The 112,034-nt window shown below is 71.8% G+C and carries 99 protein-coding genes and 1 pseudogene (2 of these 100 cut by a window edge); 45 read left to right on the top strand and 55 right to left on the bottom strand.

What is annotated here, in order from left to right; all coding sequences use genetic code 11:
• From ACFYXK_RS10480 to ACFYXK_RS10465, 4 genes are all read right to left on the bottom strand, one after another.
• Positions 1–557, bottom strand: partial view of an ABC transporter permease subunit gene (locus ACFYXK_RS10480; protein WP_389410745.1) — the 5' portion only. It extends 796 nt beyond the left edge of the window; 557 of the gene's 1,353 nt are visible here — the first part of the coding sequence; the start codon lies at positions 555–557; its stop codon lies beyond the left edge, outside the window.
• Positions 558–568: 11 nt separating this feature from the next.
• Positions 569–1,903: an ABC transporter substrate-binding protein gene (locus tag ACFYXK_RS10475; RefSeq protein WP_389410952.1), complete on the bottom strand. Its 1,335-nt coding sequence runs from the start codon at positions 1,901–1,903 to the stop codon at positions 569–571.
• A gap of 70 nt (positions 1,904–1,973) precedes the next feature.
• Positions 1,974–3,656, bottom strand: coding sequence for a glycoside hydrolase family 13 protein (locus ACFYXK_RS10470; RefSeq protein WP_389410744.1), 1,683 nt, complete (start codon positions 3,654–3,656; stop codon positions 1,974–1,976).
• A gap of 250 nt (positions 3,657–3,906) precedes the next feature.
• The gene (locus ACFYXK_RS10465) at positions 3,907–5,181 is read right to left on the bottom strand and encodes an ABC transporter substrate-binding protein (protein ID WP_389410743.1); all 1,275 of its coding nucleotides are present in this window, start codon (positions 5,179–5,181) and stop codon (positions 3,907–3,909) included.
• Between the two features lie 167 nt (positions 5,182–5,348).
• On the opposite strand from ACFYXK_RS10465, the gene ACFYXK_RS10460 reads away from it, so the two are divergent.
• From ACFYXK_RS10460 to ACFYXK_RS10440, 5 genes are read left to right on the top strand one after another with little or no spacing between them, the layout of a single operon-like run.
• Positions 5,349–5,855 carry a PadR family transcriptional regulator gene (locus ACFYXK_RS10460; protein ID WP_030869259.1) on the top strand — a complete coding sequence of 169 codons (507 nt, stop codon included), beginning with the start codon at positions 5,349–5,351 and terminating at the stop codon, positions 5,853–5,855.
• Positions 5,852–6,655 carry an ABC transporter ATP-binding protein gene (locus tag ACFYXK_RS10455; RefSeq protein WP_389410742.1) on the top strand — a complete coding sequence of 268 codons (804 nt, stop codon included), beginning with the start codon at positions 5,852–5,854 and terminating at the stop codon, positions 6,653–6,655. The genes ACFYXK_RS10460 and ACFYXK_RS10455 overlap by 4 nt, the downstream gene beginning before the upstream one ends.
• 2 nt (positions 6,656–6,657) lie before the next feature.
• Complete coding sequence (locus ACFYXK_RS10450) at positions 6,658–9,024, top strand: FtsX-like permease family protein (protein WP_389410741.1); 2,367 nt, start codon at positions 6,658–6,660, stop codon at positions 9,022–9,024.
• Positions 9,025–9,081: 57 nt separating this feature from the next.
• A complete protein-coding gene (locus ACFYXK_RS10445; protein ID WP_389410740.1) occupies positions 9,082–11,841 on the top strand; it encodes a WD40 repeat domain-containing protein in 2,760 nt (919 codons plus the stop codon).
• Positions 11,842–11,850: 9 nt separating this feature from the next.
• Positions 11,851–12,864: an RNA ligase family protein gene (locus ACFYXK_RS10440; protein WP_389410739.1), complete on the top strand. Its 1,014-nt coding sequence runs from the start codon at positions 11,851–11,853 to the stop codon at positions 12,862–12,864.
• Positions 12,865–12,903: 39 nt separating this feature from the next.
• Here the strand turns inward: ACFYXK_RS10440 and ACFYXK_RS10435 are convergent, their stop codons facing one another.
• The 4 genes from ACFYXK_RS10435 to ACFYXK_RS10420 form a co-directional block, all read right to left on the bottom strand.
• Positions 12,904–13,686, bottom strand: a complete 783-nt coding sequence (locus ACFYXK_RS10435; RefSeq protein WP_389410738.1) for a crotonase/enoyl-CoA hydratase family protein — start codon at positions 13,684–13,686, stop codon at positions 12,904–12,906.
• A 92-nt stretch (positions 13,687–13,778) separates the two neighbouring features.
• Positions 13,779–14,363 (bottom strand): RNA 2',3'-cyclic phosphodiesterase, encoded by a 585-nt coding sequence (gene thpR, locus ACFYXK_RS10430; protein WP_389410737.1) that lies wholly within the window; start codon positions 14,361–14,363, stop codon positions 13,779–13,781.
• A gap of 187 nt (positions 14,364–14,550) precedes the next feature.
• On the bottom strand, positions 14,551–15,315 hold the full coding sequence (locus tag ACFYXK_RS10425; protein WP_389410736.1) for a class F sortase: 765 nt from the start codon (positions 15,313–15,315) through the stop codon (positions 14,551–14,553).
• Positions 15,312–16,151 (bottom strand): hypothetical protein, encoded by an 840-nt coding sequence (locus tag ACFYXK_RS10420; protein ID WP_389410735.1) that lies wholly within the window; start codon positions 16,149–16,151, stop codon positions 15,312–15,314. Before ACFYXK_RS10420 ends, ACFYXK_RS10425 begins: the two co-directional genes overlap by 4 nt.
• A gap of 353 nt (positions 16,152–16,504) precedes the next feature.
• On the opposite strand from ACFYXK_RS10420, the gene ACFYXK_RS10415 reads away from it, so the two are divergent.
• From ACFYXK_RS10415 to ACFYXK_RS10405, 3 genes are all read left to right on the top strand, one after another.
• Positions 16,505–19,063 carry a discoidin domain-containing protein gene (locus ACFYXK_RS10415; RefSeq protein WP_389410734.1) on the top strand — a complete coding sequence of 853 codons (2,559 nt, stop codon included), beginning with the start codon at positions 16,505–16,507 and terminating at the stop codon, positions 19,061–19,063.
• 142 nt (positions 19,064–19,205) lie between these two features.
• Positions 19,206–20,789 (top strand): serine/threonine-protein kinase, encoded by a 1,584-nt coding sequence (locus ACFYXK_RS10410; protein ID WP_389410733.1) that lies wholly within the window; start codon positions 19,206–19,208, stop codon positions 20,787–20,789.
• A gap of 199 nt (positions 20,790–20,988) precedes the next feature.
• Positions 20,989–22,026, top strand: coding sequence for an alpha/beta hydrolase (locus tag ACFYXK_RS10405; RefSeq protein WP_389410732.1), 1,038 nt, complete (start codon positions 20,989–20,991; stop codon positions 22,024–22,026).
• A 51-nt stretch (positions 22,027–22,077) separates the two neighbouring features.
• Here the strand turns inward: ACFYXK_RS10405 and ACFYXK_RS10400 are convergent, their stop codons facing one another.
• The gene (locus ACFYXK_RS10400; protein ID WP_389410731.1) at positions 22,078–23,064 is read right to left on the bottom strand and encodes an aldo/keto reductase; all 987 of its coding nucleotides are present in this window, start codon (positions 23,062–23,064) and stop codon (positions 22,078–22,080) included.
• A 481-nt stretch (positions 23,065–23,545) separates the two neighbouring features.
• Between ACFYXK_RS10400 and cseB the strand changes: the two genes are divergently transcribed.
• The 4 genes from cseB to ACFYXK_RS10380 all read left to right on the top strand — a co-directional run bounded on the left by cseB (position 23,546) and on the right by ACFYXK_RS10380 (position 29,049).
• A complete protein-coding gene (gene cseB, locus ACFYXK_RS10395; RefSeq protein WP_389410951.1) occupies positions 23,546–24,214 on the top strand; it encodes a two-component system response regulator CseB in 669 nt (222 codons plus the stop codon).
• 5 nt (positions 24,215–24,219) lie between these two features.
• Complete coding sequence (locus ACFYXK_RS10390) at positions 24,220–25,482, top strand: sensor histidine kinase (RefSeq protein ID WP_389410730.1); 1,263 nt, start codon at positions 24,220–24,222, stop codon at positions 25,480–25,482.
• Between the two features lie 205 nt (positions 25,483–25,687).
• A complete protein-coding gene (locus ACFYXK_RS10385; protein WP_389410950.1) occupies positions 25,688–26,422 on the top strand; it encodes an ABC transporter ATP-binding protein in 735 nt (244 codons plus the stop codon).
• A gap of 62 nt (positions 26,423–26,484) precedes the next feature.
• A complete protein-coding gene (locus tag ACFYXK_RS10380) occupies positions 26,485–29,049 on the top strand; it encodes an ABC transporter permease (RefSeq protein WP_389410729.1) in 2,565 nt (854 codons plus the stop codon).
• 95 nt (positions 29,050–29,144) lie between these two features.
• On the opposite strand, the gene ACFYXK_RS10375 is transcribed toward ACFYXK_RS10380, so the two are convergent.
• The gene (locus ACFYXK_RS10375; protein ID WP_389410728.1) at positions 29,145–29,762 is read right to left on the bottom strand and encodes a GNAT family N-acetyltransferase; all 618 of its coding nucleotides are present in this window, start codon (positions 29,760–29,762) and stop codon (positions 29,145–29,147) included.
• A 108-nt stretch (positions 29,763–29,870) separates the two neighbouring features.
• Complete coding sequence (locus ACFYXK_RS10370; RefSeq protein ID WP_389410727.1) at positions 29,871–30,263, bottom strand: hypothetical protein; 393 nt, start codon at positions 30,261–30,263, stop codon at positions 29,871–29,873.
• 376 nt (positions 30,264–30,639) lie between these two features.
• Between ACFYXK_RS10370 and ACFYXK_RS10365 the strand changes: the two genes are divergently transcribed.
• The 4 genes from ACFYXK_RS10365 (at position 30,640) to ACFYXK_RS10350 (ending at position 35,539) form a co-directional block, all read left to right on the top strand.
• Positions 30,640–31,749 (top strand): sugar ABC transporter substrate-binding protein, encoded by a 1,110-nt coding sequence (locus ACFYXK_RS10365; protein WP_389410726.1) that lies wholly within the window; start codon positions 30,640–30,642, stop codon positions 31,747–31,749.
• 258 nt (positions 31,750–32,007) lie between these two features.
• The gene (locus tag ACFYXK_RS10360) at positions 32,008–32,433 is read left to right on the top strand and encodes a hypothetical protein (RefSeq protein ID WP_389410725.1); all 426 of its coding nucleotides are present in this window, start codon (positions 32,008–32,010) and stop codon (positions 32,431–32,433) included.
• Between the two features lie 678 nt (positions 32,434–33,111).
• Positions 33,112–34,860 (top strand): DUF6777 domain-containing protein, encoded by a 1,749-nt coding sequence (locus tag ACFYXK_RS10355; protein WP_389410724.1) that lies wholly within the window; start codon positions 33,112–33,114, stop codon positions 34,858–34,860.
• Between the two features lie 358 nt (positions 34,861–35,218).
• A complete protein-coding gene (locus tag ACFYXK_RS10350; RefSeq protein ID WP_389410723.1) occupies positions 35,219–35,539 on the top strand; it encodes a DUF6191 domain-containing protein in 321 nt (106 codons plus the stop codon).
• A gap of 179 nt (positions 35,540–35,718) precedes the next feature.
• Here ACFYXK_RS10350 and ACFYXK_RS10345 read toward each other — a convergent pair whose 3' ends face one another.
• The 4 genes from ACFYXK_RS10345 to ACFYXK_RS10330 form a co-directional block, all read right to left on the bottom strand.
• Positions 35,719–36,207, bottom strand: a complete 489-nt coding sequence (locus ACFYXK_RS10345; RefSeq protein WP_389410722.1) for a lamin tail domain-containing protein — start codon at positions 36,205–36,207, stop codon at positions 35,719–35,721.
• 430 nt (positions 36,208–36,637) lie between these two features.
• Positions 36,638–38,080, bottom strand: a complete 1,443-nt coding sequence (locus tag ACFYXK_RS10340; protein ID WP_389410721.1) for an MFS transporter — start codon at positions 38,078–38,080, stop codon at positions 36,638–36,640.
• A gap of 173 nt (positions 38,081–38,253) precedes the next feature.
• Positions 38,254–38,673 (bottom strand): hypothetical protein, encoded by a 420-nt coding sequence (locus tag ACFYXK_RS10335; RefSeq protein ID WP_389410720.1) that lies wholly within the window; start codon positions 38,671–38,673, stop codon positions 38,254–38,256.
• A 361-nt stretch (positions 38,674–39,034) separates the two neighbouring features.
• Positions 39,035–39,619 carry a TetR/AcrR family transcriptional regulator gene (locus tag ACFYXK_RS10330; protein ID WP_389410719.1) on the bottom strand — a complete coding sequence of 195 codons (585 nt, stop codon included), beginning with the start codon at positions 39,617–39,619 and terminating at the stop codon, positions 39,035–39,037.
• 131 nt (positions 39,620–39,750) lie between these two features.
• Between ACFYXK_RS10330 and ACFYXK_RS10325 the strand changes: the two genes are divergently transcribed.
• The gene (locus ACFYXK_RS10325; RefSeq protein ID WP_389410718.1) at positions 39,751–40,485 is read left to right on the top strand and encodes an SDR family oxidoreductase; all 735 of its coding nucleotides are present in this window, start codon (positions 39,751–39,753) and stop codon (positions 40,483–40,485) included.
• Between the two features lie 115 nt (positions 40,486–40,600).
• Positions 40,601–42,244 carry a D-alanyl-D-alanine carboxypeptidase/D-alanyl-D-alanine-endopeptidase gene (gene dacB / locus ACFYXK_RS10320; RefSeq protein ID WP_389410717.1) on the top strand — a complete coding sequence of 548 codons (1,644 nt, stop codon included), beginning with the start codon at positions 40,601–40,603 and terminating at the stop codon, positions 42,242–42,244.
• Positions 42,245–42,290: 46 nt separating this feature from the next.
• On the opposite strand, the gene ACFYXK_RS10315 is transcribed toward dacB, so the two are convergent.
• Positions 42,291–42,875 (bottom strand): dihydrofolate reductase family protein, encoded by a 585-nt coding sequence (locus ACFYXK_RS10315; RefSeq protein WP_389410716.1) that lies wholly within the window; start codon positions 42,873–42,875, stop codon positions 42,291–42,293.
• 157 nt (positions 42,876–43,032) lie between these two features.
• Here ACFYXK_RS10315 and ACFYXK_RS10310 point away from each other — a divergent pair, with 157 nt between their 5' ends.
• Positions 43,033–43,830: a hypothetical protein gene (locus tag ACFYXK_RS10310; RefSeq protein ID WP_389410715.1), complete on the top strand. Its 798-nt coding sequence runs from the start codon at positions 43,033–43,035 to the stop codon at positions 43,828–43,830.
• Positions 43,831–43,861: 31 nt separating this feature from the next.
• Here the strand turns inward: ACFYXK_RS10310 and ACFYXK_RS10305 are convergent, their stop codons facing one another.
• Both ACFYXK_RS10305 and ACFYXK_RS10300 read right to left on the bottom strand, forming a co-directional pair.
• Entirely contained in the window at positions 43,862–44,707 is an 846-nt protein-coding gene (locus ACFYXK_RS10305; RefSeq protein WP_389410714.1) for an NAD(P)H-binding protein, read from the bottom strand.
• Entirely contained in the window at positions 44,704–45,129 is a 426-nt protein-coding gene (locus ACFYXK_RS10300) for a nuclear transport factor 2 family protein (RefSeq protein ID WP_389410713.1), read from the bottom strand. Before ACFYXK_RS10300 ends, ACFYXK_RS10305 begins: the two co-directional genes overlap by 4 nt.
• 98 nt (positions 45,130–45,227) lie before the next feature.
• Between ACFYXK_RS10300 and ACFYXK_RS10295 the strand changes: the two genes are divergently transcribed.
• Positions 45,228–45,845, top strand: a complete 618-nt coding sequence (locus ACFYXK_RS10295; RefSeq protein WP_389410712.1) for a TetR/AcrR family transcriptional regulator — start codon at positions 45,228–45,230, stop codon at positions 45,843–45,845.
• Positions 45,846–45,932: 87 nt separating this feature from the next.
• Here the strand turns inward: ACFYXK_RS10295 and ACFYXK_RS10290 are convergent, their stop codons facing one another.
• Positions 45,933–46,355 (bottom strand): hypothetical protein, encoded by a 423-nt coding sequence (locus ACFYXK_RS10290; protein ID WP_389410711.1) that lies wholly within the window; start codon positions 46,353–46,355, stop codon positions 45,933–45,935.
• A 246-nt stretch (positions 46,356–46,601) separates the two neighbouring features.
• Here ACFYXK_RS10290 and ACFYXK_RS10285 point away from each other — a divergent pair, with 246 nt between their 5' ends.
• Entirely contained in the window at positions 46,602–47,036 is a 435-nt protein-coding gene (locus tag ACFYXK_RS10285) for a VOC family protein (RefSeq protein ID WP_389410710.1), read from the top strand.
• Positions 47,037–47,092: 56 nt separating this feature from the next.
• On the opposite strand, the gene ACFYXK_RS10280 is transcribed toward ACFYXK_RS10285, so the two are convergent.
• Positions 47,093–48,874: an ABC transporter ATP-binding protein gene (locus ACFYXK_RS10280; protein ID WP_389410709.1), complete on the bottom strand. Its 1,782-nt coding sequence runs from the start codon at positions 48,872–48,874 to the stop codon at positions 47,093–47,095.
• A 245-nt stretch (positions 48,875–49,119) separates the two neighbouring features.
• On the opposite strand from ACFYXK_RS10280, the gene ACFYXK_RS10275 reads away from it, so the two are divergent.
• The gene (locus ACFYXK_RS10275) at positions 49,120–49,728 is read left to right on the top strand and encodes an AraC family transcriptional regulator (protein ID WP_389410708.1); all 609 of its coding nucleotides are present in this window, start codon (positions 49,120–49,122) and stop codon (positions 49,726–49,728) included.
• Between the two features lie 74 nt (positions 49,729–49,802).
• On the top strand, positions 49,803–50,636 hold the full coding sequence (locus ACFYXK_RS10270; RefSeq protein ID WP_389410707.1) for a class I SAM-dependent methyltransferase: 834 nt from the start codon (positions 49,803–49,805) through the stop codon (positions 50,634–50,636).
• 169 nt (positions 50,637–50,805) lie between these two features.
• Here ACFYXK_RS10270 and ACFYXK_RS10265 read toward each other — a convergent pair whose 3' ends face one another.
• On the bottom strand, positions 50,806–51,225 hold the full coding sequence (locus tag ACFYXK_RS10265; RefSeq protein WP_389410706.1) for a hypothetical protein: 420 nt from the start codon (positions 51,223–51,225) through the stop codon (positions 50,806–50,808).
• A gap of 366 nt (positions 51,226–51,591) precedes the next feature.
• Between ACFYXK_RS10265 and ACFYXK_RS10260 the strand changes: the two genes are divergently transcribed.
• Both ACFYXK_RS10260 and ACFYXK_RS10255 read left to right on the top strand, forming a co-directional pair.
• The gene (locus tag ACFYXK_RS10260; RefSeq protein WP_389410705.1) at positions 51,592–52,527 is read left to right on the top strand and encodes an amidohydrolase family protein; all 936 of its coding nucleotides are present in this window, start codon (positions 51,592–51,594) and stop codon (positions 52,525–52,527) included.
• A gap of 245 nt (positions 52,528–52,772) precedes the next feature.
• Positions 52,773–53,042, top strand: a complete 270-nt coding sequence (locus ACFYXK_RS10255) for a hypothetical protein (RefSeq protein WP_389410704.1) — start codon at positions 52,773–52,775, stop codon at positions 53,040–53,042.
• A gap of 149 nt (positions 53,043–53,191) precedes the next feature.
• Here ACFYXK_RS10255 and ACFYXK_RS10250 read toward each other — a convergent pair whose 3' ends face one another.
• The 9 genes from ACFYXK_RS10250 to ACFYXK_RS10210 form a co-directional block, all read right to left on the bottom strand.
• Positions 53,192–54,337, bottom strand: a complete 1,146-nt coding sequence (locus tag ACFYXK_RS10250; protein WP_389410703.1) for a hypothetical protein — start codon at positions 54,335–54,337, stop codon at positions 53,192–53,194.
• Positions 54,338–54,390: 53 nt separating this feature from the next.
• A complete protein-coding gene (locus ACFYXK_RS10245; protein WP_389410702.1) occupies positions 54,391–55,476 on the bottom strand; it encodes a tryptophan 2,3-dioxygenase family protein in 1,086 nt (361 codons plus the stop codon).
• A gap of 574 nt (positions 55,477–56,050) precedes the next feature.
• Positions 56,051–56,392: a hypothetical protein gene (locus tag ACFYXK_RS10240; RefSeq protein ID WP_389410701.1), complete on the bottom strand. Its 342-nt coding sequence runs from the start codon at positions 56,390–56,392 to the stop codon at positions 56,051–56,053.
• 239 nt (positions 56,393–56,631) lie between these two features.
• Positions 56,632–58,122, bottom strand: a complete 1,491-nt coding sequence (locus tag ACFYXK_RS10235; protein ID WP_389410700.1) for a sensor histidine kinase — start codon at positions 58,120–58,122, stop codon at positions 56,632–56,634.
• A gap of 1 nt (position 58,123) precedes the next feature.
• Complete coding sequence (locus tag ACFYXK_RS10230; RefSeq protein WP_389410699.1) at positions 58,124–58,849, bottom strand: response regulator transcription factor; 726 nt, start codon at positions 58,847–58,849, stop codon at positions 58,124–58,126.
• A 19-nt stretch (positions 58,850–58,868) separates the two neighbouring features.
• Positions 58,869–59,528 (bottom strand): DUF5666 domain-containing protein, encoded by a 660-nt coding sequence (locus ACFYXK_RS10225; protein WP_389410698.1) that lies wholly within the window; start codon positions 59,526–59,528, stop codon positions 58,869–58,871.
• Positions 59,529–59,560: 32 nt separating this feature from the next.
• Positions 59,561–60,778: an ABC transporter permease gene (locus tag ACFYXK_RS10220; RefSeq protein ID WP_389410697.1), complete on the bottom strand. Its 1,218-nt coding sequence runs from the start codon at positions 60,776–60,778 to the stop codon at positions 59,561–59,563.
• The gene (locus tag ACFYXK_RS10215; RefSeq protein WP_389410696.1) at positions 60,775–61,650 is read right to left on the bottom strand and encodes an ABC transporter ATP-binding protein; all 876 of its coding nucleotides are present in this window, start codon (positions 61,648–61,650) and stop codon (positions 60,775–60,777) included. The genes ACFYXK_RS10220 and ACFYXK_RS10215 overlap by 4 nt, the downstream gene beginning before the upstream one ends.
• On the bottom strand, positions 61,647–63,026 hold the full coding sequence (locus ACFYXK_RS10210) for an efflux RND transporter periplasmic adaptor subunit (protein WP_389410695.1): 1,380 nt from the start codon (positions 63,024–63,026) through the stop codon (positions 61,647–61,649). The genes ACFYXK_RS10215 and ACFYXK_RS10210 overlap by 4 nt, the downstream gene beginning before the upstream one ends.
• 249 nt (positions 63,027–63,275) lie before the next feature.
• On the opposite strand from ACFYXK_RS10210, the gene ACFYXK_RS10205 reads away from it, so the two are divergent.
• Both ACFYXK_RS10205 and ACFYXK_RS10200 read left to right on the top strand, forming a co-directional pair.
• Positions 63,276–63,905, top strand: coding sequence for a hypothetical protein (locus tag ACFYXK_RS10205; RefSeq protein ID WP_389410694.1), 630 nt, complete (start codon positions 63,276–63,278; stop codon positions 63,903–63,905).
• An 82-nt stretch (positions 63,906–63,987) separates the two neighbouring features.
• Positions 63,988–64,509: a DUF3887 domain-containing protein gene (locus ACFYXK_RS10200; RefSeq protein ID WP_389410693.1), complete on the top strand. Its 522-nt coding sequence runs from the start codon at positions 63,988–63,990 to the stop codon at positions 64,507–64,509.
• 21 nt (positions 64,510–64,530) lie between these two features.
• Here the strand turns inward: ACFYXK_RS10200 and ACFYXK_RS10195 are convergent, their stop codons facing one another.
• Positions 64,531–64,962 carry an SSI family serine proteinase inhibitor gene (locus ACFYXK_RS10195; RefSeq protein ID WP_389410692.1) on the bottom strand — a complete coding sequence of 144 codons (432 nt, stop codon included), beginning with the start codon at positions 64,960–64,962 and terminating at the stop codon, positions 64,531–64,533.
• 554 nt (positions 64,963–65,516) lie between these two features.
• Here ACFYXK_RS10195 and ACFYXK_RS10190 point away from each other — a divergent pair.
• The gene (locus ACFYXK_RS10190) at positions 65,517–66,017 is read left to right on the top strand and encodes an RICIN domain-containing protein (RefSeq protein WP_389410691.1); all 501 of its coding nucleotides are present in this window, start codon (positions 65,517–65,519) and stop codon (positions 66,015–66,017) included.
• 98 nt (positions 66,018–66,115) lie between these two features.
• Here ACFYXK_RS10190 and ACFYXK_RS10185 read toward each other — a convergent pair whose 3' ends face one another.
• Positions 66,116–67,285, bottom strand: coding sequence for a serine hydrolase domain-containing protein (locus tag ACFYXK_RS10185; protein WP_389410690.1), 1,170 nt, complete (start codon positions 67,283–67,285; stop codon positions 66,116–66,118).
• A 171-nt stretch (positions 67,286–67,456) separates the two neighbouring features.
• Between ACFYXK_RS10185 and ACFYXK_RS10180 the strand changes: the two genes are divergently transcribed.
• The 3 genes from ACFYXK_RS10180 to ACFYXK_RS10170 all read left to right on the top strand — a co-directional run bounded on the left by ACFYXK_RS10180 (position 67,457) and on the right by ACFYXK_RS10170 (position 69,883).
• Positions 67,457–68,716 (top strand): sensor histidine kinase, encoded by a 1,260-nt coding sequence (locus tag ACFYXK_RS10180; RefSeq protein WP_389410689.1) that lies wholly within the window; start codon positions 67,457–67,459, stop codon positions 68,714–68,716.
• Positions 68,713–69,459: a response regulator gene (locus ACFYXK_RS10175; protein ID WP_389410688.1), complete on the top strand. Its 747-nt coding sequence runs from the start codon at positions 68,713–68,715 to the stop codon at positions 69,457–69,459. The genes ACFYXK_RS10180 and ACFYXK_RS10175 overlap by 4 nt, the downstream gene beginning before the upstream one ends.
• Positions 69,460–69,646: 187 nt before the next feature.
• On the top strand, positions 69,647–69,883 hold the full coding sequence (locus ACFYXK_RS10170; protein ID WP_389410687.1) for a hypothetical protein: 237 nt from the start codon (positions 69,647–69,649) through the stop codon (positions 69,881–69,883).
• Positions 69,884–69,965: 82 nt separating this feature from the next.
• On the opposite strand, the gene ACFYXK_RS10165 is transcribed toward ACFYXK_RS10170, so the two are convergent.
• The 3 genes from ACFYXK_RS10165 to ACFYXK_RS10155 all read right to left on the bottom strand — a co-directional run bounded on the left by ACFYXK_RS10165 (position 69,966) and on the right by ACFYXK_RS10155 (position 72,471).
• A complete protein-coding gene (locus tag ACFYXK_RS10165; RefSeq protein WP_030299777.1) occupies positions 69,966–70,502 on the bottom strand; it encodes an NUDIX hydrolase family protein in 537 nt (178 codons plus the stop codon).
• A 71-nt stretch (positions 70,503–70,573) separates the two neighbouring features.
• Positions 70,574–71,914, bottom strand: coding sequence for a phytase (locus tag ACFYXK_RS10160; RefSeq protein ID WP_389410686.1), 1,341 nt, complete (start codon positions 71,912–71,914; stop codon positions 70,574–70,576).
• A gap of 152 nt (positions 71,915–72,066) precedes the next feature.
• Complete coding sequence (locus ACFYXK_RS10155; protein ID WP_389410685.1) at positions 72,067–72,471, bottom strand: hypothetical protein; 405 nt, start codon at positions 72,469–72,471, stop codon at positions 72,067–72,069.
• Positions 72,472–72,651: 180 nt separating this feature from the next.
• Between ACFYXK_RS10155 and sigJ the strand changes: the two genes are divergently transcribed.
• Complete coding sequence (gene sigJ / locus ACFYXK_RS10150; RefSeq protein ID WP_389410684.1) at positions 72,652–73,617, top strand: RNA polymerase sigma factor SigJ; 966 nt, start codon at positions 72,652–72,654, stop codon at positions 73,615–73,617.
• A gap of 24 nt (positions 73,618–73,641) precedes the next feature.
• On the opposite strand, the gene ACFYXK_RS10145 is transcribed toward sigJ, so the two are convergent.
• Positions 73,642–74,892: a saccharopine dehydrogenase family protein gene (locus tag ACFYXK_RS10145; protein ID WP_389410683.1), complete on the bottom strand. Its 1,251-nt coding sequence runs from the start codon at positions 74,890–74,892 to the stop codon at positions 73,642–73,644.
• A gap of 158 nt (positions 74,893–75,050) precedes the next feature.
• Here ACFYXK_RS10145 and ACFYXK_RS10140 point away from each other — a divergent pair.
• From ACFYXK_RS10140 to ACFYXK_RS10130, 3 genes and pseudogenes are all read left to right on the top strand, one after another.
• Positions 75,051–75,740 (top strand): annotated as a pseudogene (locus ACFYXK_RS10140) (TetR/AcrR family transcriptional regulator); the annotation flags it as partial.
• A 75-nt stretch (positions 75,741–75,815) separates the two neighbouring features.
• The gene (locus ACFYXK_RS10135) at positions 75,816–76,016 is read left to right on the top strand and encodes a DUF5988 family protein (RefSeq protein WP_389410949.1); all 201 of its coding nucleotides are present in this window, start codon (positions 75,816–75,818) and stop codon (positions 76,014–76,016) included.
• A 23-nt stretch (positions 76,017–76,039) separates the two neighbouring features.
• Positions 76,040–77,263: a M20 family metallopeptidase gene (locus tag ACFYXK_RS10130; RefSeq protein ID WP_389410682.1), complete on the top strand. Its 1,224-nt coding sequence runs from the start codon at positions 76,040–76,042 to the stop codon at positions 77,261–77,263.
• 62 nt (positions 77,264–77,325) lie between these two features.
• Here ACFYXK_RS10130 and ACFYXK_RS10125 read toward each other — a convergent pair whose 3' ends face one another.
• Positions 77,326–77,880, bottom strand: a complete 555-nt coding sequence (locus tag ACFYXK_RS10125) for a superoxide dismutase family protein (protein ID WP_389410681.1) — start codon at positions 77,878–77,880, stop codon at positions 77,326–77,328.
• Positions 77,881–78,246: 366 nt separating this feature from the next.
• On the opposite strand from ACFYXK_RS10125, the gene ACFYXK_RS10120 reads away from it, so the two are divergent.
• On the top strand, positions 78,247–78,843 hold the full coding sequence (locus ACFYXK_RS10120) for a hypothetical protein (RefSeq protein ID WP_389410680.1): 597 nt from the start codon (positions 78,247–78,249) through the stop codon (positions 78,841–78,843).
• Between the two features lie 44 nt (positions 78,844–78,887).
• Here the strand turns inward: ACFYXK_RS10120 and ACFYXK_RS10115 are convergent, their stop codons facing one another.
• The 4 genes from ACFYXK_RS10115 to ACFYXK_RS10100 form a co-directional block, all read right to left on the bottom strand.
• Positions 78,888–79,829 carry an alpha/beta hydrolase family protein gene (locus tag ACFYXK_RS10115; protein ID WP_389410679.1) on the bottom strand — a complete coding sequence of 314 codons (942 nt, stop codon included), beginning with the start codon at positions 79,827–79,829 and terminating at the stop codon, positions 78,888–78,890.
• 136 nt (positions 79,830–79,965) lie between these two features.
• Positions 79,966–80,757: a hypothetical protein gene (locus ACFYXK_RS10110; RefSeq protein WP_389410678.1), complete on the bottom strand. Its 792-nt coding sequence runs from the start codon at positions 80,755–80,757 to the stop codon at positions 79,966–79,968.
• Positions 80,758–80,893: 136 nt separating this feature from the next.
• Entirely contained in the window at positions 80,894–81,307 is a 414-nt protein-coding gene (locus tag ACFYXK_RS10105) for a VOC family protein (protein WP_389410677.1), read from the bottom strand.
• Positions 81,308–81,355: 48 nt separating this feature from the next.
• Complete coding sequence (locus tag ACFYXK_RS10100) at positions 81,356–85,081, bottom strand: AAA family ATPase (RefSeq protein ID WP_389410676.1); 3,726 nt, start codon at positions 85,079–85,081, stop codon at positions 81,356–81,358.
• A 126-nt stretch (positions 85,082–85,207) separates the two neighbouring features.
• On the opposite strand from ACFYXK_RS10100, the gene ACFYXK_RS10095 reads away from it, so the two are divergent.
• Positions 85,208–85,597 (top strand): CU044_2847 family protein, encoded by a 390-nt coding sequence (locus tag ACFYXK_RS10095; protein ID WP_389410675.1) that lies wholly within the window; start codon positions 85,208–85,210, stop codon positions 85,595–85,597.
• A 29-nt stretch (positions 85,598–85,626) separates the two neighbouring features.
• Here ACFYXK_RS10095 and ACFYXK_RS10090 read toward each other — a convergent pair whose 3' ends face one another.
• Positions 85,627–86,394: a DeoR/GlpR family DNA-binding transcription regulator gene (locus ACFYXK_RS10090; protein ID WP_389410674.1), complete on the bottom strand. Its 768-nt coding sequence runs from the start codon at positions 86,392–86,394 to the stop codon at positions 85,627–85,629.
• Positions 86,395–86,554: 160 nt separating this feature from the next.
• Between ACFYXK_RS10090 and ACFYXK_RS10085 the strand changes: the two genes are divergently transcribed.
• From ACFYXK_RS10085 to ACFYXK_RS10075, 3 genes are all read left to right on the top strand, one after another.
• A complete protein-coding gene (locus ACFYXK_RS10085) occupies positions 86,555–87,784 on the top strand; it encodes an MFS transporter (RefSeq protein WP_389410673.1) in 1,230 nt (409 codons plus the stop codon).
• A gap of 146 nt (positions 87,785–87,930) precedes the next feature.
• Positions 87,931–89,709, top strand: coding sequence for a GTPase (locus ACFYXK_RS10080; RefSeq protein ID WP_389410672.1), 1,779 nt, complete (start codon positions 87,931–87,933; stop codon positions 89,707–89,709).
• Complete coding sequence (locus ACFYXK_RS10075; RefSeq protein ID WP_389410671.1) at positions 89,709–91,781, top strand: dynamin family protein; 2,073 nt, start codon at positions 89,709–89,711, stop codon at positions 91,779–91,781. The genes ACFYXK_RS10080 and ACFYXK_RS10075 overlap by 1 nt, the downstream gene beginning before the upstream one ends.
• On the opposite strand, the gene ACFYXK_RS10070 is transcribed toward ACFYXK_RS10075, so the two are convergent.
• Positions 91,778–92,974 (bottom strand): NAD(P)-dependent oxidoreductase, encoded by a 1,197-nt coding sequence (locus ACFYXK_RS10070; protein ID WP_389410670.1) that lies wholly within the window; start codon positions 92,972–92,974, stop codon positions 91,778–91,780. The genes ACFYXK_RS10075 and ACFYXK_RS10070 overlap by 4 nt on opposite strands.
• 245 nt (positions 92,975–93,219) lie before the next feature.
• On the opposite strand from ACFYXK_RS10070, the gene ACFYXK_RS10065 reads away from it, so the two are divergent.
• On the top strand, positions 93,220–94,116 hold the full coding sequence (locus tag ACFYXK_RS10065) for a hypothetical protein (RefSeq protein WP_389410669.1): 897 nt from the start codon (positions 93,220–93,222) through the stop codon (positions 94,114–94,116).
• A gap of 130 nt (positions 94,117–94,246) precedes the next feature.
• Positions 94,247–95,290, top strand: a complete 1,044-nt coding sequence (locus tag ACFYXK_RS10060) for a trypsin-like serine peptidase (RefSeq protein ID WP_389410668.1) — start codon at positions 94,247–94,249, stop codon at positions 95,288–95,290.
• An 88-nt stretch (positions 95,291–95,378) separates the two neighbouring features.
• On the opposite strand, the gene ACFYXK_RS10055 is transcribed toward ACFYXK_RS10060, so the two are convergent.
• The 5 genes from ACFYXK_RS10055 to ACFYXK_RS10035 all read right to left on the bottom strand — a co-directional run bounded on the left by ACFYXK_RS10055 (position 95,379) and on the right by ACFYXK_RS10035 (position 101,316).
• Positions 95,379–96,494 (bottom strand): MBL fold metallo-hydrolase, encoded by a 1,116-nt coding sequence (locus tag ACFYXK_RS10055; RefSeq protein ID WP_389410667.1) that lies wholly within the window; start codon positions 96,492–96,494, stop codon positions 95,379–95,381.
• A gap of 159 nt (positions 96,495–96,653) precedes the next feature.
• On the bottom strand, positions 96,654–97,397 hold the full coding sequence (locus tag ACFYXK_RS10050; RefSeq protein ID WP_389410666.1) for a hypothetical protein: 744 nt from the start codon (positions 97,395–97,397) through the stop codon (positions 96,654–96,656).
• 100 nt (positions 97,398–97,497) lie between these two features.
• Positions 97,498–99,117, bottom strand: a complete 1,620-nt coding sequence (locus ACFYXK_RS10045; RefSeq protein WP_389410665.1) for an ADP-ribosyltransferase domain-containing protein — start codon at positions 99,115–99,117, stop codon at positions 97,498–97,500.
• A gap of 73 nt (positions 99,118–99,190) precedes the next feature.
• Positions 99,191–99,868, bottom strand: a complete 678-nt coding sequence (locus tag ACFYXK_RS10040; RefSeq protein ID WP_389410664.1) for a macro domain-containing protein — start codon at positions 99,866–99,868, stop codon at positions 99,191–99,193.
• A 125-nt stretch (positions 99,869–99,993) separates the two neighbouring features.
• On the bottom strand, positions 99,994–101,316 hold the full coding sequence (locus tag ACFYXK_RS10035; protein ID WP_389410663.1) for an APC family permease: 1,323 nt from the start codon (positions 101,314–101,316) through the stop codon (positions 99,994–99,996).
• Positions 101,317–101,630: 314 nt separating this feature from the next.
• Here ACFYXK_RS10035 and ACFYXK_RS10030 point away from each other — a divergent pair, with 314 nt between their 5' ends.
• Positions 101,631–102,299, top strand: a complete 669-nt coding sequence (locus ACFYXK_RS10030; protein ID WP_389410662.1) for a DUF998 domain-containing protein — start codon at positions 101,631–101,633, stop codon at positions 102,297–102,299.
• Here ACFYXK_RS10030 and ACFYXK_RS10025 read toward each other — a convergent pair.
• A complete protein-coding gene (locus ACFYXK_RS10025) occupies positions 102,293–103,831 on the bottom strand; it encodes an MFS transporter (RefSeq protein WP_389410661.1) in 1,539 nt (512 codons plus the stop codon). The genes ACFYXK_RS10030 and ACFYXK_RS10025 overlap by 7 nt on opposite strands.
• 347 nt (positions 103,832–104,178) lie before the next feature.
• On the opposite strand from ACFYXK_RS10025, the gene ACFYXK_RS10020 reads away from it, so the two are divergent.
• Positions 104,179–104,721, top strand: a complete 543-nt coding sequence (locus tag ACFYXK_RS10020; protein WP_389410660.1) for an FABP family protein — start codon at positions 104,179–104,181, stop codon at positions 104,719–104,721.
• A gap of 67 nt (positions 104,722–104,788) precedes the next feature.
• Here ACFYXK_RS10020 and ACFYXK_RS10015 read toward each other — a convergent pair whose 3' ends face one another.
• From ACFYXK_RS10015 to ACFYXK_RS10005, 3 genes are all read right to left on the bottom strand, one after another.
• Positions 104,789–105,547, bottom strand: coding sequence for an SDR family NAD(P)-dependent oxidoreductase (locus ACFYXK_RS10015; RefSeq protein WP_389410659.1), 759 nt, complete (start codon positions 105,545–105,547; stop codon positions 104,789–104,791).
• A gap of 71 nt (positions 105,548–105,618) precedes the next feature.
• Positions 105,619–107,028, bottom strand: coding sequence for an MFS transporter (locus ACFYXK_RS10010; protein ID WP_389410658.1), 1,410 nt, complete (start codon positions 107,026–107,028; stop codon positions 105,619–105,621).
• Between the two features lie 129 nt (positions 107,029–107,157).
• Complete coding sequence (locus ACFYXK_RS10005; RefSeq protein ID WP_389410657.1) at positions 107,158–107,742, bottom strand: TetR/AcrR family transcriptional regulator; 585 nt, start codon at positions 107,740–107,742, stop codon at positions 107,158–107,160.
• 249 nt (positions 107,743–107,991) lie between these two features.
• Between ACFYXK_RS10005 and ACFYXK_RS10000 the strand changes: the two genes are divergently transcribed.
• Entirely contained in the window at positions 107,992–108,831 is an 840-nt protein-coding gene (locus tag ACFYXK_RS10000) for a class II glutamine amidotransferase (RefSeq protein WP_389410656.1), read from the top strand.
• Positions 108,832–108,864: 33 nt separating this feature from the next.
• On the opposite strand, the gene ACFYXK_RS09995 is transcribed toward ACFYXK_RS10000, so the two are convergent.
• The 3 genes from ACFYXK_RS09995 to ACFYXK_RS09985 all read right to left on the bottom strand — a co-directional run.
• Positions 108,865–109,293 (bottom strand): hypothetical protein, encoded by a 429-nt coding sequence (locus ACFYXK_RS09995; protein ID WP_389410655.1) that lies wholly within the window; start codon positions 109,291–109,293, stop codon positions 108,865–108,867.
• 335 nt (positions 109,294–109,628) lie between these two features.
• On the bottom strand, positions 109,629–110,993 hold the full coding sequence (locus ACFYXK_RS09990; protein WP_389410654.1) for a carotenoid oxygenase family protein: 1,365 nt from the start codon (positions 110,991–110,993) through the stop codon (positions 109,629–109,631).
• A 78-nt stretch (positions 110,994–111,071) separates the two neighbouring features.
• Positions 111,072–112,034, bottom strand: partial view of an MFS transporter gene (locus ACFYXK_RS09985; RefSeq protein WP_389410653.1) — the 3' portion only. 534 nt of this gene lie beyond the right edge of the window; the window shows 963 of its 1,497 coding nt (coding positions 535–1,497); its start codon lies beyond the right edge, outside the window; its stop codon occupies positions 111,072–111,074.

Here is a 112,034-nt window from a genome sequence, read left to right as displayed (position 1 = left end):
GGTCCGCCCGCCCTGCCGGTCAGGCCCTGGCCCTCGCGGGCACGGGCCGTCGGATAGGCGGCGGTGTCGTCGAAGGTGTCGTGGACGCCGACGACGACCGCGTTGAGCACGCCCCGGTTCGGGTCCTGCTCGTAGGCGAGCCGGAAGACGATGCCCGCGGCGAGGAACGACACGGCCATCGGCAGGAAGAGCACCAGCTTGAACGCGGTTGCCCAGCGCACCTTCTCGGTGAGCACGGCGAGCATCAGCCCGAGTCCGGTCAGCAGGAGAGGGGCGACGACGACCCAGATGGTGCTGTTGCGGATCGCCTTGAGGGTGGCCGGGTCTTCGATGATCGCCGCGTAGTTCCCGGCGCCGACGAACCGGTCGCCGCTGGCGTCGAAGAGACTGCGGCCGAAGGAGAAGACGACCGGGTAGACGACCAGCGCGCCGAGCAGCAGCAGGGCGGGCAGTACGAAGGCGATCGCGAGGCGGCGTTTCCTTCGCTGGGCCCGGCGCCGCGGGTTCGCCGCGGCGCGGGCGGAGCTCCGGGTGGGAGCGGTCAGGGTGTCAGCCATGGTGGGCCGCCTCAGTTCCCGTACGCCTTGGCGGCGGCGGCCTCGAGCTCCGCGGCCGTGCCCTGGGGGTTGGACGGGTCGCGCAGGAAGTCCTGGAGGAGCTTCCATTCGCCCGCGCCCTTGGTGCCGCCGAACGCGGCCGGGGCCTGGTCCGACATGTCGAAGCGGACCGAGTTGCCCGCCGCGACCAGCGACTTGGCGGTGCTGCGGGTGGTGTCGTCGCCGTACGCGGCGAGGTCGACCTGCGTGTTCGGGGACAGGAAGCCGCCCGCGCCGGCCCAGACCTCGGCCGCCTCGGGGCCGGCCAGGAATTCGACCAGCTTCATGCCGGCCTTGTTGTTCTTGGCGTCCTTGAGGACGACGGCCGCGTCACCGCCGCTGACCACCGGCGTCGTGCCGCCGTCGACCGCGGGGAAGGGGAAGAACTTGGCGTCCTCCCCGAGCTTCTTGCCGAACTGGTCCTTGGCGACCCCGCCGACGAAGTCGCCCTCGTAGACCATGCCCGCCTTGGGCTGGGGGCCGAAGACCTGCTCGACCGACGAGGGGAAGTCGGTGCCGAGCGCGCTCTGGGCGCCGCCGGCGACGAGCTGCTTGTCCTTGAACAGTTCACCGAGGGTGGTCAGCGCCTTGACGACGCTGTCGTCGGTCCACTTGATCTTGTGCTGGGCGAGCTGGTCGTACTTCTCCGGCCCGGCCTGCGAGAGGTAGATGTTCTCGAACCAGTCGGTGAGGGTCCAGCCGTCCTCGCCGGCTATGGCGAAGGCCGGGCGGCCGGAGTCGGCGAGCGTACGGCCGGCCTTCAGCAGGTCGGCGTAGCTCTTGGGCTCGCTGACACCGGCCTGGGCGAAGGCTTCGGGGGCGTACCAGACGGTCGACTTGTGGGCGGCCTTGAAGTACAGGCCGTAGTACTTGCCGTCGACGCTGCCGTAGTTCTCCCACACCGGGGCGAGGGAGTCGCCGGCCGTCTTGGCGGCCTGGTCGGACAGGGGGAGGAGCCAGCCCTCCTTGGCGAACTGCCGGAGCACGCCCACCTGGGGAACCATCACCACGTCGGGTGCGTTGCCGCCCTCGATCTTGCTTCCGACGAACGTGGAGACGTTGTCGCCGGAGGGGACGAAGACCGTCTTGGCGCCGGTCTTCTCGGTGAAGGCGTCCAGGACCTTCTTGAAGTTCTTCTGCTCGCTGCCGGTCCAGACACCGGCCACGGTCACGGTCTGGCCGCTCAGCTCACCGCCGCTCGCGGGGCCGGTGGTGCCGCCGCAGGCGGTGGCACCGAGGGCGAGGGCGAGGGCCGCGGATGCGGTGGCAGCGGTGCGCAGGGTCGTCTTGCCGGGTCGTCGCATGATGGGGTCCATTCCTGGAGGTCGGCAGATGGGACGTCGGGGAGGTCGGGGGTGGGAAAGCGGTCAGGTGGGGTCAGGGGGTCGGGCACTCGGCCGTCCACCAGGCGGCGGTCGCCGCGGGGAGCACACCCTCGGGACAGGGCCCGCTCGCGAGCAGCGGGGTCCCGGCGACCGGCGCGGGCACCGGCTCCGTGCCGAAGTTGACCGCGCAGATCAGGCCGTCGCCGCGGGCGATCGCCAGCACCTGCGGGGGTGCGTCCAGCCAGCGCAGGGCGCCCTCGCCCAGCTGCGGCAGGCTGCGCCGCAGCTGGAGGCCGTCGCGGTAGAGGTGCCAGAAGGAACGGGTGTCGGCCAGGGCACGGTCGGTGGCGTGCTCGGCGAACCACTCGGGCTGCGGCAGCCACGGTCTGGCGTCGGCCACGCCCTGGCTGAAGCCGAACGGGGAGGCGTGTCCCGACCAGGGCAGCGGCACGCGGCAGCCGTCCCGGACGTGCTTGCGGCTGCCGGTACGGTGGAAGATCGGGTCGGTGAGGACCTCGTCCGGCAGATCGAGCACCTCGGGAAGGCCGAGCTCCTCGCCCTGGTAGACGTACGCGGCGCCGGGCAGCGCGAGCATCAGCAGGGCGGCGGCGCGGGCCCGGGCGGCCCCCAGTCCGCTGCCCCCCACCCCGGGCTCGCCGGCGTACCGGGTGACCGTGCGCACCTGATCGTGGTTGTTGAGCACCCAGGTGACGGTGGAGCCGGTGCCGGCGATGTCGCGTATCGCCTCGGTGATGGTCGAGCGGAAGGCGTCGGCGTCCCAGGGAGCGCTGAGCAGGTCGAAGAAGAACGCCTGGTGCAGCTCGTCGGGGCGGACGTAGGCGGCGTGTTCGCGCGCGGTGGGCACGGACACCTCGCCGACCAGCAGTCGCTCGTGGCCGTCCCGGGCGGTGTACTCCTCGCACACCGAGCGCCAGCGGCGCCACACGTCGTGCACCTCGGGCTGGTTCCAGGCCAGCTGGTTGACGGCGTCGCGGGCGCGCTCGTCGGCTCCGGGGTCGTCCGTATCGGGCAGCTCGGGGTGCTTGAACAGTCCGGCGGCGACGTCGATGCGGAAGCCGTCGACACCGCGGTCCAGCCAGAAGCGCAGCACCTGCTCGAAGTCGTCGCCCACGGCCGGGTTGCGCCAGTTCAGGTCGGGCTGCTCGGGCGTGAAGAGGTGCAGGTACCACTCGCCCGGGGTGCCGTCGGGCTCGGTGGTCCGGCTCCAGGCGGGACCGCCGAACATGGCGCGCCAGTTGTTGGGCGGCTCGGCCCCGTCCGGGCCGCGGCCGGGCGCGAAGTGGAAACGGGAGCGCGGTGCGCTGCCCGGCGCTGCGGCGAGCGCGGCGCGGAACCACGGGTGCTCGCTCGAACAGTGGTTGGGGACGATGTCGAGCAGCAGCTTGAGCCCGAGCCGGCGGGCGTCGGCCACCAACCGGTCGAACTCGGCGAGGTCGCCGTATACGGGGTCGACACCGCAGTAGTCGGCGACGTCGTAGCCGTGGTCGTGCTGCGGCGACGGGTAGAAGGGGCTGAGCCAGATGCCGTCGACACCGAGCTTCCTCAGATAGGGGAGCCCGGCCCGGACGCCGGCCAGGTCGCCGATGCCGTCCCCGGTGCTGTCGAGGAAGCTGCGGACGTAGACCTGGTAGATCACCGCGTCGCGCCACCAGGGGGCAGGGGTGGCGGTGGTGCGGGAGGGGTGGCCGGTGTCGGCCGGAAGGGTGCTGAGCATCTCGCGTCGACCTGTTCTGCTGAATGCGAGAGCGCCCCGGATCGGTGCGCTGTTATGCATGCATGTTAAGTAGCAGCGACTGGAAGGTGTCAACGATGTGTCCAGAAACAGCGAAAAGCTGGGGTGGTTTGTGCCGAAATGCTCACATGCACAACGAAGGGCCTCTACTTAACATGTAAGTAGAGGCCCTCGGGGGGTGTCCGGGAGTGTCCGGGAGTGTCGCGGAGCGGAGAGAGGCGGAGTGGTGCGATCAGTCCTTGCGCGACAGCGGCCCGAGCTCGCGCGCGAGCCGCGCCGCCGCCTGCTCGGCCGTCTGGCGCTGCGCCATCACGTCCTGTGCCACGGCCTGCACGGCGAGGCTCACCTGGTCGTAGCGCGGGCTCTTCGGGCGGGGCACCGCCGACAGCAGGCTCTGGCGGAGCGTGGGCAGGTACGGATACGCGCGGATCAGCTCGGGGTCCTCGTACAGCGCCGCGCGTACCGGTGGCAGCGAGCCCTCGGTGAGCACCTGCCGCTGGACCCGCTCGCTGGTGAGGTAGGAGATCAGATCGGCCGCCGACGCCGGATGCCGCGCATGGCTGCTCACGGCGAGGTTGGAGCCGCCCAGCACGCTGGTGCCGGGCCCGTCGGGTCCGGGCAGGGGCACGGCGCCGAACCTGCCCGCGACCTTGGAACCGCTCGCGCCGGCGTCCGCGTACACGTACGGCCAGTTCCGCAGGAAGAGCAGCCGGCCGTCCTGGAACGCCCGCCGCGACTCCTCCTCCTTGTATCCGAGCGCCTCGCGCGAGATCCAGCCCTCCCGGACCCCGTCCGCGAGGAACCGCAGTCCGGTGCGCGCCGCATCGGAGTCCACCGTCACCCGCGCGCCGTCGTCGCGCAGGATCGAACCGCCCGCCGACTGCACGGCCTCGGTGACGTTGACGGTGAGCCCCTCGTACGGCAGGAACTGGCCGGCGTAGCCGTCCAGTCCGTACTTCGGGGCGATCGTGCGCGCCTGGCGCACCAGCTCGGCCCAGGTGCGCGGCGGTTGCTCGCCCTCCCGCTCCAGGATGTCCTTGCGGTAGTAGAGCAGTCCCGCGTTCGTGACGTACGGGACCGCGTACAGCCGGCCGTCGAAGGTCGCGGTGTCGACGACCGGACGCAGGAAGGCGTCCAGGGGGAAGCGGTCGCGCTCGAGCGGGGAGATCCAGCCGGCCGCCGCGAACTCGGACGTCCAGGCGACGTCGATGTTCAGCACGTCGAACCGGTCGCGGCCCGACCGCAGTTCGCTGATCATCTGGGCCCGGGTCTCGTCCGCCGAATCGGGCAGCTCGACGAGCGAGACCCGCTCGTCGGGATGGCCGTCGTTCCAGTCGTCGAGGAGCGGGGAGAGGTAGTCGGTCAGATCGCCCGCCGTCACGAGCGTCAGGGGACCGCGGCCCTCCGCGGCCAGGCTCGCGCCGGCGTTCGCACCGAAACCGGCGTAGCCAGCCAGCACCACCGCCCCCACCAGGAGAGCTCTACCCGCGGCACGCATCCACCGCATAGATTCCTCCCAGTGCACGATCCGGCTGCGCTGCCGACCATCGTGGCCTATATATACCCGTTAGGCATGGGCGATACTAGACGTCCAGGCAGACGAGGCGTACGGCGGCTGCACCGGTCCGCTGCCGAGTGAACCGTTGACTACGGAGCGGGAAGGAGGGGGAGCGAGTGCGGCTGGCGCTCCTTGCGCTCCTCACCCGTAGCCCTGCGCACGGTTACGAGCTGAAGCAGGACCTTGAGAAGCTCCTGGGCGCCGCGTACCCTCAGCCCAACGTCGGCCAGATCTACGTCACCCTCGGAAGGCTGGAGAAGAGCGGCCTCATCGAGGGCGAGGACGTCGAGCAGTCGGGCCGGCCCAACAAGCGCACGTACAGGCTGACGGACGCCGGGCGCGAGGCCGTGCTGGCCTGGTTCGAGGAGACCGCCGAGGAGCCCCGGGTACGGGACGAGTTCTTCATGAAGCTCGCACTCGCACCACAGTCGGGTCTGGCCGATCCGATCGCGCTGATCAACAAGCAGCGGCGGCAGTACCTCAACACCATGCGGGACCTGTCCAAGCTGGCGGCGGCCGAGGACCGCGACAACAAGATCTCCCAACTGCTGATCGAGGGCGCCATGCTGCACCTGCAGGCCGACCTCGACTGGCTGGAACGCTGTCAGGAGGAGCTGGAATGAGCGACGACGCCACCACCGACGCCACCACCGCTCCTGCCGTGCCCGGTGAGCCCATCGTGCGCGCCGAGGGCCTGACCAAGACGCACCACGGCGAGGGAGTGCCGGTGCATGCCGTGCGCGGGGTGGACCTGTCCGTCCAGCCGGGCGAGTTCGTCGCGGTCACCGGGCCGTCGGGAGCCGGCAAGTCCACGCTGCTGCACCTGATCGGCGGCCTCCAGCGGCCCGACAGCGGGAAGCTGTGGCTCGGCGGAGAGCGGGTCGACGAGTACCGCGAGGCCCGCTGGGCGGTCCTCAGGCGCCGCAGCATCGGCGTCGTCTTCCAGTTCTTCAACCTCGTCTCCAACCTCACCGTGGCCGACAACGTCGAACTGCCCGCCCTGCTCGCCGGCGCCTCCCCGAAGGCCGCCCGCGCATCCCGCGCCGAACTGCTCGCCGAACTCGGCCTCGAAGGCCGCGAGCGCTCGATGCCCGGCGAGCTGTCCGGCGGCGAACAGCAGCGGGTGGCGCTCGCCCGCGCCCTGGTCAACCACCCCACGCTGCTGCTCGCCGACGAACCGGCCGGCAGCCTCGACAGCAAGGGCACCCGCGAGGTGCTGCGGCTGCTCTCCCGGTTCCACCAGCGCGGCCAGACGATCATGATGGTCACCCACGACGCCCGGATGGCCAGCGCCGCCGACCGCGTCATCAGCTTCTTCGACGGGCGCATAGCCGACGACGCACAGCTCGACGGCGGCGGGCGGCGCGGGCCCGCCCGCGGCGTGTCCGGCGTACTGGACCTGGACCCGGAACCGAAGCGGTGACCGTGCGGGCCACTCTGCGCTGGGCACACGCCGACTTCCGGGCACACCGCGGCGAAGCCCTCTTCGTCGTGCTGGCCAGCGCCGGGATCATCGCCTCGCTCCTGCTCGCCGGCGCACTGTTCAGCTACGCCGCGAACCCCTGGCAGCGGATCTTCAACCAGTCCCACGGCGCGCACATCTGGCTGCAGACCCGCGCCGGGGCGGACATGGACGCCCTGTCCGGCGTGGACGGGGTCGCAGCCCTCTCCGGGCCGTACCGCACCGCGGCGACGACGGTCGAGTCGCGCGGCGCGCGGGTCGGCGTGACGCTGCGCGCGGCCCAGGCGGCGCCACCGGAGACGGGCCGGCCGCTCGTCACCGCCGGCAGCTGGCTCCCCCGGCCGGACGACGGCGTACGCGGCGACAGCGGCACCGGGGGCGGCACCGGCACCGGCACCGGCACCGGCGCCGTCGTGCTGGAGTCCTCGGTCGCACGGGCGCTCTGGGCCGAGCCCGGCGACACCGTACGGGTCACCGGGCCGGACGGCGCACCGCACGTACTGCAGGTGAGCGGGATCGCCGAGGTGGCCGAGCCCCGCTACCACCCGGGCGGCGGACCCGGCATCGGCTGGGTGCTCGCCGGCACCCTCGACGGGATCGCCCACGGGGACACCGGGCAGAGCGTGGGCCTGCGCCTGGAGGATCCGGACGACACCGACTTCATCGTCCAGCGCGCCGTGACCGTCCTCGGCGCCGACCGGGTGGCGCAGGTCACCAAATGGCAGCAGGCGCGGGCCGAGGCGGGCGGCGACGACCGGCTCCTCGGCCAGATGTTCGCCGTCTTCGGCCTCGGAGCGCTGCTCGCGGCGGCGCTCGCCGCAGCCGGTGCGATCGGCGCCCGGGTGCGCGGCCAGCTCAGGGACATCGCCGTGCTCAAGGCCGTCGGCTTCACCCCTGGCCAGGTGACCCGCGGCTTCCTCGTGCAGCATCTGGCCTTCGCGCTGCTCGGCGTGGCCCTCGGCACGGCGGCGATCGCCCTGCTCGGTGCCCGGATCCCCGGGCGGATCGGGGAGGCGGCGGCCGTCTGGCAGGACCTCCCCGGCCACACCGCCCTCATGATCGGCGTCCCCTGCGGCGCGGTGCTGCTGATCGCGGCCGCCACCGGGCTCTCGGCCTGGCGGGCCGGACGGGTGCCGCCGGTGCCGGTGGCCCGCGCGGCGCTGCCGTCCGCCGCGCCGATGACCGCGCTCGGCCGGCGGGCCCTCGGGGTACGGGTGCCTCCCGCGCTGGTCCTGGGGTGGCGGGCGGCGTTCCCGCGCCGCGGCCGGACCCTCGTTTCCGTGGCCCGGCTCGCCCTGCCGCTGGTCCTCGTGACGGTGGCGCTCGTCGCCTGGTCGACCCTGGACCAGTTCCGCAGCCGGCCCGCGCAGATGGGACTGCCCGCGGCGCTGACCGTACGGTCCGAACAGACCGCCGGGTCGTCCGACGCGGACCTGGACAAGACCCTCGCGGCGGTCCCCGGCATCGCCGCCGTCCATCCGGGCGCCGAGATGGCGGCGCTCGTACCGGGGCAGACCGGCACCATCACGCTCCGCGGGCTGGGCACGGCCCGCGACCCGTACCCCTCCAAGGTGGTGGAGGGACGCACGGTCGGCGGTCCGGACGAGGCAGTGGCCGGGCAGGGGCTGCTCGACCTCCTCGGGGTGCGGGTCGGCGCCTGGGTGCGGATGACCGTCGAGGGACGGCCACAGATCCTGCACCTCGTCGGCCGCACCATCGAACCCGAATCCGGGGGCCGGGTGATCACCACGACCATCGACGCACTGCGGGAGCGTGATCCGGGGCTGCGGCCCGACTTCCACGCACTGGTGCTGCGCAAGGGCGCGGACCCGCGGGCGGTGAGCGCCGAGCTCGCCGCGGCGGCGGGGGGAACGCTGGAGGTCCGTGAGACGCCCAACCCGGTGGACCGGCTGGAGCCGGCGCGCGGGGTGATCGCCGCCCTGATCGCGGTGCTGGCGCTGATCGGGCTGATCGAACTGCTGACACTGATCAGTACGGGCGTACGCGACCGCGGGCGGGACCTGCTCGCCCTGAAGGCGATCGGGCTGACGCCCCGGCAGATCGGCGCGATGATCGTGACCGCGGCCGGACTGACCGCGCTGGCATCCGCCGTGGTGGGGACGACGGTGGGGGCGCTGTCCGGCAGCTGGCTGGTGGACACCCAGGGCGCGTCGAGCGGGATCGGCGCCGGAATCGCCCAGCTGCCTTCGCTTCCGGTGCTGTTGACGGTGGTCGCCGGGGCGGTGCTGGGCGCGGTGGTGGCGGCGCTGGTACCGGCGACACGGACGGCCCGGCGCAGGCTGGCGGACTCCCTGAGCGAGACGCTCTGAGCCTGGGGCCACGGCGCCCGGGGGTGGGTGTCAGAGCCCGCCACTAGTCTTCGGGCCATGATCGAGTCTTCAGAGGGCCTGCCCTGCGACGTGGACGAGTTGTTCGCGGATCCGGGGCGTCTCGTCTCCGCCGAACCCGAGCGGGTCCTGGGGCTGTTGGACCGGGCGCGCGGTTCGCGCGCCCGGTTCGTGGCTGCGGTGTACCGGTCTTCCGCGGACGTGCACCGGCACCACGACGCCGCCCGCCGCCGCCAGGCACTGGCTCTGGACGCGGCCCGGCTGGGTGACCTCGACGTGGCCGCGTGGCTTGCCGCTGCCGAGGTGGCCGGGGAACCCCCCGCGCAGTGGACGGTGGACTGGACCGGCGGCTCTCCGGCGGACCATCGGCTGCTGCGCTCCCTGACCGGTCACGACGGCCCGGTCATGGCCGTGGCGACGGCGGAGGTCGACGGCCGGCCCGTCGCCGTCACGGGCAGCCGGGACAAGACCGTGCGCATGTGGGACCTGGCCACGGGCCGCCCACTCCACGAGCCGGTGACCGGCCGCACCGACCCGGTGTCGTCCGCGACGGCAGAAGTCGTATCCGTGGCCACGGCGGTGGTCGACGGCTGGCACCCCGTGGCCGTCACGCTGAACACCGACACGTCGGTGCTCCTGTTCGACCTGGCGACCGGCCGTCAGGCCGGGGAGTTCGTCCGCGTGCTGGAGAGCACGACGGTGGACGGTCGCAGCACCGTTCTCACGATCGGGGTGGACCGGACCGCGTGCCTGTGGGACACGGCAACGGGCCGCCAGGTCGGCGCATTCGCGCACGTGACGGCCACGGCGGTGCTGGACGGGCGCCGCGTGGTGCTCACTGCCGCATCGGACGGGGCGATCCGTGCGTGGGACGTGGCCACCGGCCGCCAGGTGGGGGAGTCCCGGGACGTGGTGGGCGCCGCATCGCTCGACGGGCGCTCTCTCGCACTCACCGAGGGGGCGGACCGGACGCCACGGCTGTGGGACCTGACCACCGGCGCCCCTGTCGACGACCCCCGGACCGCGCCTGCGGACCTGGAGGGTCCGGACGCAGAGGACATACCGTACGTCTCCGCGGTGACGGTGCTGGACGGGCGGGTGGTCGCCGTCACGGTCGACACCGGAGAGGAGACGTTCCTCGAGGACGTGACGACCGGTCACAGGATCGGCGCAGCCACGCGCGGGGCGGAGACCGCCGTGATCGGAGACCGGCGCGTCGCGCTCGTCGCCGGTGCCGACGGGACCCTGCGCATCTGGGACCTGGCCACCGGCCCTCGACGGGCGGACGGCGTACGTGTCGTGGAGACCCTCGTGCCGGGCGGACGGCCCCTCGCGCCCGCCGTCGGGGCCGACCGGGAAGCACGCGTCTGGGAGCTGATCACCGGCCATCGCGACAGCCGGTCGCACCTGGGCAGCAGCACCGGCCCGGCTGGCCCGACCGGTGCCGCGCAGAGCGTGGTGCTCGACGGGCAACCGGTCACCCTCACCGCTGAGGACGACGGCCTGGTACGGGTACGGGACGCGTCCACCGGGCAGCCCGTGGGCGGGCCGCTCGAGGGCCACACCGATCGCGTCTGGGCCGTGGCCGTCGCGAACACCGATCAGCGCACTCTCGCCGTCACCGCCGGCCTCGACCGGACGGTACGGGTGTGGGACATGACGACCCGGCAGCAGGAGGGGGCGCCGCTCGGCGGCCACACGGGCCAGGTCTGGGACGTGGCCACCGCGGTCGTGGACGGGCGACCCGTGGCCGTCACCGCGGGCGCGGACCACACGGTGAAGACCTGGGACCTCACCGGCACCCTGCAGGCCGGCCGACCCGTGGCGGGGGACACCGGTCCGGTCCTGGCGGTCGCCACCGCTGTGCTCGAAGGACGGCCCGTCACCGTGACGGCGGGCGCCGACCAGGCAGTGCGGGCCTGGGACCCGGCCACCGGGCGGCAGGCCGCCCCGGCCCTGACGGGCTTCGAAGGCGAAGTGTCCACGCTGGCCACCGCAGTGGTGGACGGCCGGGTCGTCGTCGTCACCGCGTCGCCGGACGCCAGGGTGCACGTCCGGGACTTGCGGGACGGCCGGTACCTCCATCAGCCTTTCCCCAGCCACCACGGCAGGGTGCTGGCCCTGGACACCGCCGTGCTCGACGGCCGGCCCGTCGCCGTCACCGCAGGCTCCGACCGGACCGTGGGCATCTGGGACCTCGCCACCGGCCGCCAGGTCGGCGAACCCCTCGTCGGTCACACCAGCAGGATCCTGGCCGTGGCCACCACCGAGCTGGCGGGACGGCCCGTCGCGGTCACGGGGAGCTGGGACCGGACGGTCCGCGTGTGGGACCTCGCCACCGGACAGCAGATCGGCGAGCCCCTGACCGGACACACCGACTGGGTGACCGCGGTGGCGACCGCAGTGGTGGACGGGCAGCCCGCCGCGGTCACCCGAAGCCGGGACGACACCGTGCGCCTGTGGGACCTGGCCGCAGGGCGGCAGATCGGCAGCGCGCCGGCACGCCACACGGGCTCGGGCCGGGCCCTGGCCGTCACCGGTATCGCAGGGCGGACCGTGGTGGCCGTCGGCCAGGAGCGGGCGGTGCAGTTCTGGGATCCCGCGACCGGCTGCGAGGCGGAGACCGAGTACGTGCTCCCACTGCAGCTCGGAGCGCTCGCCGCCGCGCCGGGCGGAGCGCTGCTGGTTGCGTTCGGTCCGCAGGCCGCGCTGCTCAGCCGGCGGACGGCGCACCCCGGGCACCCTGCCGGCGCGCTGCGGGAGGAAAATCCCCCGGCCCGCGCCCGGCCACTGGACTAGCATCGGCCGGTGCACGCCGAACCCCGCCCCTGGTCCCCGTACCCGAAGATCCCCGCCGGCCGTCGGCTGGGCGAGACCGGCGGGCGGGAGTGGGTCGCCCAGGAGAAGATCCACGGTGCCAACTTCGCCGTCGTCTGCGACGCCGCCGGCCTGCGCCCGGCCAAACGCCGTGAACTCCTCGCGGACGGCGGCCTGGACGACTTCTTCGGCGTCGGCGGGATCTGGCCGGCGCTGGCGGTCGCCGCGAGCCGCTGCGCCGCGCTGCTGCGGGAGCGGTACGGGGCTGCGGCCTCGGCCGCGGTGACCGTCTACGGTGAACTCGCGGGCGGCCGCTATCCGCACCCCGACACACCCCCGGTGCCGGGAGCCGAGCCCGTGCAGACCGGTGTCTGGTACGCACCGCAGCTGCTGTGGCTGCCGTTCGACGCGACCGTCGCCACCGACGACGGTTTGTGCTGGGTCTCCGACCAGGCGCTGCGGGCCGCGGCGGACGCGGCCGGTCTGCACTGCGCACCCCTGCTGGCACGGGGCACCCTGGCCCGGGTCGGGCAGCTGCCGGTGGTCTTCCCGACCCGGCTGCCCGCGCTCCTGGGGCTGCCCGCCCTGCCGGACAACCTCGCCGAGGGCATCGTCGTCAAACCCGCCGGGGAGTCATGGACGGCCGCTCCGCCGATGGCCAAGCTCAAGCAGCCCGCCTTCGCCGAGGACGAGCGCTTCGCCGGGTCCCGCCCCTACCGGGCGCCGGCCGAGGGCGCGGCCGGAGTCCCGGGCTGGCTGCTGGCCCACGCCACCGGACTGCTCACACCGGCCCGGGCCGCGTCGGCGGTGAGCAAGCTGGGGCCCCGTACCCCGAAGCGGGAGGTGGCCGCCGAAATCGCCCGGGACGCCGCGGACGAGACCGAAGAGGCACTGGGCGGGCTGGACCGCGCCATGCGGCTCGCGCTGGAGGGCGCCCTGCACGCCGGAGCCCTGTCCCTGACCCGCTTCGACGCGGCCGACCGCCGTACCGGATCCGCACGGTGACACGCGCCGGAACCGGCGCAGCGCGGGGTGCTCTTCGCCTCACTCCCCGAAAGCGCCGTGCCGCCCCGCACCGGAGGCGAACCGGCCCGCCCCCGCCCGGGTCTCGCCCGCGGCCAGCGGCACCAGACCGTGCCGGTACTCTCCCGCCAGCGCCTCCGATTCGCCCAGCCCGTGCTGTTCCAGGACGGACAACCGGTCATGGCGCAGGCACAGTTGGGGAAACGCGGCGATCTCGCGGGCCAGCGCCTCCGCGGCCTGCCGGGACTGCCCCACGGGCACCACACGGTTGGCGAGCCCGATCCCGTGCGCCTCGGCGGCGGTGACCGGACGTCCCGTCAGGATCAGGTCCATGGCGCGGCTCTCGCCGATCAGGCGGGGCAGCCGTACCGTACCGCCGTCGATCAGCGGCACGCCCCAGCGGCGGCAGAACACCCCGAAGACCGCGTCCTCCTCCGCCACCCGCAGATCGCACCAGAGCGCCAGCTCCAGGCCTCCGGCCACCGCGTGTCCCGCAACGGCTGCGATCACCGGCTTGCCCAGCCGCATTCGGGTCGGCCCCATGGGCCCGTCCCCCGCGGCGAGCACCTGATTGCCGCGCTCGGTGCCGATGGCCTTGAGGTCGGCGCCCGCGCAGAAGGTCCCGCCCTCGCCCCACAGCACGGCGACGGCCGCGTCCTCGTCGGCGTCGAACCGGCGGAAGGCATCGGCGAGCTGCGCCGCCGTCGGACCGTCCACGGCGTTGCGGACCCCCGGCCTGCTCAGGATCACCGTGAACACGGGGCCGTCCCGCTCCACCCGTACCGAGGCCTGCTCGTCCACCATGCCGCACCCTCCCGCTCGCCGGCCTCCATTGTGCGGGAGGGCGGCTCCCGCGGGCGGTGTGATGTCCGATGCGGGGTTCGCGCCGAAGGGCTTCAGCCCCGGCCGGTGAACTCCCAGGCCTGGATGTCGCGGTAGTGGATCGGCCCGGGGCCGCGGCCTATGTTGCTGCCGACCAGGTGGAGCCGTTCGGCCTGCCACGGGCGGCCCGTGAACCCGGTGAGCGCGGCGGCGACCTCCACCGTGCTGGAGGGATCGCTGCGGCGGGAGCGGGCCAGAGTGAGGTGCGGGCGCAGCGGCCGGTCTTCGAAGGCGATCCCGCATTCCCTGACGACGGTACGCACCTGTGCGGTGAGCAGGTGCAGACCGTCGAGCTCCCCGTCGATCCCGCTCCAGAGCACCCGGTGGTCGAAGTGCCCGCTGCCGCGCAGCGCCAGCTCCAGGGGCCGGTGCGCTGCGGCCAGGGCGGCGAGCGGCGGCTTCAGCAGCGGGACCGCGGCTACCGGGAGTTCACCGAGGAAGGCCAGCGTGATGTGCCAGTCCTCGATGCGGTTCCACCGCATGCCCGGGTAGGCGTGGTAGGCGGGCCGCAGTTCCCGGGCCAGTTCCTCCTTGGCGTCGTCGGGCGGGGCGAGGGCGATGAACACACGGACGGTTGCGGGCTGGATCTCTTCGTTCACGAGGGACTTCGTACCGCACCCCGGAGGATCCCGTCATCTTCCGCCCTCCGTCCACATGGACCCCTCGGCTCGACACGGCGCTGACAGCGGGAGACCCGGCAAGGGGGGAGGTCCGGGTCTCCCGCTGTCCGTCAGGGGTGTCTCACCCGTGCATGGGCTCGTCCGGTCCGGGGGAGTCCGCACCTGGCTACGTGGTGCCCGTCATGTTGGCGAACACGACCACATTGCTGTTGTAGTAGTGCTTCTTCGGGTCGAATTCGCCGCCGCAGGTGACCAGGCGAAGGCCTGCGTGGTCGAGGTTCTTGTAGACCTCGAGCGTCGGGAACTCCGCCTTCGGGTACTCGGCGACCCGCTCCACCGTGAACGTGGCCGTCTTGTTGTCCCGCCGGGTCACCTTGATCGTGTCACCGGCCTTCATCGTCTTCAGCTTCTCGAACACGGCCGCCGAGCCGTTCCACGTGACGTGGCCGGCGATCACGGCGGGCCCCTGGGAGCCGGGTGTCGGCCCCGGCTCGTACCAGCCCGCGAGACCGGGGTCCTTGGGGGTCTGCATCGTCCCGTCCGCGTTCTGCCGCAGCGTCTCCAAGGAGCTCGAGACGCCGAGGGACGGGATGGAGATGCTCTGCGGCTCCGACCGGGCGAGGGCGGGCTTGGCCTGAGCCGCACCCGCACCGTTCTGCGCCCCGCCCTCCGGCGCCGCGTGGTGGCCGCCGGGGGATGCCTGCCCGGTGGGAGCGCCCGCGGCGCTGCCGCTCACCGGCGCCCCGCCCTGCGGGGCCTGACCCTGAGGGGAGGCGGGCGCCGCCGGATCCTGGCCCCCGCACCCCGCGAGGAACAGCGTGGCGAGGGCGGCGGCGGCCAAGGCGCTCGCGGTCCGGCGGCGGCCCGGCCGTACGGCGGATGCGGCGGGTGCGCGCACCACGGCCGGTGCGGAGCTCTGGCCGGCCTTCACGCGGCGGCCGCCGTGGTCTGGGTACGCACGCGGCCCGAGGCGGCCCGCCTCCGCGCGACGAACAACGCACCGGCCGCGGCACCCGCCACCGCCGCGGAGACGGCGAGCGCCGCCCCGGTGGCCAGCGTCGCCGGCGCGGACGCGCTCTGCGCAGCGCCGCCGCCGGTCTCGACGCCGCCGACCGGGATCGAACCCACGGACGCGCCCATCACCATGCCGCAGTTGGTGGGAGCCGTGGCTTCCTGGGGCAGCTTCGGGTCGAGCTCGCTCTTGCCGGCCCCTTCGAAGTCGTACTTGCCGTTCTTGTTGCGGTCGATGCCGTGCTGCACGATGTGCAGGTCCTTGATGTGGTCGACCACGGCCTGCGAGACGGCGATGGTCCGCTTGTAGGAGACCTTGCCCTGCTTGTTCGCGACGGGCATGCGCTCCACGGCGAGTCCGCTGGCCGCCTGGGTGTCGCCGGACGTGGTGAGCGAGATGTTGATGTCGCCGTAGTCGACGGTGGCCTCGGTGTTGCTGAGGATCCCGTCGCCGTTGGTGTCGTCACTGGCGTCCGGGCACTGGAAGTCGTGCCCGTTGGTCGAGCCGTGCAAGTGCTGGGCCGACGGCGACCCGGGCACCATGCCCTCGGACTCGATCTGCACGGTCAGCTGATTGCCCTTGATGCTGAGCATGGCCGTACCCCGCGAACCGGAGTTGTTGAGCTGCGCCAGATCGATCTGGTACGCCTTCCCGCTTTCCGCGAGAGCCGGGCCGGAAAGCCCTACGGTCAGGAACACGGCGGCGGCGGGCACGGCGGCGAGCACCACGAGGCGACCAGTGCGCTTGGCTATCACATTCGCTCCTGTTCCGCGGTTCCCGTCGTGGGAATCGCAGATCGTACGGGTTTGCGTGAACCCCCGGGGAGGGTCTCGCCAGTACTTCGGAGCGCCGACGCCCTTGGATTGGAACTTCTTCGAGAAACTTTTCGGTGGCCCACTGGCGCCGCCCTGACCAGCGAAAACCTCGAGGAACTCAGGCGCACACCGTCGCCGCGCCCACCGTCCCGGCCGGGCCCGGGTCGCAGCGGACCGGCGGACCCTGGCCCGGGACCGTGCAGTTTCGCGCCAACTCTCCTCCATTTCAGGCGGGTTGTGGCTGTGTGGACCTATGTTCCATGGGGTTCACCGGTTCGCCCCAGGAGGTCAGATTGCAGAACAGGCGACGCTTCCTCGCCTCTTTCCGCGCGATACGCCGTTCCCACCTGCTCATCGCCCTCGGCCTCGGCTCGCTGCTGGTCGGTCTGATGCCGTGGCTCGGGGTCGCGGGCCCGGCAGCGGCCGGCCGCGCCCCGATACCCCGACCCGCACCCGTTCCGTTCGACCAGCAGACGGCGAAGCAGTCACCGCACCACGGCATCGCGCCGGCGAACGCCATGGAACCCACAGCTCCGCTCCTCGACCGGAGCGGCTGGACGGCCACGGCCGGCGACGAGGAGACCGGCGGCGAGAACGGCCGCGCGGCCAACGTGCTCGACGGCAACGACAGCACCATCTGGCACAGCAAGTGGGCCGGCACCCCCGCCCCCCTGCCGCACGGCATCACCATCGACATGCACCGCACGGCCGTGGTCTCCGCCCTCCTCTACCGCCCCCGAGCGGACGGGGCCAACGGGCGCGTCGGCGAGTACAGCATCAGTGTCAGTACGGACGGACAGGCCTGGGCGAGCCCGGTCGCCTCGGGCACGCTGGCCGACGACGGCAGCACCAAGACGCTCGGGTTCGCCCCGCAGGGGGCCCGGTTCGTACGGCTGACCGCGCTCACCGAAGCCGGCGGCCGCGGGCCCTGGACCTCCGCCGCCGAGATCAATCTGCTGGGCGACCCCGGCACCCCCGCAGCCACCGTCGACCTGTCCCGGACGGGCTGGACGGCCACGGCCGGCGACGAGGAGACCGGCGGCGAGGACGGCCGCGCGGCCAATGTGCTCGACGGCAACGACAGCACCATCTGGCACAGCAAGTGGGCCGGCACCCCCGCCCCCCTGCCGCACAGCATCACCATCGACATGCACCGCACGACGGCCGTCTCCGCCCTCGTCTACCACCCCCGCCCGGACGGACCCAACGGCCGGGCAGGCGCGTACACCGTCACCACCAGCACCGACGGCACGTCCTTCGCCGCACCGGTCGCCGCGGGCACCTGGCGCGACGACGACACCGTCAAGACCGCCACCTTCACCCGCACCGAGACCGCCCGCTTCATCCGTCTGACCGTGACCACCGAGGCCGGCGGGCGCGGCCCGTGGACCTCGGCCGGTGAGATACGCCTGAGCGGACCGGCCAGCCCGGCCGCCCACGGAGTCTGGGACCGGATCACCGGCTTCCCGCTGGTGCCCGTGGCCACCGCCGCCCTGCCCGGCGACAAGCTGCTCGCCTGGTCCGCGTACGCCGTCGACCGCTTCGGCGGCAGCAACGGCTACACCCAGACCGCGATCCTGGACCTGAAGACCGGCAAGGTCACGCAGCGCCGCATCGACAACACCGGCCACGACATGTTCTGTCCCGGCATCGCCATGCTGGCCGACGGCCGGGTGCTGGTCACCGGCGGCAGCAACGCGGAGAAGGCGAGCATCTACGACCCGGGCAGCGACACCTGGTCCGCCACCACCAGCATGAACATCGCCCGCGGCTACCAGGCCATGACGCTGCTCTCCACCGGCGAGGCCTTCGTGCTCGGCGGATCCTGGAGCGGAGCCGCGGGCGACAAGGCCGGTGAGGCCTGGTCGCCGGACACCCGTACGTGGCGCAGGCTCCCCGGGGTCTCGGCCGTCCCGGCGCTGACCGCCGACCCCGCCGGACCGTACCGGGCCGACAACCACATGTGGCTGTACGCCACTTCGGGCGGCAAGGTACTCCAGCTGGGCCCGAGCAGGCAGATGAACTGGATCTCGACCAGCGGCCAGGGCGCCATCACGCCCGCCGGCACCCGGGCCGACAGCCAGGACGCCATGACCGGCAACGCCGTCGCGTACGACATCGGCAAACTGCTCACCCTGGGCGGCTCGCCCGCCTACGAGGAGACCCCGGCCACCCGGCGCGCCTACACCGTCAGCATCTCGGGCGGCCAGCAGGTGCAGGCCGCCCGCACGGGCGACATGGAGCACGCCCGCGCCTTCAGCAACAGCGTCGTCCTGCCCGACGGCAAGGTGGCCGTCTTCGGCGGACAGGCCTATCCGGTGCCCTTCAGCGACGCGACCTCGGTGCTGGCCCCGGAGCTCTGGGACCCGTCGACCGGCAGCTTCACCCCGCTCGCCACCATGGCCGTCCCGCGCAACTACCACAGCGTGGCCAACCTGTTGCCGGACGGGCGGATCTTCTCCGGGGGCGGGGGCCTGTGCGGGGACTGCGCCACCAACCACGCCGACGGCGCCGTCTTCACGCCGCCGTACCTGCTCAACGCCGACGGATCGCCGAAGCCGCGTCCCGTCATCACCGCGGGCGTCCCGCCCAGGGCGGCCCCCGGCACGTCGCTCACGGTGAGCACCCAGGGCCCGGTGGCGTCCTTCGTCCTGATGCGGGCCGCGGCCGCGACCCACTCCACCGACAACGACCAGCGGCGGGTCCCCCTCGCGTCCACGGCCGCGGGAGCCGGCGCGTACACGGTGGCCATCCCTGCCGACACCGGTGTGGTCCTGCCGGGGAACTACATGCTCTTCGCCCTCGACTCCCAGGGGGTGCCGAGCGTCGCGAAGTTCGTCACCGTCTCCTGACCCCGCGTGCGGTGTCCGGTCTTAGAGCCGGCCGGACACCGCCTCCGGTACCCCTCCGGTCCGTGAGATCGTCCGATAAATTGGCGCACCGGACGGTCCGTTCACCACGGGTCGGCGAACGGCCATGGGGACGGGGGAGCCGGTGGAGTCTTTGCGGCCCGGCGATCAGCCGGAGATCGGCGGGTACCGCCTGCTGGCGCGGCTCGGCGAGGGAGGAATGGGCGAGGTGTTCCTGGCCCGGACGCCGTCCGGCCGGCCGCTGGCCCTCAAGACCGTGCACCGGGAGCTGAGTCTGGAACCGGACTTCGCCGAACGGTTCGCCCGGGAGATACGCACCAACGACCGTGTGCGCAGTGCGTGGACGGTCTCGGTGGTGGACTTCAGCCCGCCCGGCGTGTCGCCGCAGTGGCTGGCGACGGAGTACATCGCCGCGCCGTCGCTGGGCGACTGGGTGCACCGGCACGGGCCGCTGGCGGCGCCGGCCGTGTGGTGCCTGGCCCGGGAGCTGTCCTGCGCGCTCGTCGCGGTACGGGCGGCGGGGGTCGTCCACCGCGACATCAAGCCGGCGAACGTACTGCTCGGCCCGGAGCGGCCCTTCCTGATCGACTTCGGCATCGCCCGCGCCGTACGCGACCCGCGCCACACGCAGACGGGCGCGGTCATCGGCACGCCCGGCTTCCTCGCGCCGGAGCAGGCGACCGGCGCCGTGGCCGGGGCGCCGGCCGACGTGTTCTCCCTCGCCGCGGTCCTCGTGTACGCGGCGACGGGCCGCAGCCCTTTCCTGGCGGGCGGGGAGGAGCTGCAGCTGCCGGGCCTCCTGTACCGGATCGTCCACGACGAGCCGCTCCTCGACGGCGTACCCGAGGCGCTCCTGCCGCTGGTGAGGGAGTGCCTGGCCAAGGACCCCGACCGGCGCCCGACCGCCGAGGACGTACGGGCCCGGCTCGGCGCCGCAGAGGAGGAGGACTGGAGCAGGGCGGTACCACCGGCCCTCGTCGCCGACGTCGGCCGCCGGGAGGCCGAACTCACGCGTCTCCTGACCGTGCCGCAGCCCCCTGCCCACGCCCCTGTGGGGCCCGGTGCTCCGCCGGTTCCGCCGCAGTCGCCGGCCCTGTCCCCTGCCGCCCAGCCGGCGCCGCCGGCCACGGCTCCGGGCACTCCGCTCTCGTCCCGTCGGCCCCTGGTGATCGGCGCGGCCGCCGGCGCCGCCGCACTCGCGGTGGCCGTCACGCTCGCGATCGGGCTTCCCGGGGGCGACGGCGACGGTGGCAAGGCCGCACCCCCCACCGCCTCGCAGACACCGTCCGTACCGCCGTCCTCCGCAGCGGCGTTGCCGGCGTCGTGGGTCGGCACGTGGTCCGGCGTCGGGCCCGGCACGCCGGACGCGGACGGCATCACCCGGGCGCGGACGGGTGAGTTCGCGGTCACCGTCACGCTGCAGGCCGGAGCTGCGGGCGAGATCGTGGGCCGGCAGGTCAGCGACGTCAAGGAGACTTCCAGCGGGCGCAACCTGGGGTGCACGGAAGCCCTGGAGCTGCGGCAGATCAAGGGGAACACCGCGGTCCTGGCGGCAGCGACCAGCCATCCGACCGACCGTGCGGCCTCCTTCGACTGCCCCCGCGGCAATCTCTACGTGCTGACCCTGGAGGAACCGGACCGCCTGACGCTCCAGTCGGAAGGCGCACAGTCGGCCGGAGCCCCCGCCGCCCTGACCCGCAACCACTGACCCCGCGGGCCCGAGGGGCGTCGTACCTGCCCCCACCCGGCCGGAGCCGGAGCCGGAGCCGGAACCGGTAGCCCACCGGGTGGTGACCGGGCGGGCTCCCCGGCGTGGCTGCTTGTCCCGATGCGGACGCCGGGCGTGTCATGTGTGGGGTCCGTGCCATGAGCCTGGCCCCGTGAACGGCCGGCCGCGTGAGGGAACCATGGTGAAACTTCCTGCGCGCCGTTCCGTGCTCGCGGCCGGGGCCGGCGGAACGTTCGCGGCCGCATCCGCGGCCTTCCTGCTGCGACGCGGACCGGGGGCGCCGGGACCGGAGCCGTCCGCCACCCCGCCCGCGATCCCGCCGGCTCCGTCCGCCTCCGGGGGCGGCTCGCTGCGCACCGACCTGACCTTGCGCAGCCGCCTGCTCGGCCGGGACGTCCCGTACAGCCTCTACCTCCCCGCCGGGGTGAGCCCCCCGCCCCGGAGCGGCGGGCCCGACGGCGGGATCCCGGCCCTCTTCCTGCTGCACGGAGCGAGCGGGAAGCACACCGACTGGGTCGTCAAGGGCGGCATCGTGCCGACCCTGGAACGGGCCGTCGCGGCCGGCCGCATCCCGGCGTGCGCCCTCGTCATGCCCGACGCCCGGCGCGACCCCGGCGTGCCCGGGGGAGGGCAGGACGAGACGTTCTACATCAACGACGCCGGATCCGGCGGCGCGGCCCTGCGCTACGAGGACATGTTCATCGAGGAGTTCGTCCCGGCCGTGGAACAGGCCCACGGGGTGGGCGGCCGGGCGGAGAAGCGGGCCGTCGCCGGGCTTTCCATGGGCGGCTACGGCGCGCTGATGTACGCCCTGCGGTACCCGGGCCGGTTCGGCGCCGCCGCCGGCCTGAGCACGGCACACTTCACCGACGAGGGCTACCGCGCGATGCCGATGGCGGAGTGGAACCGCTTCTTCGGCCATGCCTTCGGCCGGGACCTGGCCGGATCGGCGCGGCTGACGGACCGCGCCCGGGAGTACGACCTGGCCGACATCATCCGGCGCACCACCCCCGACCGGCTCCGGAGCACCCGCTACCACCTCGGCTGCGGGACCGAGGACACCAACTACCTGCCGGGGACCCAAGACCTGCGCACGGCGTTCGCGGCCCGCGGCGTGGACGCCGAGGTGGTCCTGCAACCGGGCGGCCACGGGTGGCCGTACTGGACCGTCGCGGCGGAGCCGATGCTGGACTTCCTCGGCCGCCGGCTCGGCTGAGGGCGCCTTCACCGAGCAGTGACAGCGAGCCGACCCGACACCGCGGCGGGCTCAGCTGTTGACGAAGGTGAGGCTGGTCGCGTCGTAGCGGGTGCCCGCGATCTCCGAGGGCGGGGCTGCGGCCTCGATGGCCGCGAGGTCCTCCGGGGACAGCTCGACGGCCAGGGCCGCGAGGTTCTCCTCCAGGTACTTCCGGCGCCGCGTGCCCGGGATCGGCACCACGTCGTCCCCCCGGTGCTGCACCCAGGCCAGGGCGAGCTGGCCGGCGGTGACCCCCTTCGCCTCGGCCAGCTCGTTCAGCTTCGCGACGATCGCCAGGTTCCGTTCGAGGTTGCCGTCGGCGAAGCGCGGCTGAGTGCGCCGCACGTCGTTCTCGGCCAGCCCCTCGACCGAGCTGTACCGGCCGGTCAGGAACCCGCGCCCGAGCGGCGAGAACGGGACCAGGCCGATGCCGAGCTCGCGGCAGACCGGGGCGATCTCCGCCTCCAGGTCGCGGGTCCACAGCGACCACTCGCTCTGCAGCGCGGCGATCGGGTGGACCGCGTGCGCCCGGCGGATGGTGCCCGCCCCGGCCTCGGACAGCCCGAGGTGACGGACCTTGCCGGCCTGCACCAGCTCGGCCATGGCGCCGACGGTCTCCTCGATCGGCACCTGCGGATCGACCCGGTGCTGGTAGTAGAGGTCGATGTGGTCGACCCCGAGCCGGCGCAGCGACGCCTCGCACGCCTGCCGTACGTACGCGGCGTCACCGCGGACCAGGGTCGGCTCGCCGAGGCGGTTGGCGAAGCCGAACTTCGTGGCCAGCACCACCTCGTCGCGGCGCTCGGCGACGGCCCGTCCGATCAGCTCCTCGTTGTGCCCGGCACCGTAGAAGTCGGCGGTGTCCAGAAAGGTGACCCCGAGGTCGAGGGCATGGTGCAGGGTCGCGATCGACTGGGCGTCGTCCGAGGCGCCGTAGCCGTGGCTCATGCCCATGCAGCCCAGGCCTTGCGCAGGAACAGCCAGGCTGCCCAGGTGCCGGGTGGGGACATCGCTCATGGTGCTGCCTCCTGATGTCGGAATCATCTGCCCGGGACGCTAGGTGTTGGAGTGCACTCCATGTCAACCGACAGCCCAGGGCCCCGCGCTGCCGCGGTTTTGTATCCGGGGCGTATCAGTCAGCGCTTGGTTGCCCGTCGAAACGGCGCGCGGGCCCTGAGGACGGACGGCCCACATAGCTGCGAACGGCCCCGGATCCACCCTCTGCGCGATCCCCGCCACCCCGTCTGACCTGCGCGTCTTCGGACGGAGGAGGTTCCCGGGCGGGCGATGCGTGTCAGTCGTGCGACGCGGTGGCCGCGCCCGGTGCCTGCCGTATCGTTCCTTTCAGGTCGCCGGCCGTGCGTGAGCGCACCCGGGACCGCGCCCCCGAGCCCCACCCGGCCCGCCCGAACAGGAGTCGTCCCCCGTGTCCTCGCCCACCCCGGCTCCGGCCCCTGCACGCCCCGTTCGCGTGTTGCTGGTGGAGGACGACGAGCTGATGCGCCGGTCCTTCGCCGTCGCCCTCGAGCGCTACGGCTACGAGGTGAAGGCGGCGGCTGACGGGCTCACGGGGCTGGAACTCTTCCGCGACGACAGCTTCGACCTGCTCATCCTCGACGTGATGCTGCCCGGCCTGGACGGGATCGGCCTGTGCCGCAGAGTCCGGGAAACCAGCCTGGTGCCGATCTTGATGATGTCCGCTCGCGGCGACGGGCTCGACGTCGTCGCCGGCCTGGAGGCCGGCGCGGACGACTACGTGGTCAAGCCCGTGGACACCTACGTACTCGTGGCGCGCATCCGCTCGCTGCTGCGCCGGGCGACCTACGCGCCTGCCGCCGGAACCGGGCCCGCCGCGGCCGAGGAGACACCGTCCTGCGAGGGGGACCGGCTGGTCTTCGGGGACCTGGCCATCGACACCGGCGGCCTGGAAGTGTCCGTCTCCGGAAGCCCGGTGGCGCTGACCCCGACCGAGCTGAAGCTGCTGCTGGAGTTCGCCGCCCACCCAGGCGTCGTACTGGAGCGGCACACCCTGCTGCGCAACGTCTGGGAGTACGGCTGGGACGGCGACAGCCGCGTCGTGGACCTGTGCGTGCAGCGTCTGCGCAGGAAACTGGGCCGGGACCGGATCGAGACGGTCCGCGGCTTCGGCTACAAGTTCAGGCGCTGAGCCGGATGGGCCCCTTCCACCGGCTGCGGCCGGCCCGCGTGTCCCTGCGCCGGAAGATCGCCGCGCTGGCCGCCGCCACCGCCTGCCTGGTCGCGGCGGCGGTGGGCGTGCTGGTCCACCTGTGGACCGCGAGCGACATCCGCGGCCGGGCCGAACGGGATGCGTTCAACACCGTCTACTCGGCCATGGACACCTACCGGCGTACCGGAACGCTGGCGGACGGTGCCGAACTCGACCCCGCCGACCTGCCCGACGCCCTGCGCCACCCGGCCGACGGCAACCGGCGCACGGCCTACGACGGATACGTCGACGGCAATCTGGGCCCGAGCGTCTGGGGCGCCCAGCGGGTCGCCGGACCGGGCAGCCCGGTGCTGGCCGTCCGGTTCAACATGAACTCGGACCTCCACGGGCTGCGCCGGCTCGACGCGAGCATGGCGGTGGCCTCCCTGGTCTCGCTCGCGGCGGCCGTACCCCTGGCGGTCTACGGGGCCGGGCTGCTCGGCCGCCGGCTCCGGCGGGTCTCCGAGACGGCGGTCCGGATCTCCGCCGGTGACCTCGATGCCCGTACCGGACCGATCAAGGGCGGCGACGAGGTGGCCGACATCGCCGCCACCGTCGACCACATGGCCGACAGCCTCGGCCGACGGCTGCGTGCCGAGCGCCAGTTCACCGCGGACGTGGCCCACGAACTGCGCACCCCCGTCGGAGGCCTGCTGGCCGCCACCGACCTGCTGCCGCCCGGTGAGACCGAGGACCTGCTCCGGGGCCGCGTACGGGACCTGCGCGGCCTGGTCGAGGACCTGCTGGAGATCTCCCGGCTCGACGCGGGCGCGGAACAGCCGGTCCGCGCCCGTGTCCCGCTCGGCGCCGTCGTGCGCGAGGCCGTGGCCCGGACCGGACTCGATGCGCAGGTCATCGTCGCCGACGTGCCGGCGGCAGGGCCCGCCGAGCCGGTGGAGACCGACCCGCGCCGCCTCGAACGGATCGTCGGCAACCTCGTCGTCAACGCGCACCGGCACGGCGCGACCCCAGTCGAAGTCACCGTCGAGGGCCACACGGTCGTCGTACGCGACCACGGACCGGGCTTCCCCCCGGACCTGCTGAGCGACGGTCCGCGCCGGTTCCACACGGGAGCGGCGGAGCGCGGCTCGGGCCACGGCCTGGGTCTGACCATCGCCCTGGGCCAGGCCCGGGTCCTCGGCGCCGAGCTGCGCCTGGCCAACGCCCCGGACGGCGGCGCCGTCGCCACGTTGCGCCTGCCGGCCTGACCACCCCCGCCCGGAGCCCCGTCCCGCCCCACCCCGCCCCCGTACAGAACCGATACGAAGCGACGCGGACGCCGATACACGGCCGCCCCGGCACCGATACACGCCCCGGACACCCTTCGAAGTGCACCCATTGGCACCCGAAGAGGAGTCCCCCGTGACCGCCGCACCGTTCGACGCCCTCGCGCCGTATCCGACGACCGCCGGGATCGCGGCCGCCACCCATGACCTGTCGAAGGTCTACGGCAGCGGCGACACCCGCGTCGTCGCCCTGGACCAGGTCAGCCTCGCCTTCCGGGAGGGCGAGTTCACCGCGATCATGGGCCCCTCCGGCTGCGGCAAGTCCACCTTGATGCACTGCGCCGCCGGGCTCGACTCGGTCAGCTCCGGTTCCGTCCGCATCGGCACCACCGAACTGAGCACGCTGAACGACCGGCAGCTCACCGAGCTGCGCCGCGACCGGGTCGGCTTCATCTTCCAGGCGTTCAACCTGCTGCCGACGCTGACCGCGCTGGAGAACATCACGCTGCCGCTGACCATCGCCGGACGCCGCCCCGACCGGCAGTGGCTGGACCGCGTGGTGTCCATGGTCGGCCTCTCCCAGCGCCTCGGCCACCGGCCCGGGCAGTTGTCGGGCGGGCAGCAGCAGCGCGTCGCCGTGGCCCGGGCGCTGGTCTCCCGCCCCGCGATCATCTTCGGCGACGAGCCCACCGGCAACCTCGACTCCCGCGCCGGGGCAGAGGTCCTCGGCTTCCTGCGCGACTCGGTGCGCGAGCTCGGCCAGACCGTGGTCATGGTCACCCACGACCCCGTCGCCGCCGGATACGCCGACCGCGTGGTCTTCCTCTCCGACGGCCGTCTGGAGGACGAGATGACCCGCCCCACCCCGGACCGCGTCCTGGACCGGATGAAGGCGTTCGACGCGCGCTCCCGCACCAGCTGACCCGGCCTCACCCCGACACCTGCGTCACACGTTCCCGTACCCCACGTCCCCGAAAGCTGCCCATGCTGAGAACAGCCCTGCGCAACGTCCTGGCGTACAAGGCCCGTCTGGTCATGACCGTTCTCGCGGTCTGCCTGGGTGTCGCGTTCGTCTGCGGCACCCTCGTCTTCGCCGAGTCCTCCGCCGCCGCCTACCGCGCCGCTGCATCGAAGAACTTCGCGGACATCGCATTCACCGTCACCCCGAAGGACTCCCCGCCCGGGGCCGCGGACGACGAGCCCGGGGCACTCGACGACGCGCTCGTCCGGAAGCTGGCCGATGTGCCCGGTGTCGCCGCCGCGCGGCCCGCAGCCGACGGCTCGGCAACCCTGAACGGCGCGGACGGCGCTCCGCTGCGCGCCGGCAAGGCGTGGGCGAACCTGGCCGGCGCCTACGTACCGGGCAAGGACGGCACGGACGGCCGCCATCCGCTGGTCAAGGGCCACGCCCCCCGGAACGGCGACGAGATCGCCGTGGACAGCGGCACCGCCGCCGCAGGCGGGTTCGGCATCGGCGACACGGTCACGCTGGCCACCGACGGCCCGGTCATGAAGAAGCGGCTGGTGGGAATCGTCACCACCCGCGACACGCGGGTGACCGCGGGCGGCACCCTCGCCCTGTTCGACAGGGCGACCGCCCAGCAGCTGTTCGCCTCCCCGGGCCGGTACACCTCGATCGACCTGTCCGCAGCGCCCGGCACCGACCGGTCCACGCTCTCCGAGCGGGTCACCGCCGTGCTCCCGGCCGACCGGGCCGAGGCCGTCAGCGCCGCCGCCCAGGCCGCCCAGCAGGCCACGTACCTCGACACGCTGACCCGGGGCCACCAGAAGATGCCGATGGTCTTCGCCGGGGTCTCGCTGTTCATCGGCTCGTTCCTCATCGTCAACACCTTCACCATGCTCGTCTCCCGGCGCACCCGGGAGATCGCACTGCTGCGGGCGATCGGCTCCTCGCGCCGCCAAGTGGTGCGCTCCATCCTCTGGGAGGCCGTCCTGGTCGGCCTCGCCGCGTCGGCGGCAGGCTTCCTGCTCGGCCTCGGCATCGCCTCCGTACTGCCCGCCGTCCTGAGCACCTCGCAGGACACGCTGCCCCGCGGCCCCCTGGTGATCGGTCCGCTCCCCGTCGTGGCGGCGCTCGGCGTGGGCGTGGGGGTCACGGTGCTCGCCGCGTGGCTGCCGTCCCGCAGGGCGGCGGGGGTCGCGCCCATCGAGGCGCTGCGCTCGGCGCAGCAGCCGCCCACCGCCACCGCGTCCCGGGTCCGCGGTGCGGTGGGGCTGGTCCTGCTCGCCGTCGGCGCCGGACTGCTCCTGTCGCTCATGGGGGCGAAGGACGCCTCGGTGGAGAACCTGCAGAACGCGATGTTCGGCTGCGCCCTCGTCGTCGTCGCCATGATCGTGCTGGCGCCGCTTCTCGCCGCCCCCGTGATCCGGCTGAGCGGACGACTGACCGGCCGCTTCGGGATCACCGGCCACCTCGCCCGCGAGAACGCGCTGCGCGACCCGCGGCGCACCGCCGCCACCGCCTCCGCCCTGATGATCAGTACGGCGCTGGTCGCCGGGCTGGCCGTCATCGGCAACTCCAGCGGACAGGCCCTCGACCGGCAGGCCGCAGCCGGCCTCGGCGCCGACTACGTGATCGGCAGCCGCACCACCATGACCTCCATCGACCCGGCCGCCGAGAAGCGGGTGGCCGACACCCGCGGGGTGAAGACGGCCGCCGCCGTCGCGGACTCCGTCGTGTTCACCGCAGGCGGCGGTGTCCAGGCGATCGCCGGGGTCGACCCCGGCACCGTGAACGCCGTCATGAAGCTCGAGTTCCTCAGCGGGTCACTGAAGGACCTCGGACCGGGCCGGATCGCCGTCTCCGGCACCACCGCCCGCGAACAGCACCTGAGCACCGGCAGCCGGCTCGACGCCCGCATCGGCCGCAGCCAGGAGCCCGGGCAGTACACCGTCGTCGGCGTCTACGAGGACAACCCCACCGCCGGGGAGGTACTGGGCGACCGCGCCGAGGTGCAGCAGCACAGCTTCAAGTCCGGCACCATCCAGCGGATCCTCGTCCGCACCGACGCCGGCGCGGTCTCCGAGGCCACCGAGGACCGGCTGCGCGCCGCCGTGGGCAACAGCCCGCTGGTGCAGGTGAAGGACCGGAAGGAACTCGTCCGGGAGGCCGCCGGTTCCCTGGGCAACCTGCTGACCCTGATGTACGGGCTGCTCGCCATCGGCGCCGTGATCTCCGCACTCGGCATCGTCAACACCCTGGCCATGTCGGTCTCGGAACGCACCCGCGAGATCGGGGTACTGCGCGCCATCGGCATGGACCGCAGCGGCATCCGGCGGATGATCCGCCTGGAGTCGGTGACCGTCGCCGCCTTCGGCACGGTGCTGGGCCTGGCAGGCGGGCTGTTCGGAGCCTGGACGGTCGGCGCCCTGGCCAACGGCGCGATGACGCAGTACTCCCTGGCCCTGCCCTGGGGGACGCTGCTCCTCGTCTGCCTGCTGTCCCTCACGATCGGCGTGATCGCGGCAGCCGCCCCGGCCCGCCGGGCAGCCGCCATGAGCCCGCTGGAGGCCGTCGCGGAGATGTGACGCAGCACGTACCCGGGGCCGAGCCCACAGGCTCGGCCCCGGATCCGGCCGGCGGCGGCTTCCCGCGGACCGCCGGGAAGGCCTCAGGCGTCGTCTCAGGCGTCGGCCGGGTGGCGCGGCTCGCGGCGCATCGCCCACAGGGTCGGTCCGCCGCCCGGGAGTCGGAACTCGCCGAGCACCGTGAAGCCGAAGTGCTCGTAGACGGGGAGGTTGGACGCCTTGGAGGACTCCAGGTACGTCGGCAGGCCGGCCGCATCGGCCTTGGCGAGGCCCGAGCGCAGGAGCGCGGCTCCGTGTCCCTGACCCTGTGCGGCCGGGTCTGCGCCGACCACGGCCAGGTACCAGTGCGGCTCCTGGGGTCCTTGCCCGGAGGCCGCGGCCACGGCCTCGCGGAAGAGCGGAGCCCGGTCGCCCAGGATCTCCTCGAGCTGCCGGATGGTCTCCGCGTCGGGAACGGCCTTGTCCTGGGCGCCCGGCGGCACCCAGAAGGCCGCCGCCGCCCCGGTGCGTTCGCAGACGCCGTGCCGGCCGTACTGCCGGGTGAAGATCGTGCTGAAGTAGCGGCCCAGCCCCGCCTCGCGTGTGGCGTCGTCGGGGAAGAACCAGCGCATCATCGGGTCGTCGTCGAAGGCGCGGGCCAAGGTGAGGCCGATCGGTGAAGCGTCGTCGATCGATGCCGTCTTGGGAGTGTTTGTTATCGACATACCGGCCATTCTGCACCCGATGATCTTCGTCGGTCCGGGCGGGCCCCGACTTCGGCCGGGGCCCTGGCGGCGAACGACCGGGAGGGCGGGGAGCGGAGCCGCCGATGCCGGGAGCGGTCAGGGGATCATCACGCAGTGGTTCTCGATCACCCTGCCACTGCGGTCCAGGCCACCGCAGACGGCCAGCCGCGGGTACGCCCTGAACTCCCGGTTGATGACGAACCGTGCCCGCGACACACCGGCCCTGCTCCCCCGGTAGTCGCCCACGAAGGCGCGCAGCGTCCCCGGCAGTCCGTCCCTGGTGGTGACGGTGATGTCCTGGACGTAGTCGCGCCCCTGATACGCGGTGGCCACGCAGATGTAGGTCCCGCACGTGGACTTGACCTCGGCGCTCGCCGGCGCCGCGGTCACCAACGCCGAAGCGCAGGCTGCGGCGAGAGCCGCTGCGACCGTGGCCAATCGGCGGCGCGTGGTCGTCACCGACCGGTCCTTCTTCTGGCGTGCGTACATCGGGGGATCCCCTCCAAGCTGCGACGGCCGACTGCAAGACGTGTCCACGGTGTCACGTTCAGTGCCGCGCGTGCATGCGGCGCTGCCGATCGGTGCGGCATGGGGGGCGGATTTTCACACGGCCTCTACAGGCCGACCCCGGCGTTCACGCGCCGACAGGTGGTCGGAGTCCGGGCGGTCTATTCAAAAGTTGAACTGCCGTCAGGGAGCCAATCATGCTGAAAAGGCGTAGTAATAGCTGGATTGTGAGGATGCGGAGCGTGATGGCAACGTTGCCATCTCGTTAATAGTTCACTTCTTGACGGTGGTGTCGGTGCCGAGTTGACTGCGTCTACCTCGGCCGCAAGTACAGGGCCTCGTCAGGGAGGTTTACGTCGTGAACACATATCTGGGTCGAGCCGCCGTTGCAGTCGCCGCCTCCGCGATCACCGTCTCGCTCACTGCCTGCGGCAGCACGGATGAGGACGCCGGTGCGAGACCCGGGGCCTCGGCCACCGGTGACGCGATCAAGGTCGGTCTGCTGCTTCCCGAGGACCAGACGGCGCGCTACGAGAAGTTCGACAAGCCGCTGATCGAGAAGGAAGTCGCCAAATTCACGCGAGGCAAGGGCAAAGTGGTTTATGCCAACGCCAAGCAGGACGCGGCCACCCAGAACTCCCAGGTCGAAGCGATGATCGCCGAAAAGGTGCACGTCCTCGTCATCGACGCGGTGGACGCCAAGGCCATCGCCGGGTCGGTCAAGAAGGCCAAGGACGCCGGCATTCCGGTCATCGCCTACGACCGTCTGGCGGAAGGCCCGATCGACGCCTACACCTCCTTCGACAACGAAGACGTCGGCAAGGTCCAGGGCAAGGCGCTGCTGGAGGCGCTGGGCGACAAGGCCAAGGACGGCCAGATCGTCATGATGAACGGCTCGGTCACCGACCCGAACGCCAAACTCTTCAAGTCCGGTGCGCACTCCGTCCTCGACGGCAAGGTGAATGTCGGCAAGGAGTACGACACCGTCGACTGGAAGCCGGAGAACGCCAACACGAACATGGCGGCCGCGCTCACGGCGCTGGGCAAGGGGAAGATCGTCGGCGTCTACTCCGCCAACGACGGCATGGCCGGCGGCATCATCATCGCCCTCAAGAACGCCGGAATCTCCAACCTGCCCCCGGTCACGGGCCAGGACGCCGAGCTGGCCGGTGTGCAGCGGATCGTCGCGGGCGAGCAGTACATGACCGTCTACAAGCGGTACGCGCCGGAGGCCGCCGCCGCCGCGGAGATGGCCGTCGCCCTCGCCAAGGGCGAGAAGATCGACGGAATCATCAACCAGATCGTCGACAGCCCGACCACCAAGGGCGTGCCCTCGGTCCTCGTCCCGGGCGTCGCGCTGACCAGGAGCAATGTGAAGTCCACCGTGGTCGACGACGGCGTCTACACGGTCGACGAGATCTGCACCGGGAGGTTCAGGCCCGCGTGTGAAGAGATCGGCCTGAAGTAGCAGGACCCCGGGGGCTGCCGCCGAGGGCGCAGTCCCCGGATCCCGGGCCGGGTGCGGTGTCCGCCTCGAGCCTTTTACCAAGATTGGTTCCAGGGGTCAAGCCACGTATTCGAGTGGCGTGACGCACGTGCCGCCGCAGGGTTTATTTGGAGTACGCCCTCACCGGGGAAGCCCCGGAGAACGAGAGGCCGGAAAATGATCCCCGGTCTTTTGTGGGGGCGGAATACAAACCCTTTTGGCACCGAATGGAGAACCATCATGTCTGAGCGTTTTTGGACCCGCCGTATCGTCCTGGCCGGAGCTTCCGTCGCACTGGTCGGTGGTGGCATCGCACTGCCGGCGACCGCCATGGCCGCACCCGTCGCCGCCCCGCAGCAGGCCGTCAACCTCCTCCAGGACGACAGTGCCGACGGCATCGGTACCGGCGGCGACGCCAACGCCGAGAACACCACGGTCGGCGGTACCGCCACGGGCGGCGCGGCCTCCACCGGCGTCGGCAACTGCAAGGGCAAGTGTGTGATCACCACCGGCAACGCCACCGGCGGCAACGCCAGTGCCGATGCCGTCAACACCGGCGACGCCACCGCCGTCGGCGGCGACGGTACGGGCAAGGGTGGCCAGGTGAACAAGCAGAACATCAAGCTGCAGGTCAAGGAGAACCTGAAGCAGAAGCTCGGCCTGTGAGGTCTGACAGCCCACACCTGGAACCACCCCACACAGCAGTAGCCGGAGAGGCCACAGCCTCTCCGGCTACTGCTGTGTGGGGGCGACGGCGAGCCCCGCAGCCGTCGCCCCGCCGTCCGCGCCTCCCCGCCCGCATGACGCGACCCCGCCTGTCACAGGGACCCCTGTCGCCATTCGTCAAGTCACGAAATCTCGGAACGTGACGCGATCCGTGGGCGAGGGCTTAATCAAGGTACGGGCTCACGCGCACCGGCCGGCCCCACCCGCGTCAACACGTGGAAGAGACGGGCTAGTCCAGCCGCCTCTTCACCTTTTTTCGCGGGAGTGAAACTTCCAATATTCACGCCTCCGGGACTCGGAGGTCATACTGGCGATGAGGAGCGAGCACATGCGAATGACCATTGTTTTCCCGATGTCCCACGTCGGGGGGAGTGCGTCGTGAGTTCCCTGCCTCCTTCGTCCGAGCGCCCCACCGGGCCCCCGTCCGGTCCGCTGTCCGGACGCCCCACAGACGAGCACCCTCCGCCCCCGGGACCTCCACCGCCTCCTGGGCCTCCTGGGCCTCCTGGGCCGCCGACCGTCAGTGGCGACCCGGGTGGGCCCGGCCGGCGCCGCGGTGGGTCGGCGCACGGATGGCGGTCGCGCAGAACCCTGCTGAGTGCCGGCACCGCCGTGGCCATGGCAACGGCAGTGGTCCTCGCCTTCACCGTCATGGGCGGAAACAAGGCGGTCGGCGGAGAGGTGTTCCTGCAGGCCGCCTCGGCTGCCGGCCCCGACCCGTTCACCCCCTCGACGGCCGCGGCATCCGCGGAGCCCGCAGTCGTACCCGTAGGTGCCGCTCAGTCGAAAGACGGCACGGCTGGTGCGCGCACCCTCGAGATCAACGGTGCGTACCCGGGGCTCTACGGTGGCACGCGCAACCTCGCGAGCTGCGACGTCGAAAAGCAGATCCAGTTCCTCACGCAGCACAAGGACAAGGGGAAGGCCTTCGCCGCCCCCCTGAGCATCCAGCAGCCCGACATCCCCTCGTATCTGCGGTCGCTGACTCCCGTCCGGCTCGGCTGGGACACCCGCGTCACCAACCACGGCTTCAAGAACGCCGAGCCCACCAGCTACCAGGCGGTCCTGCAGGCCGGCACGTCCGTCCTGGTCGACAACCGCGGCGTACCCCGCGTCCGCTGCGCCTGCGGCAACCCCCTGGCCCCGCCTGTCGCGGTCAAGGGCAAGCAGACGTACAGCGGCAAGGAGTGGTCGTCGTTCCAGTCCTCCGATCTCGTTGCGGTCAAGCCCGCCGAGAAGCCGGTGAAGACGGTCATGATGTTCGACCACCACCGCAAGGGCTGGTACGAGCGGTCGAGCGGCGACGTGCAGGGCAAGCACGACCACGTCGTCCCACCCCCGAAGGGCCAAACCCCCGACGCGGCGTACCCGGTCCTGCCCCCGACCGATTCGGGACCGGTGCAGAACCTCCCCGAGAAGGACAAGGGCAGGCAGCAAGAACAGGAAACGGACAAGGGGACCAAGACGGGCCAGAACCCTGAGAAGGGCACGGACCAGGTCCCGGAGAAGGGCACGAACCAGGTCCCCGAGAAGGGGACGCGTCAGAACCCGGAGAAGGGGACGGACAAGGCTCCCGACAAGGGGACGAACCAGAACCCTGAGAAGGGCACGGACAAGGTTCCCGAGAAGGAAACGAACCAGAACCCTGAGAAGGGCACGAACCAAGTCCCGGAGAAGGGGACGGACAAGGTCCCTGAGAAGGGCATCAACCAGGTTCCGGATAAGGGCACGGACAAGGTCCCGGACAAGGGCACGAACCAGGTGCCGGAGAAGGTGCCGGAGAAGAGCACGGACAAGGTCCCTGAGAAGGACGCGAACCAGGTGCCGGAGAAGAGTACGGACAAGGTTCCCGACAAGGGCACGAACCAGGTGCCGGAGAAGGTGCCGGAGAAGAGCACGGACAAGGTGCCGGACAAGGGCACGAACCAGGTGCCGGAGAAGGTGCCGGAGAAGGGCACGGACAAGGTGCCGGACAAGGGCACGAACCAGGTGCCGGACAAGGGCACGAACCAGGTGCCCGAGAAGGGGACGGACAAGGTCCCCGAGAAGAACACGGACAAGGTCCCGGACAAGGGCACGAACCAGGTCCCCGAGAAGAGCACGGACAAGGTCCCGGACAAGGGCACGAACCAGGTCCCCGAGAAGAGCACGGACAAGGTCCCTGAGAACGGGACCGGTCAGAACTCCGAGAAGGGGACAGGTCAGAATCCCGGCAACGACCAGGGCAACAACCAGCAAGGCAACAGCGAGCAGGGCAATAACCAGCAAGGCAACAATCAGCAAGGCAACAGCGAGCAGGGAAACAACCAGCAGGGCAACAACCAGCAGGGCAACAATCAGCAGGGAAGCGATGGGCAGTCCGGATGAGCCGGCGGTCCCGCTACCCGGGGATGCATCATCCGGCACCACCAACTCGGGACGGCGATCCTCCCGGGTCAGAACTGCACAGCGGCGTACGTGAGGGCCTTCTGCCGGTCGGTAGTGGTGATGTCGAAATCCACACCGAACCTGCGAAGGCCCTCACCCGTTCAACCCGCCTCGGTCGAGACCGGCTTCACGCCCCGCAACCTCCATCGACACAACGGCCGGTCACGGACGGCGTCACCTTGGCCGCATCCGCCGTGGGCTCGACGAAACACGTCGCGGCAGGTGCGGACATGGCGACCGGGGCGGGTCCCGCCTTCCGGCCTGTCGGCGCCACCGCCCGGTCCGGATACTGGGGGGCATGGAATTCGCCGTCTTCGTGACCCTGCCCGGCCTGGTCGTCCTGCTGACCGCCCTGGCCTTCGCGGACCAGGTGTTGCTCCGCGCCGGGCGGGCCGGGGTGCTGCCGTGGCGGAACAGCGTCCGGCAGGGCCAGATATCGGCGACGGGGTTCGAACAGCTCCATGCGAGTTTCTCGCCCGGGAAGCAGAACGAGCTCAAGGAGCGGCAGTCGGCACTGGTACTGCGGGACGACGAGGAAGACGGCGCACCACCGCATCGGACAACGGTGGATCTGGAGACGGGGATTGCGGTCGTACGGATGCCGCAGGGCAGCGGCTGACCCTACGGCGCCACCGTACGGGCGGCCCCGGAGGAAGTGCGGCCGCATGATGTGCAAACGCGCAGGCGGCGTGCCACGGCTGGATCGCCGTGACACGCCGTTCGCGGTGGGCCGGCAGCTCGCAGTCACCACTGCGTGGCCGCCGGCCCGGTCAGCCCGTCAGGGGCAGCGGGTCCGCGTCAGCCGTTGCGGTGGTGCCGGCGGCCGTCCCAGGACTCGCTGTCGACGACGTTGCCGCGGTTGTCGCGGAGCGTGGCGCTGTCGCGCTCGTCCCACACCTGGTCGCGGCGGTCCTGGTAGACGTCGTGGCGGGTGTCGCGACCCTTGCCCGTGTGGACCTTGACGCTGGAACGGCCTTCCAGGCGGAAGTCGTTGAAGCGGTAGCGGTTGCCCTGCCGGTCGGAGAGGGTGAAGCCGCGCAGGTTGACGCTGTGGCGGCCGGTGTTCTTCACCTCGACCCATTCGCCGTTCAGGGCGCGGGCGGAGCGGTCGTTGCGGCCGGGGCTGTCGTACTGGACGTCGCCGATGACGATCGAGGAGTGCGGGGCCCGGTGGTCACGCCCGTGGTGGTCGTCGGCGGCGGCCGCCGGCAGGGCGGCGGCGCCGAGCAGGGCGCCGGTGGCCAGGAACGTCGCGACGGCGCGGCGGGTGGCGAGAGAAGCAGACATGAAGATGACCCCTTCAACAGACAGCGGCCCGTCCCGGCTCGTACGAGGCGGGTGGGCTCCGAACAGTTCCCGGCGTCCTGCCGAGGAGCCACACTCTGGCCCCGAAGCACCTCCAAAAGCCACTAATTCGGAGCGTGTTGCCCAATGCGGATATACCAGTGACTCTTGCTTGTAGCGGACATCTGTCATGGCTGCGCCGACGCGGACTGCGGAGGCGTGCGCAGTGGGCCGTGGGAGGCTTGGGGACGGAGGCCTCCGCTGGTGAACGACCCTTGCTCGGGACGCCCTTCGACCCTGAGCCGAATGGGTTCAGGGCCTTGTAACAGCCGCCTCTACCGTTTCTTCGTACCTGCTCACGCGAACGGTTCTGGTGTTCTACGGCGGGCACGGTGCGGTGCGGCACATCGCCGCACCGCTCGTCATCGGTGCGTCAGAGGGAGGGCAGGTCGCCCCTCGGTGCCGGGCCGGGTTTCCGCGGCGCGCGGATCAGCGGGAGCAGGGAGGCCGCGCCCACGAGCGACAGCAGCGCCGCGCCCCTCAGCACGCTTTCGATGGCCGGTCCGTCGGAAGCCGCCTTCTGCTCCGAGCCGCTCAGAACCTCCAGTACGGTCGCCGCCACCGCCACGGCCACCGCGCCCATCAGGACGAGAGACGTCAGCACGAGTCCGGAGGCGGCGGCGAGGCGGCTCGCGGGGACGTACGACTGGGTGGCCGCGTTCGTCAGCGCCCAGCCGAGTCCGAGCCCGATGCCCACGACCGCGAAGACGGCCGTGTAGAGGGCGAGCGGCTCCGCCCAGGTCAGCGCCAGGAGGCTGGCCCCGCTCAGCAGGAGCCCGTCCGCCATCAGCGCTTCCGGCCGCCATCGCTGGGCGAGGTGGCCGGACCAGTAGCTGGCGGCCCCTGCGCCGACGGACAGCGCGAGGAAGACCAGCCCCGCGTTCAGCGGGGAGAGGCCGCGTGCCTGCTGGAGGTAGAGCGCGGAGAGGACCGCCACGAGGCAGTACCCGATGTTGGAGACGCAACCGGCCAGGGTGACCGTCACGAACTGCACGTTGCGCAGCAGGGACAGGTCCAGCAGGGGTTCGGCGGTCCTGCGTTCGATCACCACGAACAGGATCAGCAGCAGCGCTCCGGCGGCGAGGCAGGCCAGTGTCGCCGCGGAGGCCCAGCCCCAGTGGCCACCCTGGTCGACCGCGATCATGACCGCGGTGAGACCGAGCGCCACGGTGACGGCTCCGGGCAGGTCCAGGCCGTTGCCCGCCTCTTCGTCGCGGGTGTCGGTGACGAACCGCAGCATCAGGAAAGCCGCTACGGCACAGACCGGTACGTTCAGCAGGAACACGGCCCGCCAGCTGACGTGCTCGGCGAACACGCCGCCGACGAACGGGCCGAGGGCGACGCCGATCGCGCTGAAGGCCAGCACCGTGCCCACCGCGCGGCCCTGCCGGTCGTCGCGGAAGTAGGCGCTGACGACCGCCACGGCCACGGGGAAGATCATCGCGGCCGTGGCGCCCTGCACCACGCGCGCCACGACGAGCCAGACCTCGTTCTGCGCGGCGCTGCACACGACGGACACCACGGCGAAGCCGACCAGGCCCCACACGATGACCGTGCGTCGGCCGTGGACGTCGGCGGCCCTCCCGCCCGTGATCATCAGCGCGCCCAGGGTCAGCATGTAGCCGCTGACCAGCCACTGCAGATTCGTGGTCGGTGTGGAGAATTCCCGGGCGATCACCGGCAGCATCAGGTTGAGGGCGAACCAGTCCATCTGGACCAGGAGCATGGACAGCGAGGCGGCCGCGATGACCGCGCGGTCGCGGCCGGAGAACAGCCTGCGGCCGGGCGCCACGGTTTCCGTCTTGCCGACGCTCATCGACACGTCCCGTCCAGAGCCCCCGCCACCCCACCCCACCCCAACCAGCATGCGCCCGCCCGCGGCACCGGGCACCCTGCGGGGTGGGGGAGTTGCCGCACGGCGTGCGGATGCCGGAGGGGCGGTGGGCCTCTCCGGTATCCGCTGTGCGGGGTTGTGGGGGTTGTGGGTGGTCACTTGCCGAGCTTGGCCTTGAGGTCCTTCTTGACCTGGTCCTTGATGGTCTGCTTGTTGACCTGGCCGCCGGTGCCCGTGCCGTCGCCGCCCACGGCGGTGGCGTCGCCGGTGTTGACGGCGTCGGCGCTGGCGTTGCCGCCGGTGGCGTTGCCGGTGGTGATCACACACTTGCCCTTGCAGTTGCCGACTCCGGTGGAGGCCGCGCCGCCCGTGGCGGTACCGCCGACCGTGGTGTTCTCGGCGTTGGCGTCGCCGCCGGTACCGATGCCGTCGGCGCTGTCCTGGGGGAGGGTGATGGTCTGCGGGGCGGTGGTGGGTGCGGCCATGGCGGTCGCGGGGAGGGCTATGCCACCACCGAGGAGGGCGAGGGAGGCACCGGCGAGGACGATACGGCGGGTCGGGAAACGCTCGAACATGGGAATTCTCCATTCGGCAACGGATGAGGGTTTGTGTATTGCCCGGTGGAATCGACCGGGGTCTTCTTTTGGCCTTTTGTCCTCCGGGGGTTTTCCCGGTGGGGGCGTACTTCCAATAAACCGTGTGGCGGCGTGCGGGTCACGCCACTCGAATACGTGGCTTGACGCCGGTAACCGATCTTGGTAAAAGCCCGGTCGGCGGCGGACACGTTGACGGCGAAGGGGTGCGAGGCGTCCGCGCACGACCTGGGCGCGCAGGGCTTCCCATCGGTACTGACCGCCGGGAAGACCGGGACGGGGGCGAGCCCGGGCCCGGTCGCACCGCGAGGGCGGTCTGCCGCCGCGGCGCGTGCCGCAGGCCTTACGGGAGCCGCGGCTGCGTGGCCTTCAGCCCGTCGAGGGCCAGGTCGAGGAGGCGCTCGGCCTGGTCGCGTTGCTCGGGCCGGGCCGAGGTGAGGGCGATGCCGGCCAGGAGGGCGAACACGTCCGCCGGGCGAACGTCGGACCGCAGCGCGCCGGCGGCGGTACCGGCTTCCATGAGGGTCGTGATCGCGGTCTGGATCATCTCGCGGCTGTGGCCGTAGGGGTCGCTTCCCGAGGCGACGACGGCTCGAAGTGCGTCCGCCATGCCGAGCTTCGCCGTGGCGTAGTCGACGAAGCGGCCCATCCATGCGCGCAGGGCATCATGCGGCGGGAGCGTCGCCAGCAGGCCGGGAACCGCATCGCACAGCCGCGCCACTTCGTTGCGGTAGGCCGCCTCGATCAAGGTCTCCCGGGTCGGGAAGTTGCGGTAGAGGGTTCCGGTACCCACCCCCGCCTCCTTGGCGATGCGTTCGTAGTGGGCGTTCAGCCCCTCGTCGGTGAACACGCGTACCGCGGCAGCCAGGATCTTGTCCCGGTTGCGCTGCGCGTCGGCCCTCAGTGGGCGTCCCGTATCCGGTGTCATCGCCTGTCCGCTCCCTCGTCGCCGGTTGCTAAGTGGAGGAGCCTCCACTTATGGTTCCCAGTAACCGGCGGCGCCTCCACTTCCACTCTAGGCCAGACGCCGCCCTCATCCCGCCTCCGGAAGGACCAGTCATGCCGGGAATCGAAGGCAAGGTCATCGCGATCACGGGAGCCAGCAGCGGGATCGGCGAGGCCACCGCGCTGCTCCTCGCCGAGCGCGGCGCGAAAGTGGTGCTCGGGGCGCGCCGCCCGGAACGCCTCCGGGCGTTGGTCACCCGTATCGAGCAGGCCGGCGGCCAGGCCGTCCACGCACGCACGGACGTCAAGCGCCGCGAGGACCTGACCGGCCTGGTCGGGCTGGCACGCGACCGCTACGGCAAGCTCGACGTCTTGGTCAGCAACGCCGGGGTCGGCCTGATCTCCCCGCTGGACGAGCTCCGCGTCGAGGACTGGGAGGAGATGATCGACGTCAACCTCAAGGGCGTCCTGTACGGGATCGCCGCGGCGCTGCCGGTCTTCCGGGAGCAGGGGTTCGGGCACTTCGTCAACACCGTCTCCACGGCCGGACTGCGCATCGTGCCGCTCCAGGCGGTGTACGCAGGCACCAAGAACGCCGTACGCACCATCTCCGAGGGCCTGCGCCAGGAGGCCGGGGACAGCGTGCGCGTCACCGTCGTCTCGCCCGGGGTCACGCGCACGGAGTTCGCGGACTCCATGGCGCCGGAGATGCAGGCCCGGGTCCGCGACCGCATGGACAAGATCGCGATCCCGCCGGAAGCCGTGGCCCGCGCCATCGCCTTCGCCATCGAACAGCCGGCCGGTGTCGACGTGGGCGACATCGTCGTACGCCCCACGGCCCAGGACTAGTGACGTGAGACAGCGCGGATGCGGCGCTCGGGGTGACATGCGCGCCCAATCGTGCCGTGCCACCCTGTTCCCATGCCCCGGGGGTAGCTGACAGCCGCGACGAACGGAGCGCGCTGTGGGAAATCCGATCCGCGTCAGGGCGCTGCGGCGCCGGGCGGCCGCCTGCTTCGCCGCCCTGCTGTTGGTGGCCCTCGGCTCGGGTACGGGTGCCCGAGCAGCCCCGTCACCCTCTCCGGCGCCCTCCCCGTACCCGTCGCCGTGGGCCTCCGGCGCGGGAGACCCGGGCCGGCTCGACCCGCGCATCACGGAGATCATGCGCAAGCCGGAGTACCGCCATGCCCAGTGGGGACTCCTGCAGACCGAACCGGCCGACGGGCGGGTGCTGCACAGCCTGTTCCCCGGGCAGTTCTTCATCCCCGGCTCCACCGCGAAACTGTTCGCCGTCTCCGGCACATGGCGCACCCTCGGCACGGACCACCGCTTCGTGACCCCCGTCTACGCGGTCGGGGAGCGGGCCGGGGCCACGCTGACCGGCGACCTCGATCTCGTCGCCCAGGGCGACCTCACCATGGGCGGCAGGACGCGACCCGATGGCACGGTCGCCTACACCGACCTCGACCACACGTACGCCGACGACTTCCCCGGCGCGACCCTCACCCCGGAGAACCCCCTCGCCGGGATCGACCAGCTCGCCCGGCAGGTCCGCGACTCCGGTATCACCCGCGTCGACGGTGACGTGATCGTCGACAGCCGGCTCTTCGCCCCCGACCCGGTCCTGGACCCCACACCGACCCCCCTGATCATCAACGACAACCTGATCGACCTGCTGACCAGGCCCGGCGACCGGGCGGGCGCCGACGCAGGGCTGGACTGGCGGCCGAAGGTCGCGCCCTACCAGGTCACTTCCACGGTGAAGACCGTCGCGGCCGGGAAACCGACGGACATCACGGTGACGGCCACCGAGGGCGGCACCCGGATCCGGCTGTCCGGCACGATCGCGGCGGACTCCGAGCCGCTGCTGCGGACCTCGCCCGTCACGGACCCGGCCGCGTTCGGCCGTACCGCGCTGATCGAGGCACTCGCGCGGGCCGGGGTGGAAGTCTCCGCGGCCGCGACCGCCCCCAACCCGGTCGCCCGGCTGCCGAAGGACTACGACGGCCGCCCGCGGGTGGCCGCGTACACCTCACCGCCGTACGACCAGTACGCAAAGCTCATCCTCAAGGTCAGCCACAACCTGGGCGCGAACCTCGGGATCTGCCTGATGGCCGTCACGACCGGCAGCAACCAGTGCGAGGACGGCTTCCCGGTGCTCGCCGCCTTCCTGGACCGGGCGGGCGTCGACCGCAAGCAGGCGGAACTCATGGACGGCCGGGGCGGCAACCCCGCCGACCGGGCCACGCCGCAGGCGCTCGTACAGATGCTGGCGTACTGGCAGCGCACCCCGGACGCGCAGCGCTTCCGGGAAGCCCTGCCGATCCTCGGCGTGGACGGTCTGCTGGCCGAGAACTGCCGCAGCTGTCCGGCGCGCGGGAAGGTGTTCGCGAAGACCGGCGCGGCCGTCGGAGGGGACGCCCTCAACGACCGGCTCGCCGTCGGCGCCATCACCATCGCCGGCTACCTCGACAAGGGCGATGGCCGCTTCGACACCTTCTACGCGGGAGTCAACGGCGCGTCCACGCCGACGACCGACACCGCCGGTGTCCTGGCCATCGCCAACGACCTCGCCCTGATCGCCGCCTACCTCCAGGAGTCGCCCTGACCGGTGCACGCGCCGAGTCGGCGGCCGGGGCTGCGGCCGTTCGGCGTCAGTCGGCTGCCGGGGGCTGCGGGGCGTCTGCCGGTGCGTAGAGCAGGTGCATCACGCCGGTCGTGAAGGTCTCGGACTTCAGCAGCTTCAGCGGGTACGGGCCCTCGCCGTCCGCGAACAGCCGCAGGCCCTCGCCGAGGACGATCGGGTGCACCAGCAGCCGCAGCTCGTCGAGCAGGCCGGCGGCGAGGAGCTGGCGTACGAGGGAGACGGAGCCGGTGACGGCGATGTTCCCGTCGCCGCCTTCGGCCTTCAGCGCCTTCACACCGTCGAGGAAGTCGCCTTCGAGCTGCTCGGAGTTGCGCCACGTGAAGTCGAGGTCGCGGCTCGAGACCACGACCTTGCGCGTGTCGCCGAAGTCCTTGGCCAGCCCCGCATCCTCGCCGCCGGCGCGCTCGCGCTCGGGCCACGCCTCGGCGAACGCCTCGTACGTCGTGCGGCCGAACAGGAACGTGTCGCTGGCCTGGATGTCGCCCATCACGGCGGCGCCCATCTCGTCGTTGTAGTACGGGAAGTGCCAGGTCTGCGGCTCGGCGACGACGCCGTCGAGGGAGATGAACAGGCCTGCGGTGATCTTGCGCATGGGGGGCTCCCTGGGTTGCCGAGCGGGGTCGGGTCGGTTTTCTCATGAGGTAGACGGACCGGGACCGCGCAACTCATCGGCGACCCGCCATGAGTTTGCGACTGGGCCCGGCTTCCCCCGAATGGCCCGATCGACCGCCCGCGCGCACCCTGGAGGGGTGAAGACCGAGGCGCCCGCCACGGCCCGCGGTGCCGTGGCCGGATTCCTGGAGAATCCCGTCATCGGCATGGCGCCGTGGATCATCTTCTCGCTCCTGGTCGGTCCCGGCAGGTTCGAGATCGCCGTCGTGCTCGCCCTTGCGGCGACGATCGTGCTCGTGGCGGCCGGCCGGATCATCAACAAGGGCAGCACCTGGAAGCTGCTGGAGATCGCCGACCTGGTCTTCTTCACCGTCATGGCCGTCATCGGCGTCTTCGCGAGCGACGGCACCCGCAACTGGCTGGAGACGTACGCCGGGGAGGTCTCCAACATCGCCCTCGCCCTGATCGCCTTCGGGTCCATGGCGGTGCGTGTTCCGTTCACCCTCCAGTACGCCCGGGAGCAGGTCGATCCGGCGTACTGGCACACGCCGACGTTCCTGCGGACCAACTACTACATCACCGGGGCGTGGGGGCTGGCGTTCCTGGTCGCCGCCGTGGCGGGTGCGTACGGCGACCTCGTGCTGCACGATCCGAACAACATCTGGACCGGATGGGTCATCCAGATCCTGGCCATCGTGGCGGCGCTGCGTTTCACCGCCTGGTACCCGGACGTCGCCCGCGCACGGGCGCTCCGCGCGGCGGGCCAGCCCGGGCCGGAGCCGCCGCACCTGGCCGGGATGTTCCTGCCCCTGGCCGGACTGCTCGTACCGATCGGGATCGCCGTCCTGATCTTCGACGACAACGTGTGGTGGCTGGGCGTGGCCCTGATCGTGGGCGGCAGCCTGCTCACGAAGGCCCTGACGGCCCGCAATTGACCCCGCCCGCCGTGTCGGTCGAAGGGGCGCGTCAAACGGACAGCAGCTCCCTTTCGGCGACCGCCCGGAAGCCGTTGGCCGGGCGGCCGGTGAGGCGCTGGACGGTGTCGGTGGTGCGGTCCTCGGCTCCGTCGGCGATGGCGCGGTCCATCCCGGCCAGCATCGCGGCGAACTCCGCCGGTATGACCTGGGCCAGCCGGTCGCGCATGGCGTCGTGGGTCAGGTGGCGGTGGACCACCGGGCGGCCGGTGACCTCCGTGAGGAGTGCGGCGATCTCGTCGTGGCTGAGTGCCTCCGGCCCGGTGAGGACCAGGTCGGTATCGGGGGCGCGGTCGTCGGTGAGGGCCCGTACGGCGACGGCGGCGATGTCGTCGGCGTCGACGAAGCCGACCCGGCCCGTTCCGGCCGCGGTGTGGATGGTCCCGTCGTTGCGGATGCCGTCTGCGTGGGCGTGCGTTCCGGTGAAGTTCTGCATGAACCAGGAGGGCCGCAGGACCGCCCATTCGTCGAACAGGCCGGGCAGGGCGCGGTGCACCTGTCCCACCGCCGGGCCGCCCTGGGCGATGGCCGAGGAGCTCAGCAGTACGGCACGGCGTACGCCGGCGGCCCGGGCCTGCTCGAGGAAGGGCAGCATGACCGCGGCCGGGTCCGGGTCCCCGATGGGTGGGACGAGGTAGACACGGTCGGCGCCACCGAGGGCGTCGCCGAAGCCGGCGGGGTCGTACCAGTCGAAGCGGACCGGCTCGGCGCCCGGGAGCGGGGTGGCGCGGCGGCTCGCGGCCTTGACGCGCCGACCGGCGGCGATCAGTTGCGCCGCGGTGCGGCTGCCGGTGGTGCCGGTGGCGCCGATGACCAGCGTGGCGGGCGCGGTGCTCATCGGACACCGCCCGCGGCGAAGCCGATGCCGGGTTCCTGGACGGCGAGCGGGTTCCAGTAGTCGCGGTAGGAGGTGAACTGCCCGTCCTGGACGGTCACGACGGCGATGTAGGTCATGGCGAAGGGGCTTCCGGTCGCGACCACGCGGCCCACGCCTCGCATCTCGACCACGATGGTCCCGGGGCCGGTGGTCTCGTGGATGCGCAGCTCGGGGAAGTCGTGCAGGTCGATGTGGTCGGGATAGTCGCGCATGTAGGCGGCGATGGCCTCCCGCCCCTCCAGCCGCCCGGGCCAGCCCGGGGGAGCGAAGGGGAACTCCATGACGCCGTGCTCGGCCCACAGGCCGACCCAGGAGGCGATGTCCTTGTCCAGGAGCAGGCGCAGGCTGCGGCGGTACAGATCCGCCGCGGGTGATGCGGGCATGGGGGTTCTCCGTCCCGTACGATACGGACCAGTGGTCCGGTTCTCGTCGTGAAAGATACGGACCGCCGGTCCGTATTGCAACCGGAGGGCGGAACCCCATGACCGAACGCAAGCCGCGCAAGGACGCGGTCCGTAACCGGGCGGCCGTCTTCGCCGCCGCCGACGCCCTGTTCGCCGGCTGCGGGAGCCCCGAAGAAGTGACCATGGCCGACATCGCGACAGCGGCCGGAGTCGGCAAGGCGACGCTCTTCCGCGCCTTCGGCGATCGCACAGGGCTGATCCACGCGCTGTACGAGGCGCGGCTCGAACCGGTCTGGAGCGCCGTGGAGCAGGGCCCGCCGCCGCTGGGACCCGCGACCCCGCCGCTCCGGCGCGTACCGGCCCTGCTCGACGCCGTCCTGTGCTTCAAGCTCGACAACCGCCACCTCGCGCTGGCCCTGGAGGGAACCGGCGCGGGCAGCCCGTACGGGACGGAACACTACGAGCGCTGGCACGCCCTGCTCCGGGACCTGCTCCAGCGCATCCCGGGTCTGACCGACAGCGACTTCACCGCCCACGCACTGCTCGCCGCGACCCGGGCCGACCTGGTTGCGCACCTGGCCGGTGAGAAGGGCGCACCCCGTCAGGGGATGCGGGATCAGCTGGCGGGGTTCGCCGCCGCCGTCCTCGGTGCCCGCGCCGATGGCGCCGCGCCGGAGCCGGCCGCGATCCAGTAGAAGGCGTTCCACGGGGCAGCGGCATGCGGACGCCGGAGGGGCTGTGAGCCTCTCCGGCGTCCGCGGTGCGGGGGCGATGCCCTGCCCTCAATTGGCCAGCTTCTGCTTCAGGTTCTCCTTGAGCTGCAGCTTGATGTTCTGCTTGTTCACCTGGCCGCCGGTGCCGGTGCCATCGCCGCCCACGGCGGTGGCGTCGCCGGTGTTGACGGCGTCGGCGCTGGCGCTGCCGCCGGTGGCGTTGCCGGTCTTGATGTCGCATCCGCCTTCGCAGTTGTTGACGCCGCTGCTGGCGTTACCGCCGGTGGCCTCGCCGCCGACCGTGGTGTTCTCGGCGTTGGCGTCGCCGCCGGTGCCGATGCCGTCCGCGCTGTCCTGGGGGAGGGTGACGGCCTGCTGCGGGGCGGCGGTGGGCGCGGCCATGGCGGTCGCCGGCAGGGCGATGCCACCACCGACCAGCGCCAGGGAAGCTCCGGCCAGAACGATGCGACGGGTCGTGAAGAGCTCGAACATGATAATTCTCCATTCGGTGTAAAAAGGGTTTGCATTCTGCCCCGCAGAAAGACCGGAGACTGTATTCCGGCCCTTTGTCCTCCGGGGATTTCCCCGGTGAGGGCGTACTTCAAATAAACCCTGCGGGGGAGCGTGCGTCACGCCACTCGAATACGTGGCTTGACGCTGAGATTCGATCTTGATAAAGTCCGGCCGCGCGGGCCCGGCGGCCTGGGAACGCACCGGAGCGCGTGCTAGCTTCCGATCATGGAACAGCGTGTCAGTCTGATCACCCTGGGTGTTGCCGACCTCGGGCGCTCCCGGGCCTTCTACGAGAGCCTGGGCTGGCGGGGGCAGGAGGTCGAAGCGACCGTCTTCTTCCAGGCGGGCGGCCTCGGGCTCGTCCTGTGGGGCCGCGACGAGCTCGCACGGGACTGCGGCCTCGACGGCGCCCACGGGACGGGTTTCGGCGGCATCGTCCTGGCCCACAACATGCGCTCACCGCAGGACGTGGACGCGCTCCTCGCCGCTGCACGGCAGGCCGGAGCCACCGTGACCAAGCCGGCCGGGGCAACGTCCTACGGCGGCTACGCGGGGTGCTTCGCCGACCCCGACGGGTACCTGTGGGAGATCGCCCACAACCCGGGCTTCCCCCTGGCCGAGGACGGCTCACTGACCATCCCGGACTTCGGTTCCCCGTAGCGGCCGCTCCGGGCCGTTGACGGCAGTCCACGCCGGCCACTGCCCCGGGTCCGCGATCAGTGCAGGTCGGAAGTGCGTGCGGGGCTCTCGTCCAGGAAGCCGCCCGACTGGTGCTGCCACAGCCTCGCGTAGGCGCCCTCGGTGGCGAGCAGCTCCTGGTGCGTGCCCTGTTCGACGATGCGTCCGTGGTCGAGGACGACGAGCCGGTCCATGTGAGCCACGGTGCTCAGCCGGTGCGCCACCACGAGGGCGGTCCGCCCCTCCATGAGGCGCCACAACGCCTCCTGGACGAGGATCTCGCTCTCGGAGTCCAGGGCGCTGGTCGCCTCGTCGAGCAGCAGGATCGGGGCGTCGCGCAGGATCGCCCGGGCGAGCGCGACCCGCTGGCGCTGCCCGCCGGAGAGCTTGACGCCGCGCTCGCCGACCATGGTGTCGAGACCGTCCGGCAGCGCGTCGGCGAACTCGGTGACGTGCGCTGCCTCGGCCGCGCGCCGGATCTCGGCGTCGGTGGCGCCGGGCCGGGCGAACGCGATGTTCTCCCGCAGGGTGCGGTGGAACATCGCCGGATCCTGCGGTACGTAGGCCATCAGGCCGCGCAGGTCGCGTTGGCGCAGCCTGCTGATGTCCTGGCCCCCGATCAGGATCCGGCCCGCGTCGATGTCCGTCATCCGCAGGAGCAGCCGGGTGAGCGTGGTCTTTCCGCCGCCGGACCGGCCCACGAGCCCGATCTTGGCCCCGCTGGGCACGGCCAGGTCCAGTCCCTCGAAGAGCGGCTGCGCGCCCGCGTGGGCGAAGGTCACCTTCTCGAACCGCACGTCGGCGGCCCGGGCCGGCTCCGGCGCCGGCTCCGGCGACTGCGGGTCGAGCACGGTCGGCGGTGTCAGGAGCAGCGCCGTGAACTGCGAAGCCTCCGTCATCGAGCTCTCCAGACGACGGTAGATCTGGTTGAACTCGAACATGATCCGGGTGGCGTTGGAGTAGTAGGTGAAGGCGACGACGACCGCCTCCACCCCGTGCCCGTCCCCGGCGATCGTGACGGCGAGCAGCAGGCCCAGCGCGTTGGTCAGCACGGACATCGGCGCGACGAGGGTGTCGATGCGCAGGTTGCCGTAGTCCCACGACCGCAGCATCAGCCCGCGCGAGCGCGCCACTCGGGACCGGTGCTCGGCGGCTTCCCGCTCCTCCGCGGCGAACGCGCGGACCGTGTCCATGTTCATCAGGCTGTCGGAGACGTGTCCCGACACCCGGGCCATCGCCTCCTCCCGCCGGTTGACGAGCGCCTGGCGGCGCCGGATGAGGGGCAGTACGCACACCCCCGTCACCGCGATCATGACCAGGAGCGCCACGACGAGCAGCGGTTCGTAGTGCCAGAGCACCACCGACCCGAACAGCAGCGGTACGAACCGGCCCACGACCGAGAAGGTGAGCGTGTCGACGAACTCCTCGAAGCGGGTGGCGAAGCTCAGGACCCGCTTGGTCAGTGAACCGGCGAAGTTGTCGTGGAAGAAAGCGGCGTCCTTCGCGAACAGCTCGTCCATGCCGATCACGTACAGGCTCTCGATCCCGAGGGCGTCGAGGCGGTTCAGACAGTGCAGGCCGACGCGCCACGCAGCCTCGGAGAGCAACAGGACTCCCGCGAAGCCGAGGACGTACGGGAGCATCGAGCCGAAGGCGGGGGCGGCCGCGTCATCGGCGATCCGGCCGACGAGCTTCGCGACGACCAGCGGGGCGATGTAGTTGATGCCGATGTTGCCCAGGGCCGGCATCAGCATCGAGGGCGCCGTCAGCCGGCGCAGGCGCCGCAACTCCCGTCCGTAGTAACGAAGTGCGAGGACCACGGGGCCCTTGCGTGGCGGTACCGCTGGTGATGCAGACGATTCCATCGCAACCCTGTGATCTCGTGTCAGAACGGAATTCGCAGTGTCCCGCGAGCGCGTCTGCGCCGTCCAAGCGTTTTCCGTGTGGGTGACCCCCGATGTTCCGGGTCGCCGCGAGCGGCAGGCCACCTGGTGCCGATTGGCCCGGGGGCGACCGCGCGGACCGTGGAAGACTCGATCTCCGACGCCGCAACCGAGGAGTTCCGATGCAGGTAGCCGTGGTGACCTTCGACGGATTCAACGAGCTCGACAGTTTCATCGCCTCCGCACTGATCAACCGCTGCCGCAAGGACGGTCTGGAGGCCTTCATCACCACACCGACGCCCGTGGTCACCTCCATGAACGGCGTCGAGGTGAGCGGGCAGCGCCCGATGGAGTTCATTCCCGAGGCCGACGTCGTCCTGATCGGGAGCGGGGTGAAGACGCGTGACGTGATCGCCGACGACCGGCTGCTCGCCATGCTGCCCCTGGACCCCGCCCGTCAGCTGATCGGTTCGCAGTGCTCCGGCGCACTGGTGCTCGCGCGGCTCGGGCTGCTGGGAGCCATGCCGGTCTGCGCGGACACGACGAGCCGCCCGTTCGTCGAGGACCTCGGCGTCACCGTGCTGGACGCGCCGTTCCACGCCGAGGGCAACATCGCGTCGGCCGGCGGCTGCCTGGCTTCGCAGTACCTCGCCGCCTGGGTGATGACACGGATGCTGGGCGAGGACGCCGCGCGCGGTTCCATCGGCTACGCGGCCCCGGTCGGAGAACGGCACGAGACCGTCGAGCGCGTGATGAGCGCCGTCCGGGCAGGCGAGCCCGCGCTGCGCTGACACCGGACGCCGCCTTCGCCGTGGTGGCCGAATCCTGGGTCGTGGGACGGCGCCCGTACGGCGATGATGGCCCGATGGACAGACGGGTGGACGACCGACGGGTGGACACGCGGCGGGCCTCGTACGCGCAACTGTCGCAGGCCTGCCCTGACAGCGGAGCGCGCGGCCAGGCGTACGCCGTTTCGGCCGAGTTCTACGATCTGCTGCACGCCCGGTCCTACCACCGGCACGCGCTGGCGCTGGCCGGGCCGGCCGCCGCGGCGCGTGTGGGGATCGTCGAGGTCGGAGCGGGGACCGGCCTGGTCACCGACGTACTGATCGGCGCGTCGTGCGTGCCGGTCCACGCCGTCGAGCCGGCGGCGGCGATGCGGGCCGTCCTGCTGTCCCGGCTGCACCCGCCCGCCGGGGGATCCGTCGGGGACCGCGTGACCGTGCACTCCTGTTCCGCCGTCGAGCTGTCGCTCAGCGGGCAGGCCGATCTGGCGGTCTGCCTGCGCATGGCCTCCTGCCTGCCGCCCGACGAGCGGCGCGCCCTGTGGCGGACGCTGGCCGATCTGCTGGTGCCGGGCGGCCTGCTCTTCCTCGACCGCCCGCCGACCCGGCTGCCCGTCCGTCCGACCAGGCGTTCCCTGGGCGAGGTACAGCTGGGCCTGGACACCTACCGGGGGCAGGTCACCGCCCGCGCCGAGGGCGACCGGATCCGCTGCGACTACGCCTACCTGGTGTGCCGTCAGGGCCGGGTCCTGCGCAGGGCGCAGGAGTCGTTCCTGCTCTGGCCGCTGACCCGGCAGGCGCTCGGCGCGGAGCTCGCGGACGTGGGACTCGCCCTCGAGGGGGAGCTGCCGCCGGACCTGCTCCGCGTACGGCGCGGCATCGGAACGGGCCTTCCGCACCCTGCGCCCTGCTGACCACGCGGGGCGAATGCCCGTTCGGATCGCCGGGCCGGCGGTGGTGGCGAGGGCGCGGGTGGACTGGTGTCATGTGCCGGCCGGGACCTGGGGACCGGCGTGCGGATGCCGGAGGGGCGGTGGGCCTCTCCGGTATCCGCTGTGTGGGGGTTGTGGGGGTTGTGGCTGGTCACTTGCCGAGCTTGGCCTTGAGGTCCTTCTTGACCTGGGCCTTGATGTTCTGCTTGTTGACCTTTCCGCCGGTGCCCGTGCCGTCGCCGCCCACGGCGGTGGCGTCGCCGGTGTTGACGGCGTCGGCGCTGGCGTTGCCGCCGGTGGCGTTGCCGGTGGTGATGATGCACTTGCCCTTGCAGCTGCCGACTCCGGTGGAGGCGGCGCCGCCGGTGGCGGTACCGCCCACGGTGGTGTTCTCTGCGTTGGCGTCGCCGCCGGTGCCGATGCCGTCGGCGCTGTCCTGGGGGAGGGTGATCGTCTGCGGGGCGGTGGCCGGTGCGGCCATGGCGGTCGCGGGGAGGGCTATGCCACCGCCGAGGAGGGCGAGGGAGGCTCCGGCGAGGACGACGCGGCGGGTCGGGAAACGCTCGAACATGGGAATTCTCCATTCGGCAACGGATAAGGGTTTGTGTATTGCCCGGTGGAATCGACCGGGGTTTTCTTTTGGCCTTTTGTCCTCCGGGGGTTTCCCCGGTGGGGGCGTACTTCCAATAAACCGTGTGGCGGCGTGCGGGTCACGCCACTCGAATACGTGGCTTGACGCCGGGAGCTGATCTTGGTAAATCGAGGCAGTCGGCCACCGGCTGGACCGCGGAGTGCGGTGGTTGGGCCGTTCCGGTGGGTTCGAGGCGGCCTCGCCCGTGTTCCGGGCGGTGTCGGTCTGTCGGTCACCCGCCGTCCCCTCTGATGTGGTCAAGCTGTCGCAGAGGTAGGCACCGAATTCGAGGAGGCACGGGCAGGAATGCCGGACCCCGCGCGCATCGACGTCCACCAGCACCTGATCCCCCCGGACCGAAGTCGTGGCATGGCGGAACGCGCCGCAGCGCTCGGCTGGCCCGCGCCCGCATGGGACCAGCCGAGCGCAATCGCCATGATGGACCGCAGGTCCATCGCCACCGGAGTCCTGTCGTACCCCGCACCGCTCGCCGCCCCCGACGACCCCGCCGGCGCTCGCGCCGGGGCCAGGCGCGTGAACGAGTACACCGCCGAGGTGGTCAAGGACCGCCCCGACCGTTTCGGCCATTTCGCCGCCCTGCCCCTGCCCGACGTGGACGGCGCACTCGCCGAGGTCGCCCACGCCCTGGACGAGCTGCAGGCCGACGGTGTGATGCTGCTGTCCAACGCCCATGGCCGTTACCTCGGCGACCCGGAGTTCGATCCGCTGTGGGCGGAGCTGGACGCGCGCGCCGCCGTCGTCCTCGTCCACCCCACCGCACCGCCCGGTGCGATGGTTCCCGGCCTGCCCGGCCCCCTGGTGGACTTCCCGTACGACACCGCCCGCACCGCCCTGCACATGGCCGTGAACGGTGTTCCGCGCCGGTATCCCCGGATCAAGATGATCCTTCCCCACGCGGGCGGCTTCCTGCCCTACGCCGCCCACCGCTTCGCAGTCGCCGCCCGCCTCCACCCCGACACCACCCCCGAGGGCCTGCTGGACGACCTGCGGCGGTTCTACTTCGACACCGCCATCTCGGCCGGCCCTGCTTCGCTGCCCTCACTGATCGCCTTCGCCGCGCCCGGCCACGTCCTGTACGGCAGCGACTACCCCATGCTCCCCGAGGAGTGGGCCACCGGGTTCGACGCGGGGCTGGACACGTACCCCCACTGGGAGGACGGCCAGCTGCATGCGATCAACCGCGGCAACGCCGAACTCCTTCTCCCACGGCTCCTCGGATGACGGCCACGCAGGGCAGGCCGACGTCGCACGCAATCCCGCGGAGCGGCGCCGCGGCCGCAGCGGGTGCGTACGGCAGCGGGCTGCTCTAGCGTCGAACGGGGAGGGGTAGCCCTGCCGAGCCGGTCCGGTGCGGGGCCCGGGCCCTTCGCGGCACATCGGCCGTGTGCGCTCGGCGCCGTTCCCACGCGGATCCGGCACATGCACGTCCCGGGCCGCGCGAAGATCCCGGAGAGCAGGTGCGTCTCATGCGCACGTCAACCCGTCTCGCAGGTGTCCTCACCGGCCTGACCCTCGTATTCGGAGGCGCGGCCTTCATGGCCCCCGCCGCCCACGCGGACGTCTCGTCCTGTATCAACCAGGTGGAGCGGGAGCTCCATGGTGGTGAGGTCCCGGCCGCCGTCCGGGCGGCGTGTACGGCCGGGTCGACCGGCTACCACGACCAGTGCGTGACCGGCCTGACGAAGGCCAGCGTGACCAACGGGACCGCGGTGTCGGCCTGCAAGGTGGCTCCCTAGCGGGCGAGGCCCCTGAGGGCGGCTCCCCGCCGCGGGCCATCCCGTTCACGGCCGAACGCGCCTGCGGGTCCTGGTAGTCGATCGGCCCGGACGAGGCATCACGTGCAGGCGGGCAGTCGGACCCATCGGGAGGGGCCCGCGGACACCCGTCAGGTGTCGGTCGGCGCCTCGGGCTGCGGGGCCGTGGGCGGTGTCGCGGGCGCGGGGCCGGTGGCCGGCGCCGTGGAGGCGAGCTCCGCGAGGATCGCATCGGCGAGGCCCTCGCGGCGGATCCGCTGGTCGACGTACAGCACCCCGCTCACGAGCTGGGTGAATCCGATCTGGAACACCTGGCTGACCGCACCGCCGAGGAGCATGGCGAGGAAGGCCACCACGAGAGCGGTGATCATGCCGGACGTCGGGCCGCTCCCCTCGGTCTGGTCCGCCGCGGCGGGAATCACCGCGAACATGCCGATGAGGTTGAACGGCAACTGGATCAGGTACGCGATCGCACCCGCGATCATTCCGGCGAGCATGGTGATGCCGAAGATCCGCCACCACTGGCCCCGGACCAGCTTGGCCGAGCGGCGCAGCGCGGTGACCGGGCCGACGCCCTCCATGAGCAGCGCGGCCGGGGCCAGGGCGAGCCGGGTGCTGAGCCACACGGTCACGGGGGCGGCGAGCAGCAGGACCAGCGGCAGCAGGGCGACCATCGCCGGGGTGACGTCCCCGGAGGCCGCGGAGAACACCAGCGGCAGCGACACCGCCGCGACGGCCAACATCGGAGAGCCGGCGATCAGCACGGTGAGCAGCATCGTGCCGGCCGCCGCGGGCGTGCGCCGGAGGGCGGTGCGCCACATCGCACGGAAGGTGGTGGGGCGGCCCATGACCGCCTCCTTGAGGACGGCCGGGCAGAGCGCGGTGAGGACCGCCAGGCCCAGCCCGCCCGTCACCAGGAGCAGCACGAACAGCGTGCCGCCGGCGACGACCAACGGCACGACGTGCTCGGCCGTGGGCTCCGTCCCGAAGGGCGGATCGAAGACGGGCTCGATGTGCCGGTACACCGCGGCGACGGCGGCGCCCACCTCGAGGGCCATGACCGGCAGGACGACCGCCTGCACGGCCAGCATGACGCCGACCAGTTGCTTCCAGTGGCGGCGGATCGTCGAGAACGCTCCGCCGAGTATCTCCCCGAGGGCCAACGGCCGAAGGGGGATCACACCCGGCTGCGGCGCCGGCGCAGGCGCCCAGCCGCCCCACGGCGGGGTGCCGCCCCAGCCGCCCCCGTGGCCGCCCCACCCTGTGTTCTGAGTCATTTACAAGCTCCGTAGATCGTCCCCCGATTGGAGCCACAACGTATCCCACCTCGTCAGGAGCCCGGCAGCCGCTTCCCGTCCGGCCCGAGCTGCCCGAACAGGCGGTTGTCCCGGCATTCGGTGAGGTAGGCGACGCTGCTGGTGCAACCCGAGCCGTGGGCGTCCCCGAGCATGCGCACGGCGAGCCTGCGATGGGTGGACTTCCAGAGCCGGTGCCTGCTCTCCAGCCGGCCGAGCGCCGCGTCGAGCAGGGTCCGTTCCGCCTGGCTGAACCGGCCCTCGCGGCGGATGTCGTGACAGGCCCGCGTGAGACTGTCACGGCCGGCTTCTTCGGCCTCGGCGCGCACGGCCGGCACATGCGTGAAGGCAGCCGACCGCAGCCGTGCGTCGGCCGGCGGGCCGCATGCCGTCTCGAACCGCTGGTACTGCTCGGACTGGATGGCGCCGGCGCCTCGGGTGAACTCCCGGAAGGCGAAGAACTGCTCCACGCGCATCGTGGCGACCATCCGGAAGAGCGCTGAGGCACGCTCGAACATCGCGGTCGCGTGATCCACTCGCTGCACGGCGGCTTCGAGGTACCCGTCACGCAATGACCTCACGGCTGCCTGCACGTCCGTCGAGATCGTGGTGAACACCATCTCGTGGGTCTGCAGGGCGCGGATGAAGAAGTATTCGTCGTGCAGCACGTACACCGGCTGGACGGACACGTCGAACCAGCGGCCTGCGTCCGTCGCCGGGGGCCGCGGCAGTTGGGGGAGAAGCTCCTCCATGCGCGGTTCGGGCATCCGGTCCGAACGGGACAGCAGGTCACCGGTATCCGTCGCGCCGAGGTGGCCGCCCACGAACCGCAGGGCGTGGCGCAGCCGCTTCCGCAGCGTCGCCGGATCCGGCCGGCCCCGGCCCGGTTCCTCGGGTGACGTGGCGGCTTCGATCTCGAAGCGAATGACGTCGGAGACGAGGAGCGTGGCCAGCCGGTCAGGACTCAGCGCGCAGTGCCGTTCGTCCAACAGGAGCTCGAGGAGCGGCAGCGCGAGATAGCCGCGGTTCCGGAAGCGCCCTTCGTGCTCGTCGAGCATGCAGTGGAGAAAGGCCTCGAGGAACGGCCGGCCTGAGGCATGCCGGCTGCGCACCTCGCTCATCCGGACAAGGGTCCTCTTCGGCAGGAAATGCCTTCCTCTGCGTCGCGCCTGTTCCGTGACGGCCCGCGCCAGGGAGATCCCGTCGAGTTCAGCCGGCAGGCCGTCTCCGGTCGCCCAGCGGTTGATCTCCCGGGAGGCGGCCACGCGTGAGGCACACGTCCCGTGAGCCGGAAACTCGGAACCCTTCCCGGTGTCCGCTGCGAGGCATCCGCCTCGGGACGTCGCCCGAACGCATCGTGTACGGCAGTCAGAAGTCACGTGACCCGTCTCTTCCTTGGATGGCGGCCGCCATGAGTGGCGGGAACCGTTCTCTGTCCGGTGGTGAGCCTCACGCTTCGCGGGTGGGGCCCTGAGTCCCACTAGGCATGATCAAAGGGCCCGGCGTCTTCGCTCGAACATTCGTGGCTTGACAGGACACCGGAGGTCCCTGCTGCCTCGACGACATGCCGGACGAGCCGTCACCACGCGGTCCCGCGCCCGGCACGGCCGTCGCACCCGCCCGCGTCGACGCAGCACGAACGGCCCGCAACCCCGGTCGGGATTGCGGGCCGTTCCACGGTTCCGTGTGGCTGCCTCAGTCGTCGGTCGGCGCCGGGAGGGTCTTCTTGTCCACGGTCGTCGTGATGCTCTGCTTGACCACCTTGCCGTGGCGGTTCTTGGTCGTCTTGGTGATCGTCGTGGTCGTGGTGACCCTGACCCTGCCGTCGGGCAGTGTGCGGTTGAGGGTCTTCGTCTCGGTGACCGTCGTCGTGTTGCCGCCATGGTGCGCCTGGTGCTCGGATGCCGTCTGTACGGCTGCGACCTGCGGCGCAGCCGGTGCGGCGAAGGCGCTGGACGGCAGGAGGGCGCCGCCTGCGGCGAGGGCGGTGGAGGCGCCGAGGAGGGCGAGACGCGTGGTCAGGGCCGTGCGGATCATGGTGGTGCTCCTTGTGGTGCGAGAGGGCCTCGGGGAGCGAGGCCCCCGGGCAGAGCCCGCGGCGGGCTCCGTGTCTCCATTGGGCCCGGACACGCACGACGGGTCACGCCCCGGATACTCGGGGCTTGACGCACATCGGCGGGCGTGGTGCGGGGCGAAGCCCCCGACGGGCGCCCCCGGGAGCGCCCGTGGATCGGTCGGGCCGCTCGGCCGGCCGGACGCGCGCCGCCACCGCACGGTCAGTGTCCGGCCGACTCCAGACGGACGCGGAACACCGACCCCCCGCCCGGTGACGTCTCCAGCTCCAGCCCGCCCCCATGGGCCTGGACGAGCGCAGAGGCAATGGCCAGGCCGAGGCCCGCCCCACCGCCCGCCTGCCGGCTGCGGGAGGCGTCCACCCGGTAGAACCGCTCGAAGACCCGGGCCGCCTGCTCGGGCGTGAGGCCCGGCCCGGAGTCGGCCACCTCGATCACCTCGTGGCCGCCCGCACTTCCCACCCCGATCCGTATCGGGGAACCCGCGGGAGTGTGGGCGACGGCGTTGCCGACCAGGTTGGCGACCACCTGGCGCAGCCGCGCCTCGTCCCCGTTCACCGGCGCGGGCCCGGGCCGGCCGACGCCGCCCGGCCCCGTCAGTGCCACCTCGCGCTCCGGGTCCAGCGCCCGGGTGTCGTGCAGGGCGTCCACGGCGAGGGTGCGCAGGTCCATCGGGGCGAGCTCCAGCGGGCGCTGTTCGTCCATGCGGACCAGGGTCAGCAGGTCCTCCACCAGACCGCTGAGACGTACCGCCTCGCTCTCGATACGGGCCATGGTCCGTTTCACGTCCGCCTCGTCGGCGAGGGCGCCCATCCGGTACAGCTCGGCGAAACCCCGGATGCCGGCCAGCGGCGTGCGCAGTTCGTGGCTGGCATCGGCGACGAAGCGCCGCATCTGCTCCTCCGATGCGGCGCGGACCGCGAACGCCGATTCGATCTGCGCGAGCATGCCGTTGAGCGCGCTGCTCAGCCGCCCGGTCTCGGTACGCGGCGAGGCGTCCGGCATGCGGTGCGACAGCGGCCGCCCGGCGGAGATCTCCGCCGCTGTCTCCTCGATCCGCCGCAGCGGACGCAGTCCCGCCCGCACGGCGAACCAGCCGGCCGCGGCCAGCAGCAGCGACACCACGACGCCGATGAGTTCGAAGGCGGTGGACAGGCTGTCGAGGGTGGAGGACACCTCGTCCAGTGGAGCCGCGACCATCACCCCCGCGGGCAGCTGTGGGTCGTCGCTGCCCACCGGCACGATCAGCACCCACCAAGTGCCGCCCCCGTGGTCGCTCGGAACCTCGAACGCCCGCCCGAACCTGGCCCGCAGCTGCGCCCCGTCCATCGTCGGCCACAGCGGGCCCGGATCCCCGGCGGCGACGGGCTGCCGGAACTGGTCCGACACCGTCCCGTCGGCGTCGGCGAACGCCGCCACGTACTGGCTCGGCAGCCAGGCCCGGCCGCCGCCCGTCCGGCCGGTGTGCGGCTGCGGGGTGCCCTCGGCCCGGACCCGGTACGCCACCGAGTCGCCGAACCGTTCCAGCTGCTGGTCCACCCGGCCCACCAGCTGGGCGCGCACCGACCCGAGTACGACGGTGTCGCTGACGGTCAGCCCGAGGGCGATCAGGGCCATCGAGAGCAGTACGAGCCGAGAACGCAGCGACAGGCCCGAGAACCGGTACCCGAGCCGGCGTGGAAAACGCCCCGCCATGTCAGGTCTGCGGACGGCGCAGGACGTACCCGATGCCGCGCACGGTGTGGATGAGTTTGGCGGCGCCGTCCGCGCCCGAGTCCACCTTGCGGCGCACGTACGAGATGTACGACTCGACGATGCTCAGGTCGCCGCCGAAGTCGTACGCCCACACGTGTTCGAGGATCTGCATCTTGGAGACGACGCGATCGGCATGGGTCATCAGGTACGCCAGCAGTTTGAACTCGGTGGGGGACAGGGACACGGGACGGCCCCCGCGCAGCACCTGGTGGCCCACCGGGTCCAGTTCGAGGTCGCCCGCGACCAGCCGGCCCTCGCCCGTCGGAGCGCCGGTGCGGCGCAGGATCGCGCGGATCCGGGCGATCAGCTCCTCCAGGCTGAACGGCTTCGTGACGTAGTCGTCGCCTCCGGCCGTCAGGCCGCTGACCTTGTCGTCGACCCCGTCCTTGGCGGTGAGGAACAGTACCGGCAGATGGTCGGCCCCGGACCCGCCGCCGGCCGCCTCGCGCAGCCGGCGGACCACCGCGAACCCGCTGATGTCCGGCAGCATCACGTCGAGGACCACCAGGTCGGGCCGCTCCTTGGCGACCGCCGCCAGCGCGTCGGCACCGCTCGCCGCCGAGGTGACGCGGAAGCCGACGAACCGCAGCGAGGCGGACAGCAGCTCCCGGATGTTCGGCTCGTCGTCGACGACGAGCAGGCTCGCCTCGGGCGTGGCCGTCTCCATCGGGTCCTCCCCCTTGCGCTCAGCCCCGGCCGCCGCCCGTGAACCCTCCCGTGCCGCCCTGCGCGACCGTCGTCGCGGCGACGTCGCCGGAGTCGTTCAGGCTGCCCCGCACGGTCACGGTCTGACCCGGCTGGAGGTCGGACACCTTGCCGGCCTTGGCCTGGGTGATCTGGGTGTTGCTGTCGGTGGTCACTTTGACGACATTGCCCTGGGCGTCGGTGACGTAGAGGGTGGTGCCGTCGACGAGCCTCACCGTACCGGTGGTGACGCCGCCCCCGGCCCCCGGGCCGCCCGTCGCACCCCCGAAGCCCGGCCGCTGGCCGCTCTGGCCGTTCTGCCCGGCTCCGGTGCGGCCCTGGCCGGCTGCGCCCTGGCCCTGTCCGGAGCCCGTACGCCCTGGGGCGCCGCCCGCTCCGGCGGTGAAGTTCCGGCCTGCCGCGCCGGATCCCGCCGACCCCTGGAGGCGGCTCTTCTCGACCAGGGCGCCCCCGGTGAACGCAAGACCGGCCACCACCCCGCCCGAGAGCAGCAGCGTCAGCCAGGGCAGCCGGGGCCGGGGCGGAGCGGCGAGTTCCGCCGAGATGTCCCGAGTGTCCGGGGGTTCGGAAAGGATCCGCTCGGGATCGGCCACGGGATCCGCCCCGGGCTGCTTCTCCAGTGCGGTGCGGCGTCGTGCCATGTCAGCTTCTCCCTGTTCCTGCGTGTGTCGGCTCACTCGTGCCGCAGTGCTTCGATGGGCCGCAGGCTCGCGGCCCGGTTGGCCGGGTAGCCACCGAAGAACAGCCCGATCACCACGGCGATGGCGAAGGCGCCGACGACCGACTCCGGTATGACGACCGGCTTGATGCCGACGATGGTGAAGTGCGAGCCGATCAGCCCGGCCGCGACGCCGAGCCCGCCGCCGATCAGCGACAGCATGGTCGACTCGGCGAGGAACTGGCCGAGGATGACCCCGCGGGGCGCGCCGATCGCCTTGCGGATGCCGATCTCCCGGGTCCGCTCGGTCACCGTGACCAGCATGATGTTGGTGATCCCGATCCCTCCGACCAGCAGGGAGATCGCGGCGACCGCGCCCAGCAGCACGGTGAACGTCTTGTTCGTCGACTCCTGTGTGCTCAGCAGGGACGCCTGGCTGGACACCCGGAAGTCGAGGGCGGCCGGGTCCTTGAGCCCGTGCCGGGCCATCAGGACCGTGGTGATCTCGTTCTGCGCCCCGGCCGTGGCGTCCGCGGACTCGGCCTCGACGAGGATCTGGCCGACCGAGCCGAAGCCGGTGAAAGCGTTCTGCACGGTGGGCAGCGGGGCGACCACCACGTCGTCCGGGTCCTGGAACCCGGTGCCGCCCTTGGCGGCGAGCACGCCGACCACGGTGAACGGCGTGCCGCCGAGCACCACCTTCCTGCCGACCGGGTCGGCCGTGCCGAACAGGTCGGCAGCGGTCGTCGAACCGATGACGGCGACCTTCCGGGACGCCAGTACGTCGTCGTTGCCGAAGTAGTCGCCCTTGGCCACCTTGCTGTTGGAGGCCTTGAAGTACGCCGGGTACGTGCCGACGACCTGGCCGACGGTGTGCGAGGTGCCCTCGTACAGCGCGGTCTGCGAGGTGGTGACCTCGGGGGCCACCGACTCGATGTGCGGTGCGGCCGCGGGGTCGGCGAGCGCCCGGGCGTCCTCGACGGTCAGCGGCTTCGTCGCGGTGGCGGAGCCGGAGCGCCCGCCGCCGGATCCGCCGCCGGAGGAGACCGTCAGGGAGTTCGTGCCGAGCTTCTCGATGGAGTCCTTCACCGCCTGCGAGGAGCCGTTGCCGACGGCGAGCAGCAGGATCACCGCCGCGACACCGATGAGCACGCCCAGCATCGTCAGCGCCGAGCGCACCTTGTTCGCTGCGAGTCCGCCGAAGGCGAAGCGCAGCGTCTGAAAGGGGTTCACCGCACGCCTCCGGCCACAGCGTGCGTCGGCCCGGACAGCGCGGGCGGGGGACCGGCGACGGGCGCCTGGCGGACGTCCTCGACGATCTGCCCGTCCACCAGACGCAGGACCCGCTTGGCGTGCCGGGCCACCTCGTCCTCGTGGGTGATGAGGACGACCGTACGTCCCGACGCGTTGAGCCGGTCAACGATGGCCAGGACCTCCTCGGTGCTGCGGCTGTCCAGGTTTCCGGTCGGTTCGTCGGCGAGCAGCATCGCGGGCGCGGTGACGAGCGCCCGGGCAACGGCCACGCGCTGCTGCTGGCCGCCGGAGAGTTCGTTCGGCCGGTGGTCGAGACGGTCGGCCAGGCCCACCAGGGTGAGCGCGGCCTGCGCGCGTCGCCGCCGCTCGGCGGCCTTCACCCCGGCGTACGCCAGTGGCAGTTCCACCTGGGCGACGGCGCTGGTGCGGGGCACCAGGTTGAACGACTGGAAGACGAAGCCGATCTTGCGGTTGCGGACCAGCGAGAGCTGGTGCTCGTCCAGGCCGCCCACATCGATGCCGTCGAGCAGGTAGCGGCCCGAGGTGGGGACGTCGAGGCAGCCCAGGATGTTCATGAGCGTCGACTTGCCCGAGCCCGAGCTGCCCATGACCGCGACGAAGTCGCCCTGTTCCACGATGAGTTCGACACCGGGCCGGCGGCCGGTGGCCGGATCGCGCGGTCCGCCGAGCGCCCGTACGGCGGCGTCGCCGTGCCCGTACGTCTTGAGCAGCGACCGGACCTCGATCACCGGTGGTGCCGGCTGCTCCGGCACGCCCGCCTCCGGCGCCCCGGCCAGGGCCACGGGCGGCGCCTCGGGCAGCGCCCGGCGCGGCCACAGCGGCAGCCTCATCCGCGGCCACCCCCGCCCCCGCCGGTGCGGAAACCGCCGGCCCCGCCGCTGCCACCGCCGCGATTGCGGCCACCGGCGGCCCCGCCCGCCCCGGCCCCGCCGGGAAAGGCGCCGCTCGGGAAGCCTCCGTTGGCGCCCGAGGACACCGTCGCCAACTGCACCTGCTCGCCCTCGGTCAGGCCGCTGAGGATCTGGTCGGTGCCGTCGCCTTCGAGGCCGACCGTGACCGGCGTGCGTACGGCGGCTCCGTCCGCCTTGACGACGGTGACGGTACGGTTCGCGCCCGTCCCGGACACGGCTGCGGTCGGAACCGACAGGGCGCCGGACACCTCGCCGACGACGACCTGGATGGCGGCGCTGAGGCCGCTGCGCAGATCGTCGGTGGGGCTCGTGATGGTGAGGGTGGCCGCGAACTGCACGGCGCTCCCGCCTCCCGGGTTGCCGCCGCCGGAGGACGAGCCGCTGCTCACGGGGAGGGAACTGACCGACAGCACCTGCGCGTTGAGGACCTTGCCGGACATGGCGTTGAGCGTGACCGTGGCAGCCTGGCCGGGCTTCAGCTTGAGCGCGTCGGCCTCCGAGAAGTTCGCCGTCACCTGCATGCCGGACGGGTTCGTGAGCACCACGAAGCCGGACAGGGCGGGGGAGGAACCGGCGTTCGAGGAGCCGGAGCTGCCGCTCGAACCGCCGCTTCCGCCTCCCGTACCGCCGCTGTTGCCGTTGCCGTTGCCGTTCGTACCGGACACGGTGTCGCCCACCTTCGCCGCGACGGAAGCGACCGTTCCGGCCGCGGGGGCCTTCAGTACGGTTCCGTCGACGGCGCGCAGCGCGGCGTCGACGGCGTTCTGGGCCTGGGTGAGTTGGGCGCGGGCCTGGGCCACCTGAGCCGGGTCCACGGTCGGTGTGGCAGCCGGCGCGGCAGCGGCCGCGGAACCGCCCCGCGAGGACGAGGAAGGCGAGGAGCCGCTGTTCGATGCCGAACTCGCCTGGCCTGCCTCGGCCTTGGTGACTCCGGCCTGGGCCGCGGTCAGCGCGGCCCGCGCCTGGGCGAGCGTCTCCGTCGCGGCGGTCGAATCGACCTTCCCGAGCACCTGGCCCTTGGTGACCTTGTCTCCCGGCTTGACGCCGACTTCGGTGAGCCGGCCGCCGGTGGTGAAGTTCACCCCGGCATCGCTCGGCGAGCTCAGTGACCCCGAGCCGGACACGGTCGCGAGGACGGTGCCCTTCGTGACCGCGACGGTCCGCGCGCCGCCGCGGGCCGGACCCTCGCCGCCACTGGTCACCGCCGCGTACGCGCCGCCGGCGCCCGCGAGGACGGCCACTCCGAGCACCGAGTTGATCAGGACGGCCCTGCGCCGCCGTGGGAGCACCTTCATGGAGCAGGATCCTGGCCGTCCGTACTTTGGAGGCTCTGGGAGGTTCCTGGGAGTTCCCTGGGAACGGCGCGCTCCATCGAACCGGGCATACCGGCGGATATGGGGCGTACCCTCCTGCCTCCCGCTACCGCAGGGCGCCGGGGCCCCGTGCACTGTCAGGGAACTCCCAGCCGACGCCCCGGTCGCCCCCATCTCCGTGCGGTTCAGTCTTCGTCGCCGACGCGCCGACGCCCCGAGGAGACAACGGACATGCCCTGGACCACGACCCGGCCGGCCACCCCGCGCACTGACGCCGCGTCCCGGGCGGCCGTGTGCGCCCTGGTCCTCGCGGCGTGCGGGCTGGTGCTCGCGGGCTGCTCCTCCGGTTCCGGCGCGGTGAACGCGGAGGCCGGCGCATCCGCCTCGGCGTCGGCCTCGCCGGACGCCAAGGAGATGGACGCGTACCGCCAGTGCTTGGCCCGGCACGGCGTCACGATGGCGCCGCGCCCCAGCGGCAGCGGCCGCCCGTCCGCCGGCACGCGGGGGCCCGGCGGCAGGGGCGGTCCCGGTGGCTGGGCTGGTGGCGCGTCCGCAGGACCCGGCCGCGGGGCGTCGGCCGACCCGCAGCGCAGGGAGGCCACGCAGGCGTGCGCGGATCTGCGCCCGCAGTTCAACGGGCGCGGCGGCGGACCCGGCGGCGACGGCAGCGCCATGAAGGCGTTCACCGGTTGCCTCGAGGACCACGGTGTGGTGCTGCCGTCGGCCTCCCCGAACGCGCCGGGCACGCGGGGCATCGCCACCTCCGACCCGCAGTCGGCCCAGGCCTACCAGACCTGCAAGGCCCTGCTGCCGCAACGAGGTCAGAACACCCCCCGGCCGAGCGTGAGTCCGTCCGCCTGACTTGCCCTGGCATGCGGGGGGAGGGCGAGGGGCGCAGGATGGACGTGTCCGGACCCGCCGAGCCGGAGAGGGCGTGGTGCCGATGCCCCACGAAGCCACAAGGTCCAGCCGCGGCAGGGGGCAACTCGTTCGGGTCGTCGCGGCGCTCTCGCTGGCCGCCTGCGCGCTGTTGCCGGCCGGTGGTCTCGCGTCGGCCGCGATGCAGGCCCACGCCGCCACGACGACGGTCGCGGGCCTGGTCGCGGCAGTATCCCCGGCCGCTCGGACTTCGTACGACCAGACCGCGACCCAGACGCTCGACGCCATCGTGAGCGGCAACTTCGCCGGTGCCACAGCCCACTTCGATCCGACGCTGCGCGAGGCGCTGCCCCCGGACGCCCTCGCGGGGGCCTGGAAGACCTACCAGGACACCTTCGGGCGCTACCGGTCACACGGAGATCCCAAAGACGTCGCCGCCGGCGAGTTCACCGTGGTCAGTGTGCCGCTGACGATGGAACGCGAGGCCGGGGAGTTCCGCCTGTCCTTCCACGAGGACGGAAGCGTCGCCGGGCTGTGGCTCCTCAAGACGGGAGTGCCGGTCTTGCCGGTCGTCCGGCGGTCTTGAGCCTCCCGTCGGATCCGCCGGTCAGAATGCGAAGACGGCATTCCCGTTGAAGGTCGCGGACATGGTGCACGCGTTGGAGAACGTGTGCTTCCAGGAGATGCGGCTGCCCTTCCAGACGCCGTCCGCGCTGACGGTGACGGGGTCGTAGTGCATCGGGCAGGCGCGGTTCGAGTCCGGGGCCGCGAGGAGCGTGTCGAGGCTGCCGGCGGTGGCGGCGAGAGCCGTACACGCAGCCTGGGGGTCGGGGTGCGTGCCCTGGGCGGTCGGTGCGCAGCTGAGGGCGGACGCCCGTACGACGGTGGCGGCGTCCTCGCCCTTGGCGACGGCGAGGACCACGGCGGACGGGGCGTAAAGGCTCGCGGGCTGTGCCTCGGCGATGCCGGTGGCGCCGGTCAGGGAGAGAAGGGCGGCGGCGGAGACAGCAGCGATGCGGTAGCGCACGACAGTACTCACTTTCAATTCAAAGGGTGGATGCAGTATTTGGCTTCGGTGTGTCGGCTTGACGCTGCCGAGTCTCTCTGGTGTGAAGGCCGAGTGCACATCGATGACCGATTTACGGACACGTCGTTCGAATACAGGCGACCGAATGGTCGTTCTGGCTGCTCAGGTGGGGCGTGCGCCCTTCGCAACCGTGTGCGGACGGAGGGTGACACCGGGCGGGGAGGGCCTGTCGCAGGCCGTTGACCTGCCTTCGGCCGCGCGCGGTTCATCGAACGGCCATCCAGGCTGACCGGATACTGCCCTTCCGCATCCGACGGCCCGAGGTCGGTCACCGGTTGCGGCACCGGGGGCGGGCTTCGATAGTGGGAGAGGCCTGCGCGCCGTGGCATTCGACCACCGGCAGGCCGTTCACGGAGCCCGGCAGGACGGAACCGTCCCCGGGCCCCCACCCGGTGTCTTCACCTCCCTCACTCCCTCATGAGAGGGGTCCTCCCATGCGCAAGCACCCCCGCACGCGTCGGTTTCTGACGGTGCCGACCGTTCTTCTCGCCGGGAGCCTCGTACTGTTGCCCGATGCCGCGGTCGCGCAGGCAACCACGGCCGCCTCCCCGGCGCGGATATCGGGAACGTTCCAGCTCGTGAACGCGCAGACGGGCAAGTGCGCGACCGTGGCGGGGGGCGTCTCCGCCGCCAACAACCTCCAACTCGTCCAGTTCAGCTGTGACACGCACCCCTCGCGCCGCTGGCGCATCCCTGCCTCGAGCAGCACGTCCCAGCAGATCATCAACTTGCAGACCCGCAAGTGCGCGACGGTCGCGGGCGGTGTCTCCACCGACAACAACGTCCAACTCGTCCAGTTCACCTGTGACACGCACCCCTCGCGCCGCTGGCTCATCACCAACCGGAACAGCTCAGGCTCCTTCCAGCTCGTGAACGCGCAGACGGGCAAGTGCGCGACCGTCGCGGGCGGCGTCTCCCGGGAGAACAACGTCCCGTTGGTGCAGTTCACGTGCGACACGCACCCGTCGCGCCGCTGGTTCCTGCGGACCGGAGTCCCCATCGACTGAACCGGCCGATCCGTTACACGGGCCCTGTCGGCCGGACCGAGGCGCTGCCGCGGTCCGGCCGGGAACGACCGGCGGATCACCGTACGGATGGGTGAGGTTCAGCGGCACAGGGCCGCGTCGACGAGACTCCCGACATGCTTCGTGGTTTCGGGGTCGGGCGGGATGGCGGTCACCGCGACGCTGGCGGCGCGGCCGTCGTCCGTGACTCCGCCCCGGGTCTCGTATCCGTTGATGTCGCCGCCGTGGCCCCAGTAGACACCGCCGCACGACAGCGGCCTGCTCATGAGCCCCAGTCCGTAGCCGGCGCCGGTGTCCCCGATGGGAACGGTGGTGCGCATCTGGGCGAGCTGGGCCGCCGGGAGGAGCCGGCCGGCCAGGAGCGCGGTGAAGAACCGGTTGAGGTCCGAGTTGGTGGAGATCAACTGGCCCGCCGCCCAGCCCACGGAAGGGTCTATCTCCGTGACGTCGCGCAGCGGCGCTTCTGCCGAATCCTTGTGGTAGCCGTGGGGATGGGCCTCCCGGATGGTCATGTCACCGGGGGCCGGGAAATAGGTGTGGCGCAGCCCGATGCGCTGGATGACGCGCTTGTCCATCTCCTCGGCGAGGGGGCGGCCCGTGACCTTCTGGATGATCAGGCCGGCCAGCACGTAGTTCGTGTTGCTGTACCCCCAGCTCGTCCCGGCGTCGAAGGCGGCCTTGTGCTGGAAGGCGATGTCCAGGAGGTCGCGGGGGTCGAGGTAGCGGCGCTGACGGATGTCGTCCTCGACGAGTGCTTCGTAGTCGGGAAGTCCGCTCGTGTGCTGCAGGAGCTGACGGACGGTGATGCGGCGCCCGTCGAACCCTTCCCCGCGTACCAGGCCCGGCAGGTACCTGTCGACCATGGCGTCCAGGCCGATCTTTCCCTCACCGACCAGTTGCAGCACGACCACCGCGGTGAACACCTTGGTGTTGCTGCCGATCCTCACCTGCCCGTCGTCGGGCACCTTCGACCCGGTGGCGAGGTCACCCATCCCCGCGGTGTAGGTGCGGGTACGACCCTCACGGTCCTTGACGCTCGCCAGCGCGGCGGGCAGGTCGTCGGCGCGCACCAGGGCGTTCAGACCCTGCTGGACGGTGTCCGGCCGGGCGGCGGCGAACGCCGCATGCGGTGCCAGGGTGCCCAGTGCCATGACGCCGACGGCCACCGCAGCCGCGGCCGACAGGGCTCTGCGCCGACCGCGCTGCTGCCGCGTGGACGAACGTGAGATCTGCGCTGCCTGCTCAGACATGAGTCAACTCCTGTGGAAGCGTGGAACCGTGGGGCAGCCGTCCTTCGGTCGACTGCTCAGGGCACGATCGTGGCTTCCGGGCACTTGGATGCGCATCGCGGGAAAGCGGGAGAAGGCACTCCCTCGATCGGGGGAGGTCACCGGCCGGCTGCCCGACCATACTGGCCGACTATGATCAAGAGCATCCGGCCGCTGCTGCGCGGCTCCACGTACTCGGGCATGCTGTTCGCCTGCTGCGGCGCGGTGGCGAGCCTTCCACTGCTGCCCTTCGCGCTGCTGCCGCTGTTGGCGTGGCGATCCGCTCCCGAGGCGGTGCAGACCGTTCTGGTCCTGCTGGTCTGGGCGGCGCTCATCGGTGTGGTCGGGCTGGCCCGCATCACACGGCGGGCGCTGATCGCGTCCGCCCGCCGGCTGTTGAGCGTGCCGCTGCCGGATCCCGTGGCCGCACGCCGGCCCGCACGCTCGGATGCCGACCGCTGGCGGACTCCTCTCTGGCTGCTGCTGCACGTGGCACTGGGGTGGACCGGGGCCCTGGCGAGCGGTGTGCTGTTCCTCGCCGGCCTGGCCTTCCCGGGGGGTTGGCTCGGTGCCGAGGCGGGGCTGAGTCTGTTCGGCTGGTCGGCGCGGGTGGAGGGTGGCTGGCAGAGCTGGGTGGTGGCGCTCGGGTGCCTGCTGCTGGCGGCGGCCGTGTGCGCGGTGGTGACGAACTCCTTGCGGTGGTTGGCGCCCAGACTGCTGGGGCCGTCATCGGCCGAGCGGCTCGCGCTGGCGGCGGAGAGGGAACTGCACTTGGCCGAACGGAACCGACTCGCCCACGAGTTGCACGACTCCATAGGACACACATTGACGGCGACCACGATCCAGGCCGCCGTGGCGGGCGAGGTGCTCTCCGCCGACCCGGTGGCGGCGCGGGCCGCCCTGCGCAGCATCGAGGAGTCGGCCCGGGCCGCACTGGAGGACCTGGACTACGTACTCGGCGTGCTGCGCGAGGAGAAGGCGGAGACGGCGCCGACCCGCACCCTGGCCGATCTGCCGGAGCTGCTCGACCGGTTGCGGCATGCGGGCGCGGTGGTGGAGCCGGACCTGTCCGGCGAGTTGGCGCAGGTGCAGGGGACGCTCTCGCGGGCGGCGTACCGGATACTGCAGGAGGGGCTGACCAACGCATTGCGGCACGGGGCGGGCGGGCCGATCGTGGTCCGGGTGGCGGCCGCGGAGGACGGGCTGGAGCTCGGTGTCGTGAATCGGACCGGTGCCGGCACGCGTGTGGGTGAGGGCTCGGGCCCCGGCCGTGCCGCCTTCCCGACATCCGGGCACGGCCTGCCCGGGCTGGCCGAGCGCGTGCGGCTGCTGCACGGCGAGTTCGACGCCGGGCCGGACGGGCCGCAGCACTGGCGGTTGGCGGTTCGGCTGCCGGTACGGTGGTCGGCATGATCGGCTCTGGTACGAGCGCAGCTCCCACGCCCAGCCCTGACGCGAGCACCGCCATCGTGACCGGCGCTGCCGCCGGCCCCGTCGGTCCGCCCGTCACACTCCTGATCGCGGACGACGACGAGGTGACCCGCAGCGGTCTGCGCACGTTGCTCGCGGTGCAGCCGGGGATCACGGTGGTCGGGGAGGCCGCCGACGGCGTCGAAGCGGTCGAACAGGCGCGGGGGCTACGGCCGGACGTGGTCCTGATGGATGTGCGGATGCCGCGTTGCAACGGGATCGAGGCCACCCGGCGACTGCTCGCCGAGTCGGACGAACCGCCGAAGGTCGTGGTGATCACCACCTTCGAGAACGACGACTACGTCACCGCCGCGCTCAGCGCGGGGGCCAGCGGCTTCGTGCTCAAGAGGCTTCCGGTCCGCCAGATCACGGAAGCGGTGCGGGTGGTGGCGGCGGGGGAGGCGATCCTCTTTCCGACGGCCCTGCGCCGCATGGTCGCTGCCCGCCCGCTGCACTCCTCGAAGGCGTTGCCGAAGGCGTCGCTGACGGGACGGGAGGAGGGGGTGCTGCGGTTGATGGCCACCGGCCTGTCCAACCCGGAGATCGCGCAGTCGCTGACGGTGAGCCTGGAGACGGTGAAGACGCACGTCGGAAACGTGCTGACCAAGCTGGGCGCGCAGAACCGGACCCACGCGGTGGTGATCGCGTACGAGTCGGGTCTGGTGGTGCCGGGGTTCACCGGCTGACACGACCTCAGCTCGACCGAGTGCGGTCGGCCTGCTGCACATCGCCGCCCACGAGTGGACCAATTCGACCTGCTGACGCTGTCAGGCGGGGTCGTTCCCACCGAACGGCGCCGTAAAGGGAAACCGATCGGCCCCTCGGAACGTGTCGCCGCGCCCATCACCGGTCCCGGCATGGAACCGTCTGCGCATGACCGAAGGCTCGACACCTCACATCTCCCCGGCGCGGATCACCGTGCGGGGCGTTCAACCCGGCAACCCGCCCTTTCGCATCGTGGAGGTCGACGGAGAGTTCATCGGCAGGGCGATGTCGATGACGGACGTGCTGTTGCTCGCCGCGGAGATGGGGATCGTGATCCACGACCTGGACGACATGGAAGTGGTCCGGTGGGTCGGAGGCGGCAAGTTCACCTGGACCCCGCACTAGGTTCTGCCCGGCGGGAGACCGGCCGGATCCCGGCTGGGCACTGCGGCCGCGCGCAGTGCCCAGTCCGGGGTCGGCCCGGGCTTCAGTACGTATGTCCCACGTGCGCGAGTGCTTGCTTCAGCAGTACCCCCTGCCCGCCGGGCATTTCGCTCTGCACGGCTTGGGAGGCTGCCTCCTGGGGACTGAACCACACCAGGTCGAGCGCGTCCTGGCGGGGACGGCAGTCGCCGCTCACCGGCACGATGTAGGCGAGGGACACCGCGTGCTGGCGCGGATCGTGGTACGAGGTGACGCCGGCCGTGGGGAAGTACTCCGCGACCGTGAACGGCTGGAGCGATGCGGGAACGCGGGGCAGGGCCACCGGCCCGAGGTCCTTCTCCAGGTGGCGCAGCAGCGCGTCACGGACCCGTTCGTGGTGCAGGACCCGGCCCGACACCAGGGTCCGGCTGACCGTTCCGTCCGGACCGATGCGCAGCAGCAGTCCGATGCTGGTGACTTCGCCGCTGTCGTCCACGCGTACGGGCACGGCCTCCACGTACAGGATCGGCATCCGGGCGCGGGCCGTTTCCAGCTCGTCCGTGGTCAGCCAGCCGGGCGTGGTTTCGGTCGTGTCAGACATTGTCCGAGCATACTTCCTGGTGGGGTGCCTGCAGGCATGCGGGCCGGATCGGATGCGGGAGTTTCGGGTGGTCAGTCGTCCAGGGCGTCCAGCACCTTGCCCAGGTCCACGAACTTGAAGCCCGTGGCGGTGCGCGGGCCGTCCTCGGGGGCGTCGTGGCCGTCCTGGACCACCAGGAGGCCGCGGGGGAACGCGCGGCCGAGGGGCTGGTTCAGGGCCGCGGCCCCGTCGCACTCCTCCGAGCCGTCCAGGTCCCGCGAGCGCGCGGTGATCCTCACACCGCCCTCGTACTCGTGGTCGTCCTTGCGCTCGCGGTCGTAGAAGGCGAACGTGTTGTCGCCCTGGCTCGACGCCATGAGGTAGCCGTCGCCGTCCCCTTCGTCGACGAGGGTCAGCCCCTCCACGTCCGCGGACAGCCGGCGCCCGCCGAAGCCCGGGTCGGCGCCGGGTGTGCACTCCTCGGTGTTCTCGTCGTAGGTGGCCGGGACCCCGTACTCGCGGACCCGGTCCACCAGTACCGGCGCCGAGGTCAGATCGGCCCGCATCCGCCAGATGCCGACGTCCTCCTGGCCGGCGTAGAGGGTGCCGTCGGCGGGGTCGACGACCATGCCCTCGACCTGGGGCCGCTCGCCCGGTTCACCACAGGGGCTCCATGACGTGCCGTTCGGCAGACGGAAGGAGGAGGGCAGGTCCAGGGTCCGCACCAGGCGGTAGCCGACCGTGCCGCCGGGGGCGGCGGTCAGTTCGAGCAGGGCGAGCCTCGTCTCGTGGCGGCGGCTGACGAGGGCGTAGGAGCGGCCGGTGGCCCTGTCCGTCCAGGTCGCCAGACCGTACGCGGTGCGCTGGTCGTTGATCTCCTCCTGCGAGGCGGAGAAGACCGGAGGAACGGCCGGCGCGGTGACGTCGGTCAGGGGGCCGCCGGGGCGGTCGCGGTCGATGCGGTAGAAGCGGAGGCGGTCGTTGCCCCGGTCGGTGACGACGGCGAGATCCGCCCGGCCGGCCGACAAGCGCATCCGGTGGACCAGGTCGACGTTGTTGAACCGCCCCGGTGAGTCGTCGGGCCCCGGCCCGCTCGGCGCGGGCAGCGACTGCACCTGACGCGCGCCGAGGTCGTAGACCCGCAGCCCGCCCTCCTTGGCCGTGGCGACGACCAGACTGCGGTCGGGGTCGGCGCTGTTGCGCCAGATGGCGGGGTCATCGGCGTTGGCGTTGCCGCCCTCCTCGTCGTCGAACAGGGTGGCGGTCTCCGCCACCGGGGTGACGGCGGGCAGCGGGCCGCTCCTGCGGCCCTGCGCCGTTGCGGGGGCGGCCGCGGTGAGGCCGACGAGGACGGCGAGCGCCGCGGTCAGGGCGAGCGTGGCCGCGGCGGGGCGAGCGGGGCGTGCGGGACGTGCGGGACGATGAGGGTCCACCAGGAGTCTCCAACGGTTGGTCAGACACGCGTGCGGTCATGGCGGCTGAAGACTCGGGCCCCTGCCTTAAGGGCTCCTCGTCGCCGGGCGACGGACAGTCATGCACGGCATGAACACGACGTGTTCGTCGCTCGTCGCCCACCGCTCGCCGGTCACGAACCCGTGCCGGAGCGCGCGGACCAGTGCGGGGACGACACCTGGCCGAGCACCAGCACGCTCAGTCCGAACATCAGGACGCCCAGGGGCACGTGGAGCGACGGTATGTGCGCGATGCCCAACACCACCTGCACCGAGGCGAGTACGAGGAAGCCCGAGGAGTACAGGATGGGGCGGGGCGAGCCGCCGCCCGGCCGCCACGCCAGGACCGCGGCGAGCACGTACAGCATCGACGCGCCGTACATCACCCGCGCACCGACGCCGTGCAGTACCTCGCCGTGGGACGTGGACAGCAGCAGTCCGGCGGTGACGGCCTGGAAGAAGATGGCCGAGGTCTGCAGGGCGATCGCCACCTGCACGAACGTGGGTCTGCGGTGCTGCGCCGTCGTCGTTGCGGCCATGAGTCGGTCCCCTCTTCTGCCTTGCGGCGATGGATCGGTAAGGTCTCGCTGGTCCGACGACGTGGGGCCGTGAAATGTGAGGTGAAGCCAACGACCTCACCATCCGGCGCGGTGTTTCGTCGAAGGGGCGAGAGCGGAAGCGGACGAGAAGCGCCGAGGAACCAGGGAGCGGTCGAGGCCATGAGCAACCCATCCGAGTCAGGGCACGACCGGTCCGAGCCGGGCCTGAGCGACGCGCTCGTCAGCGAGCGACGGCACCTGATCAACCTCGGCTACCGGCTGCTCGGTTCGCTGAGCGAGGCCGAGGACGCCGTGCAGGAGACCTACACCCGCTGGTACGCGATGTCACGCGAACGCCAGGAGGCCATCGAGTCGCCCGGTGCCTGGCTGACGACGGTGGCCACCCGCATCTGCCTGGACCAGCTCGGCTCGGCGCGGGTGCGTCGCGAGAGCTACGTCGGCGCGTGGATCCCCGAGCCGCTGCCCGACCGTACGGAGTGGCACGGCGGGCCGGCGGGAGGCAGCAGCAGCGAGCCGGCCGACCCGGCCGACCGGGTCACCCTGGACGAGTCGGTGAGCATGGCCTTCCTCGTCGTACTGGAGGCGATGACACCGGCCGAACGCGTCGCGTTCATCCTGCACGACGTCTTCCGGTACCCCTTCGCAGAGGTCGCCGAGATCGTCGGCCGGACGCCGGCAGCCTGCCGGCAGCTGGCTTCCTCGGCCCGACGGCGCATTCGCGCCGAGCGGGCTCCGGCCGCTGCGACGGGTGAACAGGCCGCCTTGGTACGGAACTTCAAAGAGGCGTGGGAGGCGAAGGACATCGTGGCCCTCGTCGACCTCCTCGACCCCGATGCCACGATGGTCGCCGACGGCGGTGGCCTGGTCGGCACCGTCCTGCGCCCGGTCGAGGGCAGCGAGCGCATCGCCGAGTACCTGATCCACATCGCCGCCAAGGCCCCCGGGCTGACGCTCCTGGAGCGGACGGTCAACGGCCGGCCCGGTCTCGTCGCCCAACACTCCGGCGTCACCGTGACCGTGGCGGCGTTCGAACTCACCGGGCGCCGCGTCACCCGTATCTGGGCGGTCCGCAACCCGGAGAAACTCCGACCGTGGACCCGTGGCCTGGACCTCCGCGACGCATAGGCTCCAGGGGTACGGGCATACCGCTCAGCCCTGCTCCCGGACGCCCCACGGCGAGCCGTACGCGGTCAGCAGGTCCAGGAACGGGCGTGGCGGAAGGGCCTCGGGGCCGAGCACGCCCGCTCCTGCCCACACTCCGCCCGCCAGGAGCTCGAGCGCCACGACCGGGTTGACCGCGGTCTGCCAGACCACGGCCTGGGAACCGTACTCGTGCATGGACCACTGGTTGTCCACCACGTGGTACAGGTACACCTCCCGCGGCCGGCCGTCCTTGGTGCCCTTCACCCAGGTGCCCGCGCAGGTCTTGCCGGCCATCCGCTCGCCCAGCGTGGCCGGGTCGGGCAGGCACGCCGCGACCACGTCGCGCGGGGAGACCTGCACCGGGGCGCCGTCCGCGCCGCGCACCGTGACCGGCTCGGTCGAGTCCAGGCCCAGCGCGTGCAGGGTCTTCAGCTTGGCGATGAAGTCCTCGCCGAGCCCGTACTTGAAGGTGACCCGGTCGGCCTCCACCCAGCGCGGGACCAGCAGCACCTCCTCGTGTTCGACGTTGACGCACTCGACCGCGCCGATGCCCTCCGGGAAGTCGAACACCTCCGGCTCGCTGAACGGCTCGGTGGTGAACCAGCCGCGGTCCCGCTCGTAGACCACAGGCGGGTTCAGGCACTCCTCGATCGTCGTCCAGATGTTGAACGACGGGGCGAAGTCGTGGCCCTCGACGGTCAGGTTCGCCCCGTCACGGATGCCGATCTCCTCGATCTCGTCGAACAGCTCATCGGCCGCGTACCGGGCGAAGACGTCCGACAGGCCGGGTTCCACACCCATGCCGACCAGCGCCAGCCGGCCCGACTTCTCCCACGCGCCGGCCCGCGCGAACTGCTCGTCGCCGAGTTTGACCCCGCACTGGGCGTACGGCCGGCCGGGGTGCGGCCGGGACAGCGACATCGCCATGTCCACGTAGTGACTGTCCGCCGCGAGAGCCGCCTCGAACAGCGGCATCACGAACCGCGGATCGGTGGCGTTCAGCAGTACGTCGCACCGCTCCTCTCCGAGGAGCGCGGCCACCGCCGCCTCGTCGGAGGCGTCGATGCGGCGCGCGACGAACCGGCCGGTGCCGGTGCCGGTGCCGGTGCCCGGGCCGGTGTCGACCGCGGCCACGGCCGCCTCGGCGCGGGCGAGGTCGTAGTCGGCGACCACGAAGTGGTCGAAGAAGTCCCGGCGGGCCGCGATCCGGGTGATCGCGGTACCGACGCCGCCGGCGCCCACAAGCAGAACACGCATGACGAAACCCTCTCTCGGTGAGGTCCGCGCAGGTCCGCGCCTCATGGCAGGGATGAAAGCCGGGTCGGCGAGATAAGGTCAATGGTGTTGGCATAAGACCCCCCGTACGGTCGCCGGTCCGGCGCCGGCCGTACGTACGCGGCGCAGGAAGGCACCCGATGGCGAAGCAGGTGGTCCCCGAGGAAGCCCGCAGGCGACGGCGCCCCACCCGGCAGGGCACCGTCCTGTCCGAACGGCTGATCGTCGACACCGCCCTGCGCATGCTGCGCGAACACGGCAGCGCCGGGCTGTCCGCCCGCCGGCTCGGCGCCGCCCTCGGGGCGGACCCCAGCACGCTCTACCGGTACTTCGACGGCATGGACGGCCTCACCCTCGCCATCGGCGAGGAGCTGATCGGGCGGGCCCTCGACGGCTGGGCGGCCACCGGGGACTGGAGCCGTGACCTGCGCGAACTCGGCCTCCGCATCCACGGCGCCTACCTCGCCCACCCGCAGGCCGCCGTACTGACCGCCAGCCGGGTGACCGGCCGGCCCCGCGAGATCGCCGCCGACGAGGCCGTCCTCGGCATCCTGCGCACCGCCGGCTTCCCCGACCCGGAGGCCGTCCTGATCTACCACGCCTTCATCGACCAGAGCCTGGCCTTCGCGGCCCTCGACGCGGGCGCCCTCGCCCTGGCCGAGCCCTCCCGGACCTCCGACGAGCAGCAGTGGGAGTCCACCTACGCCCGGCTGCCGGCCGAGCAGTACCCGCACATCGCGGCCACGACACGGCTGCTCGCCGCCCGGATGAACCACAGCGCCTACCCGGTCGCCCTGGACATGCTCCTCGCAAGCGCGGAGGCCCGGCTCCGGACGGCAACGCGGCGGGTGCGCGGGGCGGCGCGTCGAGGTGCGCGGGGTTTGGCCGCTGGCGAGACTGGACCCATGACGACAATGGCGGTACTCGAGGGCGGGCCGGAAGATCTGCCGGAGCGGATCGTACCGGTCACCGCGGCGGGCGAAGACGTGAAGATCGCGCATCGCGGCGGATACGAACACTTCAAAGCCACGTCGCGAGTGCGGAACGGTCCGGAAGGCCGGCTCCCCGTCTACGAGTGGTGGGAGCGCACGGAGATCGCCGAGTAGCGGCCTGCGCCCGGACAGCGCGCATGACTGCTTTCGCCGGACCGCCGGCCGGCCTGCACACCCTGCTCGGCGAGGCGCACCGGCTGCTGCCCGGCATCATCGACGTGCGCCGCACCCTCCACCGGGCACCGGAGCTCGGCTTGCACCTGCCGCTCACCCAACAGGCCGTCCTCGAGGCCCTGACCGGCCTGCCCCTGCACATCACCGCGGGGGAGCGGCTCAGTTCGGTGGTCGCCACCCTGGACGGCGCGCAACCCGGCCGGACCATCCTGCTCCGCGCCGACATGGACGCCCTGCCCCAACAGGAGGACACCGGCCTGGACTACGCTTCCCAGCTCCCGGGCGCCATGCACGCCTGCGGCCACGACCTGCACACCGCCATGCTCGTCGGCGCCGCCCGCCTGCTCTGCGCCCGCCGCGGCCGGATCCGCGGGCGCGTCGTGTTCATGTTCCAGCCCGCCGAGGAACGCGGGGGCGGCGCCCCGTACATGATCGAGGAAGGCGTCCTGGACACCCCGGACGGCAGCGGCGTGGACGCGGCGTTCGCGCTGCACGTCATGACCCGCTTCGAGACCGGCACCGTGCACGTACGTCCAGGGCCGATGTTCGCCGCATCCGACCTGATCCGCATCACCGTACGGGGCCGTGGCGGACACGCCTCCGCACCGCACCTCGCCCTCGACCCGGTTCCCGTCGCGTGCGAAATCGTCCAAGCCCTGCAGACCGCCGTGACGCGCACGGTCAGCGTCTTCGACCCGGTGGTGGTCAGCATCACCCGCATCCGGGCGGGCACGACCAGCAACATCATCCCCGAGACCGCGGAACTGCACGGGACCTGCCGGACGTTGACGTCCGGGACCCGCGGGCTGATGCGCACCGTGATCGAACGGGTCGCCCGCAACGTGGCCGCCGCGCACGGCGCCGAAGCCGAGGTCGACCCGGCCAGCGGCTACCCTCCCGTGCACAACGACCCGGTCTTCACCACCACGGTCCACGAGGCCGCGACCGAACTCCTCGGGCCCGGCCCGGTACGGCACTTGGCCGACCCGGTCATGGCATCCGAAGACTTCTCCTACGTCCTCGAACGCGTCCCGGGAGCCATGGCCCTGCTCGGAGCCCGCCCACCCGCCGTCCCGGCCGACGGCGCCCCGGACTGCCACTCCAACCGCGTCGTGTTCGACGAGAACGCCATGGCGACCGGTACGGCCCTCCACGCAGCCGTGGCACTGCGCTACCTCGCGGCCTGACGGCGTACGAAGCCGCCCGGGCCGCCGCCGCCCGCGCCCCGTCCGACCCCGGTCCCCGTTTCCTACTCGAACGGCACATTGATGCAGGCGAGCCGCGCCCCGGCCGTGCCCGCCGTGCCGGGTTCCGTGTGGGTCGCGTGTTCGTGGATCACCACGGAGCGGGCCGCACCGGCACGGTAACGCCAGGTCAGGGTGGAGGCCGAGGTGCCATCGCCGTCGTGGTCGGTGGTGATGTCGAGCCACGTCTCGTTGCGGGGGTTGGCGTACGCGGGGTTCGTCGAGGGCTGCTTGGGATCCACGGCGTTCTGGTAGTGGGGCCCGGAGTCGTTGGGCTTGCTGCCGCAGGGCTTCTGGTGCACGTGGGCGCCGAACGTCCGGTTCGGCGCCACGCCGTGGAGCCGCAGCGCCACGAGGGTGCCGTCGCCCTCGACCCGCTCCGTGACGGTGACCTTGCTGCCGGCCGGTACCGCTCGGGTGTCGAAGGCGACCGCCTGGTGTGTGGGCCGGCCGTCGGCTGCCCGGAAAGACCCCTCCACCGTCACGTCCTGGCCGGCGACGACGCCGAGGGGCAGGACGGCAGCCAGGGAGGCCGTGAGCGCCGAAACGAGCAAGGACATCTTCTGCTCCTCTTCACCACGGGTTCTCGCCGGGGCTCCCCCCTTCGCCCGCGTTCCAGCCAGGTGAGTGCCGGATCATCAAGCGCCGCACGGCCCGGTGCCCAAGATCGTCCGGATGGGCGGGCCGGCGCTTCCTGGAACCATGTTCGCCCACCGTGCGGCCTCGCGCAGGGCACCTGGGGGGTGTCGGCCTGCTTTTGCCTGTTCAGCCGCGTGGTTCCGGCCGCCCGGCCCCACCGCCGACGCCGTCACCGACGCGGGGCGAGACCCGCCAACCGGGCCGGGCTTCCGGGCCGGTCCGGCATGGCGGCGGGCCGGGGGCGCGGTGCTGCGGAATGCTGATGGCCGAGCCAGGCAGGAGAGACCGTGGACGATCCCAGCCCCCCTGAAGCCCGGAGCTCGGCATCCACCAGCGCGAGCCGCAGTGTTGCCGGTCAGCCGGGAGTCATCGGCATCGCACTCGGCGCCGTGCTGACGGCCGTGCTCGCGCAAGGTTCGTGGCAGTGGTTCGCCACGTACATCGGGGTGACGCTTCTCGCGGTGCTCCTGTGCCTGTACCGGCTGCCGGAGTGGACCCCCGGCATCCGAACTGCCTACATGGGGAATCTGGCGGCGTACTCGCTGGTCGTCGGGCTGTGCGTGGCGATCACGGTGGCCCCCATGCTGCAACGCTGGCCGTGGCTGTTCCCGATGCCGGGCACGCGTGACAGGTGTCCCGCGCTGCGTACGTACGAGAGGATCCGGACGGAGGCGGCGCTGGCGGACCTGGCCGGTCGCGACCCGGCAGCCTTGGCTCACGCACAGGACGTCCAGGGTCATGTCGCCTTCGCCGACTGCCTGTCCTCCACCACGACCCTGTGGCTGCCGGCCTACGCGGCAGGAGTGGCCGTGCTCGTGGGTCTGGGCGCGTGGTCCTTCGGTCGGGCCCGGGCGGGGCACGAGGAGCGCCGTGGTCGGGCATAGACCTCCTCGTCGGGGCTGAGCGGTGGCGTGGACGGGGTTCGCGGCTACTTGCTCTGCAGCTTTCCCAGCGGGTCGGGGGTGTTCTCCAGTGCGGTGACCGCCGTCTTCCAGCCGGTGTCCCCGGGGTGGAGGGCGCTGCGGAGGAAGGCCGTGGTGAACTGCTGGATCAGGGCGACGCGGGCGGGACTCTCGTCCGTGGTCTCGGCGACCTCGTACCCGGGGATGCCGCCGAGCGAATGCTCCGCCCCGAAGAGCGTGAGCAGGCTCTTGTCGCCCGGGCTGTGGGTGTAGGGGTCGGTGAACCAGTCCGGGCCGCGGGTGGACAGCATGGACTGGTCGTTGTCCCCGGCGACGATGAGGGCCGGCGCGGTCATGGCGTCGAAGGACGGCCTCATGAAGGGGAGGTTCTCGGCGGCGAACGGGGTCAGGTCGTCGCCCAGGCCGGTCAGGGCGAGCAGCACACCCGCCTTGACCCGGGGATCGGACATGTCCTCGCCGGGAACGCCGTCGGAGTCGAGGACGCGCGCTCCCAGCAGCGTGCTCGCCGTCTGGGCTCCCCAGGAGTGTCCGGCGACAGCGATGCGGCTGTGGTCGATCCGCCCGCCGAGGCCCGGCACGGAGGCTTCCAGTACGTCGAGTCCGTCCAGTACGCGGGTGAGGTCCTCGATACGGATGCGCCAGATCCGCGGCGTACGCGGGTCCTCGTGCGGGATGCCGAGCGTCCGGGAGTCGAGGTGGGTCGGCTGGACGACCACGAAGCCGTGGGCGGCCCAGAAGTCGGCGAGCGGCGCGTAGCCGTCCATCGACCAGCCGAAGCCGTGCGAGAAGACGATGACGGGCAGATCGCCGCCGGTCGCGGGGGCGGACACGCGGACCTGGAGGTCCTCGCCGCGGTCCGGGGCGGGCAGGACGACCGGCTTCGCGGACACCACCGTGGTGGGCGCATGTGCGGGCTCGTACGCGTTCGCGGAGTTCGGTTCGGACATGGAGGTGCCTTCCGTTCAGGATCCTCCGGCCTGCGATCACGGCAGAACCGGAACCTTGCTCCGGAAACGATACGGAGCCGTGTTCCGGTTTGCAAGGTGGTCCCGCCCGTCCGTCCGCCTCGCGGAACCGGTCTTCCTATCGGGAGAAGTAGGGCTTGATGCTGACGGCCGGACCGTGGGAGAACTTCTGCACGGCCGCCTTGGCGTCTCCTGACACCGTGACGGAAGAGCTGCCGCCGGCCGGGATCGTGGTCAGCCCGCCGATCGGGACCACCTCGACCGCCTGCTGGGGCGATCCGTCCTTCGGCTGGTCGTAGACCAGATAGACGACGCGGACCGATACCGCCGTGGTGTTCGGGTTCTTGAGCACGACCTGGTCGAATGCGTCGAACTTGGTCAAGGGCTGACCGGCTGCGTCTGCCGGCTTGGCCTCGACGGCGGAGGAACCGGCCGGAAGGTCCGCCGGCACGAGCTCCTTGACGGTCACCCGGACATCGGCGACCTGGCCTGCGTGTTCGCCGCTGAAGGCCAGGACGTCGTGGCTCCCGCCGTGTTGTACGACGAGACCGCCTCGGTCGCTTCCGTAGGCGGTCCTGACCTGCACGTCGGGCAGATCCTTGCCCGCGCTGTCCACAGCCGTGAGAGCCAGGGTCGGCACCACACTGGTGTGCCCCGTGTTGGTGATGGAGAGCGTCTGGTCTATGAACTCCTGCTTGCCGTGCGCGTGGTAGCCGAAGGACAGGGAAGTGACCGACGGGCTCGCGGCAGGCCGTGCCGTGACCGGTGCGGAAGCCGACGGCGCCGCTCCGGCCGGAGGTGTGTTGGCACCGCTCGGACTGCAGCCGGCCAGTGCGACGATGCCGAGGACGGCACCTGCAAGTGCTGCGCCCCGTGAGTGTCGAATGAAGGATCGATCAGTGCTTGGCATCGTCGGAGATTAATGCAGGCAGGGGTGGCCACGAGGCCTCCGGTGTGTGGTTCTTCTGGGTCGATGAACCCCTACCGGAGACCTCGCTCCTTCCCGATCGGGACACGTCGCCGCTCAGCTCACTTCGAAATACGGCCTACGAGTCGTGCTTGGGCCAGACGGGGCCCTGATCGGTCCAGGTGACACCCTTGTTGCGGCAGAGGCAGAAGGGGTGGCCAATGGGGTCGGTGTAGACGCGGAAGCCGTAGCCGTTGGGGCCTATGCAGTCCCGCTGCAAGGTCGCGCCGAGGGCCAGGACGCGGTGCTGTTCGGCCTCGATGTCGTCGACTTCGAAGTCGAGGTGGAACTGCTTGGGGTGCTCGCTGTCGGGCCACTGCGGGGCGCGGTAGTCCTCCACCTGGATGAAGGCCAGTTCGATATCGCCGAACTGGACACCGGCCCAGTGCTCGTTGCTGCCCTCCTTGACCGGGAGCCCCACCACCTCGGAGTAGAAGGCCGCCAGCTTCATCGTGTCCGGGCAATCGATAATGAAGTCGGTTAGTCGTAGCATCCCGCGATCTTGCCACAAGATCAAATGAGCCGGACTTCGAGACGGAACCTACGCGCACGGGTTCCCCGTGGCCGCCCCCTGGGGGGTGAGATCGCGTACGGAACCCGACTCCACGGGCGTTGCGAGGGCGGAACACAGCCGGGCGACCGCCTGGCCGGTGTTGATGGAAGTGAGGTCGGCCGGACGGTGGGCGATCCTTTGCTCGGGGAGCGTTTCCCCCTGTCGCCCCACGATGCCGATCGCGCCTCGAGCGAACAAGGCCAGGGGGGCGTCGGGGCCGTCGCCCAGGGATCGTACGGACGTCCAGCTGGAGGACACGCGCATGGCGGACTGCCGAGGTTGCTCCTGTCCGCCCACACTCCAGACCCACACCCGCGCCGTCGAAGCATCTTCGAGTTCGTCCATCTCCTTCTCGAGTCCATCCGTGGCACCCGGGCCGAACGTGGGAATGATCTCGGGATACTCCGTTCCCAGATCGAGGAGAGTCGTGGCGTACAGGCGCTTTCCTGACCGGTCGAGGGTGATCCGGGCGTTGCCGAGGGTGTCGCTGAGGCCGGGACGCTGCGCGACCACCTCACCCGTGCCGACGTCCCAGACCTTGATCTCCGTTCCCCATTCGGAGGCCGAGGGCGAGAGAATTGCGGCGATGCGCGTGCCGTCACCCGAGACGGCGACGGCACCGTCGACGGCGTAGCGCGCCAGAACGGTGTCCTCCACGCTCCCATTGGCTCCGGTCAGCCGGATCCTCCTGAGCTCATGGCGGGTGTACGGGTCCTTGCCGCCATCGCCGGTCGTCATGACCAGCGCCGATTCTCCGCCCGGTGCCAGCCAGAAACCCGTCACCGACCTGAGGCCCATGTAACTGTCCCAGTGCAGGGGCGTTTCACTGAGGAGCCGGCCGGTCGCGAGCTCACGCCTCTGCAGTTCCCAGGTGTCGTTGGCGGTCTTGAGCACGAGCCCGATCACCTTGCCGGACGGATCGATGCTCATGTCGTCCACGGACGCCATGCGCGCGACGCCCTTCACCGGAACGACGACCGTGGCCCGGCCCGAGCCCGTGTCGAACACCGTCAGGCACGTGGTCAGCTCGATCGCGGTGGGATCCCGTGGCCGGCACGGATTGTCCTTGAACTCCGCAGTGATGGCAGGGGCCATGGGCGTGATGAACGCCGCGTACCGACCACTGGCGTCGACGGCCGGCCGGTTGCCCTGCATCACCGGGTCGAGCAGCCGCAGAGCGACCCGCTCCACCGTGCGGCCGTTCTCCGCGACCCGCCACACCGCGGGTTTCAGATCGGGAGCCGTCAGAGCGATCGTCCTGCCGTCCGCGCTCAGCTGGTTGCGCACGGACGTCACACCTCCGCCCCGCACGACGCCGGTTCCCGAGACGGCGGTGGCGGGGTCGGGCAGCACCAGGTCGGCGGACTGCAGACCGGCGTAGCTGTTCCGGACTTTCGCGCCGGCCTCCTTCGTGGCGGCCGTACGGTGCGCTCGCAGCGCCAGCTGGGCTTCGCCGTAGGCATCGCGCGAGGTGAGCTTCGAGGCGCCCTCGGCGAGGGAGTGGGCCGCGGAAGTGGTGAGCTTCTCCTGCTGGTCGCGCCAGACGAGCGTGCCCGCGACGGCGAGCGCGGTGACCACGGCCGCAGCCCGCAGGCCCAGTCCGCGGTGCCGGCGGCGGCTGCGGGCGAGATACCGGCGCTCCTGCGAGCCGATCTCGTCCGGATGGGTGCGCAGCCAACGGCGCGCCTCGCGCGCGTCGGAGAGCGACAGCAGGCGCCGCTTCGGGCATCCCTCCCCGTACCAGGTGTCGATCCTCCGGCGCAGACCGTCCTGCCAGATGCGAAAGTCGCGGTCGCGCAGGGCGAGTTGGTGCAGTCGTTCCCATCGGGTGATCAGGGAGTCGTGCGCGAGCTCCACGCCGAGTCGGGTCTGCTGGTCGTCGGCCCCGTCGGGGTCCTCGTCCTCTGCGGTGAACCGGGGTGCGTCGACCAGCTCCCGGACGACGACCACCCGGGAGGTGGCCAGACGGCCGGCCAGCGCCCAGATGTCGTCGCCGAACTCGCCGCGCGCCGCGGAGCGCCGAGTGAACGCGACACGGTCGGGGAGTGGATGGACGAGCTGGGTCAGCAACCGTGCTGCGCGGGTCTGTTCGGAGCTGTCGAGCCCGCTCCACATGTGCTCGGCATGATCGGCGAGGGCGTTCTGGACGCCGCCCAGAGCCTCGTACGCCTCGTGTGTCAGCAGGCCGTTGCGCTGGTGCTCCCACATCCGGGAGAGGGTGAACTGCACGAGCGGAAGACGCCCGGGCGCGTGCCCCACCTCGTCCATGATGCGGTTGACCAGGCCCTCCTCGTACCTCATCGTCCGCAGCTTCCCGACCGGTCCGACGATGGACCGGCGCAGCTCGGCGTCATCGAGCTCGCCGACCGTCACGAGCCGTTCGCCGTCCACCAGGAAGCCGAGCAGGGGCCGTTTGAGCGCGCTGCCGAGGAAGTCGGCACGCAGCGCGCACAGCAGGCGGACGGGAGAACCGGGCCAGGGGGCGGCACCGGAATCGCGGCCCGTCTCACCGCCGGAGCCCGCAACGACGGAGCGCAGCGCGGTGGCGAAGCCGTCCGCGTCCTGGTCGGAAGCGGCGAAGATCTCCTCGAGCTGGTCCACGAAGATCAGTAGTCGCTCTGCGCCGCGTGCCTCCAGCACGGCGCCGGTCACCTCTCGCATCCCGTCCCGGACGATGCGGTCGGCCAGCTCGGTCACCCTGTCGAGACGCCGTACGGCGTCGGACCGTGCGGCGTCGGGTTCGGCACGGGTCCGCTCCGGCGCGAGTGCACGGTCGAGTGCGAACGCGAGGGAGCGCAACGGCGTCCGCGCCTCGGAGGGGCGCATGGGAACGACCAGTGTGCCGGGTTCGGCGCGGAGCCGTGGCAGCACGCCCGCCCGGACGAGCGACGACTTGCCCACGCCGGAAGGTCCGATCACCGTGACCACCGGCGCGGCCCGGCTTCGCCGGGCAATCTGGGCGGAGAGCCCGTCGCGCCCGAAGAAGACGTCGGATTCCGCCTCCGAGAACGCGCGCAGCCCGGGGAACGGCGAGGGCGGCTGGGCCATGGTCCTCAGCTGGGGCCATGCCTCGAACAGTCCGGCAGTCGGCACCATGTAGGCGCTGCGGACGCCTGAGCCGCGCCAGGCGGTCACGATCATGCCGACGGCTGCCGCGCGCCCCGGGTCCCAGACGGGAACACCCGAGAATCCCTTGCGGATGTCGAACTGGCTGCTGCTGTCCACGTCGATCTGGACCCAGCCCCGGGCCTGCCGTCCGCGCAGCCGCCCTATGCTCCACACTCCGCTGTCGGACAGTTCGGGAAAGCCCAGCACCACTCCGCGGAGGTCGAAGGTCTCCCGGGCGTCGACCAGCGCGGCCGGGGTCGCAGCGGACGGGGGCGGGTCGACCAGACGGAGGCCTGCGATGTCTTCCGGGGCGCTCTCGCCGGGCGGCACCCAGTGGTCGACCCGGGCCGTCACCCGGACGCCCGGGGCCACGAGCGGAAAGTCCACGGTCAAAGTACCCCGCGGGTGCCGGGAGCTCCCTCCGTCCGACCCGAGCGCCATGTTGACGACGTGAGCACAGGTCAGCAGGTGCTCCGGGGCCGCCAGGAACGCACCCCCGACAGGGCGCCCGCCCTGGCCCCAGACGCGGGCCACGGCGGCGCCCAGCGGGCTCACTGCGGCGGACCCGGCCGAGCCCGTGGTCGCACCGTCGGGCTCATGGCTCACCCATCCCCCTCCTTCACCCCGCTCCCACCGCGATTCTGATAAGCATTGCACAACACCCGTTGCAGGCAGGAGAGTTGACGTACCTCTGCCATTCGCACGTCACCAGGATCCGAGGAGCTCCGGAGTATGTCCGAACTGATCGAGATGCCCCTGGACGGAGGAGGCACCGTCTGGATGGAGGTTCCGGACGACCTTCCCGTGATCGAACGGGTGGGCAGGGGGGACGATGCCCTGCGCACGACCGCGCGAACGCTCCAGGAGGCCCTGTCCCGGGTCGGTCCGGCGGTCGACGCGGTGATCGGCCAGCTCCGTTCCGCTGCCGTTGTGCCGGATGAGGTGAACGTCCAGTTCGGAATCAAGATCACGGCTGAGGCGGGAGCGGTCATCGCCAAGGCGGCCACGGAGGCGAACTTCACGGTCTCGGCGACGTGGTTGCGAGAACGGGGGGCGGGAGGGGCGGGCTCCGGCGGGGCAGCCGACGGCGGCGGTGCCGGCAACGCCGCGGAGGACGCCTGAGCGGGTACTGCGCGGAGCCGCCGTCCCCGTCAGTCGTCCGCCGGGTGCACCACCTCCACCCCGCGGTCGCGCAGCTCCTTGACCACCGGCGAGTCGTCGGGCGCGTCCGTGACGATGAGGGCGATCTGCTCCATCGAGCAGATGCGGCCCAGTGCCGCCCGGCCGAGCTTGTCCGCGGTCGCGACCAGGACCACCCGCTGCGCCGCGGCCACGGCGGCCCTTTTCACCTGTACGTCTTCGAGGTTGTAGGCCGTCGCCCCCTGGACCGGGTCGACACCGCAGCAGCCCAGGACGAACGTGTCGAAGCACAGGTCCTTGAAGGTCTGGACGGGCGTCTGGCCGTAGAAGGAGAGCTCCTCGGGGCGCACCTGTCCGCCGGGCATCAGCAGATGGATGCCGGGGTGTGCGGAGAGGGCGAATGCGGCATGCAGGGAGAGCGGGGTCACCGTGAACTGGCGGTCCGCCATGGCCTTGGCGATGGCCACGGCCGTGGTCCCGGTGTCCAGGGCCACCGTTTCGCCGTCGGTGAGCAGTGCGACCACGGTGCGCGCGAGTCGCTCCTTGGCCTGCGCCCCGGACATGGCCCGGATGGCGTAGGGCGGTTCGACGCCGCCGGGCAGGTTGCTCACGGCGCCGCCGCGCACGCGGCGTAGCGCTCCCCGCGACTCCAGCACTTCCAGGTCGCGGCGGATGGTCATCTCGGACGCACCGGTGGCCTGGGCCAGCTCGGCCACGGTCGCGCGGTTCTGCTGCATGAGCAGGCTCACGACGAACTTGTGCCTCTCCATCACGTTCATGTGTCTGCTTTTAGCACAGAGGGAGCTCCTGGACGGCATTGTTCACATCCGATCTGTTGAAATGAACATCCAGGATGCGTAATGTTCACGCTCTGATGTGAACTTCAGTGCGATGTGAACGTGAATACTGTTCATTTCGCCATGGGTGATGAGGAGAGCGATGTCCGCCACCAGTGAGGCCGGCCTGCCCGAAGCGGGAAGGCCGCTTCTCACCACCGTCGCCATCACCGCCTCGTGCGGGGCGTTCGTGGTGATCGGCGCCCTGCAGGCGCTCTACGGCCCGGCGATCCCGGCCCTTCGGGAGGAGTACGGCATCAGCCCCACGGCCGCCGGGCTCAGCCTCAGTGCCCACTTCGTCGGCGCACTCCTCGGTGTGCTGATCTACCACGTGCTGCGCGGCCGCCTGAACAACCGGGTGCTGCTCGGTGGCTCCTACCTGCTGATGGCCGCCGGCGCCGCGGTCTTCGCGTTCTCGCCGAGCTGGAACCTGGCCCTGACCGGCACCTTCGTCATCGGCCTGGGCTTCGGCGGCATCGACTACGGCCTCAACCAGCTGTTCGCCATCGGCTTCGGCCGCCGCAGCACCGCCATGCTCAACCTGCTCAACGGGCACTTCGGTGTCGGCGCCATCGCGGGCCCGGCGCTGATCGGCTGGCTCGGAGCGGACCGCTACCCGCAGATCTTCCTCGGCATCGGGGTGGTGTGCCTGCTCATCCTGGTCACCCTGGGCGGGGTGGCCGCGCGGGAGCCCGAGCCGGCCCCGGCGGAAGGCGGCGCGGCTGCCGGAGCCCGGGTGCTGCCGATCATCGCCGTGTTCATCGGCATCTACGTCCTGCACGTGGCCATCGAAACCGGCGTCGGCGGCTGGGAACCCACCCATCTCGAAGCCGTCGGGTACGGCGCTGCCACCGCAGCCACCGCGACCTCCGCCTACTGGGCGGCGATGACCATCGGCCGGTTCGTGGTCGCCCCGCTCAGCCTGCGCCGGTCAGCACCCTCGATCCTGATCGTCTGCTGCGCCGGCATGGCCGGCTTCCTGGTCCTCGCGACCGTACCGGCGCTCGCCCCGTACGCGTACTTCGGCGTCGGCCTGATGATCGCGCCCATCTTCCCGACCTGCCTGCCCTGGCTGAACCGGGCCGTGCCCGGTGTGGCCGCGGCCGGCGCGTACGTGATCGCCGCCTCGATGATCGGCGGCGTGGCCTTCCCGCCGCTGCTGGGAAGGGTGATCGACACCATGGACGTGAAGGCGGTGCCGCTCGTGCTGTTCGGCCTCGCCGCCGTGTGTGCGGCCCTGAGCCTGTGGCTGCGCAAGAACGCCCCCGACCCCGACGGTGCGAGCGGTCCTCGCACGGCGGGGGCGGACCGTTCGGACGCCGTCACCATGTGAACGCGCGGCCGGCGGTGACAGCAGCCGCTTCCGGGCGGCGTACCGGTGACCCCTCGGTCTCCTGCGCCGAACGGGCGGCGCCCGGCGGCGTCCGTTGGCATCATGGTCGCGCCGGGGAGGTCCTGACGGGGTGGGGTGGCGGCGCTGTGGTCGGTACGGGGGAGCACGAACGGGAGCTGCTGCAGGGTGAACTCGCCGAGCAGGTGGCGCTGCTCGCGGACCGGGCCGGAGCGGACTCCGCGGCCTCGCTGATCCGCCGCACGGCCCGCCGGGCCCAGTCCCCGCGGGCCCGCATCTGCATCATCGGCGGCAGCAACGTGGGCAAGTCCCGCCTCGTCAACGAGCTGATCGGCACGGTCTGCCTGCCGGTGTCCGTGCACCCGACGGACGGACCCCCCGTCGTCGTACGCCCGTTCACCGCCGAACCCGCCCGGTCCGCCGGACCCGGGGCTCCCCCGGCTCCCGAGGAGGCCGCGCCCGAGCTCCCCGGCCCGGCCGGCCTGCGTACCGTACGCGTCGAGGTGCCCTCCGCCTCCTGGCCCGCCCGTGCCGGAGTGGAGATCGTCGACACCCCCGGCTGGGAGGGCTGGTCCGGAGTGCGCCAGCCCGACACCGTCGCCCTCGCCCGGATCGTCGGCGACTGCGACGTGGTGGTCGTCGTCACCGAGGCGCGGCGCGCCATGCTCGCCACCGAGCAGGCCCGCATCAAGGCGCTGGCGGCCGCCCCGCACAGCCCTCCGCTCGCCGTCGTCGTCACCAAGCTCGCCGAGGTCGACGATGAGGCGGCCGACATCCTGCGGCGCGTCAACCACCTCGTCTCGGTCCTGGCCCCCGAGGCTCTGGTGCTGCCCGGACCGGTCCCCGCGCCCGCCGGGGGACAGGGGGCCGGGGAACCGGACGGCATCGCCCCGCTCCGCGCGGCCCTCGGACAGCTGGCCGGCATCCGGCTGCGCCGCGCGCTGCGGACCATCCGCAGGCTGCACCTCCTCTCGGCCACCTGCGGTCTGGTGGAGGAGGCCGCCGCGCGGGCGCTCACGGACGTGCACCGGACCGACCCCGTCAGAACGCGGGCCGCACAGATCTGGCACACGGCCCACGAGAGCGCCCGCTTCCACTGGATCGTGCTCAGCGCCGACGCGGGGGAGTGGCGCGCCTCGCTCGTCCAGACGATCGCAGCCGAGGCGCGCAGGAGACGGGCCGCCGCAGCGCGCGAACTCGCCGCGCGTTTCTCCCGGATGCTGGACACGCCGGAGGAACAGCACTTCATCCGCCTCCACGCGATCCCGTACACCGCCGAGACACTGCACCACTTCGAATCGTGGACCAGCGGGACCGTCGACCGCGCACTCGAGGAGGACACCCGCCGGCTGCGCGGCATCCTGCTCCGCAACAGGCCCGGCGAGGAACTGTTCCAGGGACTGGCCGCCCCCGGTGCCCGGCGGGTCGTGCCGGCCGCGGCACTGCCCGGTGTCGCCGATGCGGCCGCGGCCGCGGAGTCGCAGAACGCCACCGGCTGGGACGCCTCCTGGCTGCCGGAGTTCGTCGGCACCGCCATCGAGAGCGTGCTGACTCCCGTCTCCACCGAGGTCGTGGCGCAGATCGCGGGAGCCGCCGGTACTGCGCTGGTCACGGAGGCGCTCGAACACGGCCAGGCCGAGCGCCGTGAACGCGCCATCGGCGACCTGGAACGGATCGTCGAGGCGGCCTTCACGGAGCAGCTGGCGCGGACCGAGGCACGCATCGGGCAGGTGTACGACCGCCTGCTGAGCCAGGCCCGGGACCGCGACGAGCAGTGGTGGCGGCTGCACACCACGGCCGTCGCCGCGCAGCCGGAGTCCCTCGACCACTGGCGTTCACTGCAGAGCACGGCGCGGTCGCTGAGCCGCTCCGTGCACGCTCACCTCTCTCCCCTGGAAGGGACCTGATGGCGCACGAGAACCGGCAGTTACCGGAGGGCCAGGAATCACCGGCCGTGCAGTTCCGCGGCTGGAGCGACAACATCGGAACCCTGCGTTCGTACTACCAGCGCCTCCAGCGCGTGGCCGGCGAAGCCGCGGCGGTCATCGCCCCGCCCGGCGGCGCGGGCGCGGCACTGGACCTCGGGATCAACGGGGCGGTCTTCGAGCGCGAGACCTTCCGCATCATGGTGCTCGGCGAGTTCAGCAGCGGCAAGAGCACCCTGATCAACGCCTTGCTGGGAAAGCGGCTGCTGCCCACCAAGGCCAACCCGGCCACCGCCTTCACCACCGTCCTGCGCTGGGGCGAGACCGAACGGGCCTGGCTGTACCGGGACGCGGACCGGCAGGGCGTCGAAACGGCCGTCACGACGGAGGAGTTCAAACGAGAGGTCTCCCTCCAGATCGACGCGTACGGCGCGCCCCGCACCCCCTCGTTCGCGCTGGCGGTCGTCGAGCAGCCGCTGGAGCTGCTGCGCAGATCCGTCGAGATCGTGGACTCGGCCGGGATCAACGAGAGTTCGGACCGCGAGCTGGTGACCCTCCGGTACCTGGAGGAGGTGGACGCCGTCGTGTTCGTCACCGACGCGGGACGGCCGTTCACCCTCCACGAGACCGAGAACTACCTCACCCGGGTCCGGAAGCTCGGGCACCGCGACATCTTCTTCGTGGTGAACCAGTTCGACCGGATCGAGGAGGAGGAACGGGCGGAGGTGATGAGCCGCTGCCGCAACGCGGTCGCCGAGCTCAGCGGGGAATCCGGTTCCACCGCCGCCGCCAACGTCTTCTTCATCAGCGCCCTCCAGGCCCTGCGGTCGCGGATCGACGGTGACGCGGAAGGCCTGAAGGCATCGGGGATCGGGCGGCTCGAGTCCGCCCTCGAAGTCTTCTGCATGCGCGACGCGGCCCGCGTGAAGTTCGTCCGTCTCGCCGAGTTCCTGCGCCACAACGCCGTCAACCTGCGGGTACGGTTGCACGACGAGGGCGCGATCCTGATGAAGTCGACGGCGGAGCTGCGCGAGCTCCTCGACCGCAGCCAGTCCACCCAGGACCAGCTGCGTGCCAGCGCCGACGCGATCCGCGACATCGTCGGCGGCAAGATCCTCGACATCGAGGACGAACTGCAGCTGAAATTCAGCACGTTCCTGATCCACATCAGTGACGAGATCGCCGACTGGCACGTCACGAGCGGCCCGGGACGCCTGAGCCGAGCCGTACGGTCCTTCACCAAGGGCGGCCGCGTCGCCGCCCAGCACGAGCTGATGGACGCGTACACCGTCCGGCTCCAGGAACGCATGCAGGTCTTCTGCACCCAGGATCTCGACCAGCTCATCGAGCAGCGGCAGGCCGATCTGGTACGCCAGCTCGAACCGCTCATCAGGGCGCACACCACCCTCCTCGACAAGCTCCGCGCGGAACTCACCGGCACCACGCAGTCGATCAGGGACCAGAACGACCTGCTCTACACACTGGCCATTGCGGCGGGGAAGGGCCACGGGCGCGACGGGCGCCGCCACCGCGACGACGTGCCGCTGCTGTTCCGCCCCAGCTCGCTCATGGCGATCGGCGCGGGCACCGGTGCGACGGTGGTCGGCGGGACGGCCGCCGCCGCAGCGGCCGGCCTGATCAGCCTGGCGCTGCCACCGGTCGGCGTGGCGGTGGCCATTGGTGCGGCCGTCGGACCGCTGCTGGCCTCCGGGGCGGTCATCTTCGCCAACGGCAAGCTGCAGTCGCGGGCGGCGGAGGAGTTCTCCGACCACGTCAAGGACTCGGCGGACCAGACCGCCCGTCAGTACGCGGACAGCCGCGCCGCCGACCTGCGTGCGGTGTGGGGCGGGATCAGCGAGACGCTCCACATCCAGCTCCAGGACCTCATCGGCATCGTCCAGCGCAACATCGAGGAGTCCCGCCTGGACGAGCAGGCCAAGGCGGGCATGCGGGACCAGCTCTATGCGTACGAGCAGCGGATCACCGACGTGGAGCAGCACATCGCGACGTTCCTGCAGCCGTTCGTCTCGGAGACGGACCCCGATCAGGTCTAGGCCGTCTCTTGGCCGGGCGTCAGACGGCGCTGAGGAGCGCGGTGTTCTCGATGCGGCGGGGGCTCGGAGAGGCGTGGAGCGAGCGGGAGCCGGCACCGCCCGGGCCCGCCGCTCGCGAGGCCGTTCTCCTGGACGTAGCGAGCGAACTCGGCCACGATTCTGCGTGAGGCTTCCTCCATGCCCGCACGGGTCATGCCCGCCGCGTGCGGGGAGAGCGTGCAGTGGGGGTTGTCGCCGAGGGGGGAGGCGAATCCGGAGCCCTCCGCCTCGAAGACGTCGACCGCCGCGTGCCACGGACCCGATCCCGGGTCCCGAAGGGCGCGGTCGAGGTCCGCTTCGCGGACCACGCTCGCCCGGGCGGTGTTGACCAGGATCGACCCCGGCCTCATCAGGCGGAGTTCCTCGGACCCGATGAGGCCGTTCGTCTCCGCCGTGGCCGGCACGTGCACGGAGACGATGTCACAGCCTTCCAGCAGCTCCCTCATGGACGCGACCCGGCGACCGGGCCATCCGGCCGCGCGCTCCGGCGTGAAGCGCGGCGATCCGAACACCCACACCTCGGCGCCGAAGGCCCGCACCAGATCGGCGACCCGGCGTGCCGTGGCCCCGGAACCCACCAGTCCGACGCGGGCACCGGCCAGGCTGCCCGTGGGCAGGTTCGCGGTCGCCGCGGTCCAGGAGGCCCCCCGCAGGGCCTGTGCCCGCTGCGACACGCCACGCAGGGCGTCGAGCATGAGGGCCAGGGTCAGTTCGGCGACGGCCCCGGCGTTGGCTCCGGGGGTGGTGCGGAGGGCAACGCCGAGACGTCGTGCGGCCGCGGTGTCGAACGTGTCGGAGCCCGCCGCGGCCCGGCCCACGAGTACCAGACGGTGCCGGAGGGAGTCCGCGGTGGCCCGTTCGAGCACGGCCTCGGTGAGGGGGATGCCGGCCCGGCACTTGAGGGCCTGGTGGCCGAGGCCGCCGTCCTCCAGCTGCCGGGCCAGTTCCTCCTCCGCGAACCCGTCGAAGTCCACGGTCCGCCACCGCTCCGCGATGCGCGACCGCAGGTCGGGATCGGCCACCCGCCGGATGTTGACCGTCGGTTCGAAGCCGAGACGGCTGAGGTCCGCCAGCTCGGTCAGCGCCGCCGTACCCGGAGGGCAGTCCACGACCAGAACCCGGCCGCGGGCCGCGTCGTCCTGTGCCCGGCTCATGCCACTGCCTTTCCGTTGCTCTGTGGATCACGTGTAGCACCGGCGTGCCGCGCATCGGCCATGCGGGGTCCGGATCCGTCGGTTCCGGGTCGGCTCCTTCTGTCATCGGCCGGTTCGGGAATGGTCACCGTCGTGTCTCAGTGGCCTACGGCCGAACTCGGCCGGGAGGAGCTCCGTGTCCCCAGTGTCATCGTTCCGGAACCCGCCGGGGCGGCCGAACCGACCGAACCACCAAGGGGATTCCTATGTTCCGCACCCGTACCGGTACCCGTACCGCGTCCCTCGCCGCCCTCGCGACGGCCGGCGTACTCCTGCTCACCGCGTGCAACGGCAACGGCTACGACGACGCGGCCGCCGCCGCGTCCCCGAGCGCCGCCGCGGCCGGACCCACCTTCCAGAACGGCACCGCCCGGCAGAACAACGCCCAGCCGAACTCCGGCGACCTCGCGCCGGACGCCGCGCCCGCCGCAGCCCCGAAGAAGCCCGTGGCCCGCTCCTGGGTGCAGCTGTCCGCCGGCAGGGCGGGCGCGCTCGACCCCGTGGTGGCCAACGGAGCCGGGTTCACGCTGTACCGCTTCGACAAGGACTCGGCGCAGCCCTCGAAGTCGACGTGCTTCGACGCCTGCGCGAGCACCTGGCCGCCGTACCTGGTCGCCAAGGGCGGCAAGGTCTTCCTCGACGGCGTCCCGAAATCGGCGATCGGCTTCATCCCGCGCGACGACGCCTTCCAGGTGACGATCGGCGGCTGGCCGGTCTACCTGTTCGGCAAGGACACCAAGCCCGGCGACACCAACGGACAGGGGGTGGGCGGGACCTGGTTCGGCGTGACACCGGACGGCAAGAAGGCCGGCCAGGGCGGCGGGAGCGCCGCCCCGGGCGGCGGCACCCCACCGCCCGGGGCGGCGAAGCCCGCGACCAGTGCCACCTTCTTCAACTCGGCGAACTTCGCCGACCCGGCCGAGGGCGTCGCCGGCCCGGGCTGCAAGCCGGTCCGCTTCTCCGGCTCGCTGCAGATCAGCGGCACCGCCAAGATCTGGGACGGGCCGAACTGCACCGGCAAGTCCCAGGAGGTGCAGGGCGACGTCAAGGACCTGGCCGCCATCGGGTTCCCGGCCGTGAAGTCCATCCGCTTCGGCGGCTGATCCGGTCCTCCGGGTGGGTGGACGGGCCAGGCACTGCCCGTCCACCCGCCCCAGCTGATCCTCCCTTTCCGACTTCCGTCCGGCGCCCGGCAGTTCAGGGGGCCGCGGTCCCCACCCGAGGAACGTCACCATGAACGTGCACTCCGGCCGCCCCTGGGGCGCCGTGCGCCCGGGCGCCCTGGCCGTCCTGCTCATCGTCCTGTCCCTCCTCGGCGTCACGACCGGCTGCTCCGGGCCGGCCGACACGCTCAGGCGAGCCGTACCGGCCTTCTCCAACCCCGTCATCCCCGGCCTGTGGACTCCGCAGCGCATGGCCGAAGCCGAGAGGTACGACACGCCCGTGGCGGACGCGCTCGGTGCCGACCTGGGGGAGACCGATCCCGAACCGGCCCCCGTCCCGGCCACCCCGGAACGCACCCCGTACCGCGCGAGCGCTCCCACCCTCGGGAAGGTCTTCTTCGACGGGCCCGACGGGCCGAGCGTCTGCTCCGGCACCGCCGTCGAGGACCCGGCCCGGCCGGGTCGCTCCAGCCTGGTGTGGACGGCGGGCCACTGCGTCCACGGCGGCGCAGGCGGCACGTGGCACCGCAACATCGTCTTCGTCCCCTCCTACAACGACCGGGGCCTCACCGGCGCCTCCCGCCGCACGGCCGGGGCGGCCGAGGTCGCTCCGCTGGGCACGTGGTGGGCGGACCGGGCCGGGACCTCCGAGCAGTGGCTCGCGGAGGGCGCAGCCAAGGGCGGCGCCGGGGCGTCCGGCGACTTCGCGGTGCTGCACGTGTCCCGGCAGAACACCCGCACATCGCTCCAGGAGGCGACCGGGGCGGCCGTCCCGGTCTGGTTCGACGCGCCGCCCACGGCGGCGATCCCGGCGATGAAGGCCTGGGGCTACCCGGCCGCCGTCCCCTTCGACGGGCAGCGGATGTTCGCCTGTCAGGACCGCCCCGGTCGGCTGTCCCTGCGCCGCGACCGGCCGTCGCTGTACCGCATCGGGTGCACGATGACCGGCGGCGCCTCCGGCGGCGGCTGGTTCGCCCGGCGCCCCGACGGCACCCTCGCCCTCGTCAGCAACACGTCCATCGGCCCCGCGTCGTCCACCTGGCTCGCCGGGCCGCGGCTGGGCGGGAAGGCCCGGGCCGTGTACGCCTCGGTCGCGAAGGACGGCCCGGCCTGAGGGGCGTTGGCGAGTGGGCGAGGGGTTGGGCGGGGTCCGACGGCTTGGAACGGCCTGGACGGCTTGGTGGAGGTTCTCGCCTTCGCCGCTACCGGGCGCCCCTGAGCGTGCTGGTCGGCTGACTGCCGCGGGCGGCCGAGACGGGCCGCGGGGCTTGTGGCGCGGGGTTCTGGAGAGCGGGCCGGGACCACGGCGCGTCCGCGCCGCCGGACTCCGGCCGCAGCCCGAGCTCGCGGAGCTCGTTGACGGCCATCATGGTGGTGAACATAGGGCTCGGGTTGGCGCCACCGACCCCCTGTGCGGCGACGGTCTCCGCGAACCGGGTGGTGAACGCGCTCGGCCGGACCCGCCTGCTCTCCCTGGTCAGCCCGAGTGCCGCCTCCTGCAGGGCGGTGGCCTGCTCCAGCAGTCCGTCCAGGTAGGGAGCCACTTCAGCGCCACGGCGCACGGAGAAGGTGTGCCCGTCGGTGAGCACTGCGGCTTCTCCTTCCTCGAAGAGGCGGGCGACGGCGCCGAGCGTGGTCTGGATCTTGAGCTGATCGGCGTCGGCCATGGCACCGCAGGGGCCGTTGCCCTCGTCGGACAGGTGGAGGACGCCGCCGTCTCTCAGGTGCACGATCACATGCCCGGCGCAGTGGCCCTGGCTGCGCAGCACGCGGACCGCGCCGTCGGCGAAGGTCCAGCCGGTGAACCGCAGCGAGCCGATCCGGATCCGCTCCAGCGGCCGCTCCTCGTAGGTCCGGGTCGTAGCGCCGAAGGGCCGCATGGGCCGGAAGAGTGACACGACCTTGTTGGCGGCCAGTGCCGGCGGGGGGAGCGGTGCCGCCCCGGCGATGCGTTCGAAGGACCGCAGCCAGTACGACACGGGGTCCCGCATCTGGTCGAGGTCGGGGGCGGGGACGTAGTGCTCGACCGGCACACCCAGCTCGTCGGCCAGGTCGTTGTTGCCGACGTGGTCAGGATGGCCGTGCGTGGTCAGCACCAGTGCCCGCGACCAGGGCCCGACCCGGTCCGCCGCCGTCCGCAGTGCCGCGCGGAAGGTCGGCGCGACGCCGGTGTCGACCACTACCAGGGTGTCGCCGGCCCGGTGTACGAGGGCGTTGGCGACGTCCGGCTGGTCGTGCTCGAGGTCCAGTTCCTGCCCGAGGACCAGCACGGTCCTGTCGTCGATCTCGATCAGGTCACCGAGTGCGGTCACGGTCATGGATCCTCCCGCGGTCTCGTCGCGTCCTGCTCGACTCGTCCTCGGTGAGCCCTGCCGCCCACCGCGCCGGTGTCGACCACGAGTCTCCTGTCGACGAGCCTACGCCGCACCGGCCGACACCGCCGTGCCGCCCGGCATGCGCGCGGCGGCCACGACTGGTCACCCTGCGTCCCCGCCCGGTCCGTCGCCCGTCTTCCCGTCCGCGTTCCCGTCCGTCCTCCCGCCCTTCTTCGCGTCCGTCTTCCCGTCTCCCTTGCCTTCCGCCGCGCGTCGCCTTTCGTCCTCCACCGCTGTCCAGGCGGCCGAGTCGATCCGCGAGGGATACCCCTCCTTCGGCTCCGATCCGTCCAGATGCACCGCCCACGCCCACAGGACGACCGCCGCCAGCAGGAAGCCGCCCGCCACCCCGAGGACCGCGTCGATGTCATCGTCCTGGGTTTCCGGGTCCGTCCCGAAGAAGGCGGGAGGACCGTCGACGATCATGCTCACCCACCAGGCGAGGGCCGCGTTGAACGCGAGGAGGGCCACCCAGTACAGGACGCGCACGGCCTTCGCCGGGCCACTGTGCAGTGCGCGCAGCAGGAGCAGACGGCGCACCCTCCCCGGTCCTCCCCGGTGGCGGCGCGCCGCAGCCTCGAAGGTGCGTACCGATGCGTAGCAGTCGTCGAGCCACTGGCCCGGCTCCGGGTTCGGCGCCTCGGTGGGTGCCAGTTTCTTGGCCTCGATCCAGTTGGTGATGAACTGGACCTCCATCTGCGCCTTCTCCAGCCTCCGGCGATAGCGGTGGTCGGCGCTCCGCGCCTGGCGGCGATCCCTGAGGATGAGGCTGATCCCGCCCACCAAACCGGTGATCACGGGCACCAAGAACGGCGCGAACGACACCAGGGAATCCACGCCAGGCACCGGCACCGCCTCCTGTCCGACCCGGCCTCGGCCGGGGGCCTCCGCTCCAGCCTTGCATTCCCGGCGGCGACCCCACCGCTCCGCGCGGCCGATCGGGTGGTCAGGAGACGAGCGGGGCGGCATCCGCTTCGGTCAGCTTGATGGTGCACAGGCCGCCGCGCTCGGTCTTCACGTCCGTCACCTTGAGCTGGGTGCCCGGCGCGAGGATGTACTCCTCCTCGCCGGTGAAGGCGGAGAAGCTCCGGATCCCCACCGCCCGGGCGGGCGTCACCTCGAAGAGCGTCCGCTTCCCGCGGCTGCCCAGGAAGGACCGGGCCACGCTCAGCTCGGAGGTGCACGAGGACACGCCCCACCAGGTCACCGTCCCCCCGACCGGATACTGGGCCCGCAGGTCCAGCGACACGCCGCGCCAGAGCGGCCGGGTGTGCTCGGGCAGCCCCGACACCGCCGCGAACAACAGCCGCAGGTAGGGGAGGTAGGGCACGACCCTGGTCCGGTCCGGGGAGCGCAGGACGGCGTTGATCTCGCGGTAGAAGGCGGACTCGCAGGTGTAGAGGTAGAGCGCGGCGATGGCGTCGGCGGACATGTGGCCGGCCGTCTCGTCCGCCCGGCGCTTGCCGAACTCGTGGGACCGGTCGATCTGCCGGCCGAGCCCGGACAGCACCTCGCCGACCGGGGCGACCGCGTCCTGAAAGTCCATCAGCGGAGTGTCGAACACACCGGTGATCGCCGGTAGGACGAGCCCCTCGTCCTTTACACCGGTGAGCCGGTCGAGGTACAGCTGGTGCAGTTCCATGGTGGACGCGATGAAGGCCCCCATGCGCTCCGCGACGTCCCCGCCCGCCCCGCCGGCCCCCGTCGAACCCTCGTTCCACCCCTTGCTGGGCAGCCAGTCGATCTCCTCGGCGCCCAGCGACGCGAGGGCCGCGTTCACCGTGGCGAAGTGGTCGCCCTCGCAGAAGATGTCGCCCTGGGCAGCCGGGTTGGGGTGATCGATGTGCCGGACCTCGACGTCCGGGTACTTCTTCTGGAGTCGTAGGACGATCTTCTTCAGGCTGCGGGCGTGGGCCCCCCACCAGGCGAAGACGACGCCGCGGTCCTCCTCGTCGGCGTCCTGCTTCGCCTTGAGGATCTCCTCGACGATCCGTTCGGCGACGGGCCGCCAGAACGCGGTGTGCTGGTCGGCCCCCATCGCCCCGTCGCCGCTGGCCGTGAGCGAGGCGTTCAGCAGCAGTACGCCTTGCGTCAGCATGGCCTGGAACCACTCCGGCGGCTGAACCGTTTCCCGCTCCTTCAACAGCGCGCGGACGTCGGCGATGGGTGTCTTCTTGGCGATGCCGTACTTCCACATCGCGGCCGCCTTGATGATGCAGCGGATGCTGACGACCCTGCCGAACTGGCTGTCCTTCCAGTCGTTGAAGGTGTTGTCGAACATGGCTATCCCGGTGGCGCTCTCCGGCCGCGGGTACGGGTTCTGGCCGAAGACGACGACCTTCCACTTGTGCGGCGGGTTCGGCTTGAGGGCCTGGAAGGTCAGCTCACGGACCGGGACGACCTCCGGGCTGCGGCCCTGGCCGATGAACCGGGCGGCGTCCGGCTGTGCTTCGATGACCGGCTTCAGGAGCGGAAGCCAGGGTTCACCGCCACCCTTGAAGAGTTCGGTGAGGCCCAGGGGGTCGTTCGCATCGGGCTGGGCCGGGGCGGTGGTGGCGTCGGTCATGGGGGAAGGGCTCCCGGTTGTCGTACCTGAGGGATGGAGGTGGCCGGCAGGCTGACCGGCGGTGTGCACGGGATCAGCGGCGAAAGGAATGCCCTTTGGGTGGCACGATGCGCACCCGCTCGGTGGTCGGCGCGTTCTCGATGCCGTCGAGCTGCGCGGTGATCGTGGCGCGCAGCTGGTCGTCGTCCTCGAACCAGTGGTCGTGGAAGAGCGTGAAGCCGGTCCACATCAGGTTGGCGCACACCCGGGCCGGCACCCGGCCGGTCTGCGCGCCCATCCCGACCAGGGCCACCGAGCGAATGCTGCCCGGCACCCGGCGGTTCTGGCGGTGGACGGCCTGGAACGCTGCGGCGCACGCCAGGGCCACGTTCAGCGTGTCCTTCACGTTCTGCGAGGACTGCACCATCGTCGGCGTCGATATCAGGTACCGCGGGACGGTCGCACCGGACGGTACGCAGACGGCACTGCCCACCGGCAGGGTCCCGGCGAACCGGTCGCGGATCGCCCGCTGCACGCGCAGCTGGATGCCGGCTCCCAGGTGCCGCTTGATGACGGCGTCGACCCCGCCGTCCATCCGGCCCCGCGAGTTGGTCGGGGTGACCCACGCATCCACGTCCTCGTCGAGGATCGAACCCCTGCGGATCTCGATGCCGGGGGTGTCCGCGAACGCCGCCCGCCAGGCCTCCACCACTCGCTCGTTGACGTCGGTCAGCACCACCCTGAGCGCGGGCTGCACACGGTTCTCGGTCATCGTCCACTCCTGTCGGGAAACGGCCCTTCCAACACCCCCGACGCTATCGGCCACCACTGACAACGCCGCGGCACGAACGGGACGATGACGTCCCATCACGGCACCGCGCCGAGCTCCTCGCACGCTCAACAAGAGCGAGTGGGACGCAGGAGGAGCAACGGCGTGCCGGCGAGGAGCACCGCAACGCCGATGATCGATCCCCAGCCGGCGTAGAACAGGCTCGACCAGAGCACCCACAGGCAGCTGAGGGCGAAGAGCGCAGGCGTCACCGGATAGAGCGGCACGCGATAGTGCGCCTCGTCGCCGGATGCGCGGCGGCGGAACACGTAGATCGAGAGCGAGACCAGCAGCATGAAGAACCAGAACACCGGTGAGGTATAGGCGACCATCGCCCGGAACCCGGCACGTGTGGCGGCTCCGAAGACGACGAGTGCGGCTGACACCGCACCCTGAAGCACGAGCGCGTTGGCGGGAGTCGAACCGTGCTCCTTCCACGTGCCGATCGAGCGGAGCGCGGCCACATCCCGGCCGAGCGCGTAGTACGAGCGCGACCCGGTGATGATCAAACCGTTGAGCGTGGTGAGAGTGGAGAGTACGACGACGACGCTCGTGATCGTCGCTCCGGTGTCACCGGCGACGACGCGCATCATGGCGGCGCCGACGGCGTTGGTGTCACGGATGCCGTCGAGCCCCAGCACATGGAGGTAGGCGAGATTGATCGCGAGGGACACCCCGATGACGATCAGAACGCCGACGACCAAGGCCCGGGCCATGTTGCGCCGGGCGTCCTCGAGCTCACCCGAGAGATACGCGGCCTCGTTCCAGCCGCCGTAGGTCAGGAGGATGAACATCATCGCGAGCCCGATGCCGCCCGGGGACGAGTCCTGAGGGGTGCCCTCCCGAGGCGTCGGCACCGTCGCGACGAACGCGGCGATGACGATGCCGAGCATGGCGAGCACGGTGATGACTTCGACGACCGTCTGGGTCAGCTTCCCCGGCGTCGTTCCCACGTAGTTGACGAGGGTGAACACGGTGATCGACACGAGGGCGTAGACGCCCGGACCGTACGTCCCGAGCGGCCACAGCACATTCGCGTAGTCGCCCATCACGAAGGCTGCGGCAGTGATGGCGCCGGGCTGGATCACCGTGCACCGCGCCCAGGCGAACAACAGCGCCACCCCGGGCCCGTACGCCTCCCGCAGGAACGCGTATTCGCCACCCGCGTCGGGGCGCGCGCTGCCCAGCTCGGCATAGCAGACCGAGCCGATCACCGTGATCAGTCCGCCGAGCAGCCAGAGCAGCACGAACACCGTCTCGTCGCTCGAGTATTGCGCGACCAGCGATGGCGTCTTGAAGATGCCGATACCGAGGACGATGCCGACCACCATGATGGTGACGTCGGTGGGCGTCAGACCGGCCCGGGGGGCCGCGCTGACGGTTCCAGGCATCGGACGGACCTCGGAATGTCGGAAACGGGAGCGGGCACGGCTACGGCGAGGGCCCGAAGGCGTGGACTGCAGGAGACCATGATTCCGACTCGATTGCGGCCCCCGGACGAGTGGTGTCCCGAGGAGCAAGCCATTTGCTCGTCCCCTGCGTGCCGAGACAGCGGCCCGCTGCGGGTGTTCCGTTCGCTCGTACGGCCGCCGTCCGGCCCACCGGATCAGGACTCACCGAGGCAAGGTGATCCTCCGGCAGCCCGGGGAGGACATACTGAGTGGGGCGGTCTTCGGACACACTCGCTTCGGCACCAAGTGGCGGCATGCGCGAACTCACCTTCACTGCTTCGAGGAGACTCACGGCCGGGGGCTTCCTCTGGGCGTCATTGATCCAGATTTTCGTGGTGAACAATCTGATCGTCCTTCCCCGTGCCTCGAGCCAGAACCTGGAAGAGCACATCATCTCGGCGCTCGGAGTCACGCGATGCGGTCTCATCGGGGGGTTCCGCTTCTGCTCGCCCTGGCACGAGGCCGCGGACATCGCCTGGATCGTCGGAGGGGTGTGCCTCACTTCGGCCGCGGTGCTCAACATGGTGATCTTTCCGGCGGACCGTCTCAGGAACCTCACGTTCGGCGTACTGGCCGTCAGCGGACTGGGACTCGTCTCCACCGGCTTCAATCCCTACAACCTCCGACCGAGCGTGCATCTCCTGTCCGCCGGAACGTGCTTCTTCTGCGGCGCCGTGGGCGTACTGCTCCTGGGGGCCATGCTGCGCCAGGCGCGCCGGCCCTACTGGGGCGCCGCCGGCATCGTCTGCGGTGTGACATCCATCGTCTCGGCCACGCTCACGGCGCTGAGACCGGACCCCGGGGTCCAAGGGCTGTTCGAACGGATCGCCGCCTGGCCCAGCGTGGTGTGGATCATCTGGACCGGGGCGTTCATCCTCGTCTTCACACGGCGAGCAGCCAACGGCATCCGAGGCGGTCAGTGATGAGTTCGCTCCTGCACGCTCTCCTCAGCCCCCGTGGCCTCGCCCGTCACCCGTGTCCCCGGGTGGAGCAAGGTGCACAGGTACGCAACGCCCAGTGCGACGGACATGCCGTAGAAGACCCACTGGTTGGCCTGGGCGAAGTCCATGTGGACGGCCTGGAAGGCGCTCCGCATCAGCGTGGAGGTCGGCCCGCCGTCGCTGGGGCCGTGGTCGTCCGGGTGGCCGGTGACGGCTTCCGCAATGCTGTGGGCCGCACCCTGGACTTCGGCCTCCGGCAGGCCCCTCGCGGTGAGTGTTTCCGCGACCCGGCTGGTCATGACATGGGTGAGGAGCGTGCCGAACACCGCCATGCCCAGGGCCCCCGCGTAGTTGCGTACGGTCTGGGTGACACCGGTGACCTCGCCGTACGAGGCGCCGATCGCCCGGTTCACGGCGTCGGTGGAGGCCGGTGAGAGGACGAGGCCCATGCCGGCTCCGGCGAGGCAGGCGTAGGGCCACTGGTCGTGGGCCGACAGGTCCGTCAGTTTCGCCGCCCACAGGGCGAATCCCACGCAGGCGAGCGCCGTGCCGAGCTTCATCGTGGGCCGGGCTCCGTGCTTGTCGAGGATCCTGCCGCCCCACTGCGCCGAGAGGCCGAAGCCGGCGAAGAAGTACAGCACGTACAGCGCGGCCTGATGGGGAGACGAGCTGAGCGAGATCTGCGCGTACACCGAGGCGAAGAACAACACGGGGACGAACGCCAGCATCGAGAAGAAGAGCACCAGGGTGTCGGCCGCGAACGCCCGGTCGCGGAAGACGCGCAGCTTGATGAGCGGTTCGGCGGTGCGCATTTCGTACCAGCAGAAGACCGCGAGGACGGCGAGCCCGCCGATGATGCACGCCCAGGTGGCGAGGCCGGTCCAGCCCCAGGAGGATGACTGCTGGATCCCGAGGACGCTCAGCCCCATACCGGTGGCGATGAGCACGGCGCCCGGCACGTCGAGACGTTCACGCCGGCGGGCGTCGGGGATGCGGGCGAGGGCGGTCAGGACGAGCGCGACGACGGCCACGGGCACGTTGACCCAGAAGATGGCCCGCCAGGTCCACGCGGTCAGCCAACCGCCGAGCAGCGGTCCGAGAGCCGTCAGCGCGCCGGCGAGGACGAAGAACAGGGCGAGCGCCCGCCCCCGTTTGTCGACGGGCACGACGGAGACGACGACGGCGAGGGCGGCGGGGAACACCAGCGCCGCGCCCAGCCCCTGGGTCGCCCGGAAGATGATGAGCCAGCTCTCGGCGAAGTCTCCGGGCGGCACCGAGCCGCACAGCACGGACGAGACGACGAAGACGAGCGTGCCCACCACCACCATCCGGCGGTGTCCGAAGACGTCGGCGAGCCGCCCGCCGAGCGCGAAGCACGCGGCGAGTGCCAGCAGATACGCGTTGACCACCCGCTGCATTCCGGAGGACGAGAGCCCGAGTTCCTCGACGATGCTGGGGGCGGCGATGCTGACGATCGTCTGGTCCACGAAGATCATCGCGACGGCGAAGACCATGGCTGCGAGGGCGAGCGTCTGGTTCGGAGCCGTCCCTTGCCGGCCGGACGGCCACGGCGTGGCATCGCCTTGCCCACCGTTTGCGCGCGGAGCACCATGGGAGGAGCCCCCGGCGGCGCTCCCTCTGCCCTTCACAGTCCTCATCCTCCCTGCCGGGGAGCCGTTCCGCACGCCGGTGGGAGGCGCCGAGGGGCGCTCGTACGCAGCGGTCCCGGCAGCGCGGCGAGGTATGGTGCCGGGCGGCGACGGCCTGGGGAGCGTCCCGGCGGTAGCCGGGTGAGCAGGATCCGGAATCGACGGCCCGGGCTGCGCGCCGCCCCCGTTTCGCCGACACAGACAAGGTGACCATGTTCGATCCGGTGCAGGACAATCCGTACCCCGACACCCACACGCTCGGCGAAGGCCCCGAGCCGCACCCGCTGTTGAAGCCGGTGCTGGGGCTGGTGGGGCGCTGGCACGGCGGGGGCCGGGGCCAGTACCCCACGCTGGAACGGGATTTCCGCTACGAGCAGGAGGTCGTCTTCAGCCACGACGGGCGCCCCTTCCTGCGATACGAGGCGCGCGCCTGGCTGGTCGATGAGTCCGGGGCCGCGGTCCGGCCCGCCGGCCGGGAGGCCGGCTGGTGGCGGGCGACGCCGGACGCGGGCCTGGAGGTCGTCCTCGCCCACGCCACCGGGATCGTCGAGACGTACGTCGGCACGGTGTCCGGCACGGAGATCGAGATCGGGACGAAGGACGTGGCGCTGACCCCGCTGGCCAAGGAGGTCACCGGGACGCGCCGCCGCTACAGCCTCGACGGCGACCTGCTGACGGTGGTGCACGACATGGCGGCGGTCGGGCAGCCGCTCCAGCACCACCTGACCACACGGCTGCGCCGCCGCCCTTCCTGACGGCCGAGGCGGGCGGAGTCGGCCCCGCCCCGCCGGCAGCGGCGGAGCGGGGGCCGGGGCCGGGCGGTCAGGCGGAGGAGCCGCTGTCGACGACCAGGTCGTGGCCGACCACGGAACCCGCCGCGGACGAGGCGAGGTAGAGGACCGCGGCCGCGACCTCCTCGGCCTCCGCGACGCGGCCGAGCGGGTTCTCGCTCTTGACCCGCTCCGCACGGTCGGCCTCCGTCTCGCCCGGCCGCAGGGACATGGGCGCGGCGGAGGTTCCCGGGCTGACCGCGTTGATGCGGACGCCGTCGCGGATGTGGTCCAGGGCGGCTGCGCGGGTCAGCGCGGAGACGGCGGCCTTGGAGGTGATGTACGCGGCGGCGTTCGGGATGCGGGCATGGGCGCCCAGGTTCGAGGAGATGTTGACGATGGTGCCGCCGCCGTGCTCCCGCATGTGGGCGATCTCGTGCTTCATCGCCAGCCAGACGCCGGTGACATTGGTCCGCAGCACCGCGTCCCAGTCCTCCTCGGCGATGTCGCCGGCGGGCACCGTGCCGCGGAGTATCCCGGCGTTGTTGACGGCGACGTCCAGCGTGCCGAATCGTGCGACGGTCTCCCGGACGAGAGCGGCCAGTTGGGCGGAGTCCGTGACGTCGGCGGTGACCGCCTCGGCCGTGCCGCCGGCCGCCCGGACGAGGCGCACGGTCTCGTCGAGGGAGGCCGCGGTCCGGCCTGCGGCGACCACGCGGGCGCCTTCGGCGGCGAAAGCGAGGGCGATGGCCCGGCCGAGGCCGGATCCGGCGCCGGTGACCAGGACGGAGGCGTCGGTGAAACGGTTCATTGCGGTGGCTCCTTGTGCAGGTGTCGGCAGGGGAGAGCGGTGGGGGAGAGCTGTGGGAGGGAAGGCTGCCGTCACGTCCGGGCGCGGCGGTGTACGGAGTGCAGGAGGGCCATGGCGGCGAACGCGGCGGCCGTCGCGGCGAGCGAGGCGGCGTCGTCGCCGAGGGTGAGCAGGAGGGCGAACAGCACGGTCGGGCCGAACTCCATCGCGGTGTTCAGTACGCCGCCGGCCAGGCCGGCGTCCCGCGCGGGCACCCCTTCGGTGGCCAGTACGGCTGCTCCGGCGAAGGAGGCGGCGCCGCCCGCCCCGAGGAGGACGAGGCCGGGCAGCAGACCGAGCGGGTACGGGGTGCCGGTGTCGAGTCCGGTGAGCGCGAGCAGCCCGAGCCCGGCCGAGCCGGTGGCCAGTCCCCCCGCCGTGACGGCGCGGGCACCGTGACGCGCCGTCAGGGGCCTGACCGCGCGGCCGCAGGCGATCAGGGCGACGGCGAAGGGGACGAAGGCGGCGGAGGTGCGCAGCGGTGACCAGTCGCGGTCCTGCTGGAAGTGGAGCGAGAGCAGGACGAAGGTGCTCGCGGTCCCGCAAGCCGTGAGCGCGACGGCCGCGAGGGCGGCCGCCCGGCGCCGGTCGAGGAGGAAGCGGGGCGGCAGGAGCGGGTCGCGGGCGCGGCGCTCGGCGCGGGGGAACGCGAGGAGCAGGGCCGCTCCGGCGGACAGCGGCGCGAGGACCGCCGCCGAGGTCCAGGGGTGGGCGTCGGTGGCGACGAGGCCGTAACTGACCAGGCTGATCCCGGCGGTGGCGAGCAGAGCACCCGGCAGGTCCAGGCTCCTGCCCCGGCTCGGCACGGTGCCCGGCAGCAGCTGCGGCGCGAGCATCAGGGCGGCCAGGGCCACCACCGGGGGTACGACGAGGGCCCAGCGCCAGGACAGCAGGGCGGAGATGACGCCGGAGAGCAGGTTCCCCGCGGTCGCGCCGAGGACCGAGAGTCCGCCCCAGGTGGCCATGGCCCGGCCGTGGGCGGCGGGGGACGCGAACAGGACGCGCAGGACCGCCATGGCGGCGGGGGCGACGAGGGCCGCTCCGGCGCCCTGCGCGAAGCGGGCGGCGAGCAGGGTCTGGCCGCCGGGGGCGAGGGGGGCCACGAGGGAGGCCGCGGCGAACAGCACGAGGCCCGCGGTGAGGGCGCGCCGCCCGCCGTACCGGTCGGCGAGGCGTCCGCCCAGGAGCAGCAGCCCGGCGAACGTCAGGCCGTAGGCGGCGCTCAGCAGGATCAGGTCGGCGCGCTGGAGGGCGAAGTCGCGGGCGATCCGGGGGAGCGGAACGGTGGTGGCGGCGAGGGTGTAGATGAGGGTGATCTGGATGCTGCCGAGCAGCGCGAAGGCGGCGCGGCCGCCTGCGGCTCCCGCTCCCTTGGCGCCCGGTGCGGTGGCGGGCGTGGTCCCGCCTGCGGTGGTGCCCGTGGAGGCCGTACTCCTCCCCATGTCCTTCCCCCCTCGATATTTGACCGATCAGTCCATTATTCGGGCGTACGAAGGGAGCCGGATGGCTCCTCCACGGGCGTCGCGGTCGGTTCGGACCGGTTCGATTAAGGGCGGTCCGGTCGGTCCGGTTCAGTCCAGCAGGGACAGCGCCTGCTCGGCCGCGTCCCGTACGCGGGCGGGGTCGGCCGAGGCCTTCCCGACGACCCGCACCCCCTGCAACAGGACCAGCAGCATCCGTGCCAGAGCGCGCGGGTCGCGTTCCGGAGGCAGTTCGCCCTGCGCCTGTGCCCGGACGAGCGCCGCGTGCAGCAGCGTCTCGAGCCGGTCCCAGCTCGACTCGACCCGGCGGGCCGCCACGGAGTCGTGAGCGCCCAGTTCGGCGGCGGTGTTGGTGACGAAGCAGCCGTTCAGCCGCTCCTGCGGCGAGGCGGCCTCGGCGGCGAAGCGGCGCACCACGGTCCGTACGGCCGGCAGGGCCGGTCCCGGCCCGGACAGGTCGGCGAAGAGCCGCGGGTCGACGGACTGCGCGTACCGGTCGAGCGCCTTGAGGTAGAGCTCGTGCTTGCTGCCGAACGTCGCGTAGATGCTCGCCCGGCCGATGCCGAGGTGCTCGACGAGGTCTGCGATCGACGTCGCTTCGTATCCGCGCCGCCAGAACAGCTCGAGGGCCGACTGGAGCGCGGCGTCCGGATCGAATTCCTTGGTCCTGGCCACGAACAAGATCATAGAGATATCTGGAACGATCGGTCAATATTTCGAGCCGAAGGGAGCCGCCGTCGGGGAGTGATGCGGCGAACCGATGAGGCTCGTATGCTCGAAGTGATCGAAATGACGACTTGGAGACCCTCGGGGCCCTGGCGGCCCCGACGGCCGGCGGGCCGGTCAGGGGGGGCGGGCAGTGGACCGCGTGCTCGGCGGAATCGTGGCTTCCTGCAGGCGCTCACCCCGGGAAGGGGATCAACCATGTGTCGGTGGCTCGCGTATTCGGGAACCCCGCTTGTCCTTGAAACGATCCTGTACAAGCCCGAACATTCCCTGATCGATCAGGGTCTCCACTCCCGTCTCGGTGTCGAGACGACCAACGGTGACGGATTCGGTATCGGCTGGTACGCGGAGAACTCGGACAACCCCATCCCTGCGGTGGTACGCGACATCGGCCCGGTGTGGAGCAACCGCAACCTGCGCGAGATCGCGCAGCACGTCAGATCCCCGCTGCTGTTCGCCCACATACGCGCCTCGACGGGCACGGCGGTGCAGCAGACGAACTGTCACCCCTTCCGCCACGGCCGCTGGCTGTGGATGCACAACGGCTCCATCGCCGAATTCCACAGGCTGCGCAGGGAGCTCTGCCTGGCCGTGGACCCCGAGCTGTACGCCGACCTCGAAGGGTCCACGGACTCGGAGGTGATGTTCTTCCTCGCCCTGACCTTCGGCCTGGACGCCGACCCCCCGGGCGCGGTGGCCAGGATGGCGGGCCTGGTGGAGCGCGTCGGCCACGCACACGGCGTCGCTGCGCCCCTGCAGATGACCGTCGCAGTCACGGACGGCTCCGCGGTCTGGGCCTTCCGTTACGCCAGCGAGGGCGTCGCCCGGTCGCTCTTCTACAGCACCAAGGTCGAATCGCTGCGCGCACTGCACCCCGACATGCCCATCCTGCGCGACTTGTCGGACGATACCCGCCTCATCGTGTCCGAGCCGCTGGGTGACCTGCCGGGGGCGTGGAACGAGGTGCCCGAACACAGCTATGGCGTGGTGCGGGCAGGGGCGGACGATCTGCGCCCGTTCGCCCCCCTCCCCATGTGAGGCGCCGCTCGCACGGGCCCCGGCGTGGCCCCGTCAGAGGTCCAGGCTGACCACCCAGTAGTCGTACTCCTCCGCGGTGACACCGCAGATGTGGTCGCCGGACGGGGAGCGGGCGATGAATTCGATCCGTCCCTGGTCGTCGACGAGGCGGGATACGTCGGCCGTGTCGGTCAGGCGCACACGGACCCAGCCGACCGCGGAGCTGCCGGTCACGACCGCCGTCAGGAGGAACGTCCCGTCCTCGCCGACGACACCGGCGTGACGGGCATGGTCGAGCCACAGCCGGTGGATCCCTCCGAGCTCCCCCTTCAAGGGAAGGGACGCGCTGGGCTCCACGCCGAACCCCGCCATCGCACGCCAGGCGGTGTCGACCGACGGACCGGGTTCGTTGCCCTGGACCGCGTCCACCTCGAGGCCGCTGCCCCGAATGAGCTCGATGAGGTTGTCCTCGCTGGTGGGCACTCAGTTCTCCTCGTGAAGTGGTGGTCTCCGCCGGGGACGGCCGCACGTTCCCAGGTCAGCCCGGCCGGGTGGGCTGAGCTGACATCCTCTGCCCTGAGTTGCAGTCTCGGGAGCGAACAGGCGGGCTCGTACCCCTGTCGAGCACTTTGCACCTTGGGCAGTGTCCTGCGACGCCCGGCCGCGTACGGCGACCTGGACACCGCTGCCCCACGACCTGGCCCGGGATACGCACACTGCGTCCGTTTGGTTCCCCCGGGCCAGGGACCGGGGGAACCAAACGGACGACGGGGCTGCGGTGGATGCCGCGGAGCCGGGGCGCGTCCTCGCCGCGGGGGTCAGTCCGTGGTGTCCTCCAGAGCGCTGTCGGGGATCCAGGAGCCGTGGAGTCCGGCGCTCACCCGGTGGGGCAGGTGGACGGTCGCGATGCGGTCGAGGCCGGAGGCGTCGAGGACCAGCAACTGGGAGGCGTCCTGCTTGAGGTCGGACACGACGGTCAGCAGATAGCCGTCGTCCTCGCACGTGGCCCGGGCGGCGGGGACGAAAACGGCTTCGCCGGGCATGCGGGCGTCGCCCACCTGGTGGATGCGGCGGGCCCCGGTGGTGCGGTCGTACTTGACGACGCCGTAGCCGCCGAAGCCCTTCTCGTCGGGGAAGGAGATGGCGTACTGGTAGCGGTTCTCGGCGCCCAGGTAGCCCTCGTTGAGGGTCGGGAACTCCACCGGCAGATCGTCGATGATCTGCTCGTCGACCGTGCCCGCGGCCATGTCGAGTACCCAGCGCCGCGTGTAGGAGCGGGAGACGGGCTCGCTGCCGCGCCCGGGCGCTCCGACCCACCAGTTCCAGGACAGCCGGAAGCCCTCGCGGTCCACGGTGGGGCCTTCCAGGACGATGCGGCCCTGGCCGTCCTCGTAGGCGTTGGAGACGTGGAGCATGTTGCCCGGTTCGATGGAGAACCAGCGGACGTACCGGGCGCCGTCGCCGCCCTGCGGCATGACACCGATGCGGGCGGGCTGGCGGTCGTTCCAGCTGTAGGGGATGCCGGAGGCTTCGGTGTGGTCGAAGGTGACGTTGCCCTCGACGAACACCACGTGGCGGCGGGTGACGGCGAAGTCGTGCTTGAGCGCGGCGGTCGCTCCGGGGACCTCGGTGCTGTGGATGATCTCGCCCTTGGCGTCGGAGACGTAGTACGTCAGGAACGGCGGGAACGGCGAGGACCCGAAGAAGTGGAGATCCCCGGTCACCGGGTCCTCCTTGGGGTGCGCGGTCATCGCGCTGCGCAGCTTGCCGCCGAAGTCGTGGGCGCCGACCGTCTCCAGCTCCGGGGTGAGCTCGAAGGGCAGGTTCGCCTCGCACAACGCCAGGAGCCGTCCGGCGTGTTCGATGATGTGGGTGCCGGCGGCGCTGGCGGTCAGGTCGGGCCCGTGCTCGGTCATGTAGGGAGCGCCGTCGAGGGCGGGGGTGTGCACCCAGCGGTTGCGGTACCACTCGGCGCGGCCGTCACGCAGCCGGATGCCGTGGACCATGCCGCTGCCCTTGAACCAGTGGGTGGGGGTGATGCCGGGCTTCGGGTTGTGCCCGTTGCGGAGCAGCCGGCCGTTGAGCTCGGGGGGCAGGGTGCCCTCGACGGTGAGGCCGGTGGCGGTGACCTCCTCGGCGACGGGGGTGAAGTGGCCGGTCAGGTACGGCTTCGCAGCTGTCATGGCAGGGATCTCTCTCGTGGATGTGATGCGGGGTCAGGAGGCTCGTCAGGTACGGGCAGGGAGTCCGGTTCGGCCGGCTCAGGGGATTCGCGAGGGTCGTGGACGGGAGGGGTGCGGATCGCAAGCCCGGCGGGCGGTGGCGGTTGCGGTGCGCGTGCCGGCGCCGCGGGCGAGGAACAGTGCGAGGAGTGCGGTGGCGGCCAGGACCGCGGCCGAGACCGTGAAGGCGGTGCGGTAGCCCGCGGTGAGCGCCTCCAGGTGCGGCTGGTGGTCCGCGGCGTGCCCGGTGACGGAACCGGCCAGGGTCGCCAGGGCGGCCAGGCCGATCGCGCCTCCGACCTGGCGGGTGGTGTTCACCAGGCCGCCGGCCAGCCCCGCGTCCTGCGGCGGGACGCCGTCCACGGCCAGTGCGGTGAGCTGGACGAAGGCGATGCTCAGGCCGAGGCCGACCAGGACGCTCGGACCGAGGACGTCCACGAGGTAGCTGCCGTGGGCGCTGATGCCGGACAGCCACAGCAGGCCCGCCGCCTCGGTGAACAGGGCCGCGGTCACCGTCGCGGTGGCGCCGATGCGCCGCGAGATGCGGGGCGCCACCGCCGCACCGAGCATGTTGGCTCCGGCGAGCGGGAGCTGGCCCATGCCGGTGGTCAGGGGATCCTCCCCGAGAACCTGCTGCTGGTAGAGCGGCAGGAAGAAGAACAGCGCGATCCACACGGACCCCAGCAGGGCCATCAGCAGGTTGCCCGCGGCAACCCGGCCGGTGGCGAACAGGCGCGGCGGTATCAGCGCGTTCGGCCGGCGAAGCTCGATCACGGCGAAGGCCGCGAGCAGCGCGGCGGCTCCGACGAGCGAGCCCAGCACCCGGGCGTCCGTCCAGCCGGCGCCCCGTGCGGTGGTCAGTCCCCAGACCAGGCAGGTCAGGGCCAGGGTGATGACCGCGGTGCCCAGCAGGTCGAACCGCCCGTCCTTCCGTCCGGGAGACCGCGGCACCAGCGCCGCCACGGCGACCAGCACCAGCGTCGCCCCGAGCGCCACGGAGTG

Source organism: Streptomyces sp. NPDC002209, assembly GCF_042890265.1.
GTDB lineage: Bacteria > Actinomycetota > Actinomycetes > Streptomycetales > Streptomycetaceae > Streptomyces.
This window is presented reverse-complemented; position numbering and strand designations above follow the sequence as displayed.

Bases quoted from the DNA above. Each gene is read 5' to 3' on its own strand.
- ACFYXK_RS10210 (WP_389410695.1), bottom strand. From the start codon at position 63,026: ATGAAGGTGCTCCCACGGCGGCGCAGGGCCGTCCTGATCAACTCGGTG.
- ACFYXK_RS10315 (WP_389410716.1), bottom strand. From the start codon at position 42,875: ATGCGCAAGATCACCGCAGGCCTGTTCATCTCCCTCGACGGCGTCGTC.
- ACFYXK_RS10370 (WP_389410727.1), bottom strand. From the start codon at position 30,263: ATGTACGCACGCCAGAAGAAGGACCGGTCGGTGACGACCACGCGCCGC.
- ACFYXK_RS10130 (WP_389410682.1), top strand. From the start codon at position 76,040: ATGACTGCTTTCGCCGGACCGCCGGCCGGCCTGCACACCCTGCTCGGC.
- ACFYXK_RS10205 (WP_389410694.1), top strand. From the start codon at position 63,276: ATGCCCTGGACCACGACCCGGCCGGCCACCCCGCGCACTGACGCCGCG.
- ACFYXK_RS10200 (WP_389410693.1), top strand. From the start codon at position 63,988: ATGCCCCACGAAGCCACAAGGTCCAGCCGCGGCAGGGGGCAACTCGTT.
- ACFYXK_RS10155 (WP_389410685.1), bottom strand. From the start codon at position 72,471: ATGGCCGCAACGACGACGGCGCAGCACCGCAGACCCACGTTCGTGCAG.
- cseB (WP_389410951.1), top strand. From the start codon at position 23,546: ATGCGCCGGTCCTTCGCCGTCGCCCTCGAGCGCTACGGCTACGAGGTG.
- ACFYXK_RS10135 (WP_389410949.1), top strand. From the start codon at position 75,816: ATGACGACAATGGCGGTACTCGAGGGCGGGCCGGAAGATCTGCCGGAG.
- ACFYXK_RS10325 (WP_389410718.1), top strand. From the start codon at position 39,751: ATGCCGGGAATCGAAGGCAAGGTCATCGCGATCACGGGAGCCAGCAGC.
- ACFYXK_RS10180 (WP_389410689.1), top strand. From the start codon at position 67,457: ATGATCAAGAGCATCCGGCCGCTGCTGCGCGGCTCCACGTACTCGGGC.
- ACFYXK_RS10145 (WP_389410683.1), bottom strand. From the start codon at position 74,892: ATGCGTGTTCTGCTTGTGGGCGCCGGCGGCGTCGGTACCGCGATCACC.
- ACFYXK_RS10290 (WP_389410711.1), bottom strand. From the start codon at position 46,355: ATGTTCGAGCTCTTCACGACCCGTCGCATCGTTCTGGCCGGAGCTTCC.
- ACFYXK_RS10045 (WP_389410665.1), bottom strand. From the start codon at position 99,117: ATGACCGACGCCACCACCGCCCCGGCCCAGCCCGATGCGAACGACCCC.
- ACFYXK_RS10400 (WP_389410731.1), bottom strand. From the start codon at position 23,064: ATGAGCGATGTCCCCACCCGGCACCTGGGCAGCCTGGCTGTTCCTGCG.
- ACFYXK_RS10235 (WP_389410700.1), bottom strand. From the start codon at position 58,122: ATGGCGGGGCGTTTTCCACGCCGGCTCGGGTACCGGTTCTCGGGCCTG.
- ACFYXK_RS10275 (WP_389410708.1), top strand. From the start codon at position 49,120: ATGCAGGTAGCCGTGGTGACCTTCGACGGATTCAACGAGCTCGACAGT.
- ACFYXK_RS10215 (WP_389410696.1), bottom strand. From the start codon at position 61,650: ATGAGGCTGCCGCTGTGGCCGCGCCGGGCGCTGCCCGAGGCGCCGCCC.
- ACFYXK_RS10380 (WP_389410729.1), top strand. From the start codon at position 26,485: ATGCTGAGAACAGCCCTGCGCAACGTCCTGGCGTACAAGGCCCGTCTG.
- ACFYXK_RS10030 (WP_389410662.1), top strand. From the start codon at position 101,631: ATGCGCGAACTCACCTTCACTGCTTCGAGGAGACTCACGGCCGGGGGC.
- ACFYXK_RS10125 (WP_389410681.1), bottom strand. From the start codon at position 77,880: ATGTCCTTGCTCGTTTCGGCGCTCACGGCCTCCCTGGCTGCCGTCCTG.
- ACFYXK_RS10270 (WP_389410707.1), top strand. From the start codon at position 49,803: ATGGACAGACGGGTGGACGACCGACGGGTGGACACGCGGCGGGCCTCG.
- sigJ (WP_389410684.1), top strand. From the start codon at position 72,652: ATGAGCAACCCATCCGAGTCAGGGCACGACCGGTCCGAGCCGGGCCTG.
- ACFYXK_RS10360 (WP_389410725.1), top strand. From the start codon at position 32,008: ATGTCTGAGCGTTTTTGGACCCGCCGTATCGTCCTGGCCGGAGCTTCC.
- ACFYXK_RS10170 (WP_389410687.1), top strand. From the start codon at position 69,647: ATGACCGAAGGCTCGACACCTCACATCTCCCCGGCGCGGATCACCGTG.
- ACFYXK_RS10055 (WP_389410667.1), bottom strand. From the start codon at position 96,494: ATGACCGTGACCGCACTCGGTGACCTGATCGAGATCGACGACAGGACC.
- ACFYXK_RS10305 (WP_389410714.1), bottom strand. From the start codon at position 44,707: ATGAGCACCGCGCCCGCCACGCTGGTCATCGGCGCCACCGGCACCACC.
- ACFYXK_RS10035 (WP_389410663.1), bottom strand. From the start codon at position 101,316: ATGCCTGGAACCGTCAGCGCGGCCCCCCGGGCCGGTCTGACGCCCACC.
- ACFYXK_RS10165 (WP_030299777.1), bottom strand. From the start codon at position 70,502: ATGTCTGACACGACCGAAACCACGCCCGGCTGGCTGACCACGGACGAG.
- ACFYXK_RS10240 (WP_389410701.1), bottom strand. From the start codon at position 56,392: ATGATCCGCACGGCCCTGACCACGCGTCTCGCCCTCCTCGGCGCCTCC.
- ACFYXK_RS10250 (WP_389410703.1), bottom strand. From the start codon at position 54,337: ATGACTCAGAACACAGGGTGGGGCGGCCACGGGGGCGGCTGGGGCGGC.
- ACFYXK_RS10300 (WP_389410713.1), bottom strand. From the start codon at position 45,129: ATGCCCGCATCACCCGCGGCGGATCTGTACCGCCGCAGCCTGCGCCTG.
- ACFYXK_RS10260 (WP_389410705.1), top strand. From the start codon at position 51,592: ATGCCGGACCCCGCGCGCATCGACGTCCACCAGCACCTGATCCCCCCG.
- ACFYXK_RS10105 (WP_389410677.1), bottom strand. From the start codon at position 81,307: ATGCTACGACTAACCGACTTCATTATCGATTGCCCGGACACGATGAAG.
- ACFYXK_RS10445 (WP_389410740.1), top strand. From the start codon at position 9,082: ATGATCGAGTCTTCAGAGGGCCTGCCCTGCGACGTGGACGAGTTGTTC.
- ACFYXK_RS10025 (WP_389410661.1), bottom strand. From the start codon at position 103,831: ATGGTCTTCGCCGTCGCGATGATCTTCGTGGACCAGACGATCGTCAGC.
- ACFYXK_RS10095 (WP_389410675.1), top strand. From the start codon at position 85,208: ATGTCCGAACTGATCGAGATGCCCCTGGACGGAGGAGGCACCGTCTGG.
- ACFYXK_RS10010 (WP_389410658.1), bottom strand. From the start codon at position 107,028: ATGGGGAGGAGTACGGCCTCCACGGGCACCACCGCAGGCGGGACCACG.
- ACFYXK_RS10265 (WP_389410706.1), bottom strand. From the start codon at position 51,225: ATGTTCGAGCGTTTCCCGACCCGCCGCGTCGTCCTCGCCGGAGCCTCC.
- ACFYXK_RS10405 (WP_389410732.1), top strand. From the start codon at position 20,989: ATGGTGAAACTTCCTGCGCGCCGTTCCGTGCTCGCGGCCGGGGCCGGC.
- ACFYXK_RS10085 (WP_389410673.1), top strand. From the start codon at position 86,555: ATGTCCGCCACCAGTGAGGCCGGCCTGCCCGAAGCGGGAAGGCCGCTT.
- ACFYXK_RS10115 (WP_389410679.1), bottom strand. From the start codon at position 79,829: ATGTCCGAACCGAACTCCGCGAACGCGTACGAGCCCGCACATGCGCCC.
- ACFYXK_RS10060 (WP_389410668.1), top strand. From the start codon at position 94,247: ATGAACGTGCACTCCGGCCGCCCCTGGGGCGCCGTGCGCCCGGGCGCC.
- ACFYXK_RS10175 (WP_389410688.1), top strand. From the start codon at position 68,713: ATGATCGGCTCTGGTACGAGCGCAGCTCCCACGCCCAGCCCTGACGCG.
- ACFYXK_RS10225 (WP_389410698.1), bottom strand. From the start codon at position 59,528: ATGGCACGACGCCGCACCGCACTGGAGAAGCAGCCCGGGGCGGATCCC.
- ACFYXK_RS10075 (WP_389410671.1), top strand. From the start codon at position 89,709: ATGGCGCACGAGAACCGGCAGTTACCGGAGGGCCAGGAATCACCGGCC.
- ACFYXK_RS10375 (WP_389410728.1), bottom strand. From the start codon at position 29,762: ATGGCCGGTATGTCGATAACAAACACTCCCAAGACGGCATCGATCGAC.
- ACFYXK_RS10090 (WP_389410674.1), bottom strand. From the start codon at position 86,394: ATGAACGTGATGGAGAGGCACAAGTTCGTCGTGAGCCTGCTCATGCAG.
- ACFYXK_RS10350 (WP_389410723.1), top strand. From the start codon at position 35,219: ATGGAATTCGCCGTCTTCGTGACCCTGCCCGGCCTGGTCGTCCTGCTG.
- ACFYXK_RS10065 (WP_389410669.1), top strand. From the start codon at position 93,220: ATGTTCCGCACCCGTACCGGTACCCGTACCGCGTCCCTCGCCGCCCTC.
- ACFYXK_RS10330 (WP_389410719.1), bottom strand. From the start codon at position 39,619: ATGACACCGGATACGGGACGCCCACTGAGGGCCGACGCGCAGCGCAAC.
- ACFYXK_RS10340 (WP_389410721.1), bottom strand. From the start codon at position 38,080: ATGAGCGTCGGCAAGACGGAAACCGTGGCGCCCGGCCGCAGGCTGTTC.
- ACFYXK_RS10110 (WP_389410678.1), bottom strand. From the start codon at position 80,757: ATGCCAAGCACTGATCGATCCTTCATTCGACACTCACGGGGCGCAGCA.
- ACFYXK_RS10230 (WP_389410699.1), bottom strand. From the start codon at position 58,849: ATGGAGACGGCCACGCCCGAGGCGAGCCTGCTCGTCGTCGACGACGAG.
- ACFYXK_RS09990 (WP_389410654.1), bottom strand. From the start codon at position 110,993: ATGACAGCTGCGAAGCCGTACCTGACCGGCCACTTCACCCCCGTCGCC.
- ACFYXK_RS10185 (WP_389410690.1), bottom strand. From the start codon at position 67,285: ATGTCTGAGCAGGCAGCGCAGATCTCACGTTCGTCCACGCGGCAGCAG.
- ACFYXK_RS10015 (WP_389410659.1), bottom strand. From the start codon at position 105,547: ATGAACCGTTTCACCGACGCCTCCGTCCTGGTCACCGGCGCCGGATCC.
- ACFYXK_RS10455 (WP_389410742.1), top strand. From the start codon at position 5,852: ATGAGCGACGACGCCACCACCGACGCCACCACCGCTCCTGCCGTGCCC.
- ACFYXK_RS10390 (WP_389410730.1), top strand. From the start codon at position 24,220: ATGGGCCCCTTCCACCGGCTGCGGCCGGCCCGCGTGTCCCTGCGCCGG.
- ACFYXK_RS10435 (WP_389410738.1), bottom strand. From the start codon at position 13,686: ATGGTGGACGAGCAGGCCTCGGTACGGGTGGAGCGGGACGGCCCCGTG.
- ACFYXK_RS10355 (WP_389410724.1), top strand. From the start codon at position 33,112: ATGGCAACGGCAGTGGTCCTCGCCTTCACCGTCATGGGCGGAAACAAG.
- ACFYXK_RS10255 (WP_389410704.1), top strand. From the start codon at position 52,773: ATGCGCACGTCAACCCGTCTCGCAGGTGTCCTCACCGGCCTGACCCTC.
- ACFYXK_RS10470 (WP_389410744.1), bottom strand. From the start codon at position 3,656: ATGCTCAGCACCCTTCCGGCCGACACCGGCCACCCCTCCCGCACCACC.
- ACFYXK_RS10335 (WP_389410720.1), bottom strand. From the start codon at position 38,673: ATGTTCGAGCGTTTCCCGACCCGCCGTATCGTCCTCGCCGGTGCCTCC.
- ACFYXK_RS10245 (WP_389410702.1), bottom strand. From the start codon at position 55,476: ATGAGCGAGGTGCGCAGCCGGCATGCCTCAGGCCGGCCGTTCCTCGAG.
- ACFYXK_RS10000 (WP_389410656.1), top strand. From the start codon at position 107,992: ATGTGTCGGTGGCTCGCGTATTCGGGAACCCCGCTTGTCCTTGAAACG.
- ACFYXK_RS10070 (WP_389410670.1), bottom strand. From the start codon at position 92,974: ATGAGCCGGGCACAGGACGACGCGGCCCGCGGCCGGGTTCTGGTCGTG.
- ACFYXK_RS10465 (WP_389410743.1), bottom strand. From the start codon at position 5,181: ATGCGGTGGATGCGTGCCGCGGGTAGAGCTCTCCTGGTGGGGGCGGTG.
- ACFYXK_RS10345 (WP_389410722.1), bottom strand. From the start codon at position 36,207: ATGTCTGCTTCTCTCGCCACCCGCCGCGCCGTCGCGACGTTCCTGGCC.
- ACFYXK_RS10285 (WP_389410710.1), top strand. From the start codon at position 46,602: ATGGAACAGCGTGTCAGTCTGATCACCCTGGGTGTTGCCGACCTCGGG.
- ACFYXK_RS10295 (WP_389410712.1), top strand. From the start codon at position 45,228: ATGACCGAACGCAAGCCGCGCAAGGACGCGGTCCGTAACCGGGCGGCC.
- ACFYXK_RS10040 (WP_389410664.1), bottom strand. From the start codon at position 99,868: ATGACCGAGAACCGTGTGCAGCCCGCGCTCAGGGTGGTGCTGACCGAC.
- ACFYXK_RS10020 (WP_389410660.1), top strand. From the start codon at position 104,179: ATGTTCGATCCGGTGCAGGACAATCCGTACCCCGACACCCACACGCTC.